The organism is Shewanella sp. SW1 (assembly GCF_025653545.1).
In the GTDB taxonomy this organism is placed as follows: domain Bacteria; phylum Pseudomonadota; class Gammaproteobacteria; order Enterobacterales; family Shewanellaceae; genus Shewanella; species Shewanella oncorhynchi.
Genome location: NZ_JAKKSG010000013.1, coordinates 1 through 115,343, shown reverse-complemented (window position 1 = coordinate 115,343; position 115,343 = coordinate 1). Strand labels below are relative to the sequence as shown.

General features: G+C 45.0%; 90 protein-coding genes, 3 pseudogenes and 1 riboswitch (1 of these 94 running past the window's edge). Of the genes and pseudogenes, 52 read left to right on the top strand and 41 right to left on the bottom strand.

Annotation, left to right across the window (positions count from 1 at the left end; genetic code table 11):
• A protein-coding gene (locus L5M71_RS13185; RefSeq protein WP_028761640.1) for an aromatic amino acid transport family protein crosses the window boundary here: on the top strand, nt 1-510 show its final stretch. It extends 786 nt beyond the left edge of the window; only the last 510 of its 1,296 coding nucleotides appear in the window; the start codon falls outside the window, past its left edge; it ends in the stop codon at nt 508-510.
• A gap of 109 nt (nt 511-619) precedes the next feature.
• Here L5M71_RS13185 and L5M71_RS13180 read toward each other — a convergent pair whose 3' ends face one another.
• The gene (locus L5M71_RS13180) at nt 620-1,063 is read right to left on the bottom strand and encodes a GNAT family N-acetyltransferase (protein WP_263208228.1); all 444 of its coding nucleotides are present in this window, start codon (nt 1,061-1,063) and stop codon (nt 620-622) included.
• A 217-nt stretch (nt 1,064-1,280) separates the two neighbouring features.
• On the opposite strand from L5M71_RS13180, the gene L5M71_RS13175 reads away from it, so the two are divergent.
• Nucleotides 1,281-1,577: a hypothetical protein gene (locus L5M71_RS13175; RefSeq protein WP_113939800.1), complete on the top strand. Its 297-nt coding sequence runs from the start codon at nt 1,281-1,283 to the stop codon at nt 1,575-1,577.
• 209 nt (nt 1,578-1,786) lie between these two features.
• Nucleotides 1,787-3,121, top strand: coding sequence for a dicarboxylate/amino acid:cation symporter (locus tag L5M71_RS13170; RefSeq protein ID WP_263208226.1), 1,335 nt, complete (start codon nt 1,787-1,789; stop codon nt 3,119-3,121).
• Between the two features lie 72 nt (nt 3,122-3,193).
• Here the strand turns inward: L5M71_RS13170 and L5M71_RS13165 are convergent, their stop codons facing one another.
• Entirely contained in the window at nt 3,194-3,610 is a 417-nt protein-coding gene (locus L5M71_RS13165) for an META domain-containing protein (protein WP_113939802.1), read from the bottom strand.
• A 71-nt stretch (nt 3,611-3,681) separates the two neighbouring features.
• On the opposite strand from L5M71_RS13165, the gene L5M71_RS13160 reads away from it, so the two are divergent.
• Entirely contained in the window at nt 3,682-3,912 is a 231-nt protein-coding gene (locus L5M71_RS13160) for a hypothetical protein (protein WP_263208224.1), read from the top strand.
• A 36-nt stretch (nt 3,913-3,948) separates the two neighbouring features.
• Here the strand turns inward: L5M71_RS13160 and L5M71_RS13155 are convergent, their stop codons facing one another.
• Nucleotides 3,949-4,965 carry a GGDEF domain-containing protein gene (locus tag L5M71_RS13155; protein WP_263208221.1) on the bottom strand — a complete coding sequence of 339 codons (1,017 nt, stop codon included), beginning with the start codon at nt 4,963-4,965 and terminating at the stop codon, nt 3,949-3,951.
• A 168-nt stretch (nt 4,966-5,133) separates the two neighbouring features.
• Between L5M71_RS13155 and L5M71_RS13150 the strand changes: the two genes are divergently transcribed.
• Together L5M71_RS13150 and L5M71_RS13145 are read left to right on the top strand one after the other, a co-directional pair.
• Nucleotides 5,134-5,676: a GNAT family N-acetyltransferase gene (locus tag L5M71_RS13150; protein ID WP_263208218.1), complete on the top strand. Its 543-nt coding sequence runs from the start codon at nt 5,134-5,136 to the stop codon at nt 5,674-5,676.
• Between the two features lie 80 nt (nt 5,677-5,756).
• Nucleotides 5,757-6,107, top strand: coding sequence for a hypothetical protein (locus tag L5M71_RS13145; RefSeq protein WP_131525100.1), 351 nt, complete (start codon nt 5,757-5,759; stop codon nt 6,105-6,107).
• Nucleotides 6,108-6,367: 260 nt separating this feature from the next.
• On the opposite strand, the gene L5M71_RS13140 is transcribed toward L5M71_RS13145, so the two are convergent.
• Together L5M71_RS13140 and L5M71_RS13135 are read right to left on the bottom strand one after the other, a co-directional pair.
• Entirely contained in the window at nt 6,368-7,480 is a 1,113-nt protein-coding gene (locus tag L5M71_RS13140) for a hypothetical protein (RefSeq protein WP_263145247.1), read from the bottom strand.
• A gap of 97 nt (nt 7,481-7,577) precedes the next feature.
• Nucleotides 7,578-7,982, bottom strand: a pseudogene (locus tag L5M71_RS13135) (GNAT family N-acetyltransferase).
• 158 nt (nt 7,983-8,140) lie between these two features.
• Here L5M71_RS13135 and L5M71_RS13130 point away from each other — a divergent pair.
• Nucleotides 8,141-10,555, top strand: coding sequence for a TonB-dependent receptor domain-containing protein (locus L5M71_RS13130; RefSeq protein ID WP_131525102.1), 2,415 nt, complete (start codon nt 8,141-8,143; stop codon nt 10,553-10,555).
• 158 nt (nt 10,556-10,713) lie between these two features.
• On the opposite strand, the pseudogene L5M71_RS13125 reads toward L5M71_RS13130, so the two are convergent.
• The 3 genes and pseudogenes from L5M71_RS13125 to metK form a co-directional block, all read right to left on the bottom strand.
• A pseudogene (locus L5M71_RS13125) lies at nt 10,714-11,039 on the bottom strand (transposase); the annotation flags it as partial.
• Nucleotides 11,040-11,116: 77 nt separating this feature from the next.
• Entirely contained in the window at nt 11,117-11,602 is a 486-nt protein-coding gene (locus L5M71_RS13120; protein WP_263208216.1) for a hypothetical protein, read from the bottom strand.
• A 142-nt stretch (nt 11,603-11,744) separates the two neighbouring features.
• Nucleotides 11,745-12,896, bottom strand: coding sequence for a methionine adenosyltransferase (metK, locus tag L5M71_RS13115; protein WP_113939808.1), 1,152 nt, complete (start codon nt 12,894-12,896; stop codon nt 11,745-11,747).
• 445 nt (nt 12,897-13,341) lie between these two features.
• Here metK and tkt point away from each other — a divergent pair, with 445 nt between their 5' ends.
• The 6 genes from tkt to nhaD all read left to right on the top strand — a co-directional run bounded on the left by tkt (nt 13,342) and on the right by nhaD (nt 21,716).
• Nucleotides 13,342-15,336 (top strand): transketolase, encoded by a 1,995-nt coding sequence (tkt, locus tag L5M71_RS13110; RefSeq protein WP_263208214.1) that lies wholly within the window; start codon nt 13,342-13,344, stop codon nt 15,334-15,336.
• Nucleotides 15,337-15,452: 116 nt separating this feature from the next.
• Entirely contained in the window at nt 15,453-16,469 is a 1,017-nt protein-coding gene (gene epd / locus L5M71_RS13105) for an erythrose-4-phosphate dehydrogenase (protein WP_105250098.1), read from the top strand.
• Nucleotides 16,470-16,603: 134 nt separating this feature from the next.
• A complete protein-coding gene (locus tag L5M71_RS13100) occupies nt 16,604-17,779 on the top strand; it encodes a phosphoglycerate kinase (protein WP_113939810.1) in 1,176 nt (391 codons plus the stop codon).
• 224 nt (nt 17,780-18,003) lie between these two features.
• Nucleotides 18,004-19,071 carry a class II fructose-bisphosphate aldolase gene (gene fba / locus L5M71_RS13095; protein WP_028761627.1) on the top strand — a complete coding sequence of 356 codons (1,068 nt, stop codon included), beginning with the start codon at nt 18,004-18,006 and terminating at the stop codon, nt 19,069-19,071.
• A gap of 205 nt (nt 19,072-19,276) precedes the next feature.
• The gene (locus L5M71_RS13090; RefSeq protein ID WP_028761626.1) at nt 19,277-20,014 is read left to right on the top strand and encodes a YdiY family protein; all 738 of its coding nucleotides are present in this window, start codon (nt 19,277-19,279) and stop codon (nt 20,012-20,014) included.
• A gap of 232 nt (nt 20,015-20,246) precedes the next feature.
• A complete protein-coding gene (nhaD, locus tag L5M71_RS13085) occupies nt 20,247-21,716 on the top strand; it encodes a sodium:proton antiporter NhaD (RefSeq protein WP_173246601.1) in 1,470 nt (489 codons plus the stop codon).
• A gap of 181 nt (nt 21,717-21,897) precedes the next feature.
• On the opposite strand, the gene L5M71_RS13080 is transcribed toward nhaD, so the two are convergent.
• Both L5M71_RS13080 and L5M71_RS13075 read right to left on the bottom strand, forming a co-directional pair.
• Nucleotides 21,898-22,416, bottom strand: a complete 519-nt coding sequence (locus L5M71_RS13080; protein WP_263208212.1) for a hypothetical protein — start codon at nt 22,414-22,416, stop codon at nt 21,898-21,900.
• 10 nt (nt 22,417-22,426) lie between these two features.
• Complete coding sequence (locus L5M71_RS13075; RefSeq protein ID WP_263208209.1) at nt 22,427-23,248, bottom strand: cytochrome c3 family protein; 822 nt, start codon at nt 23,246-23,248, stop codon at nt 22,427-22,429.
• Nucleotides 23,249-23,677: 429 nt separating this feature from the next.
• Between L5M71_RS13075 and L5M71_RS13070 the strand changes: the two genes are divergently transcribed.
• The 3 genes from L5M71_RS13070 to L5M71_RS13060 all read left to right on the top strand — a co-directional run bounded on the left by L5M71_RS13070 (nt 23,678) and on the right by L5M71_RS13060 (nt 26,473).
• Nucleotides 23,678-24,427 carry a transcriptional regulator gene (locus L5M71_RS13070; protein WP_105250092.1) on the top strand — a complete coding sequence of 250 codons (750 nt, stop codon included), beginning with the start codon at nt 23,678-23,680 and terminating at the stop codon, nt 24,425-24,427.
• Entirely contained in the window at nt 24,420-24,974 is a 555-nt protein-coding gene (locus L5M71_RS13065) for a hypothetical protein (protein ID WP_113939813.1), read from the top strand. The genes L5M71_RS13070 and L5M71_RS13065 overlap by 8 nt, the downstream gene beginning before the upstream one ends.
• A gap of 95 nt (nt 24,975-25,069) precedes the next feature.
• Nucleotides 25,070-26,473, top strand: a complete 1,404-nt coding sequence (locus L5M71_RS13060) for a hypothetical protein (protein WP_028761621.1) — start codon at nt 25,070-25,072, stop codon at nt 26,471-26,473.
• Here the strand turns inward: L5M71_RS13060 and L5M71_RS13055 are convergent.
• The 6 genes from L5M71_RS13055 to L5M71_RS13030 all read right to left on the bottom strand — a co-directional run bounded on the left by L5M71_RS13055 (nt 26,454) and on the right by L5M71_RS13030 (nt 36,795).
• Nucleotides 26,454-28,691, bottom strand: a complete 2,238-nt coding sequence (locus L5M71_RS13055) for a PAS domain-containing protein (protein WP_173246598.1) — start codon at nt 28,689-28,691, stop codon at nt 26,454-26,456. The genes L5M71_RS13060 and L5M71_RS13055 overlap by 20 nt on opposite strands.
• Nucleotides 28,692-28,881: 190 nt before the next feature.
• Nucleotides 28,882-29,589, bottom strand: a complete 708-nt coding sequence (locus L5M71_RS13050; protein ID WP_263193010.1) for a TatD family nuclease-associated radical SAM protein — start codon at nt 29,587-29,589, stop codon at nt 28,882-28,884.
• Between the two features lie 228 nt (nt 29,590-29,817).
• Nucleotides 29,818-33,009, bottom strand: coding sequence for an efflux RND transporter permease subunit (locus L5M71_RS13045; protein WP_263180094.1), 3,192 nt, complete (start codon nt 33,007-33,009; stop codon nt 29,818-29,820).
• Complete coding sequence (locus tag L5M71_RS13040; protein ID WP_263181973.1) at nt 33,009-34,220, bottom strand: efflux RND transporter periplasmic adaptor subunit; 1,212 nt, start codon at nt 34,218-34,220, stop codon at nt 33,009-33,011. The genes L5M71_RS13045 and L5M71_RS13040 overlap by 1 nt, the downstream gene beginning before the upstream one ends.
• 362 nt (nt 34,221-34,582) lie before the next feature.
• On the bottom strand, nt 34,583-35,842 hold the full coding sequence (gene srmB / locus L5M71_RS13035; RefSeq protein WP_105250089.1) for an ATP-dependent RNA helicase SrmB: 1,260 nt from the start codon (nt 35,840-35,842) through the stop codon (nt 34,583-34,585).
• A 236-nt stretch (nt 35,843-36,078) separates the two neighbouring features.
• Nucleotides 36,079-36,795, bottom strand: a complete 717-nt coding sequence (locus tag L5M71_RS13030) for a tRNA1(Val) (adenine(37)-N6)-methyltransferase (RefSeq protein WP_263208207.1) — start codon at nt 36,793-36,795, stop codon at nt 36,079-36,081.
• Nucleotides 36,796-37,323: 528 nt separating this feature from the next.
• Between L5M71_RS13030 and brnQ the strand changes: the two genes are divergently transcribed.
• The 6 genes from brnQ (at nt 37,324) to L5M71_RS13000 (ending at nt 43,266) form a co-directional block, all read left to right on the top strand.
• Nucleotides 37,324-38,736, top strand: coding sequence for a branched-chain amino acid transport system II carrier protein (gene brnQ, locus L5M71_RS13025; protein ID WP_168824874.1), 1,413 nt, complete (start codon nt 37,324-37,326; stop codon nt 38,734-38,736).
• Nucleotides 38,737-38,856: 120 nt separating this feature from the next.
• Nucleotides 38,857-39,759, top strand: coding sequence for a site-specific tyrosine recombinase XerD (xerD, locus tag L5M71_RS13020; protein WP_263172494.1), 903 nt, complete (start codon nt 38,857-38,859; stop codon nt 39,757-39,759).
• 140 nt (nt 39,760-39,899) lie between these two features.
• A complete protein-coding gene (gene dsbC / locus L5M71_RS13015) occupies nt 39,900-40,625 on the top strand; it encodes a bifunctional protein-disulfide isomerase/oxidoreductase DsbC (RefSeq protein ID WP_105250085.1) in 726 nt (241 codons plus the stop codon).
• Between the two features lie 94 nt (nt 40,626-40,719).
• Nucleotides 40,720-42,444 carry a single-stranded-DNA-specific exonuclease RecJ gene (gene recJ / locus L5M71_RS13010; protein WP_263208205.1) on the top strand — a complete coding sequence of 575 codons (1,725 nt, stop codon included), beginning with the start codon at nt 40,720-40,722 and terminating at the stop codon, nt 42,442-42,444.
• Between the two features lie 17 nt (nt 42,445-42,461).
• The gene (locus L5M71_RS13005; RefSeq protein ID WP_113939820.1) at nt 42,462-42,791 is read left to right on the top strand and encodes a hypothetical protein; all 330 of its coding nucleotides are present in this window, start codon (nt 42,462-42,464) and stop codon (nt 42,789-42,791) included.
• 34 nt (nt 42,792-42,825) lie between these two features.
• The gene (locus tag L5M71_RS13000; protein ID WP_263208203.1) at nt 42,826-43,266 is read left to right on the top strand and encodes a GNAT family N-acetyltransferase; all 441 of its coding nucleotides are present in this window, start codon (nt 42,826-42,828) and stop codon (nt 43,264-43,266) included.
• Between the two features lie 72 nt (nt 43,267-43,338).
• On the opposite strand, the gene ahpF is transcribed toward L5M71_RS13000, so the two are convergent.
• From ahpF to L5M71_RS12980, 4 genes are all read right to left on the bottom strand, one after another.
• Nucleotides 43,339-44,910, bottom strand: a complete 1,572-nt coding sequence (gene ahpF, locus L5M71_RS12995; RefSeq protein ID WP_173246578.1) for an alkyl hydroperoxide reductase subunit F — start codon at nt 44,908-44,910, stop codon at nt 43,339-43,341.
• A gap of 162 nt (nt 44,911-45,072) precedes the next feature.
• Nucleotides 45,073-45,642, bottom strand: coding sequence for an alkyl hydroperoxide reductase subunit C (gene ahpC / locus L5M71_RS12990; protein ID WP_105250080.1), 570 nt, complete (start codon nt 45,640-45,642; stop codon nt 45,073-45,075).
• A 399-nt stretch (nt 45,643-46,041) separates the two neighbouring features.
• Nucleotides 46,042-47,577: a leucyl aminopeptidase gene (locus L5M71_RS12985; RefSeq protein WP_263208201.1), complete on the bottom strand. Its 1,536-nt coding sequence runs from the start codon at nt 47,575-47,577 to the stop codon at nt 46,042-46,044.
• An 89-nt stretch (nt 47,578-47,666) separates the two neighbouring features.
• The gene (locus tag L5M71_RS12980; protein ID WP_113939824.1) at nt 47,667-48,410 is read right to left on the bottom strand and encodes a spermidine synthase; all 744 of its coding nucleotides are present in this window, start codon (nt 48,408-48,410) and stop codon (nt 47,667-47,669) included.
• 106 nt (nt 48,411-48,516) lie between these two features.
• On the opposite strand from L5M71_RS12980, the gene L5M71_RS12975 reads away from it, so the two are divergent.
• From L5M71_RS12975 to L5M71_RS12965, 3 genes are all read left to right on the top strand, one after another.
• A complete protein-coding gene (locus tag L5M71_RS12975) occupies nt 48,517-49,062 on the top strand; it encodes a mechanosensitive ion channel family protein (RefSeq protein ID WP_006080363.1) in 546 nt (181 codons plus the stop codon).
• A gap of 16 nt (nt 49,063-49,078) precedes the next feature.
• Entirely contained in the window at nt 49,079-49,522 is a 444-nt protein-coding gene (locus L5M71_RS12970) for a hypothetical protein (protein ID WP_263208197.1), read from the top strand.
• 91 nt (nt 49,523-49,613) lie between these two features.
• Nucleotides 49,614-50,075 (top strand): hypothetical protein, encoded by a 462-nt coding sequence (locus L5M71_RS12965; protein ID WP_263163778.1) that lies wholly within the window; start codon nt 49,614-49,616, stop codon nt 50,073-50,075.
• Between the two features lie 136 nt (nt 50,076-50,211).
• Here L5M71_RS12965 and L5M71_RS12960 read toward each other — a convergent pair whose 3' ends face one another.
• From L5M71_RS12960 to fccA, 4 genes are all read right to left on the bottom strand, one after another.
• Nucleotides 50,212-50,499 carry a hypothetical protein gene (locus tag L5M71_RS12960; RefSeq protein WP_263208194.1) on the bottom strand — a complete coding sequence of 96 codons (288 nt, stop codon included), beginning with the start codon at nt 50,497-50,499 and terminating at the stop codon, nt 50,212-50,214.
• Between the two features lie 49 nt (nt 50,500-50,548).
• Nucleotides 50,549-51,286 carry a dienelactone hydrolase family protein gene (locus L5M71_RS12955; RefSeq protein WP_263208191.1) on the bottom strand — a complete coding sequence of 246 codons (738 nt, stop codon included), beginning with the start codon at nt 51,284-51,286 and terminating at the stop codon, nt 50,549-50,551.
• A 68-nt stretch (nt 51,287-51,354) separates the two neighbouring features.
• On the bottom strand, nt 51,355-52,344 hold the full coding sequence (locus tag L5M71_RS12950) for a 2-hydroxyacid dehydrogenase (RefSeq protein ID WP_105250073.1): 990 nt from the start codon (nt 52,342-52,344) through the stop codon (nt 51,355-51,357).
• A gap of 259 nt (nt 52,345-52,603) precedes the next feature.
• Nucleotides 52,604-54,397, bottom strand: a complete 1,794-nt coding sequence (gene fccA, locus L5M71_RS12945) for a fumarate reductase flavoprotein subunit FccA (RefSeq protein ID WP_113939829.1) — start codon at nt 54,395-54,397, stop codon at nt 52,604-52,606.
• A gap of 498 nt (nt 54,398-54,895) precedes the next feature.
• On the opposite strand from fccA, the gene L5M71_RS12940 reads away from it, so the two are divergent.
• From L5M71_RS12940 to L5M71_RS12930, 3 genes are read left to right on the top strand one after another with little or no spacing between them, the layout of a single operon-like run.
• The gene (locus L5M71_RS12940; protein WP_113939830.1) at nt 54,896-55,306 is read left to right on the top strand and encodes a hypothetical protein; all 411 of its coding nucleotides are present in this window, start codon (nt 54,896-54,898) and stop codon (nt 55,304-55,306) included.
• Nucleotides 55,307-55,311: 5 nt separating this feature from the next.
• The gene (locus tag L5M71_RS12935) at nt 55,312-55,881 is read left to right on the top strand and encodes a class I SAM-dependent methyltransferase (RefSeq protein ID WP_263208189.1); all 570 of its coding nucleotides are present in this window, start codon (nt 55,312-55,314) and stop codon (nt 55,879-55,881) included.
• Between the two features lie 30 nt (nt 55,882-55,911).
• On the top strand, nt 55,912-56,202 hold the full coding sequence (locus L5M71_RS12930) for a hypothetical protein (protein ID WP_105250069.1): 291 nt from the start codon (nt 55,912-55,914) through the stop codon (nt 56,200-56,202).
• Nucleotides 56,203-56,285: 83 nt separating this feature from the next.
• Here the strand turns inward: L5M71_RS12930 and L5M71_RS12925 are convergent, their stop codons facing one another.
• The 3 genes from L5M71_RS12925 to L5M71_RS12915 all read right to left on the bottom strand — a co-directional run bounded on the left by L5M71_RS12925 (nt 56,286) and on the right by L5M71_RS12915 (nt 58,692).
• Nucleotides 56,286-56,471: a cytoplasmic protein gene (locus L5M71_RS12925; RefSeq protein ID WP_106651481.1), complete on the bottom strand. Its 186-nt coding sequence runs from the start codon at nt 56,469-56,471 to the stop codon at nt 56,286-56,288.
• 86 nt (nt 56,472-56,557) lie between these two features.
• Complete coding sequence (locus tag L5M71_RS12920; protein ID WP_263208186.1) at nt 56,558-57,991, bottom strand: cytochrome C biosynthesis protein; 1,434 nt, start codon at nt 57,989-57,991, stop codon at nt 56,558-56,560.
• Between the two features lie 275 nt (nt 57,992-58,266).
• Nucleotides 58,267-58,692 carry an organic hydroperoxide resistance protein gene (locus L5M71_RS12915; RefSeq protein WP_263183275.1) on the bottom strand — a complete coding sequence of 142 codons (426 nt, stop codon included), beginning with the start codon at nt 58,690-58,692 and terminating at the stop codon, nt 58,267-58,269.
• Between the two features lie 139 nt (nt 58,693-58,831).
• Here L5M71_RS12915 and ohrR point away from each other — a divergent pair, with 139 nt between their 5' ends.
• From ohrR to L5M71_RS12890, 5 genes are all read left to right on the top strand, one after another.
• A complete protein-coding gene (ohrR, locus tag L5M71_RS12910; protein ID WP_263208184.1) occupies nt 58,832-59,329 on the top strand; it encodes a hydroperoxide resistance transcriptional regulator OhrR in 498 nt (165 codons plus the stop codon).
• 137 nt (nt 59,330-59,466) lie between these two features.
• Nucleotides 59,467-60,642, top strand: a complete 1,176-nt coding sequence (locus tag L5M71_RS12905) for a glycerol-3-phosphate dehydrogenase/oxidase (protein WP_263208181.1) — start codon at nt 59,467-59,469, stop codon at nt 60,640-60,642.
• 109 nt (nt 60,643-60,751) lie between these two features.
• Nucleotides 60,752-61,924, top strand: coding sequence for a 23S rRNA (uracil(747)-C(5))-methyltransferase RlmC (rlmC, locus tag L5M71_RS12900; RefSeq protein WP_263208178.1), 1,173 nt, complete (start codon nt 60,752-60,754; stop codon nt 61,922-61,924).
• A 200-nt stretch (nt 61,925-62,124) separates the two neighbouring features.
• The gene (gene chrA / locus L5M71_RS12895; protein ID WP_263208175.1) at nt 62,125-63,273 is read left to right on the top strand and encodes a chromate efflux transporter; all 1,149 of its coding nucleotides are present in this window, start codon (nt 62,125-62,127) and stop codon (nt 63,271-63,273) included.
• 127 nt (nt 63,274-63,400) lie between these two features.
• Entirely contained in the window at nt 63,401-65,065 is a 1,665-nt protein-coding gene (locus L5M71_RS12890) for a methyl-accepting chemotaxis protein (protein ID WP_113939838.1), read from the top strand.
• A gap of 120 nt (nt 65,066-65,185) precedes the next feature.
• Here the strand turns inward: L5M71_RS12890 and fdhF are convergent, their stop codons facing one another.
• Nucleotides 65,186-69,451, bottom strand: a complete 4,266-nt coding sequence (fdhF, locus tag L5M71_RS12885) for a formate dehydrogenase subunit alpha (RefSeq protein ID WP_263176840.1) — start codon at nt 69,449-69,451, stop codon at nt 65,186-65,188.
• A 549-nt stretch (nt 69,452-70,000) separates the two neighbouring features.
• On the opposite strand from fdhF, the gene prfB reads away from it, so the two are divergent.
• The 8 genes from prfB (at nt 70,001) to L5M71_RS12845 (ending at nt 82,656) form a co-directional block, all read left to right on the top strand.
• Nucleotides 70,001-71,099 (top strand): peptide chain release factor 2 gene (prfB, locus tag L5M71_RS12880; protein ID WP_168824900.1). Its coding sequence is split into 2 segments (ribosomal slippage): nt 70,001-70,075 and nt 70,077-71,099, totalling 1,098 coding nucleotides; the frame shifts between segments, so codons are not numbered across the junction.
• 28 nt (nt 71,100-71,127) lie between these two features.
• Entirely contained in the window at nt 71,128-72,630 is a 1,503-nt protein-coding gene (gene lysS / locus L5M71_RS12875; protein WP_263208173.1) for a lysine--tRNA ligase, read from the top strand.
• A gap of 706 nt (nt 72,631-73,336) precedes the next feature.
• The gene (locus L5M71_RS12870; RefSeq protein ID WP_105250058.1) at nt 73,337-74,809 is read left to right on the top strand and encodes a carbon starvation protein A; all 1,473 of its coding nucleotides are present in this window, start codon (nt 73,337-73,339) and stop codon (nt 74,807-74,809) included.
• Nucleotides 74,810-75,120: 311 nt separating this feature from the next.
• Nucleotides 75,121-77,286: a catalase/peroxidase HPI gene (gene katG, locus L5M71_RS12865; protein WP_263208170.1), complete on the top strand. Its 2,166-nt coding sequence runs from the start codon at nt 75,121-75,123 to the stop codon at nt 77,284-77,286.
• A gap of 170 nt (nt 77,287-77,456) precedes the next feature.
• The gene (locus L5M71_RS12860; RefSeq protein WP_028761608.1) at nt 77,457-77,891 is read left to right on the top strand and encodes a PaaI family thioesterase; all 435 of its coding nucleotides are present in this window, start codon (nt 77,457-77,459) and stop codon (nt 77,889-77,891) included.
• Between the two features lie 378 nt (nt 77,892-78,269).
• Nucleotides 78,270-79,958, top strand: a complete 1,689-nt coding sequence (locus L5M71_RS12855; protein ID WP_131524680.1) for a glucan biosynthesis protein — start codon at nt 78,270-78,272, stop codon at nt 79,956-79,958.
• Between the two features lie 245 nt (nt 79,959-80,203).
• On the top strand, nt 80,204-81,673 hold the full coding sequence (locus L5M71_RS12850; protein WP_263208274.1) for an inorganic phosphate transporter: 1,470 nt from the start codon (nt 80,204-80,206) through the stop codon (nt 81,671-81,673).
• Nucleotides 81,674-81,807: 134 nt separating this feature from the next.
• The gene (locus tag L5M71_RS12845) at nt 81,808-82,656 is read left to right on the top strand and encodes an isocitrate lyase/phosphoenolpyruvate mutase family protein (RefSeq protein ID WP_263208168.1); all 849 of its coding nucleotides are present in this window, start codon (nt 81,808-81,810) and stop codon (nt 82,654-82,656) included.
• 386 nt (nt 82,657-83,042) lie between these two features.
• On the opposite strand, the gene L5M71_RS12840 is transcribed toward L5M71_RS12845, so the two are convergent.
• Entirely contained in the window at nt 83,043-83,996 is a 954-nt protein-coding gene (locus L5M71_RS12840; protein WP_263208165.1) for a DUF72 domain-containing protein, read from the bottom strand.
• Between the two features lie 291 nt (nt 83,997-84,287).
• On the opposite strand from L5M71_RS12840, the gene L5M71_RS12835 reads away from it, so the two are divergent.
• Complete coding sequence (locus tag L5M71_RS12835; protein WP_263208163.1) at nt 84,288-85,712, top strand: GGDEF domain-containing protein; 1,425 nt, start codon at nt 84,288-84,290, stop codon at nt 85,710-85,712.
• A gap of 123 nt (nt 85,713-85,835) precedes the next feature.
• Here L5M71_RS12835 and L5M71_RS12830 read toward each other — a convergent pair whose 3' ends face one another.
• The 7 genes from L5M71_RS12830 to L5M71_RS12800 all read right to left on the bottom strand — a co-directional run bounded on the left by L5M71_RS12830 (nt 85,836) and on the right by L5M71_RS12800 (nt 94,976).
• Nucleotides 85,836-87,728 (bottom strand): methyl-accepting chemotaxis protein, encoded by a 1,893-nt coding sequence (locus L5M71_RS12830; RefSeq protein ID WP_173497344.1) that lies wholly within the window; start codon nt 87,726-87,728, stop codon nt 85,836-85,838.
• 497 nt (nt 87,729-88,225) lie between these two features.
• Complete coding sequence (gene pepN / locus L5M71_RS12825) at nt 88,226-90,859, bottom strand: aminopeptidase N (protein ID WP_173497345.1); 2,634 nt, start codon at nt 90,857-90,859, stop codon at nt 88,226-88,228.
• Nucleotides 90,860-91,114: 255 nt separating this feature from the next.
• Nucleotides 91,115-91,708 (bottom strand): penicillin-binding protein activator LpoB, encoded by a 594-nt coding sequence (gene lpoB, locus L5M71_RS12820; RefSeq protein WP_173246506.1) that lies wholly within the window; start codon nt 91,706-91,708, stop codon nt 91,115-91,117.
• A gap of 69 nt (nt 91,709-91,777) precedes the next feature.
• On the bottom strand, nt 91,778-93,181 hold the full coding sequence (locus L5M71_RS12815; RefSeq protein WP_263141758.1) for a COG3014 family protein: 1,404 nt from the start codon (nt 93,179-93,181) through the stop codon (nt 91,778-91,780).
• Nucleotides 93,181-93,738, bottom strand: a complete 558-nt coding sequence (gene def / locus L5M71_RS12810; RefSeq protein WP_168824914.1) for a peptide deformylase — start codon at nt 93,736-93,738, stop codon at nt 93,181-93,183. Before def ends, L5M71_RS12815 begins: the two co-directional genes overlap by 1 nt.
• 65 nt (nt 93,739-93,803) lie before the next feature.
• Nucleotides 93,804-94,016, bottom strand: a complete 213-nt coding sequence (locus L5M71_RS12805; RefSeq protein ID WP_263208160.1) for a SlyX family protein — start codon at nt 94,014-94,016, stop codon at nt 93,804-93,806.
• 9 nt (nt 94,017-94,025) lie between these two features.
• A complete protein-coding gene (locus L5M71_RS12800) occupies nt 94,026-94,976 on the bottom strand; it encodes a WD40 repeat domain-containing protein (protein WP_263208158.1) in 951 nt (316 codons plus the stop codon).
• A gap of 154 nt (nt 94,977-95,130) precedes the next feature.
• On the opposite strand from L5M71_RS12800, the gene fkpA reads away from it, so the two are divergent.
• From fkpA to katB, 6 genes are all read left to right on the top strand, one after another.
• The gene (gene fkpA, locus L5M71_RS12795; protein WP_105250047.1) at nt 95,131-95,898 is read left to right on the top strand and encodes an FKBP-type peptidyl-prolyl cis-trans isomerase; all 768 of its coding nucleotides are present in this window, start codon (nt 95,131-95,133) and stop codon (nt 95,896-95,898) included.
• A 618-nt stretch (nt 95,899-96,516) separates the two neighbouring features.
• On the top strand, nt 96,517-99,129 hold the full coding sequence (gene exeM / locus L5M71_RS12790) for an extracellular exonuclease ExeM (RefSeq protein ID WP_263208155.1): 2,613 nt from the start codon (nt 96,517-96,519) through the stop codon (nt 99,127-99,129).
• A 110-nt stretch (nt 99,130-99,239) separates the two neighbouring features.
• A complete protein-coding gene (locus L5M71_RS12785; RefSeq protein WP_263208152.1) occupies nt 99,240-99,695 on the top strand; it encodes a hypothetical protein in 456 nt (151 codons plus the stop codon).
• A gap of 105 nt (nt 99,696-99,800) precedes the next feature.
• Nucleotides 99,801-100,238 (top strand): PaaI family thioesterase, encoded by a 438-nt coding sequence (locus tag L5M71_RS12780; protein WP_028761594.1) that lies wholly within the window; start codon nt 99,801-99,803, stop codon nt 100,236-100,238.
• A gap of 82 nt (nt 100,239-100,320) precedes the next feature.
• Nucleotides 100,321-100,563 carry a YgjV family protein gene (locus L5M71_RS12775; RefSeq protein ID WP_028761593.1) on the top strand — a complete coding sequence of 81 codons (243 nt, stop codon included), beginning with the start codon at nt 100,321-100,323 and terminating at the stop codon, nt 100,561-100,563.
• A 327-nt stretch (nt 100,564-100,890) separates the two neighbouring features.
• Complete coding sequence (gene katB, locus L5M71_RS12770) at nt 100,891-102,366, top strand: catalase KatB (RefSeq protein ID WP_263208150.1); 1,476 nt, start codon at nt 100,891-100,893, stop codon at nt 102,364-102,366.
• Between the two features lie 115 nt (nt 102,367-102,481).
• On the opposite strand, the gene norW is transcribed toward katB, so the two are convergent.
• Both norW and norV read right to left on the bottom strand, forming a co-directional pair.
• Nucleotides 102,482-103,648 (bottom strand): NADH:flavorubredoxin reductase NorW, encoded by a 1,167-nt coding sequence (gene norW / locus L5M71_RS12765; RefSeq protein ID WP_263208147.1) that lies wholly within the window; start codon nt 103,646-103,648, stop codon nt 102,482-102,484.
• On the bottom strand, nt 103,641-105,170 hold the full coding sequence (gene norV / locus L5M71_RS12760; protein WP_263183299.1) for an anaerobic nitric oxide reductase flavorubredoxin: 1,530 nt from the start codon (nt 105,168-105,170) through the stop codon (nt 103,641-103,643). The genes norW and norV overlap by 8 nt, the downstream gene beginning before the upstream one ends.
• 226 nt (nt 105,171-105,396) lie before the next feature.
• Here norV and norR point away from each other — a divergent pair, with 226 nt between their 5' ends.
• The gene (gene norR, locus L5M71_RS12755) at nt 105,397-107,004 is read left to right on the top strand and encodes a nitric oxide reductase transcriptional regulator NorR (protein WP_263192011.1); all 1,608 of its coding nucleotides are present in this window, start codon (nt 105,397-105,399) and stop codon (nt 107,002-107,004) included.
• 50 nt (nt 107,005-107,054) lie between these two features.
• On the opposite strand, the gene L5M71_RS12750 is transcribed toward norR, so the two are convergent.
• Entirely contained in the window at nt 107,055-107,609 is a 555-nt protein-coding gene (locus L5M71_RS12750; RefSeq protein WP_131524629.1) for a TMEM165/GDT1 family protein, read from the bottom strand.
• A gap of 410 nt (nt 107,610-108,019) precedes the next feature.
• Nucleotides 108,020-108,119, top strand: a riboswitch (cyclic di-GMP riboswitch).
• A 123-nt stretch (nt 108,120-108,242) separates the two neighbouring features.
• Here L5M71_RS12750 and gbpA point away from each other — a divergent pair.
• The 3 genes from gbpA (at nt 108,243) to L5M71_RS12735 (ending at nt 113,852) form a co-directional block, all read left to right on the top strand.
• Nucleotides 108,243-109,688 carry an N-acetylglucosamine-binding protein GbpA gene (gene gbpA / locus L5M71_RS12745; RefSeq protein WP_263208145.1) on the top strand — a complete coding sequence of 482 codons (1,446 nt, stop codon included), beginning with the start codon at nt 108,243-108,245 and terminating at the stop codon, nt 109,686-109,688.
• A 563-nt stretch (nt 109,689-110,251) separates the two neighbouring features.
• Nucleotides 110,252-111,427, top strand: coding sequence for an aromatic amino acid transport family protein (locus tag L5M71_RS12740; RefSeq protein WP_173248682.1), 1,176 nt, complete (start codon nt 110,252-110,254; stop codon nt 111,425-111,427).
• A gap of 268 nt (nt 111,428-111,695) precedes the next feature.
• The gene (locus L5M71_RS12735; RefSeq protein ID WP_198572959.1) at nt 111,696-113,852 is read left to right on the top strand and encodes a S46 family peptidase; all 2,157 of its coding nucleotides are present in this window, start codon (nt 111,696-111,698) and stop codon (nt 113,850-113,852) included.
• 158 nt (nt 113,853-114,010) lie between these two features.
• Here L5M71_RS12735 and L5M71_RS12730 read toward each other — a convergent pair whose 3' ends face one another.
• Nucleotides 114,011-115,021: a methyl-accepting chemotaxis protein gene (locus L5M71_RS12730; protein ID WP_263208142.1), complete on the bottom strand. Its 1,011-nt coding sequence runs from the start codon at nt 115,019-115,021 to the stop codon at nt 114,011-114,013.
• An 86-nt stretch (nt 115,022-115,107) separates the two neighbouring features.
• Nucleotides 115,108-115,343 (bottom strand): annotated as a pseudogene (locus L5M71_RS12725) (ISAs1 family transposase); the annotation flags it as partial.

Here is a 115,343-nt window from a genome sequence, read left to right as displayed (position 1 = left end):
TTTGTGATGTTGTTTGTGTTCTCTTGTGTGTTGTCATTATCGCCAGCACAATTGGCCGAAGCGAAAGCTCAGAATCTACCGATTTTGTCTTATCTTGCCAACGTGCATTCAAGTGGTTTTGTAAGCTACTTTGGTCCATTAATCGCCTTTATCGCGATTGTGTCTTCTTTCTTTGGCCATTACATGGGCGCGACAGAAGGCATGAAGGGGATTATTGTTAAGCAGTTAGACACGAATAAAAAAGGTATTTCAGAGCAAAAAATCAACAAATTTATTCTGGTGTTTATGTTTGTGACGATTTGGGCCGTGGCAATCAAAAACCCAAGTATTTTGAATATGATTGAAGCTTTAGGTGGCCCAATTATCGCGGCTATCCTGTACTTGATGCCTATGTACGCTGTATATAAAGTGCCAGCATTAAAAGCGCACCGTGGTCGCATCAGCAATATCTTCGTGGTTATAGCGGGTTTATTGGCAATGACGGCTATTCTGTTTGGCTTCTTTCGTTAAGTTTTAATCTTAGTAGGAACGCGGTTTGAATGTGAATCGTGAGTCGTAAAAAGAAAAGGATCGTGCCATTGGCCCGATCCTTTTTTATTACGTATAAGATTTGAATCGCTTATTTTTCTTCGTACATTAAGTAGTAACTCTGCTTCATCCCTAACGCTTGATAGGTCTGCTGTGCGGCGAGATTTTCTTGCTCGACATATAAACGGAAGCTTGCGGCACCACCATTGGCTTCGGCCAGTTGTTTGACTTCGCTGTAGAGTTTGGCATAGATGCCTTGGCGACGATTTTTCGGGCGAATATACACACTCTGGATCCAGTAATAATCCTTGGCGCGCCAATCGCTCCATTCAAATGTCACCATAAGCGAACCGACTATCTCACCTTCAATTTCGGCGACGAGGTAAAACCCTTTTAGCGGGCTCTCAAGTAGCGTGCCCACGCCGCGGGTCAGTGTTGCTTCATCTAAGGCTAAGCCTTCGGTTTCTTGGGCCATCGCCTGATTAAATTGGACTAAGGCACTGAGGTCCTGAGCCTTAGCTTTACGGATCAACATACAACAACTCCTAGGCGGTTATTGAGTAATACCGCTCTTGTTTAGTGAACTACACATTTTGTGGCTCACTTTAGCATGGAACATTGTGGGATAACGAGTTCGACAGTCGCAGGTTTGGCGGAGTGAGCTTAATTGTTGTTGCGGATATTTGTACGACTAAAGTCTTATCTTCTAGGCTTATCTTTAGTGTCCTTTCGCTGAACTAAGTGAGTTAATGATGGGATTTATTAAGTCTACTCGCCGCTATAAACTTAAAATTTTACCCGTCTATGATATTGCTGCTGATGAACAGATAAATCATCGTCTGCATTTTATTTTAACGCTGTTGAGCTTCGGTTTATGGGGTTTAGTTTGGTGGTGGTTGGTCTTAAAAGCTAACGGTAAGTCCGACTTTATTTTCAGTGGTTTTGATGACGATTATTGGAGTTATTTGATTGAGCGTGAGCAACCGCCTGCGTCGCTTTATCGTCAGCAAATAGCACCAAAAAAAGTCACAGAATATTTTGATGCTTAAGCAGAAAAACTAACATCTCGGCGGCCAATTTAACAAAGTTGGTTTGGTTAATATTACTGATTTTAAGGCGGTTTAGCTCAACGTGACCCAGATCATCCCTCGATTAAAACCCCTCTGCTAGACTCGGCGATTGCCCCATTTAGACTGAGAAACTAGCGCGCTAGTTTTGGTCTTTGCCCCAGCATAGTTTCGAATTCAAGGTTATCAATATGACAAAACAAAAGTCGTCAGCATTAGGCCGTGTTTGGTCTCGCTGGATGTCAGTGCCGCTGTGGCTGCAAATTGTTATCGGTATGGTGCTAGGTATTTTAGTGGGCATCATCTTCGGCGAGCAAGCGACTCACTTAAAGCCGATAGGCACCTTGTTTGTTAATGCCATTAAGATGCTGATTGTGCCATTGGTGTTTTGCTCACTGATTGTGGGCGTCACTTCGATGCAAGATACGAACAAGATGGGGCGTATTGGTTTTAAATCTTTTGCGTTTTATCTCTTTACCACGGCTATCGCGATCACTATCGGTTTAATTGTCGGTTATGTTCTTCAACCCGGTGCTGGTTTAGGTTTGTCATTGGCAGAAGGCGCGACTCAAACTGCCAAAGAAATACCTTCTTTAGTCGATACTTTGATCGACATAGTGCCGACGAACCCTATTGCGGCTTTAGCAAGCGGGCAAATTTTGCAAGTTATAGTATTTGCGATTGTTTTAGGTATCGCCTTAGTGCTGATTGGCGAGCATGGCAAACCTGCAATTAAAGTGTTCGAAAGTTTAGCTGAGGCCATGTATAAAATGGCCGACATGGTGATGAAGCTCGCACCCTACGGTGTATTTGGGCTAATGGCTTGGGTAGCGGGGGAGTATGGGATTGATATGCTTTGGCCACTGATCAAAGTTATTATTGCTGTGTATCTTGGCTGTATTATTCATGTGCTTGGATTCTATAGTTTTTTACTGCGCGGATTTGCAAAGTTAAGCCCGCTGCAGTTTTTTAAAGGGATTAGCAATGCCATGTTAGTGGCGTTTACCACATCGAGCTCTGCGGGCACGCTCCCTGTGAGTATGAAGTGTGCGAGTGAAAATTTGGGGGTTCATAAGAAAATCTCTAGCTTCGTATTACCGCTAGGCACAACAATCAATATGGATGGCACAGCATTATACCAAGGGGTCACAGTGCTGTTTGTGGCACAGGCGTTTGGTATCGACCTGACTGTCGTCGATTATCTCACCATTATTTTAACGGCGACGTTGGCCTCTATTGGTACTGCGGGTGTGCCCGGTGCGGGTTTAGTGATGTTGACTTTAGTACTCACAACCGTAGGGCTTCCCTTAGAAGGGGTGGCATTGATTGCGGGAATTGACCGTATTTTAGATATGGTGCGTACTGTGGTAAACGTCTCTGGTGACTTAGTGGCGACGACTGTCATTGCAAAGTCTGAAGATGAGTTGGATATGGCGCATTATAATGCCGACATAGATCAAAGCGCCGTAATAGCCGAACAGAATACCGCCCTCGAAATTGCAGCGGCTAAGAGTGTCAAAGCATAGGGAGCTTTTATTGCTAGTTCGTTAACTAAAAAACCGCCATTGGCGGTTTTTTTATGCTGACAAGTTTTATGGTTACTTCATTTGGCTTAACACTAACACTGGCTTGTCGTCGCTGTTAAGTAAGGTAAGTCGGCCTTGCACTAATTTTGCTTTGGTAACTAATGGCATAGCTTGCATCACTTTGTGCTCTTGCTGCATTAGGGCATCCACGCAGGCTTTCATTGTGCTACCGGCAGGAGATAGCTTAAGCTCTTCGCCTTGCTGAGTATATTGACCGAAAAAGTTATTGCAGCTGTTGTTGCCATGTAATTTACCTTCGGCCTCAAAGGTAATTTGCGCTGGGCTGTAATCGATAGTCGGTTGGCCTTGAACCATTTCAATGTGCCAGCGGCCTTCTAATGGAATAGTATCATTTGGTGCTATATCGGCACTTTGGCAGGCGGTGATGCCTAAGAGTAATGCACCTAAAATGAATGTTTGTTTTAACATCGTTGCGGTTCCTTTTTCCATGATTATGGCCATAGTGTGACAAGTTTTTCGTAAGATCTAAAGGGGTTTATATGACAGGCTCATTTAAAAGTACTCTGAATTTGTTGAAGTTTTTACATTGGTTAGGTGTATTGATGCTAGTTTGTGGACTTGGGTTTTATATGTTGACGCAATGGAGTCTAGAGATAAGCGGCATGTTATTGACCTCAAGTCTGATTGGTTTAGGGTTGGTCTTAATGTCGCCCTATCCTGTGGTGCTGTTTATCCAATGGGCGAAGCGCCAAGATGAGCATTCCAAGTAATTTTGTACTGTCTAATTAAGTCTAAATTTCATTAAATCAAAGCTCTGCCGAATCTGCGGCGGGATTATCGTACAAGCTTGAGTCAATGGCGGGTTCTACTGGCGTGTCTGCGGCTTGGGATACAGGTGGGCGCATTGAATCGAGTTTGCCCCGCGCGAGTTCCATCATAGGTGCAAGTTTGGCGCTGGATTCTGGGGTAAAAAAACTGTAGCTCACATCGAGTTTTAGCTGATGGTTTTGTTGTTCTAGCTGCTTTTCTACTCGCTTCATAATATGTAGAACATCCCGTTCACCATCCACAAAAGCAAGTACCACAAATTGAGTGCTGTTGTAATGGGCGGCAACGTCAGCGGTTCTTATCGTATCTTGGATTAACTTGCCTAACAGTCTGTGGTGATTATTTTCGAGTGGTATTGGAGTGTTATCCGTGCTCAGTAATTCAAAGAAGATGATACCTGCATGGGCGCCAAAGCGGCGGCCTAAATTGAGCTGTCTTGGCGCCATCATCAAGAAGCCGTAATGGTTGAGCATGCCCGTTTCTTGATCGCGCATCGAAAGGGATTCAATTCTATGGTTCTGACACAGAAGGGATAATTCCTGTTGCAGTAAAATCTGAAATGGTTCGAGCATAGCGGCATTGACTAGTGGTTCTATTATATGCGGGTTGAGTACACACAGGGCACCAAATTGGCTACCATCCGGCCAAGCGATAGGACGTGAGAGAATATGCTGAATACCATCAAAATCCCTTGGTAAATCTTCTAACATAAAGCTGCCGAGGTTTTGATATAAACCATCAGGTTGGCTGTTTTGTATCTGTTTGAAGAGTTCGAGTGCTGGTGGATATAAAGTGCCCGCGGTAAATTGTGGTGTTTCAGTGATTGCGCTGACAATGATCTCAAATCCTGCGCTGGTCTTTTGGAATATAAAAACCGTGTTAGCGTTGTAATAGCTTTTGATGAGCTCACATTGGTGCATCCAGCGAGTGAGATTCACTTGTTGATTGTCGCTATCAAGTAAACTCAAGTTGGGATTAATGGTTTCGGGCAACATACAAACGCCTAACTAGGGCTAAATATTCATTAAGTTTGGGAAATAAAAGGGGATTTAGCAAATCAAGGCACTAAATAATACCTTGTTCTAGCTGTGTCTATTAATCCAACCGAGTATACTGACGGCCTTAAATTGGGCCTAAAGCCAAGATGATGCCGTGAGAACACTGTGAAGATTAGATTAGCCTTACCCCAAGATGTTGATTTATTAGCGATGCTAGAGAAAAAACATCTCAATGACGAACTAGCTTCCGCCAATATGGGACTGCAAGGGCAAGCTTTTTCCCACAGTGAATTGAGCGAATTAGTGCAGCATCATTGGGTCGTAGTGGCGCAGGTTGAGCAGCAGATCGTCGGTTATGTGATTGCCGGTCGCTGGGGATTTTTCGAACATTGGCCCATTTATCGCACTTTGTTGAATCGTTTGCCGCAACTCGATTGGGATGGACCTAAATTAACTAAGGTCAATTCTTGCCAATACGGGCCGATATGGGTGCAGCAAGCCTACCGTGGGCAAGGGATTTTCGAGGCATTAGTCCGTGAAATTCGTCGCCAAGTTGCTCCGCATTTTAGCTATATGTTGACCTTTATTGCTGAAGATAATGAACGTTCCTTTGCCGCTCACTCGGGTAAAGCGCACATGCAGGTTGTGGATTTTTTCACCGTTTCGGCAAGAGATTATTATTTAATGGCGGCAAAGACCCAAGCTTAGTTGTTCGATGATAGAAATTAAGGATTCAATCTCTACTGTGTAAATAACCCGAGTTCAGGTTAAATAACGGAGATAAATACATGAATGTACAATTTGTTGAGTCACTATTAACGGCCTATGCCGAAGTCAATTTATCGGCTTGGGACAACTTGAGATTGGTCCTATCTGAGTGCGCTCACCATGAATGTGAGGCGAGGGGATTTGAAGTCGAGTTTATCTCCGATTCAGGGCAAGTGCAGCATTATTGGGTACAAGTGGGGAATATTTGGCTCGATTGTGGTCGAACCAATGCCTATTCGACGGTGATTACGCGACTGACCGATAAGGAACTTAGCCGTGTAAACTCCAAGAGCGCGTTAGAATGCGCTATTTTATCCCAAGAGCAGATCGGTCTACTCTGCATGCAAAATGCCCATTTCGATCATTGCTAAATTCATACTTGACCTTCAGGTCGCCACTAAAGGTGAACAGGTTTTCAGCAGCTTGTCTTGGATTGCTACTTTTAACATTCCCCCCAAAGAAGTCTGTGGTAAGTCTATGTTTGCTGACGACATAATTAAACTACATAGAATCACTGCCAATTAACTCAATATAAAATTGAAGTGAGATTGTACTAAAATAAGGTTTAGTATTTACAATTTTTAATATAAAAGCCAGTTAACACTAGGCACAAACACGTTTTAATTCATTTTCAGTAAAATTTATTTTCCGTTGGAATGAATTGATCAACATCCGTGACTGGTAATAGGTCTAAGCTATTTTTGGCATGTTTTCGTAGTTTATTTTCGTTTGCCTCAGTTGCAATGTTTTGTAATATTGACCTGTAGCGTGAGTTATTGCTTTTGGCTAACACTTTACAAAGCCAAGAAACAGCATCGATCACGTAGGGATCTTCATTCTTTTTCTCAGTCCAGATTTTTTCAGCAAATAAATCTAGCACCTCTATTTTGATATGATCTTGTTGATAATAGCCTTTGGCTAAACTCTGTAATGTTGCTCCTGTGCTGTTTAACTGCATTTTTATTGATGATATATCATCTGACCATTCAATGTTTGGGGTCACTCGTTCGATAAAGAGAGCTGCTGACTTTTGTGCACTGAACTGGATACTTCCAAGGCCTTCATACTGATAGGTTACGCTAGGTGGTTTTTCTATCAGGAAATTTCCACCATATTTGGTAATCTTGTCCGGCTTGCCTAGTTTTGAAACAACCAAGTTTTCACTTTCTCCGCTAGCCAATTTGAGGAATAATTCTTTTTTTGAAAGTTCTATCTTTTTGGGTTGAAGACCTGAGTCAATTATTGAAACATGAGATAGGCCTCTTTTCTCAATAACTTTTGATACAACATTTCCGTTAATATCCTCTATCCATACCGCAGAGTAATCTTCACTTAAACTCCCATTAATAAGATATTTTTCGTTTTTCTTCGGTGTAAAATTAACTTCTCCCTCAATGATATAGTTTGAGGTTGAGCTAAAAATATATCCGATTGGAGCGGAGTGATGGACTTGGCCGATGAGATATAAGTTTATGGGTTTGATTGGAATCGACCTTGATGCGCCCATTGCAATCAATTGCGAGCCTTTTCCATTAGAAGCCGCTGAAGATGCTGTTAAGCTATTATGGATAGGTTCTCCATCGATTAGCTTTATATAATAAAAACTTGCTTTACTTCGACTTAGTCTTTGAAAACTATCATCAATTGTAGCAAGCTCTCCTGTATACCCTTCTGGTATCGATGAAGTATAAGACATGCAGCCAAACATAAGAAAAGATATTATTGTGGAAAGAAATAACTTCATTTAATTTCCTTTTTTATAGAGTAAATCTATTTTATTCGTCTGTTTATAGTCATTGATATTATTTGTGCATTTTTATCAATAGTACTTTTACCAATTATCAATACTTTTTCACCATAAAGTAGCGCTCAGGTGTCGTGGTGACTGTGCCTATGATCTCAAAACCTTGTTTCTCATAGAATACTGGGGCTTGAATCGATAAGGTATCCACTTGAGCTACCAAGCAACCCCGTTGCTTCGCCTCAGCTTCGGCAAGCGCCATGAGTTTGCACCCAAGCCCTGTACCTCTGGTTTGGTCATCAACCCAGACAACATTGATTAAGAAGTTTTTTATAGATAGTCCGTCCACCCACACCACCAATCAACTTGCCCGTTTCATCGCGTGCTATGACAGTCAAAGGCACTGATTTCTCAGGCCCTAATAGCCCACATTAAATTGCCTAACGCCGTCTACCAGCGCATCCACAATCGCGTTATTTTCTTCATGAATAACTTCAAATTTCATGTCAAAAACTCTTTCTGGAATGTGATTACTTTATAAACGTAAATGTTATTTCTGTTGTATTCAACTTTTGACTGATCTCACTAATGTTAATCATTATCATTCGCGAAATCATTTATAAGTTGCATTTGTAAACTAAGTTTACTAAACAGGAGAGGTTTATGTTATTTCGTCAAACTTGCTTGGCAGTTGCCATTACCGCTGTATTTACGGGTAATTTTGTCCAAGCCGAAGAGGCTCCCGACAGAAAAATGGAAGTTATGGTTGTTACTGCCTCTGGATATGAACAGAAATTGGTTGATGCACCTGCCAGTATTTCTGTTATCACCCAAGAAGATTTGATGATAAAACCTTATACCACTCTCCTAGATGCAGTGCGTGACTTGGAAGGGGTTGATATTGGTGAAACCCGTGATAAAACAGGGCAAGGTACCATCAGTCTACGCGGTATGGGATCTGACTATACCTTAATCCTTGTCGATGGTAAGCGTCAGAATAACCATGGTGATATTTATCCAAACAGTTTTGGTGGCAATCAATTTGGTCATGTACCACCACTTGATGCTATTGATCGAATTGAAGTTATTCGTGGGCCAGCATCAACGTTATACGGTGCAGATGCTTTAGGTGGTGTGGTGAACATCATCACTAAAAAAGTGGGCGACGAATGGTCTGGCTCTATCACTCACAGCCGAACTCATCAAACCAATGATGCCTATGGCGAAGATATCACTACCGATTTCAGCGTGATGGGTCCCCTCATTAAAGGCGTTCTTGGGTTATCGATTCATGGCAGTATTTATGATCGAATGGGGTCTACACCAGAGTACGCACCAGTAGATTATCCTAATGGAGAAGTACGCACTCGTTCACTCGGTTTTGGTGGTGGCGGTAAAACCGTCGATAACGAAAATCATATGTTAGGTGGGAGTTTAAGTTGGACACTAAATGAACATCACAAAATTTGGTTTGATTTAGATTCCTCATCTCAAGATTATGATAATACACCACTGATCAATGATAACGGTGAACGCGAGTATCCGCTTGGTACTGTTGATAATATCGATAGTCTCTGGATTGCCAGTAACTTCTGTAAAGGCGGCGTAGGTTCCCGTGAGGCTGCTTGTCTAGCCAGCGGTGGTGAATGGGCAAGACGCTCAAATCCGCGAGCGGGTTACAGCGAGACTCAAAAATTTACCCGTGATGCTTGGGCATTAACCCATGAAGGTGCTTGGGATTTTGGTACAAGCTTTGTGTCACTATCCTATGTAGACACACAAAATAATGGCCGCACACTGCCATTTACCACTGCTGAGCGAGTATTACTACTGCAGATGATTGATGGTAAAGGGGATTACACCGGCATGACTGAAGCCGAACGTAAAGCGATTGCTGAATCCACTTTCCTGCCTAGACCTAAACGCGAAATGGCAAGTAATCAATATACGCTTGATATGAAACTCGATATTCCATTTGAAGCTGCAGGAAATCATGTCGCAGTGACGGGTGCGCAGGTGATTCGTGGTGAGTTGAAAGACGGTGTATTTGGTATGGAAGAAGGTACGCCGGGCGCAGTACAAGAACATAATATGTGGTCTGTTTTTGCTGAAGATACATGGAGCATGACTTCTGATTTATCTGTTACTGCGGGTTTACGTCATGATGATCATGAAATATTTGGCAACCAACTCAGCCCACGTCTATACGGCGTTTACACCATTAATAATGAGTGGACTGTAAAGGGTGGGGTGAGCACAGGTTTTAAAACACCTAAAACCACACAATTGTATGATGGTGTCGTTGGCTTTGGTGGCCAAGGAACCTCACCGCAATTTGGTAACCCAGATCTCGAAGCTGAAACCAGTGTGTCCAGCGAAGTCGCCCTGTATTGGTCCCATCCAGATGGCCATAATTTTAACGTCACTATCTTTAAAAATGACTTTGACGATAAGATTGCTTCACAACCCTGTGGTAAAGGTACGAGCATAGAATGTTCCGATGCGGGTGAATATGCTGATTTAGGTTATGCAGTCAGTAGCAAAACAGTCAACATAGATAAAGTTACTATTCAAGGTGCTGAGCTCGCGGGACGTTGGGAAATTCTAGATGCCTTAACGTTAAATGCTAATTATACCTACACAGATAGCGAGCAGAAAAGCGGTGCAGAGCAAGGCCGTCCACTCGGCAACAGTGCCAAGCATATGGCAAACGCGACATTAAAATGGGAGTTGACCGACTCATTTAACGTATTCTTGACCTCTGAATACCGTGCTAAACGTTATCGCTCTTGGGATATCATTAATGATGCTGCACTCTACTATAAGGGTTATAACGTGTTCCATCTTGGTGGTTCTTATCAGGCGAGTGAGTTTGTCACCTTCAACATGCGAGTAAATAACTTGTTTGATAAAGATTTTACTTCATACGATATTGTCTTCACCGAATGTAGTGACACTAGCACCACTTGTGTCTCTGACGACAATGGCCAAAACGGATACACAGCATCTTACGTTGATGATTTTAATAACAAAGATAAGGCCCGTAACTTCTGGGTTGGTATGAATGTACGTTTCTAAACTAATACTCTGTGCATTAGTCATTATTTGATATTCATGGGCGATAGATAAAACTGAGAGTTACCCGTTTGATAAAGGTATCCACTATCAATTAAACAATAGGGTAACTCTCATTACTCATTACTCATTACTCATTACTCATTACTCATTACTCATTACTCATTACTCAGTGCACCTGCACTGTGCTGGAGAGTCCGCACTATCGAGCCATCAATAAAGACCCATTCCGTGTCGGCCATTTTCACTAAAGCTTTGAGTAAATAGGCCTGAATGTCTTTTTAGACCATAAATGAAACCCTCTAAAAACCGTACTCCAATGGCCCAACTCTTTGGGTCAATCTTGCTAAGGGGGGCCTGCTAGAAGGCGGTAAAGAATGCCTTCGAATGTTTGTCTATGTTCAGGTTTATCATAAACATGGCCTGTGCTGTTCATTAAATGAAATAGCGTTTCCCTGCGTGCATTGGTTAGTATCAATCTTGGCATGCTCTCTAAAAATCATTCTCGAAAGCTCAATAGATCCTAGATGAAGTCAGAAACATTAAAGGTGCTAGCGTATAAGTCTAAAGTATCAGCCATTGCCCGTTTGGGTAAGTACCAATATAACCAAAGGGTATTCTTCCACAGAGATACCAAAATAGGCGTTCACTCGTAAAGGCTGAAAGTTTAACGTCAGCTAGTAGCAGTGTTGCGAGCGTATTAGCGTCATCGGATGTCAGCGCGCATATTTCTGCAACGGGAATAATTTTCCAAGTGGAGAGGTAAGCTGACTTAGAAATTTCATCGACTTCGCTGTCAGAAATCCAAGCATGCACATCATTTACTACTGCCTTTGTTTTTAACGAATTTGCCAAGTCATGATCAGTTACACACAGGCTTTCATATTGGATTTCGTAAGGTGTTTCAAAAAAGGCTTCAGGATCGGATTCAAGAAAAGCGGCGATTTCCTCTAATGTACCGTATGTCTTTGCTATTTCCTCTGGCTGACCTACATTGGCTGCCCATGCACAAGATTGAAGTTGCTGTAATAAGATGGTGTTATCGGTCATAGGGTCTGTGCACTCTAATGGTCTGTGTATATGCTGCTTTTATTTTGCCATATTTGTAATCTAACTAAATGTCAGACATAAAAAAACCGCTGGGTAGCGGTTTTTCATGGGTCTTAAGTGTAAAAATTGAAATGAATTAAGACTATAGACCCGCGTCAGCGCGCAATATTTCGGCTTTATCAGTTGCTTCCCATGGGAATTCGCTGCGACCAAAGTGGCCATAAGCGGCGGTCGCTTGATAAATTGGACGTGCTAAATCTAGCATTGCCGTTAAACCGTATGGGCGCAGTTCAAAGTGTTGACGCACTAACTTGATCAGCACTTCTTCAGACACTTTACCGGTACCGAAGGTCTCGATGCTGATAGAGGTAGGCTCTGCCACACCAATAGCGTAAGACACTTGGATTTCACAGCGATCAGCAAGACCTGCTGCAACTATGTTTTTTGCCACATAACGGGCAGCGTATGCTGCGCTACGGTCCACTTTTGATGGATCTTTACCAGAGAATGCGCCACCACCATGACGGGCCATGCCGCCGTAGGTGTCAACGATGATCTTACGACCCGTTAAGCCGCAATCGCCTACTGGACCACCGATAACAAAACGGCCAGTTGGGTTGATAAAGAACTTAGTATCTTTGTTTAACCATTGAGCCGGTAATACTGGCTTGATAATGGTTTCCATCACGCCTTCAATTAAGTCGGCTTGTGAAACGTCATCTCTGTGCTGAGTCGATAACACAACTGCATCGATACCGATAATTTTGCCATCATCATAGGCAAAAGTGACTTGGCTTTTCGCATCTGGGCGTAACCAAGGTAGCGTGCCATTTTTACGCACTTCAGACTGACGTTTCACTAATGCGTGGGCATAGGTGATAGGTGCAGGCATCAGAATGTCGGTTTCGTTGTTGGCATAGCCAAACATTAACCCTTGATCGCCAGCACCTTGCTCTGCAGGGTCTGCGCGGTCTACACCTTGATTGATGTCGGGTGATTGCTTACCAATGGCGTTTAATACTGCGCACGAGTCTGCATCAAACCCCATATCTGAATGGGTATAACCAATTTCACGCACCGTTTTACGGGTGATTTCTTCAATATCAACCCAGGCAGAGGTAGTGACTTCACCACCCACTAATACCATGCCGGTTTTGACATAAGTTTCACACGCTACGCGTGCTTTTGGATCTTGAGCCAGAATTGCATCTAGCACAGCATCAGAAATCTGATCTGCAATCTTATCGGGATGACCTTCTGAGACCGACTCAGAAGTAAACAAGTGCTTTGCCATAGTAGGAAAATCTCGTCGTTAGCATTCAAACGTGTAGAAGCATCTACATCTAGACGGCTATTTTAGTTTAAATCCGATTGCCGATCACCCCCGATAATAAAAAATCCTCTCAGATTGTGACCTGAAAACGACTACGCTCAGTCATAAATAGGTTATTTTACTTATATTTCATAGCATTAAGTTTACTATGTTTTTGAGGAATTTATTTCTCTATTACAAGTGATCCTTGCTATGCCCTCTTAAGTAAACGCCAGTAGAGTGACTGGCTTGTTTCTGCGACTTGTATACTCAAGCGACCTGAATCCTGCATCTTCAGGTTGTTTGGGTACATATTCGCCCATCTTTTGCTGAGTGAATGGTAATTTTAGTTTGCGTCACACTGGCATGTAGGGGAAAATATGCATCCAAATTGCCCGCTAGACCCCACAAACAAGCAGGAGAGAGCATGTCTTCCCGTAAAGTACTCGCAAACGCAATCCGTGCGTTAAGTATGGATGCAGTTCAAAAAGCAAATTCAGGCCATCCCGGCGCCCCAATGGGTATGGCAGATATTGCTGAAGTGCTGTGGAATGATTTCCTTAAGCACAACCCGGACAATCCGAAATGGGTAGATAGAGATCGTTTTATCCTCTCTAACGGTCACGGTTCAATGCTGATTTACTCTTTACTTCACCTGACTGGTTATGAATTACCAATTGAAGAGCTAAAACAGTTCCGTCAATTGCATTCTAAAACCCCGGGTCACCCAGAATACGGTTACACCCCAGGTGTTGAAACCACAACGGGTCCACTCGGTGCGGGCATCAGCAACGCTGTCGGTATGGCCATTGCTGAGAAAACCTTAGCGGCACAGTTTAACCGTGATGGTCACGATATCGTTGATCACTACACTTACTGCTTCCTCGGCGATGGCTGTTTGATGGAAGGTATTTCCCACGAAGCCTGTTCATTAGCCGGTACTTTAGGTTTAGGTAAACTGGTCGCATTTTGGGATGACAACGGTATTTCTATCGATGGCCATGTTGAAGGCTGGTTCACCGATGATACGCCAAAACGTTTTGAAGCTTACGGCTGGCATGTGATTGCCGGTGTTGACGGTCACGATAGCGCGGCAATCCGTGCTGCTATCGAAGCGGCGAAAGCGGTGACCGATAAACCAACAATGATTTGCTGCAAAACCATTATCGGTTTTGGTTCACCCAACAAATCTGGCAGCCACGATTGTCACGGCGCGCCACTAGGCGATGCAGAAATCGCAGCCGCCCGTGAATTCCTTGGCTGGCCACATGCACCATTTGAAATCCCTGCTGACGTTTATGCCGGTTGGGATGCCAAAGAAGCCGGTGCGGCCCGTGAAGCAGCGTGGAACGAGAAGTTTGCAGCATATCGCGCTGCTCACCCAGAACTGGCTGCTGAATATGAGCGTCGCGTTCTGAAAGGTGAATTACCGGCTGATTTCGAAGAAAAAGCGCAGGCATTCGTGCAAGCATCACAGGACAAAGCCGAAGGTATTGCGAGCCGTAAAGCCTCACAAAATGCCATCGGTGCATTTGGCGCTATGTTGCCTGAACTGTTAGGCGGCTCTGCTGACTTAGCGGGTTCTAACTTGACACTGTGGTCAGGTTCTAAAGGTATTCAAGACGATCCAGCTGGTAACTACATTTACTACGGCGTGCGTGAATTCGGCATGAGCGGCATTATGAACGGTGCTTCGCTGCATGGTGGTTTCATCAACTACGGCGCAACTTTCATGATGTTCATGGAATATGCTCGTAACGCAGTCCGTATGTCGGCGCTGATGGGTATTCAAAACATCTTCGTTTATACCCATGACTCTATCGGTCAAGGTGAAGATGGCCCAACGCATCAACCAGTTGAGCAATTAGCTAACCTGCGTATGACGCCAAATATGGCCGTATGGCGTCCATGTGATGCGGCAGAAACGGCAGTTTCTTGGAAAGCTGCGATTGAGCGCCGTAATGCACCTACGTCACTGATCTTCAGCCGTCAAAACCTGAAAGCTCAAGCGCGTACCGCTGAGCAATTAGCTAATGTGGCTAAAGGTGCTTATGTACTGCAAGACTGTGCGGGCACACCAGAACTGATCCTGATCGCAACTGGTAGCGAAGTACAATTGGCAATGGATACAGCCGCTGCACTGACTGAGCAAGGTAAACACGTTCGCGTAGTCTCTATGCCATCGACGACTGAGTTCGATAAGCAAGATGCCGCGTATAAAGAATCTGTATTACCCCGTGCTGTGACTAAACGTGTGGCTATTGAAGCGGCGCATACCGATTTCTGGTACAAGTACGTCGGGTTTGAAGGCACAGTTGTGGGCATGACCACATTTGGTGAGTCTGCGCCGGGTAACGTGCTATTGAATCACTTCGGTTTCACCGTTGAAAATGTGCTGAATGCTGCAAAATCATTGGGCTAATCGCTCAAGGGATTAGATTCAATACAAAAGGTTAAACTTTTTAAGTGTTAATCTGTATAATGCGGCCTGCAATCGTTTGCAGGCCGTTTTTGTATTAAGAGGAAATTGAGACCTCAATGATCCGAGTCGCTATCAATGGTTATGGCCGTATCGGCCGCTCTATTCTCCGAGCTTTATATGAGTCTGGAAAACGGCAGCAAATGCAGATTGTCGCGATTAATGAATTAGCTAAACCTGAAGCCATTATTCATCTGACCCAGTACGACACCACCCACGGTCGGTTTGCGCATAAAGTGAAGCTTGTTGATGATCATATGCTGATTGGCGACGATGCGATAAAAATCCTCCACGAGCCCGATCCGGCAAAACTCCCTTGGCACGAGATGGACATAGATATTGTCTATGAAGCCACAGGCGTATTAGTCGATCGTCAAAGCTGCGAAGCCCATATTCACGCCGGCGCTAAACAAGTGCTGATAAGTCATCCATCCTCAGCCGATGTCGATGGCACGATTGTCTATGGTGTAAACCACGATTTACTCCGCGCCGAACATACTGTGGTGTCCAACGCTTCTTGCACCACAAACTGTATCGTGCCAGTGATCGATGTGCTTGATCGCCACTTTGGCGTTAAAAGCGGTGCCATTACCACTATCCATTCGGCGATGAATGATCAACAAGTGATCGATGCTTATCATGATGATTTGCGTCGTACCCGCGCCGCTGGCCAATCGATTATCCCTGTCGACACTAAACTTGCCCGCGGCATTGAGCGGATCTTGCCGCACATGAAAAATAAGTTTGAAGCGATTTCGGTGCGCGTGCCCACCATCAACGTGACCGCCATCGATTTGTCCGTGACCTTAGAAAAAACCGTCGATATTGCCACAGTCAATCAGGTGCTGGAATCAGCCGCCAATGGGCGATTTAACGGCATCTTAGGCTATACTGATGAGCCCTTAGTCTCATGTGATTTCAACCATGACCCGCGCTCCAGTATTGTCGATGGTACCCAGACCCGCGTGAGCGCCGGTCAGTTGGTGAAGTTACTCCTGTGGTGCGATAACGAGTGGGGTTTTGCCAATCGTATGTTAGATACGAGTTTGGCGATGATCGCGGCCAAGCGAGGCTGATAAAAGTAGATTATTCACTTGTGGGTCACTGAATTTATGCCAATTCGACGGGATGTCGAGCGCCGAGCGGCAGTCAATTCATACCGGCTATGTGTGAAACAGTTTGTTTTTTGATTATAAAAGGAAGCGTTACCATGGCAATTATCAATATGTCAGATCTGGATCTACAAGGTAAGCGCGTGCTTATCCGCGAAGATCTCAATGTCCCTGTCAGCAATGGCGTCGTCACCAGTGATGCACGTCTGCGCGCCTCTCTACCGACTATCGAGTTGGCCCTTGAAAAAGGTGCGGCTGTGATGGTGATGTCGCATTTAGGTCGTCCGACCGAAGGCGAATACAATGCTGAATATTCTCTGCAACCTGTGGTCGATTATTTGGCAAAAGCCCTGTCTTGTCCTGTGCGTTTAGCGACCGACTATTTAGACGGCGTCGACGTTGCCGTGGGTGAAGTGGTTGTGTTCGAAAACGTGCGTTTCAACGTGGGTGAAGGTAAGAACAACGAAGCCTTATCGAAAAAAATGGCGGCGCTGTGTGATGTCTATGTGATGGACGCCTTCGGTACTGCACATCGTGCCCAAGCATCGACCCATGGCGTGGGCATGTTTGCCCCAATCGCCTGTGCAGGTCCATTACTGGCGCAAGAATTAGATGCCTTAGGCAAGGCATTAGATAACCCTGCGCGTCCAATGGTGGCGATTGTCGGTGGCTCTAAAGTGTCAACTAAGCTGACCGTGCTAGAAAGTCTTTCGGGTATCGTTGATCAGTTAGTGGTTGGCGGCGGTATTGCCAATACTTTCATTGCGGCGGCAGGCTACAATGTCGGTAAATCGCTGTATGAGGCGGATTTGATCGACGAAGCTAAGCGTTTAGTGGCTAATGCTAAGAGCCGTGGCGCCGATATTCCTGTGCCGACTGATGTGGTCGTTGCGGGCGAGTTTAGCCCAACAGCAGCGGCAACGTTAAAATCGGTTAGCGAAGTCGCTGATGGCGAAATGATTTTCGATATTGGTCCAGATAGCGCTGAAGCACTGGCTAAAATCATCGAATCTGCTGGCACTATCGTGTGGAACGGCCCTGTGGGCGTGTTCGAATTCGACCAATTCGGTGAAGGTACTAAGCGTATCGCCCAAGCGATTGCTGATTCAAAAGCGTTCTCTATCGCAGGCGGTGGTGACACTTTGGCTGCGGTTGATAAGTACGGCATTGCCGATAAAGTGTCTTACATTTCGACTGGTGGCGGTGCTTTCCTCGAGTTCCTCGAAGGTAAAGAATTACCGGCTGTGGCTATGTTAGAAAAGCGCGGCGCTTAATCATTAAGTTTTAAAAAACGCGGCGCATAAGACGCCGCGATAAGCTCTGATAACATCAAAGCTTTGATAAAAAGTAAAAAATTATAAAAAAAACCGCCCGTATTCATCTAAGGTACTTAATTTAAGTTGTTTATTTAAGGTACAGAGTTGAATGCGGGTATAAAAATCCATCCAAACGATAGCGACCTCGGTGATAGATATCACCCTATTATTGGAGTTAAAAAATGGCGTTAATTTCCCTACGACAACTACTTGATCACGCAGCAGAACATGGATACGGTGTGCCTGCGTTTAACGTTAACAACTTAGAGCAGATGCGTGCCATCATGCAGGCCGCTGAAGCAACAGACAGCCCTGTGATAGTGCAAGCTTCTGCTGGCGCGCGTAAATACGCTCGCCCACAGTTCTTAAAATATTTGATGGCAGCAGCTCTTGAGCAGTACCCAGATATTCCTGTGTGTATTCACCAAGACCACGGTACCGATCCTGATATTTGTCAGCGTTCTATCCAATTAGGCATGTCATCAGTCATGATGGACGGCTCTTTGATGGCTGACGGCAAAACGCCTGCATCGTACGAGTACAACGTTGATGTTACCCGTCGTACAGTGGCATTTGCCCATGCGTGTGGTGTGTCAGTTGAAGGTGAAATCGGCTGTTTAGGCAGCTTAGAAACTGGCCAAGCTGGCGAAGAAGATGGTGTTGGTGCATCAGGTATTTTAAGTCACGATCAAATGCTGACTAGCCCTGAAGAAGCGGCGCGTTTCGTTGCCGATACCCATGTTGATGCACTCGCGATTGCTATCGGTACTAGCCATGGTGCATATAAGTTCAGTCGTAAACCGACGGGCGATGTACTGCGTATCGACCGCATCAAAGAAATTCATGCGCGTATTCCTAACACTCACTTAGTGATGCACGGTTCATCTTCTGTGCCACAAGAGTGGTTAAAGATCATCAACCAATATGGTGGTCAGATCCCTGAAACCTACGGTGTGCCATTAGAAGAAATCGTAGAAGGTATCAAACACGGTGTACGTAAAGTCAACATTGATACCGACTTACGTTTAGCATCAACGGGTGCTGTTCGTAAATTCTTAGCTGAACACCCAAGTGAATTTGATCCACGTAAATTCCTGAAAGCATCAATGGAAGCCATGGCCGATATCTGTACGGTTCGCTATGAAGCTTTCGGCTGTGCAGGTCAAGCATCTAAGATTAAGCCATTGTCTTTACAAGCAATGTATAAAGCGTATCAGTCTGGCGCGTTAGATCCTAAGATCAATATGTAAGCGTTATCGCTGAGATAAAAACCCGCTAAAGCGGGTTTTTTTATACTTAAAATAGCTGCAATTTTCATTTTTTAATCGTAAATGTTAATATCGCGCAGATTTTCAGGGGAAAATACTAACCCTTATTAATATGTGCTTATTCAGCATCGCTGGGACGAACAGATATTTATAGGGATTGGATTTAACGGAACAGGAACGGATAAACATGAAGAAAGTACTGACCGCAGCACTATTAATGACTGCACCTTTTATGGCGACAGCTGGGGCCGATTTTGTAAAAGGCGATGAGACATTCGCAGGTGAAGCTGAGCTTGGTGCAACCTTAACCACAGGTAACACTGAAACCTCATCATTCAAAGGGCGTTTAAATCTTAAGCATGAGCTTGGCGATTGGGAGAATCAGTACTTACTCGAAGGTTTATATAAAGAGGATACAGGTTCTGTTACCGCGAAACGCTATTTAGCGGGTGCACAAGGTAACTACAAGATGACAGATCGTAGCTACTTGTTTGCTAACGGTAATTATGAAGTTGATCCGTTCACCGGTTATGATTACACGCTATCTGGCGCAGCGGGTTATGGTTATAGATTCTATGATACTAGTAAGACCTTTTTAGATGTCGAAGTCGGTCCAGGTTATATCTATCAGCGTCTTGATACAGAGCAAGCACTTATCGAAGGCCATGACACCAATGACAGCGTCGTCGCTCACGGCGTGATCAACTTTGAAACCGAAATCACTGACACCTCTAAATTCCAACAACGTTTCGTTGCAGATTACGGTGATAAGCTCGATGCCCGCTCTGAAACTTCGTTAACGGCGAATATTATCGGCGCATTAGCAATGAAGTTTGCCATTATTGTGCGCTACAACAGCGAGCCGTTGGATAATAAGAAAAGTACAGATACAGAAACCAATATGACCTTGTTATATTCCTTCTAATACTGTGACACTGATTTAGAAACTAAAAAGCACCTTTGAGGTGCTTTTTTATTGGCTCTTTTTAGACTAAGTTAAATGTTTCTTTATTAGTTATCGCTGTAGTTATACAAAAATTAATGTTTTAAACGCCTTTGGTTATAGGGTAATGCATAGAAAGTTGCGTTTTATCAACATTTACTATGCCGAAGCTATGGTAATTTTCGACTAATTTCCTACGTAGAGATGAACTTTAATGAAATTACAGCGGTTGTTTAAAGGCAGTGGAATGGCGTTATGGAGTCTATTCTGCGTTGCAATATTGAGCGGATTCTCACCTGCAGCATGGGCTATGACAGAAGGGATAGAACGGCTTAATTTAACCGCCTCGAGTGTGGGTTATGTTGCCGTCTTTGTGTTTGTACTTGCATACATAATGGTGATGGCTGAGGAGTCGTTACATTTACGCAAGTCGAAACCTGTGCTGGTCGCGGCAGGGATTATCTGGGGCATGATAGGTTTTGTGTATGTACAAAATGGTATGTCTGAAGTGTCGGAAGCGGCATTCAAACATAACTTGCTTGAATATGCGGAGCTTCTACTCTTCTTACTCGTGGCGATGACTTATATCAATGCTATGGAAGAGCGAAATTTGTTTGATGCCATTCGTGGTTGGCTTGTCGGCCGTGGGTTTAGTCTAAGAACCGTATTTTGGTTGACGGGGTTTATGGCGTTCTTTATCTCACCCGTGGCAGATAATTTAACGACTGCGCTATTGATGTGTGCCGTGGTGATGAAGGTGGGGGCAGGGCAACGCAAGTTTATCACCCTAGCCTGTATCAACATTGTTGTTGCGGCTAATGCGGGTGGCGCGTTTAGCCCGTTTGGTGATATCACGACCTTAATGGTGTGGCAAAAAGGATTAGTGCACTTTAGCGATTTCTTCCATCTGTTTATTCCTGCTTTAGTGAACTTTGCATTACCCGCTGCCATTATGAGTGTGTTTATCCCACATTTCGTGCCAGAGCCAGAAAAAGAGCATGTTTATACTAAGCCGGGTGCTAAGCGAATTGTTGCGTTGTTTTTACTCACAATCGCTACGGCAGTGTGTGCTCATTCCTTCTTAGGTATGCCACCTGTATTGGGTATGATGACGGGATTAGGTTTCTTACAATTCTTTGGTTTTTATCTGCGTAAAACCTTCAATCGTTCCGTTGCCCGCGAACGTGCAAAGGCTGAATTGCGTCAGGACGAGCAGCGTCTTCAGCAGCTTGGTAGTGTGGTGCCCTTCGATGTGTTTAGCAGGATCTCCCGCGCTGAATGGGATACCCTGTTGTTCTTTTATGGTGTAGTGCTATGTGTGGGTGGCCTTGGCTTTATGGGGTACTTGAGCTTAGTATCTGAGGCTTTGTATTCCAATTGGGATACGACCTATGCCAACGTGGCTATCGGTCTGTTGTCTTCGGTTGTTGATAATATTCCGGTGATGTTTGCTGTGTTGACGATGAACCCTGAGATGGCCTTAGGCCAATGGTTACTGGTAACGTTAACCGCAGGAGTTGGGGGCAGTTTATTGTCAATTGGCAGTGCTGCAGGGGTCGCGTTAATGGGACAAGCTAGGGGGATTTACACCTTTGGTGCCCATTTGCGTTGGACACCTGTCATTGCGCTGGGTTATATCGCGAGCATTTTAGTACATATGTGGCTCAATGCTGCGATGTTCTAAATAAAAGTACTGCTCATTCATCTTTTGGGCTGTATTGACGTTTGTGAGTCGTTTTGTAGCGAATTATTTAGCGAACAACATCGATCTAACAAAATTCAATCGCATAACGTCTAGATATCAATGAATAAAATAGAGGCATCCGATGGATGCCTCTATTTGTTTGGATATGTCATTGGAAGGATTATTGCGGTAGCACTTGAATTAAATCCAGCTCGTTATTGGCTTTTGCGCCGTAGATCTGAATCGCGACTTTAATTTGTGCCACTGAACCACTTGGATCCTGCTGAGCCCAATCTAAGCCTGCTATCTCAAATTGGTATTGACCGCTTGTGACTTCGGTTAATTTACCGCTGCATTCTCCAAGACTTTGGCAACGATAATTTTGGGTAACATGCCAGTGTTTCCATGCCTTCGGATTCGAGGATTCCTTGGCTTTGTCGGGGAACCCAAAATAGTAAATATCATAGGTTTTCGCCGCAGTGATCGCTTCTTGTTGCGCATCCGTCAGTGAAAATTGAATTGTCCCTGTACTCGAGTCAAATTGCTCAAGCTTGAGATTTATTTGCGTTGCTTCATCAATGTTTACTGCATTTTCGACGGGAGGTGGCTGCGGCGTTTCAGGCTCAGTGTTATTGCTGTCACTGCCACATCCTACGAGCATTAATGTCGCGAGGGTCAATGTGAGTAATGGGGATTTCATCACAGTCTCCTTAATTGAAATGCCCTGTATGGCAAGTGGTGCATTCCATGTCTGTTTTTACACTTGCCGCTGAGCCTAGTGTGCTAGTACTACCGTGACAAGTTTGGCAATCTTGTGCATCTGGTGTTGGTTTACTACCAACAAGGGCGCCGATATTCTCCCCTTGATAGGCACGATTTAATACATCGACTAAGTAATAAGCCATAGACGCGGATAAGCGGTAACAGCGTTCACCTTTTTTCGCGAATGGTAAGCCAGAAGCCTTTGACCAGTTACTGATAGATGAGTGACATAACACGCTCTTGGCTTTTGATGAACTGCCCACAAGAGCCGTTTTTTCTGCTGTCGAGCCAATACCAGTAACAAATTCAGGTAAAGATAAAGGGAGCGTTGTATTTTCGTAGTAGCGGAAGGTATTGGCTATCACGGCGTTATTGTGACCATTAATGTCATCTAAAATATTCACTAACATGCCTATCGCATTAAGATTACCGCAGAGTGTGCCTTGACCCGTTACCCCTGCAAAACCATAGGCGGCTAATGCCGTTGGGATTGTTTTGAACTTGTCTGCATCGGCACTATTAGATTGGGCTAGCATAGTCACAACGGCATGAAAAACTTGGTGCATACAACCACCACCCGTTTCATAGGCCAGTTTTGCTGTTGCCATTGCATCAAGTGGAACGTATTTAAGTTTCTCACCTATCGCTAATTGATATTGACCATCGGCATTCGTTGCCGCGAGAACCGATGTCCCCATGAGTGTTGCACCTGCCGCAGCGGTGCTAATACCAATAATACGGGTTAATGCTTGACGTCTATTTATGCTCATTATGTATTTCCTCTATGTAGGATTACTTCTATTTATCAAATGCTAAAGATAAATTGATTGCGTAAATTCTAAGCATGCTTGAGATAAATATTGTGATTTATGCCGGAGGATATTTGCTTTTTACATGAGCGGTAAATAGCGTCACTAAAATAGAATGAACCGACTTAAATTCTGCATTTTAATCAACTAAATAGATTGCAAGGTGTTCATCGTCCCGATATTTATTATATTTATGTAAATTTATGCCGAATTCTCCATGTGCTAAATGGCATTTATTCCTGTGAGCTAACGCATGTTTTTGCCTAATAGCGCTGAACTTGGGGGTCGTCTCACGAAAATTAACTATTTGCTGACTTGGGTTAGCAAGATCACATTAATCATTAGTTAGTTTGCATAGACTTAACTTTGTGTTTTTATGGAGTTGAGTGGATGTTGATGCAATTGGGAGACTGCAGGTTTGATCGGGAACGAGGCATACTGATTGAGTTGTCTCGCGATGAATCTTGGCATCTTCCTCGAGCCGAGTTACAAGTACTTAATTTGCTTGTTGAGCATCAAGGTAAGTTGGTTTCTAAGCATATGCTGAAGACGGGGGATGGAAAGCATCCGCCGCTAACTGATACCTCTGTGGCCCGTGCTGTTTTTATGCTTCGCAGCTTTCTTGGACCTCAATATGAGGGCTTGATTGAAACCGTGAAAGGCCAAGGTTATTTACTCCAACCATCTAATGGGACTGAGTTTAGAGGTGTTAATTACCTCAGATTGCACACAGTGCCTTTGTGGAGTGCCTTAGTGTTATTCGGGTTTATGTTAGCGTTTTCGGTGTTTTATTTGAATCATACGGATCACAGCAAACCAACCCAAGCACTTATGACCTCAATATTACCTTTGGCTTCTGGCCAGCAAGTACGATTACACTTATTTGCTGATTCCAATACTAATAACACTTTACTCTTCGAGTTAGGTGAGCGCTTAAGTGCAGGATTAATCGCCTGCGGTCAAAGTGATTGGGCTGATGTCTATGCTTCTTTGTCCCATGATAAACAAGTGCTTAATATTACTTTTCGAGGCGAAAAACTCGGTCAGTCAGTGATCCGTAATATTAAAATCAGTGATTTCACTCGACCGAAAACCTTTATCGATGCTGCTTGGCTGCAGGAGGTTAATATCTGTGGCTAAATGGCTAAAGTGGACGATTAATATTGTTATCTTGTCGGCATTGATTATGGCCTGCGGTGTGATATACAAACAGTCGGCTACTAATCAGACGATGATTTTAAATTGCAGCTCTGAATTATTCGACCGCCATTCTAGTGCAAATCCTAGCGGCAGTTCGAGTGTTAGCAGTGACGGTAAATTTTACCTACTCGTGGATGTTTTGATTGCCGCTGATAATACGCAGATCAATTATCGTTACTTTAATATTGACGGTACGAGTGCGGGCAATATTTTAATGCAAGGCAAAGTAGACAGTATTGAGGCCAATAGCATGACCTATAAAGTTACCGTGAAAACGAAAACGGAATCTGAAATTGAAAAGCAAAAAAATTGGCCAGAACATATGAAATATCTATCCTATATCAGCAGCTTACATTTTAATGACTCGGAAATGCACAATCTCAGTATCGAGGTGTTAGATATGGATGACACCAAAGATTATGCCGTGGTCCTTTTTCAGCCTAGCAATACCATTTGTGGATGCAGAATCGTAAATAGTAGAATTTAATCAGTGAATTTGAGTTTATTTCAGTTAAGATTAGTGCTCATTGATTTGTGATTACTGTGGTGAGTCTCCTGTGAGGGATTCATGAAAAGGGTGTTGTGTCTAAGATACGTGTAAAGCAAGAAGAATCCCTGTCGATTAAGTTCAGCCATCAGATGGAAAAGGGCGATAATCGTCAGCTTGATCTCTATTTCTTTTTACCTAAGGAAATGGGCATAGGCTCGCGCACGCTCAATGAAGAAGAGTACTACTACAGCTCAATAGTTGGACGTCGCTCATACTATTCAGAAGGCTTGCACTTACCTCTGGTGCAGGGGCGTTTTGCCAGTTTAAATCGCCGTACTGTTGAAGAATTCAGATTGTACCTAAATCTCTTCGCCTATCAGTTTGCGGTTGCGGTTGAAAACGATGTTAAAGAACTCAATCAAATCACAGATGTAACCCATTTTTATTTTGCCCTCGACGAATTACGCGAACAAATTGCCCAGTTGCTGAAAAAGTTTCGTCGTAACGAACCAGGTGATCCCAAATGGAAATCTTACTTTGAAAATGCTGATAACTACTTGTCTTGGTTTTGTGAGCAGCAGTTACTCAAAGTGCTCGCTTATGCCACTCGTACCAGTGATTTCAACGATATTTTAGAGCGGGTACTCACGCTCTGCCGTAATGAATGTGCCTATCGTGATGAGCATAAGTACAACTCAGCGCAAACTAAGCAAGATCCTAACCGTATCTCTAATAAGATGTTGTTATTGCGCCGTTTAATTCAACAAGGGGTGGTACTCAAAGAAGAGTTAAAGCCTTTAGGGATTGGCCTTAAAAAGTTTACGACAGGACTGGCGACCGCGTTAGTGATGTTGGTGGTGTCTGCGTTGATAATTCAAGCGCAGGGCGCCTTTAGTGGTTTTACTATTGCACTAGTGCTGACTTTGGCTGTGATCTATGGTTTCAGGGAAATCTTTAAGGACGATGTGCGCAATGCCATGTGGCGATTTATTCAGCGGGGTCGACCACGTTGGAGCCGCATTTTACGGGATACTACGAGTCAGGCGGTTATCGCTAAGCAGTTGGTATGGCTTGAGTTTATGCGTCAGCAAGATCTACCCGAAAAAGTCAGTGACATTCTAAAGCACAGACATAGCCAAAATAAGGTCGATGCGGAAATTCTGCACTATAAAATCGCTACTAAGGTGAATCAGAGTGAATTCCAAGCGGGATATTCGACTATTCAAGAGCAAGTGAGCTTTAGCTTAGTGCCTTTTGCCCGTTATTTAGAACGGGGTAAAGCGAAGATTTATAAGGAAGTTGAAGGCAAAATTAGTTATGAATCGGTTGAGCGGCGCTATCAAGTCAACCTGATTTTAGTGTTGCGTGATGGGCGCGAAGCCCCGCAGTATATCCGCTATAAAATCACCATGAACCGCTCGGCAATCATAGAAATTACCCAGAGCCAGTTGCCTGACTCAGTTAATGCACCCGAATCTACGATTGATGACGAGTAAAGGCTTGACCGATATTCTGATCGTTATTTTGCTTCGCCCGTTTTAGGGCGATTTCGGCATTATTCAGATATTGCTCTAATGTCTGGCCTTCTTGATAACCCGCAATACCAATACTAATACCTTCCCCTAAGCCATTACCATTGAGCTTTTCCATCATATTGAGGGCAAAGTTGTGCGCATGGGTGGCGTCTGTGTCAGGTAACATCACAATGAGCTTCCCTAGCTGCCAATGCAGAATTTGATAATTAGCTGGAATTTCAAGCAATAATTGCACTTCTATTTCTTGCTGACGATTTGCCAGTTGGTCGATATCACTCATGTGGCTTAGCATGCCCTCTGGATTGATATCCATTAACAGTAAGCTTGAACTGAGACGGCTTGGTGGCGGCAGAGAGTTAAAGTAACGTTCTAAATCTGCCAAATTCAGCAGAATAGTACTGCGATGGGGTACAAGGTTACGCTTCTCAGTGCCTCGACCACGCTCGGCGGCTTGCTCTAAAGTGCAGACGATATAATCAATCTCACCATCGGCGGCCACATGGCCCTTCAATGTGGCTTGCAAACAATTGGAATGCGCCTGTTTAGGTGAGCATAGAATTTGCCCTTGCCACTGACCTTGCATGGCAATTTGGGCGCTGATCCTCTGCCATTGATTGCCCAAATCATTCGCGAGTAATGACGCTAAATCTTGATTTAAATCGCCATTGAGTTGCATTAACGCATCGAATACAGGATTGATTTTAATCAGTTTACCGTTAGCATCTGTGAGGGCTGTCGCGACTGTGTTATCGCATAAAAGCTCACTGAGAAAAGCATTTTGTTTGCTGCTGATTAACTCACTGATGTCCTCAAGGGTGATTAATAGATGTGGTGAGCCTCGGCTCGCCCTTGGTGCTTGGCGGATATGAACGCGTAAAGTAGGGCCATCGATACTCTCTAGACTGATTTCACCAGACCATTGACCGGTTTTATGTACCTGCTCCATTAACTCCGTGTAGGTTTTATCATCGAGGCATAAGGTACGCTGTAGGCTTCGGTCTGTCAGTTCATCTAATGGTACTAAGGTCGCCTGTGCCGCTTTAGTATTGGCACTGATGACTCTGGCATTTTCGTTTACCATCATAAAGCCGATGTCACTATTAAATAAGCCATTAGCAACATCAATACTGTATTGGCGTGAACGCTGTTGTAAGCGATACATGTGGCTGAGTAGTACAACCCAAGCGGCTAAAACCGTTAATATTAACGATGCCACAATGACAATGTTTTGCCATTGTGAGAAACGAGCAGCTATGTCTGAGTTGCGCACATAGGAGAGTAAAAAATATTCTCTGTGAGTCTCAGGTTGGGCAGTGAGTTCGATTTTAAGGTAAACATAAGTGGCTTCTTCACCGTGGAATTGTCCAAAGTTGCTCATGGACATATCGCGCCACAGGGCCGGATAGCTCTGTCTTAAGCTTGCTCCTAAGGTCTCTGGCATATTGCTTAGAGGGGCGAGATCGCTCGCGCCAGCATAGAGTAATCCTTGAGTATCAAGCACTAACATAGGGGACTTATTGCTTGAAAAGGCTGGTTTTATGGCCTCCAGCATTTTTACCATAGAGTTGTACGTCACCAGATAACCGATAGAACTCTGATCGGGCTTCTCGAGCCACGCCATTTGATACATATAAGGTTCAAGCATGCCGTCTATCGGAACAAATTCCAGCGGCGAGGTATAGACCTCCTTGCCACCCATGCTCCGACTTGCTCCAAGTAAGGTCGGTGGTAAGGCATCTTTATTGAAATTAGGGGGAGTTGAGAATTTATAGTTACCTTGGGGATCGTACAGTGCAATGCCGAGTAACTCAGGAATATGTTTTACTAGATCTTGCCAGTTTTCCTGCAATTTAAGTTGTTGCTTGGCGGTAGGATTGCTTAAGTATTGTTTTAGCAGTTCCCCATTAGCGAAAATTTGGGTTCGAAATTGCTGAAAAGACACTTTATCTGCGATCAATGAGCCTATGGTTTGCAGTTCACTGTATCTTTGCGTTGCCCACTCTTCTTGCAGGCGTCTTTCACCTAACGTAATGATTAAGTGAGTTAAAATAATCATGCCAATCACCAGCATAGAAAGCTGGCTTGCAATAGCGAGTAAGCGTTGATGCGACCAATAGATCCCTTGGGTTAAAGAGAGCAGTGGCGCAGCGGGATACGTGCTTGGGTTATTCTTCAGCATGAACCGATTATGAGTGGGTGAACTGTTAATTTCGCTATGTTAACACGAAAGAATTGTTACGACAGTGCCAAGTTACTCAGCAAGATTCCTTGAGTAAAAGTTAAGACGATTCACACATGTACCACTCACGTAATCGACAGTGTTATCTGCTTGGGTATTTCAGTCGATTTTGGCTGTATTAGAATGCCGTTTAGCCTAAGGCGCCTAATATGCGATGCTTGAATTCGCAGCCGTAGGACTCAACTTGTTCACGACAGATGTCGATATCAACCCCCGCTAATCCTTCGATGGCTGAAACTTGTACCGTTTCAATATAGTGTGGCGCTAATGCGATGAAGGCATGTACGGCAGCATAGGAACCGGCGAGTTTGGGGCGACAATGTTCCATATAGGCGGCTTCATTATCCGCATTGAGGGAAATGGATAAACTATCAACGCAGTTGGCCAGTTCTGGCAAAATATTGCGCCTATGGACTAAATTACCTAAACCATCGGTATTAATGCGTACTCGCCCACCTCTTTGTTTAATTTCTTTCGCCACCGCCAGCAAGGTTGGAAGATTTAAGGTCGGTTCGCCATAGCCACAAAACACATATTCTTCGAAGTCTTTAACATCGCCAAGCAGTGGAATAATTTCTTCGGGCTTAGGTTGGTGACACAGTGCCAGTTGATATTCGTGGATCTGTTTACTGCCATTATGTTTTGGACAAAACGCGCAGCGCAGGGTGCAGCGACCCGTAATATTAAGGTAGCGACTGCGACGAATATCATAGACAAGCGTTTCAGTCGCACAGGTTTCATTTGTGCAAACTTCATCTGTTATATGACCGTTCGCTAGGGTTTCTGTGGTGATAACTTGTGGTTTATCAATGCTTTGCTTGTGCAGATGCTCAGACATAATGATGGGTTTCATTCTAACGATAGCTGACGACTTAAACACAGTGTAGCGAAAGCCTGATGCGATAACTGTCAACTAGATCGCAACTTGAAAGCTCAAGCCACTCGCAGCAGACTCAAAATGACATAGATGATTGAGAGGTTATTGACTCGCACTGAGGATTAAAAAGAGAGCCTAAGCTCTCTTTTTAAGGTTCAAGACATTGATTAACTGCTTCTAGTTAACTTCCTATAGATAGTCTTTTTTATAGTCAGTGGGGACCGGCGGCTCTAAATGCTCAGGTGTAAAGTCCACTTCATGGTCTTTTTTAGGCTGCCACCACCAATGGAAGAAGCGGCTGCTAGTGCGCTTAACGTCGTCGAGTATGATGTACAGCAAGGGTACTAAAATTAGCGTCACAACGGTCGAGAACAGGATACCGAAGGCGAGGGATGTCGCCATAGGGATCACTATTTGCGCCTGTAAACTACGCTCGAGAATAATAGGCACTAAACCGACGAAGGTGGTGAGTGACGTCAGGATGATCGCCCTAAAACGGTAACAGCCTGAATCGACCGCCGCCTGCCTGACCGATTGCCCTTGCTCCCGCGCACGGTTCACAAAGTCCACCAAAATCAAGGAGTCGTTCACTACCACACCCGCTAATGCTACTATGCCGCAGAGACTTAACACGCTCATCGCGAGTCCCTGAATCAAGTGACCAAACAGAGCGCCGATAATCCCGAAGGGGATCACAGACATGATGATTAACGGCTGACTGTAGGATTTAAGTGGGATTGCCATTAGGGCATAAATGGTGAACAGTGCAAAGAAGAAGCCTTGCATTAAACCGACCATGGCATTCTGTTCATCCAAACTGCCACCGTCCAGTGCAGTTTGGATTTTAGGGTACTTGGCCTGCAATTGTGGCAGGTAATCTTTTTGGATTTCTTGCACTACTTTTGAAGGTTCAACGATGTTTTTGTTGGCATTTGCCGTGATGGTAATCGCTCGCTTGCCGTCAACACGGGTAATTGAGGCGTAGGATTCACCTTTCTCAATTTGTGCCACAGTAGAGAAGGGAACCGAGGTGCCCGTTGGCGTGCGGATCAGCATGTTTTCCAGATAACCCACAGTACGACGTTGCTCTAATGGGTAGCGCACCATCACCTTGATTTCTTCTTTATTACGCAAAATACGTTGGGCTTCATAACCATAGAAACCGTAACGCACTTGGCGAGCTAAATCGGAAAGGGTCAGGCCCAGGGCTTCAGCCTCTGGGCGTATCTTCAGGCGAATTTCATGGCTACCCGAGGAAAAGTTGTCGGCAATATCGTACACGCCTTCGTAGCTGGCAAGTTTTTGCTTCAACTCTTTAGAGGCTGCGGACAGCTCATCGAGGTCACTCGAGGTCAATCTGAAGGAAATATCGCCGCCGGCATCGTTGGTGCTCGCGTTAAAGCTGAGTTTTTTGACCGACAAAAGCTCGGGCAATTGTTCACGCCACGCGGCAGCAATCGTCACGCCATCGACTTCCCGGTCTTCACCTTTCGTCAGTTCGGCAAAAATGAAGGCCGAGGTACGGGAGCTCATATTGATAAAGCTGTGCTTCACCACTTGATAACCGTTATCTTTCTCCATTTTTTCGTTCATCTTGTACAGGGCTTCTTCTATGCTCTGTACCACTTTTAAGGTGTTACCTTCGGAGCTGCCTTCATCCATCTCAAGTTCAACTTGAATAAAGTCTGAGGGAATGTCTGGGAAAAATACCCAGCGCACTTTGCCACTGGCGACTAAGGCAATAGACAGAATTAATACACCGATAAAGGCCGCGACCACGTTGTATCTGTGTTTGATACAGCGCTCGAGAAAGTTGCGATAGCTGTGGTGAATAAAGTATTGCACTCTGTCGTTAAAATTGGCTTTTAGGTGGCCAAAGAATCCCTTTGGTGCGCCAGGTTTTTTAAACTTCATGTGCGCTAAATGCGCTGGCAGAATGAACTTAGACTCTACCAGTGAGAAGGCTAAACAGAGGATGACCACCATACCGATGGATTTCCAGATAATCCCCATAGGGCCAGAAACCATTAACATGGGAATAAATGCCGCAATTGTAGTTAAGACCCCGAAGGTCGCGGGCATCGCCACTTTTTGCGCGCCGCGGATCACGTTCTCAACCGAGTGACCGTGGCGTTCGACCTCTGTGTAGGCACTCTCGCCGATGACAATGGCATCATCCACCACTATTCCGAGCACCAAGATAAAAGCGAATAGGGTCAACATGTTGATCGTCATGGAGAAAGGTTCGAGCGGCATGACCAACATAGTGCCGAGGAAACACACGGGTATCCCCATCATGACCCAAAATGCTAACTTCAGATCGAGGAACATGGCTAAGATGATAAACACCAACAAGGCACCGTAAAACATGTTTGACATCATCATGTCTAAGCGGCCCTGGAGATAGTGGGTCATATCACCCCAAGTATCGAGTTGAGCGTTCGCTGGCAATGTGGCGCGGCGCTGCTCTACGTACTGTTTGACTTGGTCTGCAATGTCTAAGGCGTTTTGATCATCAATGCTGGTAACTTCAATAATCGCAGCGGGTTTGCCGTTAAAGCGGGTATATTCCAAACGTTCTTCGAAATCATCTTTGATGGTCGCCACTTGTGGCAGCATCACGCGGCTACCGTCGGCGCGAGTTGTGACGACTATATTGGCAAAGTCATCGCCCGTGTAGGCTTGGCCTTTGGTGCGCAATAGGATATCGCCATCTTGAGCACGAATAGAGCCGCCTGGTAAGTCTAAGGAAGAGTTTTGCACTGCTAATGCGACCTGCGAGAAGGTCAAACCGTACTCTCTTAACTTATTCTCAGAAACTTCAATACCGATTTCATAATCGCGCACCCCAGTCACTTTCGCACGGGTTACCGCGGGGAGTTGGGTTAAATCGTCACGAACCGACTTAGCCAATTCTTTCATATCGTGGAGTGTCATATCGCCATAAACAGACACCCAAATGACGTTATTCTCAGGTTTGATTTGAGAGATATTCGGTTTTTCGATGTTCACTGGGAAGGTTGAAATTGCATCTAACCGCAGTTTGGCTTCATCGAGAATGGTCTGCACTTCGTAACCGTCTTCAACTTCAACAGTAATCGAGCCAACGCCTTCGCTAGCCACAGAAGTCACTTTCTTGATGCCGTTGATATCTTGGATGGCTTCTTCAATCTTGATATTGATGCCTTCTTCGATTTCCTGTGGCGCCGCACCCGGATATGCGACGGAAATATTTAATAAATTGAGTTCGAAAGAAGGAAAAACCTCTTTATTAATCAAAATACTGCTGAACAGGCCGCCGATGAGCAGAACACACATTAATAAGTTCGCGGCCACACTGTTGCGGGCGAACCAAGCTAAGATCCCTTTTTGAGTGTCCATTATTTGACTCCAGCGGCCGCAAGACTCGATTCAGGAGTATTTTCTTTTGGTGTCTCAGTGGGCAATGCCGCTTCACCTAAAATTTTGACCATTTGCCCATTTGCCATACTGTTGAAGTGGGTCGTAGCGACGCGTTCGCCCGTTTTTAGACTGTCTTTGATGAACACATTTTCTAAATCACTACGAACCACATTTACTTGGCGCATTTCAATGATATTTTTGTCGTTGACTAGGGCGACTTGGTCGTTACGAACCACATGGCGGGGTAGTTTGACGATGCCATCGACAGTGCGGCCCTTGATGACTGCATTGACGAAGCTGCCGTATTTAAGTGGTAAGCTACCTGGCACTTTATTCGCGCGCAGATAGGGATCTTTGATTTCTGCGACTAAATACACCATGCGATTTTCGGCATCGATAACACCTTCACTGCGGATAATATTGCCTTCCCAAGTATTTTCTTTGCCCGCCAAAGAGGCGCTAAGCGTGACTTGGGTATCGGGATTATCGACAGACTCTAGATAGGCTAAATCATCATTAGAAATGGGTAAGCGGATTTCGGCAACGCTAGTGTCATAGAGCTCACCTAGATTAGTGCCTAAGCTAACGTATTGCCCTAAATCGACATTTCTAACTTTGATTATGCCATCAAAGGGCGCGCGAATAACCGTGCGCTCAAGGTTTCGTTGGGCGCGCGCCAGTGCTGCTTGTGCATATTTTACGTTAGCTTGTTCTTTTTTGAGTTGCGGGATACGTAGACCTAACTCAGGGGGCAAGCCCTTGTCGTAGCCTTTGAATTCGATTTTAGCGACTTCACCACGGGCTATTTCTTCGTTCAGTGCGGCTGTGGCTTGGGCCAGCGTCGCTTCGGCTTGCATTAAGTCAGCCTCGTAATCTGAGGGCTCGATTTGCGCTAATTGGTCGCCTTTCTTGACTATGCCACCTGCAACAAAATGAGGAGAGATAGTGAGCATTCTGCCTTGAACTTCGGTCACGAGTTGGGTTTTATACTTTGGGGTAACCACGCCGTAGGAAGGTAAGTTTAGCGATACTGTTTGCTGAGTCACTTGCGTGACATCAACGATAGGAATAGGCATCTCTTCAGGTTTTTGTTCTGGCGCCTCCTTCGTTTGCATTAATAAGGCTGCGCCAAAGACAAACAGCAGCAGAATAAGAAAAGGAGACAGTCTCCTCAGTAGGGTCTTCATCATATAATGGTTAAATCCATGCTAATCGCGTAATGGGGTTAAAGTAGCAGAGTCGGCCACGCCAATAAATTTATTTTTGTAAATTAAATGTTTCTAAAAGTGATGCCGCGACAGATATGCGCATCATGCATCGATATTTGGGCGAAAATTAGAGCAGAAAAGTGATGAAAGGTTCAGTTAGGTGATTGGAATATATTGAAATAAGAATGAATTCGCATTGGGGTTAACCGCTCTAAAACCGCCGCATTTCATTCTATATAATTAAACATAGCAGGATATTTTTAGTAAAATCACCCACGTAAGTTATATTTTGGTAATAAAAAAGCCGCATATAGCGGCTTTAGTTTGGTGAATTTAAGCGGGTGTTACTTTTTCTTACGGGCGATTTTACTCGCTTTCTTTGCCGCTTCTTTCTTGCTCGTTTTCTTCGCAGCTTCTTTCGCTTTCACTTTGGCTTTTTTCTTACCCGGTGTGCGCGCTTCTTTATTCTTTGGACGCAGCTCTTCGATCACGCGGCGTTTCAACGGTTGCTCGATATAACGCTCGATTTTACCAACGATACGCATGTCGTGGGCTTCGGCAAGCGAAATCGCGGTACCTTTTGCGCCAGCGCGGCCAGTACGGCCAATGCGGTGGATATAAGTGTCGGCAGAACGTGGCATATCGAAGTTGATCACATGAGTGATATCGTCGATATCGATACCGCGTGCAGCCACATCGGTCGCCAACAGGACATTGACTTCACCTTTAGTAAAGCGACTCAAGGCTTGGAAGCGTTTCTTCTGTTCCATATCGCCACGCATAAAGGCGCAGGGAATACCGACTTTAAGTAACTGGCCTTCTAGGCTAGAAACGATGTCGCGGGTTTTCACAAATACGATAGTCCGTTTGACATCTTCTTGGCGTAGCAGATGACACAACAGCGCAAATTTATGCTCTTTATCATCGGCTAAGTGGATCCATTGGTGGATCTTGGCTTTTTCACTGCGAGGGGCTTCAACATCGATTTCAATCGGGTCGTTTAACACTTCACGGGCAAAACGTTGTACACCGCCGCCTTCTAAGGTGGCAGAGAACAGCATGTTCTGTTTGCGGCCTTGGGCCTCAATAGCAATGGCTTGCACCACAGAAGAGAAGCCCATGTCTAACATGCGATCGGCTTCGTCGATAATTAAGATATCGACTTCTTGGGCGTTGAAATTGCCTTTGTCTAAATATTCCATCAGGCGGCCTGGGGTCGCGACCAGAATATCGACGTTGCCTGCTAAGGCTTCTTCTTGTGGTCCATAAGGAACGCCACCAGTAACGATAGCAATATCTAAACCTTGGCCTGTGGCTAGGTGACTCGCATAACGGTGGATTTGGCTGGCTAACTCACGGGTTGGCGTGAGGATTAGCACCCTTGCTTGTCCCGCAAAACGACGGGGAAAGTCGATCAAATGTTGTAGCGATGGCAGTAAAAAGCTCGCTGTTTTGCCTGTTCCTGTCGGGGCGCGCGCAAGAATATCTCTTTGCTCTAGGGCGTAAGGAATCGTTTCTTGCTGAATCGTAGTGGGTGAATGATGCCCCATGGCATTAAGCGACTCTAATAAGCTAGGGTCAAGCTGGAAATCTTCAAATTGCATGCGCAGCGTCTCGACGGATAATAGCGAAGCATTATAAAGGTTATGGCGGTTAACTTAAATAACTTATCTAGATCTCCTGTGTTTATCTTCTGTGTCAGTAAAGTTTTATGGTAATCGGCATAAGCTAATTACTTTTAGGTCAATGTATTAGCATTTAATTTGTGGGAAATTGGACCTTTCGTTAAATTTGCCAAACTTAGCTAGCTTTACTTAATGTGTCAGGATTGGACTCGATATCAGTATTTAAGGTAAAAATCTTGGATCAATTGCACCATGGTTTGTGTGTATTGGCCAGAACGTTCACGAATAGTGATATCACTGAGCTTTGGAGCAATTGGCGGATGAGCCTTGTGGGCGAGTACGCAGAGCACTCGATTAGCGCTTTTCCCTACAATGCTGATAAGGTTGGTTATTTCAATCAAATTGAGCTGAGAGTGCGTTAATATTTCGTCGAAACGCACCATACTCTGCATTGGTAATATGAGGCTTGCTTTTCCTTGTGGTGCTAGGCACACATGAATGGCATCGAGTAGTGCGGTAAAGCTTAAGCTATCTGTGTGACGGGCCATAGCGCGCTGGGATTGTATCGCTTGCGTGCCTTGCTCAAAATAGGGGGGATTACAAATTATGTGTTCAAAATACCCTTGATACTCAGTTTGTTGGCAAAAGTCTTGGATGCTGCTATTGACTAAGGTCAGTCGATTAGCCCAAGGACTATTGTGGAAGTTATGTTGGCAAGCGTGGGCGGCATTGGTGTCTAATTCGACACTGGTGATATGTGCTTGACTGCGCTGAGCGGCCATTAAACTGAGTAAGCCGCTGCCTGCGCCTATATCTAAGATTGATTTCGCGGTGGTCAGTTGTGCCCATGCCCCAAGGACGACGCTGTCTGTGCCTACGGCCATGCCGCAATTCATGTCATCGATATGAAATTGTTTAAAAGTGAATGCCATGGGGAGTTAATTTTGCCGTTCTAAAGTGATTTAGGCCCAATATTGGGCGCGCAATATTCTAATTCTAGCCCTCATTTTTAGCTAATGTTTTTAAACAGTCGTATCTGTCCTAGCTGTATGAATTTGTGTCGCCAAATCATTTACTATTTTACGTGGTGATACTGATTTCACTTAATTAACGCTTTAATTTATTGCCTTAGAAACCTTTTATTAGCAGTTAATTAGCATTATTTCGTTTTTTTTGCCTGAACGGACTTGTTGTCTTGTATTGATGCTTTAAGTCTGGTATTAGTTTCGCCCCCATTTTTAATCACTTTTAAGATTAACGGATAGGTAAACGAGTTTGTTGGTGAATTAGTCGTCAGTTAGGCTACATAAACGTTCGCCATCGTTTATAAACTCGGCAGATATCGAACATATTTACCACGGAATTGTGTAAACATAGATTTGCACTCCGGATGGGCTTTGTTTTAGCTATGGCTAATCGACACATAATCACTTAAGTTTGTAAAAAAACAATAAGACAAGATGGGGCTTCCAGTGCAAGACAATCAGATGAGTATCGGAGATACATTAGGCTTAGGTTTTATGACCTTTGCGTTCTTTTTAGGTGCGGGAAACCTAATTTTTCCACCATTCGCGGGTATGTTAGCGGGCGAAAATATGCCCCTCGCCATGTTGGGTTTTTTGATTACCGCCGTAGGTTTACCTTTAGTTGGACTGATTGCCGTCGCTAAGGCTCAAGGTAAGGTTATGGCTATGCTGCCAGTATTTGCAGCAACGACATTGGCAGTCGCGATTTACATTATTATCGGCCCTGCTTTTGCTGCGCCGCGTACGGGATTAGTGGCTTACGAGATTGGCGCTAAGCCATTTATCGATGACACCACGGCAACGTTTTTGCTGGGCAGTTTAGAATTAAACCTGACGCAACTGCTATACACATTAGGTTTCTTCGCTGTCACTATGTTGCTGGCGCTTTTCCCTGGTAAGTTGCTCGATAGCGTAGGTAAAGTATTAACGCCTATTTTATTGATTTTATTGGTCGGATTAGCCGTTTCAGTGCTGTTTTTACCTGCATCCGAAGTAGGCCAAGCTGTGGGGGATTACCAACAGCATCCGCTGACCAAAGGTATTTTGGAAGGCTATAACACTATGGATACGTTAGCATCCTTGATGTTTGGTATGTTGATTATTGATATCCTGCGTAAAAAGGGCATTGACCAACCCAGTGATCAAACTAAGTATCTAATCCGTGCAGCCTTTATCGCCGCCGCTGGTTTAACTTTTGTGTATGTGTCCTTGTTCTTTTTAGGTGCAACCGCCGGCGACATCGCTATCGGCACTAAAAATGGCGGCGAAATATTAACAAATTACGTGACCCGCGAGTTTGGGGAGCTAGGCTCAGTCTTGTTGTCATCAGTCGTGACTTTAGCTTGTTTGACCACTGCGGTTGGACTGGTGAGTGCGTGTTCTGAGTTCTTTAATGAGCTGATGCCTAAACTGTCTTACCGTTTCCTCGTGATCTTTTTAAGCTTGATATGCGCTGTGATTGCGAACGTGGGCCTAAGTCAGTTGATTGCTATTAGTATTCCCGTATTAATGACGATTTATCCTGTGGCTATTGCTCTTGTGGTTGTGACTTTCCTGACCGCTTATTTTGCGAATCCACAGTTTGCACATCGTGCAGTACTGAGCGTGGCACTGTTTTTCGGCATCTTCGATGGTCTTAAAGTGGCAGCGAAAAGTTTGACTGACGCTGATGGTCAAGCCATGAATGGCTTAGCACAGGTTTTTATCCATATAGTGAATGTTATGTCTCCAGTGTTATCTAAGCTGCCACTCTATGAAGAAGGTATGGCTTGGTTATTGCCGACCATTGCGACGATTGCACTGTGTTTAGTATTCGGTCGTGGCCGTGGTCAAACGGCTGCAGCCTAGGCTTTGCATTCTAGTTCTCGTCTTTATGCTTAACTCAGTTAAGCTTATGCAGGCTTAGACATATTTAAATTAATATCAACGGCGTATCATTTGATTACGCCGTTTTTTTATGGAGTATTTGTGCCTAAAACCTATATGCCAGATCCACTTATCGATGCTTTTCTTGATGATCTTTGGTCAAGCAAAGGACTGAGTGATAACACGCTATCGGCCTATCGTACCGATCTACGCCATTTTGATCGTTATCAAGGTCAGCAAGGCGTGACGTTACTCGCGGTTTCTCAGACCGATGTTAGGGCATATCTGGCCTTTAGAGTTGAGCAGGATTTTGCGCGTACCAGTAGCGCTCGGTTGCTCAGCAGCTTACGGCGTTTCTATACTTATCTGGTGCAGACCAAGCAGATTTCAGCCGATCCTATGGCCTTAGTAGAGTCACCTAAGTTAACGCGCCATTTGCCGGATTCTCTGAGTGAGTCGCAGGTTGACCGTTTACTGTCTGAGCCCAATGTAGATGATGCTGTCGAATGCCGTGACAAGGCAATGCTAGAGCTTTTGTATGCAACTGGCCTCAGGGTGAGTGAACTTGTCGGCTTGACCATGGAACAAATGAGTTTGCGCCAAGGCTTAGTACGTATTGTGGGCAAGGGTGGCAAAGAGCGTCTTGTGCCGCTGGGGGAATTGGCTATTACCGAAGTGGAGGGCTACATGAAATTTGCTCGCCAAGAGTTGCTCGGTAATAAACAATCCGATGTGGTATTTCCGTCGAAACGCGGGCAGATGATGACACGGCAAACTTTTTGGCATCGGATTAAACTTTATGCTCTGCGTGCGGGGATTGAAACTGCATTATCACCGCACACTTTACGCCATGCTTTTGCCACTCATTTGCTCAATCACGGTGCCGATCTGCGGGTTGTCCAACTGTTATTAGGTCACAGCGACTTGTCGACCACGCAGATTTATACCCATGTCGCACGGGCAAGATTGCAGGAATTGCATCAACAGCATCATCCTAGAGGCTAAAAAAGGATTTAGTTACAGCATAAATTTGCTTTCCGCGCGGCTTGTCTGTAACTTTTTGCCCCTATACAGGGTCTATTGAATATCTCGAGTTAGAACGGCCCCAATATCTCGTTGTAGTGACACAATTTATAGGATGTCCCATGAAGTTGACCCCAGCATTATCCTTAGTTTTTGCCCTCCTAGTTGCACCACTTGCCAGCGCTGCAACTGCGACGTCTCCCGATACCGCTGCGATTAAGCAAAAACTCGGTGAGATGTTAGATGTTGAAGTCATTTCTATGCAGGACTCACCAATTGAGGGCTTGTATCAAGCCATGACCAACCGCGGCGTGCTCTATATTAGCCGTGATGGTTCAAAACTATTCCACGGTAGTGTGTATGATATCGATAAGGGCATGAAAAACTTAACCGAAGCCGCATTAGCGGGTCCGCGTTTAGAAATGATGAAGCCGCTTGAAGAGAATATGCTTGTATATAAAGCGAAAAACGAAAAACATGTGGTCACTGTATTTACCGATGTTAGCTGTGGTTATTGCCGTAAACTGCATAGCCAAATGTCTGACTACAATAAACTTGGTATTACAGTGCGTTACTTAGCCTTCCCGCGCGCGGGTGTGCCGTCAGCTAATGCCGACGAGATGCAAGCTATCTGGTGTGCTAAAGATCCATTAAAAGCCATGACTGATGCTAAAGCGGGCAGCAAAGTTGCCGCGGCAACATGTGATGCTAAAATTGCTGAGCAATATGCGTTAGGCACAACCTTTGGTGTTAATGGTACGCCTGCAATCGTATTAGAAGATGGCAATATGATCCCTGGTTATCAACCGCCTGAAGACTTATTACGCACCTTAGAGGCACGTCAGTAACAGTCTAAAATGTAAAATTTATCCCACGAAAGGTGAGCTTAAGGCTCACCTTTTTGTTATCTTATTGCCACGATTTCATGAGAGTTTGAGTCCCTTGATCCATAAGATAGTCCGTCGCCCAACCGTTGATGATAGCCATTTACCCGCTCATCTTTCGCCGCTATTGAAACAACTTTACGCCCGCCGTGGTGCGCTAACCCACGAATGCGAGCTTGTCCTTAAGGGTCTATTAAGACCTGAAACCATGAAAGGGTTGCCCGAAGCCGCGGCGCTTATCGCCGATGCAATGCAGACGAATAAGTCGATTCTGATCGTGGGTGACTTTGACGCGGACGGCGCCACATCGACCAGTGTGTGTATGTTGGCGCTGCGGATGATGGGCGCGGTGAAAGTGGATTATTTGATCCCCAATCGCTTCGATTATGGTTACGGCTTAAGCCCTGAAATTGTTACGGTTGCGGCGTCTAAACAGGCTGAAATGCTGATCACTGTCGATAACGGTATTTCATCGATTGACGGCGTTGCGGCGGCCAAAGCCTTTGGCATGCAAGTGGTGATTACTGACCATCATTTACCCGGACATGAGTTACCCGCTGCCGATGCGATAGTGAACCCTAACCAACCGGGCTGTCCATTTGCCAGCAAATCGATAGCGGGTGTCGGTGTCGCCTTTTATTTGATGACAGCATTAAGGGCTGAACTGCGAACGCGAAACTGGTATCAAACGCGCGGTATTGCTGAGCCTAATCTAGGGACACTGCTCGATATCGTTGCCCTTGGCACCGTTGCCGATGTGGTGTCACTCGATGCCAATAATCGTATTTTGGTTGAAGCAGGTTTACAGCGCGTGCGAGCCGGGCGTTGCCGTGTGGGGATTACTGCGTTGCTTGAAGTGGCGAAGCGAAATCCGGCGCGCATTGTCGCATCTGACTTTGGTTTTGCCGTGGGCCCAAGGCTTAATGCTGCAGGCAGGCTGGATGAAATGGCACTTGGGGTTGAAACCTTACTCTGCGAAGACATGATGTATGCGCGGCGCATGGCGGCAGAGCTTGACGGATTGAATCAAGAACGCCGTGAGCTGGAGGTCGGCATGCAGCAGGAAGCCTTAAAAAGCCTAGAGCACTTAAAGCTTAACGAAGCCGAGTTACCTTGGGGGATCGCCTTATTTCAAGAGGATTGGCATCAAGGCGTGATCGGGATTTTGGCCTCGCGCATTAAAGACAAATACCATAGACCCGTGATTGCCTTTGCCGATGCGGGTAATGGTGAAATTAAAGGCTCGGCGCGTTCGATCAAAGGCTTGCATATGCGCGACTTATTGGAGTTAGTGAACACTCGCCATCCTGGACTGATTATTAAATTTGGTGGTCATGCAATGGCGGCGGGTTTATCGCTCAAAGCGGGCAGTTTTGCTACATTTGCTAAAGCCTATGATAATGCGGTGCGTGAGCAGCTTAAACCTGAGTTGTTAACGGGCGAGCTTTGGTCCGATGGCGAACTCACTCCAGCAGAGTTGAATCTTGAAATGGCTCAGTTACTGCGTAATGCGGGACCTTGGGGACAAGCTTTCGAAGAGCCGTTATTCGATGGTTACTTTACGATAGTGCAACAACGTCTTGTCGGTGAGCGCCACCTTAAGCTCGTACTCGAAACCCAATGCGGCACTGTGATGCTCGATGCCATTGCCTTTAATGTGGATTTGCACACTTGGCCAGATGCGACGATTAATCATGCTCGTGTTGTGTATAAACTCGATGTGAATGAGTATCGCGGCAATTTTTCGCTGCAACTTATGGTTGAGCAAATCGAAGCTATGTAAGATGACAAGGAGTGAAGTTGAAATCATTATCCGATAAAAAAATCCGCCAGCTACTTAAGCGTTTTGCTTGGATATATGTTGTCTGCTTAAGCATTCCGTTTATCTCAACTTTACTCACCACTAAGGCTCAGGGGCAAATGCTACTTATGGGGATTTGGCCCGCAGCCTCCTTGTTTTACTTTCTCGCTTACCGTTATTTAGCTAAATCCTTTAAGTATGAAATCAATCGCCACTTAGCTTTTAGTTATCATGGCGGTGGCACTTTAGCGGGGGCTTTGTATTCGTTAGCTAAAGTGGTGTTATTAGCGATGGCATTTATGATATTTATGAGTGCCAATAACACCTGAACTGACGTTAACGGAAAATTTCGGAGAAAGGAAAATGCAGCAGGAAACAGGATACAGAGTCAGTACAGAGCAAGCTGAAATGAATCTTGAGGTTATTCATGGCTTTATTAGTAATAGCTATTGGGCGCAGGGCATGCCAAAGGCGCTGCTACAAAAAGCGTTAGCCAATAGCCTGTGTTTTGGGGTATTTGATAAGGACAATCAACAAGTGGCTTTTGGCCGCTTAATCACAGATAAAGCCACTTTTGCCTATCTTGCCGATGTGTTTGTACTTGAGTCGCACCGCGGCTTAGGTTTAAGTAAGTTGATGATAACAGCGATTCTTGAACATCCTGAATTACAAGGTTTAAGACGGATAATGTTAGCCACCCGCGATGCCCATGGACTCTACGCCCAGTTTGGATTTAAAGCGGTCGATACCCCTGAAATGCTCATGCAAATTAGGCCTGCTAAGCCTTATCAATGCCTTAGTTAACATCAAAAAAATAGCCAGCAAATGCTGGCTATTTTTTTGCGTTAGCTTTGATGTCTGTTGATGAGTTAAGCCTTAAGCGGCTTTGGTCGCGGCGGTCTCTTCATCGCTGTGGCGAATTAAGTAATCAAATGCGCCCAGTGATGCGGTCGCGCCGCTGCCCATGGCAATGATAATTTGCTTGAAGGGTGAGTTAGTGACATCACCTGCGGCAAAAATACCTGGGACTGAGGTTTGTCCGCGCTCATCGACTATGATCTCGCCCCTTGGGGTTAAATCGATCGTGCCCTTCAACCATTCCGCATTCGGTACTAGCCCAATCTGCACAAAGATACCTGCAAGTGCGACATGGTGACTCTCGCCAGTGGCTCTGTCAGTGTAGTTCAGGCCATTAACCCGAGTACCATCGCCAGTCACTTCAGTGGTCATGGCTTGGGTAATGATTTTAATGTTACCCATAGAAGCCGCTTTACGTTGCAGTACATCGTCGGCGCGCAGGGTTTTATCAAATTCCAGCACAGTCACATGTTCTACTATGTTCGCAAGATCGATAGCCGCTTCGATACCTGAGTTACCGCCGCCGATCACCGCCACACGCTTGCCCTTAAATAACGGGCCATCACAATGTGGGCAGTATGCGACGCCTTTGCCGCGGTATTCTTTCTCGCCGGGGACGTTCATTTCACGCCAGCGGGCACCTGTGGCTAACAATACGGTACGGCTACGTAATTTCGCGCCGCTTGCCAGTTCAAGCTCGAACAAGCCATCGGTGCCTAACGACACAGCTTTTTGGTTGTCCATGATGTCGACTTCGTAGTCTCTTACATGGGCTTCAAGGTTTGCTACTAGTTTTGGACCTTCGGTCGCTTTGACCGAAATAAAATTCTCGATACCGACGGTTTCAGCGACTTGTCCGCCAAACTTGTCGGCAACAATACCGGTGCGAAGTCCTTTACGTGCTGCATAAATGGCTGCTGCTGCGCCGGCTGGGCCACCGCCAACGACTAAGACTTCGAATGGCGCTTTTTCATTAATTTCATCGGCCTTACGGCTTGCGGCATTGGTATCCAGTTTATTGAGGATCTCGCCAATGCTGATACGGCCGGCTGCAAACACTTCGCCATTTAAGTAGACAGAAGGCACAGCCATAATGTTTTTGCTGGTTACTTCTTCTTGGAACAGGGCACCGTCGATCATCACGTTGGTGATATTCGGGTTAATAGCCGCCATCATGTTCAGTGCCTGTACTACGTCTGGGCAGTTTTGGCAGGTCAGTGAGACGTAAGTTTCAAAGGCATATTTGCCTGGCAGATTGCGGATCTGCTCAATAATATCATCGCTGAGTTTGATTGGGTGTCCACCCGTGTGCAGTAATGCCAGCACGAGTGAGGTAAATTCGTGACCCATAGGCAGACCAGCAAAGCTGATTTGCGTATTAAGCTCTGGGTTAATCACTGTCATCGCTGGGATGCGTTCGCCCTGAACTTCTTTCAGGCTCACCAGAGAAGATAGGCTGACAATGTCTTGCGCTAAGCTTTTTAATTCTTGAGACTTTCTACTTTCATCTGCAGACACGACAAGTTCAACTGGTCTCTTGAGGTTTTGCAGATAGGTTTGCAGTTGATTTTTTAAATTCGCATCTAACATGTGATGACTCCAAAATCGCTTAAAAGGGAGAAAGAGGGGGCCAGTCTAGGCCCTTGCAGGGGCGGGCTTAATCCTTTGCTGCGTGGCGCTACAACTGTGTCGGCTGTAACGCCAATCAGCTTGGGACGCTAGACTGGCGGGGTTGACGCTTTGCAGGCTAAATTAGATTTTGCCAACTAGGTCTAAAGACGGTGCTAATGTTTCGTCACCTGGTTGCCATTTAGCTGGGCAAACTTCGCCATCGTGAGTAGCAACATATTGAGCTGCTTGAATTTTACGAACTAGCTCTTGAGCGCTACGGCCGATGCCTAAATCGTGAACTTCGCTGACCTTGATTTGGCCTTCTGGGTTAATCACGAAAGTACCACGTAGTGCTAAACCGTCTTCTTCAATCATCACGCCGAAGTTACGGCTGATAGTGCCTGTTGGGTCAGCCAGCATTGGGAAGTTGATCTTCTTGATGGTGTCTGACGTGTCATGCCATGCTTTGTGAGTGAAGTGAGTGTCAGTTGATACTGAGTAAACTTCAACACCCATTCCTTGCAGTTTTTCGTAGTGATCAGCCATGTCGCCTAATTCAGTTGGGCAAACAAAGGTAAAATCTGCTGGGTAGAAGAAGACAACAGACCATTTACCTAACAGGTCTTGTTCAGTTACTGGAACGAACTCACCATTGTGGAATGCAGTGGCTTTGAATGGTTTGATTGTGCTGTTGATAATTGATTGAGTCATTTTATGCTTCCATTTAGTTGATGATGGCTTAAGTTCATAACGAGGACATTTGCTTGCGTCCTGTCGATGTGAAGCATATTACCGACTCGATTAAAATTAAGATAACGGATAAAAACTATTATCTTAATCGGTTTAGTCGAATGACGATGCGATTAGGTCGGACTCAATCGGTTTTTCTGCGACTGCTGCGGGTTTGGCGTGACTGGGTGTAGTTTGGGTTTAGCCTGCTGGTCTTTGGTCTTTGGTCTTTGGTCTTTGGTCTTTGGTCTTTGGTCTTTGGTGATTGAGATAAGATAAATTTCGAGCATAAAAAAGGGATATCAATGATATCCCTTAAAGTGTAAATACAATTAAAACAAGATACTGAGGTTCTAGGTTCTAGGTTCTAGTTTCTAGTTTCTAGTTCTGTGCTTTGGGTTGAGTTAACCAAGTGCTGAGTAAGCGCACGCCGTAACCTGTTGCGCCCGCAGGCACAACAGCGGTATCAGTGGCGGTTAAGGCATTACCTGCGATATCGAGATGTGCCCAAGGCTGTTCGCCCGCAAAGCGTTTTAAGAACATGGCCGCAGAGGAAGCCCCCGCGCTGCCTTCTTTACCTGTGTTTGTGAGATCCGCGATAGTGGATTTAAGCTCATCCGCATAGGTTTGATCTAACGGTAAGCGCCAGACCTTTTCGCCAACCTGTTGACCTGCATAAGTTAGCTGCTGCACTAAAGGCTCAGAATCGGTAAACAAGCCTGCGTAAACATTGCCTAATGCACTCACTTTTGAGCCAGTCAGTGTCGCAACATCGATAATCACAGATGGCTTATAATTTTCTCTGGCATACCAGAGGCCATCGGCCAGCACTAGGCGACCTTCGGCGTCGGTATTGAGCACTTCAACGGTGAGACCTTGGGCGGTTTTAATCACATCACCAGGGATCATTGCATGACCCGATACCATGTTCTCCGCCATGGGCATAATCGCCACTACGTTGACAGGCGCTTTTTGAATCGCCATAGCTTTTATAGTGCCAAGCACTGTGGCTGCACCTGCCATATCTGACTTCATCCGCGCGATTGAAGTACCTGTCGCCTTAATATTGTAACCACCCGAGTCGAAGGTGATGCCTTTACCGACCAGTGCGATTGGCGCGTCTTTGCTACCAGGCCAATGGGCGACCACTAACTTAGGTGGGCGCTCGCTGCCTTTACCTACAGCAGCTAAGGCGCCCAGTTGTAGACGTTCGATATCTTTGGCTTCTAATACCGTGACTTTAACGCCGAGGGATTTGAGTTTTCTGGCTTCGTTAGCAAAGCTGTCGGGATACATAATGTCTGCAGGTGCGTTTGTCAGATCGCGCGCTAAAAACACACCTGCTTCAACCGCTTGCAGATTTTTATGGTGTTTTTGGTTGCGACTTAAATCATCGACAGCGATTTGGTAATTCTTCTCGGCACGGGGGCTCGCTTTGAACTGAGTATAACGATAACTGCGTAGTTCAATTCCGTGGGCAAGCTCAGAGGCAAATAGCGGCGCGGCAGTTAAGCCTTGGGTGAGTACACGCACTGTGGCTTGGGGAACCGTATCGAGTTTGGCCGCAACATTGCCGCCGATGGTATTAATGTCGCCGGGCGTTAAGTTTTTTGCATCGCCAATGCCGACCAGTAAGACCCGTTTAGCATCAATTTCGCTGGGTACCAAAATCTCGAGGATTTCCCCCCGTTTGCCGGAAAAAATATTATCCGCCGTTGCTAGGTTTAATTGATCTTGGGTCGACTGAGGTAAAAAGTCGATCCCATAGGTAGTAGAATCAGCACTTTGGAATAGCACTAATGTATCTGAATTCAGTGAGCTACGAGTGTCAAAACTAAAACTTTCGGCGTTAGCATTGAGAGAGTTAAGGCACGCCAGAGCCATAACGCTTAACATCAATTTATTATTATTTTTCATGGTGACAGCTCATATCATGGAAGTGTGAGAAGAATATCAAAGCTCAGCCTTAGGGTTAACTAATTTACGCTATTTTGCTGATATTAGTATTAAATCCAAGGCCCAAAGCGTGTCAATGATCGATCAAGGGCAAAACCCAATTGTTGCGATAAAGATTGAGCACTACTTTTAAGGGCCGAGGTGCCTAAAAGCTGTGGCGATTGGCTCGCAAAAATCACCCAATTACCGCCGCCTGTGAGACAAGCGTTCACATGGGCAAAGTGTTGTTGTAAGTCGGCTAACAACTCGCGATTTTGGCTATGTTCTTTCCAGCAGTTCAGCACTAAATACCCATTGGGTTTGATGAGGTTAGTGCACTGCTCAAGGAATATTGGCGAAAGCTGCCCTGTTTCAACGCCTTTGGCTGTATAAATATCGGCAAAAATTACATCCACTTTTTTATGATCGCCAGCAGCTAAAAAGGCAATAGCATCATCATTGATAAGATTGAGCTTTTTACCTATCGGCAGCTGAAAATAGCGCTTAGCTAACTCAATCACCGCGGGGCGTAATTCCACCGCTGTTAACTTTATTGCCGCGTCGAAATTGCGCAGTGAGTGAATAATCGAGCCGCCGCCTAAACCTAAAACAATAGCGCTCTTGGGCTTACAAAACAGTAAAACCAACAACATGGCTTGCACATAAGTGTGCTGGGGAATATGGGGCGCCGCCTTGAGGATCTTACTCTGCTCATCGTTATCGCCAAAGGACAGGATCCGTGAGTCGTCGTAATCGATTACACGAATCGGGCCTAGTGCGTCTTGGGTTTCATGTAAGAGGGTCGAATCGGCCATATTGGATTAATTACTCGGTTTAGCTGTTTGGCTTGTTTGCACGGGCTATAACTGCTCGCGCAAAAAAGTTAGAATTCAGACAGTTTTAGTTAATTGAGCCGCTATTATGACAAATCAAATCCTGCTTGCCTGTATTTATCTTGCAGTGTTTCTCTTTTTACAGCGCGCCTTAACCCATTGGGTTAGAAAACTCGCGCAAATGAAGCAAGTGAGTGTTGCACGGACCAGTTTAGTGACCCGTTTTATTTCCTATGTGATGTTTTTTATTACTCTGTCCTTGATGGCGGTCTCGCTCGGACTGGGCTATCAGGATGTGTCGCTATTTGTGTCATCTGCCTTTGCGGTGATGGGCGTTGCATTGGTTGCTCAATGGTCGATATTGAGTAATTTAACTGCTGGCGTGCTGATCTTTTTCGTGTTTCCCTACCGTATCGGCGAGCGCATTCGGGTGGTTGATAAGGATGAAGATATTAGCGGCGTGATCATCGAAATCGCTTTATTCCATGTGCTTATTCACCGCGACAATGGCGATACCATTACTTATCCTAATAACCTCATGCTGCAAAAGGCAGTGTTAAAGCTGGCCGATCAAACCCCCTTAGCTGAACGTCAGGCCTTACTCGAAGGCAAAAAGAAGTTTGATCCTGAGTAACAAAGGATATAGATACATGGTCATTGAAGAAGATGTTGGCAAATTGATTGATACTGAACTTTATAGTTCATTACTCGTCTATGCAAAAAAGAATAGCAAAGTAAATGTGAATGAATGTGATCTACCTAAAGTGTTATTAGCCTATGATGCACAAAAAATAAACGCCGCCGAGTTTTCTATTTTAGAGATGGAGAAGATAGTGTCATCGAACATGACACTATTTACTCGTTTCTTCGATAAAAAAATTGATACTTTTATTGATGCACCAGATGAGCAAGAGAGCAATGATGATGTTATCGAAACACTGCCTTTTTATAAAAATTTCTTGGTGATATATATTATTGAGTTCTGCCTCTTAATTGAAAAGCAAGATGAACTAGAACATTACCTTAAAAAAATAAGAGTACCAGGCAGCAAAAAATATTCACGAAAATTAAAGGAGATAATGACTGCTTTGTAATTGAGAACAGTCAGAGTAATACGCGTATATAATTTTGAATAAACTTGATAGTTCTGGTCATGGTTGGCAATCTTAGTTATATGGAGTTCGTATGTTTGCAAAGTCAATAACCATTTTTCCTTTTGGTGATATTTCAGGAAAAGGTCAATCAAAAATCTGGGAAAGGAAATTAGATATACCTTATTTAGGGGATGGCTTTCTCATACGTATTTGGGGGACAAAAGAGGGACCAACAGTATCCCAATGTGAGGCATTCGATAAACTCATCAATAATGCCGAGCAGATTAGAAAAGATGCAACCACTAGGATTATTCACTTTCTTACCTCTTCAGACATTGTTCCTGCAGAAATCCAACTCACCTCATCCAATGTTTGGACATTTTTGTTGCCATGCTTGATCGAAGTTAATGCAAATAATGAATACAGCCTTGGTGTTGGTAAGCTAGGTTCAAATGCCATTTCCATTGGATATGATATTTCTTGGGGTAAAGGTTTTCCCCTTTTGCAGATAGGTGTTTTAGATGGCTTTATCGATGAAATATATTCCGAATAGTGATTATCTGCTTTTTACTAGCAGTTTAATATATGAAAGGATGAATCACTAAAACCATAATATTAGTTAAGGTTTTAGTGATTCATTTGATTTTAAAAAGTTAGATCGTTAGGTGTATTTTTGGCAACACTAAACGCTATTTTAACGAGGCGATAAAGGCTTCAGACTTTTGGCGGTAGGATTCTTCAAATGCAATGATAGCAGCTATGATACCAGAGCCCAAAAGCACTTGTAGAGAGGGGATAAGAGTAGCTATGCCCACTGTCGACCAAAAGTTAAGGCTAAATCCACGTGTCATCCAAAACTGACTCGCTAGGCCAATTAATGAAAGCACGACGGCTAATAACGAAACAACGGTTGTTACTCGGGTAATCACTAATAGTAATGCTAAGTTTTTTGAGAATAAATTTTTATAGGGTTTCATTTTTACTCTTTCCTTAAGTATTTAATATTTTGTATGTTTAATTTATAAACTAGTGAAGTATTCTTTGAAAAAACGCTATCGCTTGCAGGTACATTTGCAGTGCGAGTGCGGGATCATAGCGTTCGCCTTCATCACGCATAAAGGCGTGTTGGGCGTTGACTTCAAGCCAAGTGAAGTTACGGTTCAGCGCCATTAATTGCTGGTGGATTAGAACACAGCCTTCTGCTGATACGTGGGGATCTTGCTTGCCGAACACTAACACTAATTCCCCTTGAATATCACCGCTGCGGCTCAATGAGTCATTGCCGTAAGCGCAGGGTAGGGTGTTGGAATGAATGTCGGTTGGATAGAGGCAAAATGCACCTAAAATAGCGGGGTTGAGTGCGGCGCGATAGGCTAAGTGGCCACCGATACACACGCCCATAGAGCCAACTTTGCCATTACAGTAAGTTTGTTGAGTGGCAAAATCGATCAGGGCTTGGGTATCGCTATCGTGGTGTTCTAGGGGTTTGGCAAATTTATCGGCGTTACCTTTATCTTTACCTGATTCATCATAGGCCAGCACTGTGCCTAAAGGATTCAGTTCATGGAACACTTCGGGTACTAACACCACAAAACCGTGGCCAGCAAGAATAGTGGCGGTGCGGGCGATGGGCGCAGTTTGCTGAAATATCTCGGAATAAAAGATGATACTTGGGAATATTCCCTGTGCTTCTGGGCGATAGATATAGGTGCGCATTAGCCCTGAAGGTGTGGAGATATCCTGAATTTCCTGAGTCACTAACATATTTATATTCCTCTATGAGGCTTCAAACGTTGAAGCCTCACTTTAGCAGTCAGGATTTTATCTGTCAGTTAAAACAATTCGTTACCTGAGAGTTCACCGGCACATAGTGCTTTTATATTGCTCAAGGTCGTTTTGGCAATGGCGCCTAGGGCTTCTTCGGTGAGGAAGGCTTGGTGACCCGTGAAAATCACGTTATGGCAGGCTGATAAACGACGGAATACATCGTCTTGAATAATTTCATTCGATTTGTCTTCGAAGAACAGGCCCTTTTCGTTTTCGTATACATCGAGCCCAAGCGAGCCGATTTGCCCCAGTTTTAATGCTTCCATTGCGTCGAAAGCATTGAGTAAACCACCGCGGCTGGTGTTGATCACCATGACACCGGGTTTCATCTTGGCGAAGCTGGCTTGGTTAAGTAAGTGACGGTTATCCGCGGTCAACGGGCAATGCAAGCTGATGATATCGCTGTTGGCATAAATAGAGTCGAGATCTTGATATTCAACATTCAGCGCGATGACAGCCGGATTGATAAAGGGATCGAAGGCAATGACTTTACAGCCAAAACCGAGCAATACCTTGATGGTTGCTACGCCGATTTTACCTGTACCAATCACGCCGACGGTTTTGCCGAACATGTTAAAGCCGACTAAGCCTTCGAGGGAGAAGTTGGCATCGCGGGTGCGTTGGTAAGCTTTGTGGATTTTTCGATTCAGTGTCAACATCAGTGCGACTGTATGTTCGGCCACGGATTCAGGAGAATAAGCTGGTACGTTAACGACTTGCATGCCTAAGCGTTTAGCGGCAACTAAATCGACGTTGTTAAAGCCAGCGCAGCGCATGGCGATAATTTTTGTGCCACCCTTAGCGAGTTCGACCAGAACTTCTTCACAGAGTGAATCGTTGACGAAGGCACAGACAATTTCAAAACCTTCAGCAAGCTTCACTGTTTGCATGCAGAGGCGATAATCGAAGTACTCAATTTGTGCACCAAACGCAGCATTTGTGCGGTTAAAGTGCTGCATGTCGTAATGTTTTGCGCTAAAAAATCCAATTCTCATTTCAGTCACCTAACGGGTTTGCTGATGTAATTATCTGGCAAAGAGTGTAAGTGAGTTAGGGCTTTTTGTCCTTAGCCTTAGAAAATTCCCCGTTAAAAGAGTGAGCTTTATCATCAATTGGGAATAAAAAAAGCGAGCCCCTGACGGCTCGCTTATTGATTGACTGCTTTTACTTGAAGTGTTCAAGCTAGGGCTCTCATATTGAAAGTCGTACTATTATGAGCTGAGGGTTAGTCCTTTAACCCTCCGTTATTGCATTTTACTTTTTGTCTTTAGCGTATTTAGCTGCAGATGCACCCGCGATACGGCCATAAGTAACGATATCGGAAATAGCATTACCACCTAAGCGGTTAGCACCGTGAACGCCACCAGTGACTTCACCTGCTGCATATAAACCATCAATAGGCTTGCCCGTTTTTTCACTCTTCACTTCGGCTTTAGTATCGATCACAACACCACCCATAGTGTGGTGAACTGCTGGCGCGATTTCGAGAGCGTAGAAAGGTGCAACAACTAATTCACGTGGTAAATCAGGACGTTCAAATTGAGCATCTTTACCTGATTTAACAAAGCCATTATAAGCTTTCACTGTTTTAGCGAGTTCGGCCGCTGGAATATCTAACTGTTTAGCCAGATCTTCAATTGTTTTGCCTTCTTTAACAATGTTCAGGTGCACATAGCCTTCGATGGCTTTTAAGCTCTTACGGATAGAGTCATCGAATACCAAATAAGCACTTTCGCCTTTTTGTTGCAGAATCGCGGCAGACGCTTTGTCACGGGTGGTGATTTCGTTCATAAAGCGGTTACCTTCACGGTTAACCACGATCGCACCGTTACCACGTACCGCTTCGGTGATCATCACACCACCAGCAGGTGAATAAGTTGGGTGAGCTTGAATAAATTCTAAGTCGCGAGTTGCAGCACCCGCTTGCAATGCCACGTCTAAGCCATCACCTGTAGCACCTGGGTGGTTAGTCGCTTTAAAGCCTTTTAACTTAGGATCGTACTTAGCTACACGATCGTTATTTTTCGCAAAACCACCCGCTGCGATAACGACAGCGTCAGCTTTGACCACGTAATAACCTGTGTATTCACCCTTCACCAATACGCCGGTAATTTTACCGCTCGCATCTTCAAGAATACGTACTACACGGCTGTTTAAGCGGATGTCAGTACCACGTTTCACTGCATTGTCCCATAGAACTTGTGCTACGTGTGCACCCACGCCAGCGCCGCCTGTTGGACGGTGACTACGGTTAACACTTGCGCCACCCATACGACCTACGTCAGTCATATCGGCACCCATAGAGGTTAACCAATCGATAGAGTCTGATGAGTTGTTGGCTAAGGTTTTGACTAATTCAGGATCGTTAATATTGCGACCACCTTTCATGGTGTCGTCGATCATGATTTGTTTCTTGTCTGCGATACCTAGTTTAGCCTGTGGCTTAGTTTCTGCAGCGTTCATACCACCAGCAGCAAGTTTAGTGTTTCCGCCTGGGATAGGTTCTTTTTCAAGCAGGATAACTTTAGCGCCTGCATCACGGGCTGAAACGGCTGCAGCAAGACCTGCACCACCTGAACCTATGATCACGACATCAGTGGTTTCTTTTGCGCCAGCGGCAATGGCTTTATCTTGAGCAGCTTTGTCTGCATCAACAGGCACAAACTTACGTTCCCACTTGCCACCGTAAGGCATATCGAAGCCGAAGCTGTGACAAGCATCGCAATAGGTGACTGATTTTTCATGACCTTTATGGCAGCTAGTACAAGCAATTTCGCCAATTAGGTGAGATTTATGGGGTGATACTTTATCTTTAGGTGCAGCGGCGGCCAGTTCTTTTAAATCACCGTGGCAGCTAACACACTGAGCATTTTCATGGGTAAGGTTGTCGTTGGTGACGCCACCTTTGTCTGATACGTGGCAGCTGTCGCAGCTACCCATTTCACCGTGAAAATCGGCTAGCACTTCTGGTGCTGCATAGGCAGTACCTGCCATAGCGCCAGAGATCAGCATGGCTAGTGCTGTTTTTTGAATCTTTCTTGTGAACATGATAGTTCCTCCGCCGTACATTCATCTACTTAATAAGGGTTATTCATCGTGGCGTGATATTTATTTTTTACGCAGCTCACGCACTGTTAGAGCATTCTCCATTTGCAAATTTAGCACTATCTAAAGAGGTATATGTGTGTTCAGATCACATAACCTTTGTTACAGCGAAAATAACATATTTAAAATGTGCAATCGGATGGGGAATATTAATGAAGTTGAGACTAATCACTGCTTCAATACGGTATAACATGCGTGAGTTAACATATTGAATGGATTGATTTTAACTTTATAAAATAAAAATGGCATAAATTATGGCTTTGGTGGTGTGTTTTATCTATTTGTATTTTATAGATATTATAATTTAATCTTGTATATTGAGGTGATGGCTTATTTATTTTTATATATTCTATAAATAATGTTATTTCAAAAGCCTTTATTGTATAAAATTATATTATCACTTTAATTAAATGTTACGCAATTGATTCTTAAGGGGTTGTAATGCATAAACAAGGCATATCTGAAAAACGTTTTTGGTTTCAACGTTTGAGTAAAACCAGTTTAAGGGCATTACATATTTTAGGGATCGTTGGTGTCGGTGGTGGCATTTTATTAGATGTAAATAAAGTGCAATGGTTGAGTTATTGGTATCTCGCGATGACGACGGGCAGCATATTAATGTTGTGGGAAATCGTACGGGATTGGCGCTGGCTGATCCAGCTTAAGGGAGTGTTAACTTTAGTAAAAATAGGCTTGCTTGGCCTGTTTGTGCCGCTGGCTCATTACAAACCTGAGCTGTTAATCGTGATACTTTTTTTGTCAGTTATCGTGTCCCATGGTCCTGCAGGGCTCAGGCATTATTCTATTGTGCATCGTCGGCAAATTGACTCGAAAAAAGAAATTAAGGGCTAATTGATATGTCTGTAACCCATACGTCAACTTTAACGCCTGCTGCGTTAATCACAGAGTTCGCTTGGCCTAATCCATCTGTGTCTAACTTAGACTTGAGTTGCTTCGATGGACTTAAGGTGCTCGATCTCGCTTGCGGTTCTGGGCGTAATGGTTTGTGGTTTTTAGCGCGAGGGGCTGAAGTGACTTTTATCGATCGAGATTTGTCAGCCATGTCACACATTGATCAGGCTAATGCTTACAAATTACAAAGGGATTTAGAAGCAGAGGCAGGACCATTATTGCCGGTTGAAGAGTACGATATTGTCTTAGTATTTAATTATCTGCATCGCCCATTACTGCCACAAATTGCTAAGGCGGTTAAGAGCACAGGCCTTATTGTCTATGAAACCTTTACAACGCAACAGGCGCAGATAGGTCGGCCACGCAACCCAGATTTCTTACTTACTGAAAATGAACTCAAATCAGTGTTTGCTAACTGGCAATCTTTACATTACTTTGAAGGTCGATTATGTGATCCGCAGTCCACTCAAAGCAGTTATAAAGCCCAGTTGATTGCGCGAAAACCTACAACGTAAATTTATTGATTGAGACTCAGAGGTCGTAGGATGTTTCCCTATCCAGAGCAATATCGCATTGCAACGCCGCCGTTGACGACCGCCTTTATGGTGGCGTGGGCTTTATTCAGTCACAGCTTATTTTCCGATGCAAATCCTGTCGCACTCTATCCGCTGTTAGCGCTATTTCCCTTGGTGATTGGATTACACTTATATTTGATTTTGTTAGCAAAAGGAATGGGGCGACTCGATCAGTGTTTCTATGCCTTAGTGCATATCCCACTGGCGTTTGTGGTGTGGACATTCACTATTATGCACGTGAATGGTAACGCTTTTTCTTAAATTCGCCTGACGTTTTAGAGAAAATAACAAAAAAAAGCGCCCTGATAATCAGAGCGCTTTTTTTGATTTTGTATTGCTAACAATTAGGCCGTGGTGTTGATGTTGTGGCCTGCATTGCCTACGGGTTTTGGCGCCGCAGCTGCAATTAAATCTACCGCGATTTGACCTTCGGCTTTTTGCTGCTCTTTGGCTAACTGAGCAACCTTAACGCCAATTGCACCATTTTCTAGATTCGGTGCGATAGCTTGTGTATTCAGTGAAATTGACATAACTAACCTCAATTGTAAGCTGGATCCCTTTATCGGCAAACCCACGGTTAACTTTAGTCGTTACACATGAATTTGCCAATCTGCAATTATTTTGCCTTGGCCGTGAACAGTTTGCGGCCGATAACAATTATTGCTGTAACGCCTAGTGAGCCTAAGATCAATCCGAGTGCCAGACTCACATTTTGCAGTGCTGTTGGGTCAATAACCAGTGCGATACCCATACCCAACATCATCACGCCTGACATAAGTTTCAGGGTTTGGCCTTCTTTTTCGGTCAACTTACGTTTGCCTAAGGTCGCACTGAAAACGATAACAATAATAGCCAGCGGGATCACATATACAATATTGTATAAAACCAGATACATATAGCGTTCAATGTCTGGCAGATTGTGCATAGATAGCACACTGGTGTAGATCATTGGGAAGCCTGCGGTGCAAAGTAATTCATAGGCGTTGGCGAGGATAGCTAATACGGTAGAACCTATGAGTAACGCGCCTAAGTTACTGGAATTGGATAGTTTCCCCATGCGTTTTATTAGACTCGTACGATTTTCTGCCGACATCGATAGTGTCACTTCTCCCTTAGTAAAGAAGTAATCTTTGATATTGATGACTCCTGCGATCAAAGCTAAACAACCCGCTGCTAAAATGATCATACCGCCATCACTGCCTGCCCCCAGCAGTTGGAAGATGTTTAGCCATGCAGTCATAAACAGGAAATAGATAAAGCCGGAGAAGAATACGAAAATCCCGCCGACGAGTAACATGCGGCTGCGACTCTTGGCATTAACCATTATCGACAGTAAAAATAGCAACACAAAGAAGGCACAAGGGTTAAAAGCATCGACACCTGCGAGCACTAAGGTGAGTAACGGCAGAGACATAGTCTCAGGTGTCACTACTCCCACTAAAGGTAATTCAACGGGTTGAACTTCTGGCTCTGCAACGGGCTCGCTTAAGCTGGTGGCATCACAGGTGCCTTCACCAGTATCCGTGCCACAAGTGCCAAAGAGCGGTGCATCTGTTTGAGCGCTTGTGGTTGTGCTGGTGGCTCCTTTGGTGGGGAGGTCAGCGTCGCTCAGTTTACCGCCAAGGGATAAATAACAATTCTTCAGTCGATTGACTAAAAATTCACCCGTTACCGCTTCACTTGAATATCCCACAATGGCTTTTTCACAACTTGCCATATAGGGCACTGAGCGTGCTTCAGTACTGGTTTTTGAGGCGATATTTTGCCAAATATCCTGTACGCCGGGATCTGACACCCTATGGGATTCGAGTTCTATCCAAGGGTATTTTTGCGGTAATGAATCAATGAACGGATGGGCCTCTGCACAGTGCGGACAGGTTTTTGACCAAAAGAAATACAGCTTAATTTTGAGTTCACCCTGAGCATTCACATAATGCCACGTTCGATCCGCTGAGCTTGAGTGTGTTGTCTCGGCCCAGCTCGGGATAGAAAAGGCAAAGAGAAATAATAGCGAGCAAAAGAGAGATAATTTCGATAGATATTTTGTCATAGCGCCTCCCACAGAGAGTGGGTTTAAGTATCGTCAAACGGTTCGATTATCTCTTACTCTACTTAAATCAATCATTTTGATTAAATTAGATATTAAGAAGTGTTAGTTAACTCGCGAATAATAATTTTTTGGGAACTGAAACCAGTTTATCGCCCTGTGAAATGGTGTGATGCACACTCACTCTCAGCTTGAGTCGTTATTGGCTAGTAAAGAATAAAGCACCCGAGGGTGCTCTATTTCTGACGTTATCAACAGTTGTCGATGATGGGTTATGGTTAGCCTAGCGTTACGCCATTTACGCTAAGTTTCACGTCGATATTATTGCGCGTGGCGTTCGAGTATGGACAAACTTGATGTGCATGACGCACTAGGGCTTCTGCGGCTTCTTGCGGTAAATCTAAGCTAACTTCTAAGGCAACCGCTAATGCAAAACCGCCGGCATCATTGGCACCTATGCCGACAACCGCACTGACTGGCGCTTCGGTAATATCCACTTTGCCGATTTTTGCGACGTGCAGAATGGCGTTTGAGAAACAGGCGGCATAACCTGCGGCAAACAGTTGTTCAGGATTCGTGGCAAGTCCGCTACCGCCCATGGCTTTTGGATAGGCTAGAGCGACATCCAGTAAACCATCATCAGTGCTGACTTGACCTTGACGACCCGCTTTTGCTGTGGCACGTGTTTCATAAAGTGTTTTCATAGTATTAGACCTTTTAAGATTAAGGATTAAGTAAATCGATTTAAATTGTGCGCAATTCAATTGTGATAAACTATAATTCGATCTTTGGTGTGAATGCAAGTATATTGTGCGCAATATATTTAATTTGTCGGATCTTCCTATGGCAACAACTCAACCCAACACCCGTGTTAATACTGTCGATATGGCCGAAAATACCAGCAAAGAGAATGCCTTATGTCTTGAGAATCAAGTGTGCTTCTCACTTTATAGTGCTGCAAATGCTATGGTGCGTGCCTATCGGCCTTTGTTGGACAAATTAGATCTAACCTATCCGCAGTACTTAGTCATGCTAGTGCTATGGGAAGAGCAGGGGATTAGTGTCAAAACCTTAGGCGATAAACTTTTCCTCGATTCAGGCACGTTAACGCCATTGCTGAAGCGGCTAGAATCTAAAGGATTAGTGACTCGTGGTCGTAGCGAGCAGGATGAACGCGTGAGAGTGCTGGCCTTAACGCCTACAGGACTTTCCCTCAAAACACAGGCAAGTGAAATTCCTCATTTGATGCGTTGTAAAGTCGGCGGCGAGGCGAGCGAACTAAAAGCCTTAAAGGCCATGTGCGATCAAGCACTTAAGCAATTACATGCCAGTATTGATTAAACACTTATTGTCGAGATTTGATCTAAGATTAACTTATTGACATATTAACGCTTATTAGCGGTTCGATTGAGCGTAATGGGTTGTATGCTTCAGGCTCAGCGGGTCAGTCGTCTATTGAAGGTTAGCGAGAGTAAGTTATGGCCTGTTTCGATGTAGCCATTATTGGCGGTGGGATCAGCGGTGTCGGCATTGCCCAATATGCGGCAGCAGCGGGCTATTCCACCTTGCTGATTGAAAAGGGCGAAATTGGCGGCCAAACCTCAGCGAATTCTAGCAAGCTTATCCACGGTGGTTTACGCTATTTAGAAACCGGACAAATTAATTTAGTCCGTAAGTCATTGCTTCAAAGGCGACATTTACTCAATCTTGCGCCATCACTTGTTAAAGCTGTGCCCTTTTATATTCCCGTGTACGACAACAGTCAGCGCAGTCCTTGGACCATTCGCGCAGGACTGAGTATGTATGCACTGCTGAGTGAATTTGATCCTTTAGGCCAATTTGTGTCAGTGCCTGCCGTGCATTGGCATCGTTTCAAGGGATTAAAACTCTCTGGATTAAAAGCCGTATTTCAGTACTGGGATGCGCAGACCGACGATAAATTGCTCACTCAAGCGGTGGCGCGCAGCGCGCAGGCACTGGGAGCTGAAGTCTATGCCGAGGCTGAATTTCTTGAGCTGGAACACAAGCGCGAGACCTGTGAGCTGAGTTTTAGCCACAGGGGCGAAATCCATAAAGCCGAAGCGAAGCTTGTGATTAATGCTGCAGGTCCTTGGGTAAATGCTGTTTTAAGCAAAGTCTTGCCCCCACTTGCGGGTGTTGAACTCGATTGGGTACAAGGCGCCCATGTGTTACTGGATATTCCTGCGCCCGATGGCATCTTGTACTTAGAGTCATGCTTCGATAAACGGGTAATATTTGTGATGCCTTGGTATGGTCAAACCTTAGTCGGCACCACAGAAACTGAATTAACTTCTTTAGATAAGCCGCCTGAGGCGACCGAATCTGAAATTAATTATCTGCTGGGGATCTACAAACATTATTTCCCACTAACGCCGGAGATTGATGAGCTCAAGGCGCTAATAACCAAAACTTTCTGTGGTATTCGGGTCTTGCCTAAGCAAAATAGCCAAGCCTTTGAGCGACCGCGAGATACCTTAATGCAAACATCGATTTCCCATCCGCGAATACTCAGTTTATATGGCGGTAAGTTAACGACGTTTCGCAGTACCTCGGCCGAAGTGCTTGAATGGATTGAAAAGGCCATAGGTAAGCGGCAGTCTATTGCTGATGTTGATAAACTCACCCTATCTTGAGTGCGCCGTGAATTATGCACTTGATGCTGATTTGAATATGCTTCAAGGTGATTTTTACCTGTAAAACCGCTACAGTGTGGCGCTTTTTTACTGATATCTAGGATCTGCCGTGAATGCTGCTATTGTAAATACCGCCAAGCAATGTGGTTATTTTAACCAAGGTCAGTGCCTTTCTTGCCGGCATATACAACAGCCTATGGTGCAGCAAGTGGCGGTTAAAACTCAAATTTTACAGCAACTACTCGCGCCTTTTATCCCAGCTAATTTACCCGATATTTTTCAGCCGCCGGTAATTGGCGAGGACAGCGGCTTTCGTAATAAAGCTAAAATGGTGGCCTTAGGCGCCGCCCATGCGCCTGTGCTGGGGATTGTGAGCCCAAGTGGCGAGGCGGTAGATCTTTGTGACTGCCTTTTATATCAATCTGATATGCAAGATTTATTACATCGCTTAACACGCTTTGTGCAGCAGGCAGGACTTCCTCCTTATCGGGTAGATAGAGCCAAGGGTGAACTTAAATTTATTCTGCTGACCCGCAGTCAAGTGCGTGGTGAATATCTACTGCGGTTTGTACTGCGGTCCACCAATAGTATCGAACGTATCGAACGTGAATTACCTGCATTATTAGCTGAATATCCGCAAATAAAAGTGGTGTCAGTCAATATCCAACCGGTTCATATGGCAATACTTGAGGGGGATGAAGAGATTTTCTTAACTGAGAATACTAGGCTTGAAGAACGTTTTAATCATGTGCCTTTGTTCATTCGGCCTAAAAGCTTTTTCCAAACCAATCCACACGTTGCGGCTCAGTTATATCAAACGGCCCGTGAATGGGTTGCCGAGTTTTCACCTCATTCGTTATGGGATCTCTTCTGTGGTGTAGGCGGTTTCGGACTGCACTGTGCATCCAAAGACATTACCCTCACAGGGATTGAAATTGAAGCTGAAGCGATTGCCTGCGCGCAAATGTCAGCGCAGATGATGGGGCTCGAAAACGTGCAATTTATGGCGCTCGATTCCACCGACTTTGCCAAGGGCAAAAGCGCTGCCGATAAGCCGGATTTGATCATAGTTAATCCGCCGAGGCGCGGTATTGGCGAGGCGCTATGCCAGTCATTAAGCGAGTTTTCCCCTAAGGCCATTCTCTATTCAAGCTGTAATCCGCAAACCTTAGCGAAAGATCTCGAACATATTCAAGGCTATCACTTAACCAAAGTGCAGCTATTTGATTTATTCCCCCACACGGATCACTTCGAAGTACTAGTCATGTTGGTGAAGGATTAATTTTTTAGCTCATCAATTTATCACTAAGCATTTGTGTTCACTCGCTTTACGACTCTTGAAGTCCGCTCAAACAATCATAAGGACTCTACCATGTAGAGTCTTTGCAATACTTTTATCTGCGCTGCTCCCGTGAAACTTCATCAAAGTGTCTTTTTAGTGGCATAATCTTCAGCACTTTATGCATTGATGGGCGGCGATTTATGCTACAGATTTTCCTACGCTTTTTTACCTTGGGCTTGATGAGTTTTGGCGGGCCTGCGGCGCACATTGGTTATTTTCGCCAGACCTTCGTAAATGAACTCGGTTGGCTCGATGATAAGCGTTACGCCAGTCTGGTTGCCTTAAGCCAATTTATGCCGGGGCCAGGGTCGAGCCAAGTGGGCTTTGCCATTGGTTATCAAAGAGGCGGGCTTGTTGGCGCGCTTGCTGCTTTTGCCGGTTTTACACTACCTTCCTTTATTTTGATGTACTTACTGGCGGTAACAACGTCGGCATGGCTCGCCAATCATTATGTTCAAGGGATGATTTATGGGCTTAAATTAATGGCCGTCGTTGTGGTTGCCGATGCCGTTCTCGCCATGTTTAAACAGTTCTGCCAACGCAAATCCGCACGCCTATTAATGTTAGTCAGTGCCGCGGCAATTTTGATTGCGCCATCGATGTGTACGCAAATCCTGCTGTTACTCGGCGCTGCGACTATCGGTATATATAAATTGAGTGCGACGCAAGATGACACTGCACCGCTTGCACCTATCAAATTGAATTATATATATTTACTGCTATTTTTTGTGTTACTCATCGGCAGTTTTTTTATCGTGGATTTAGGATCTGAAGCTTGGATCTTCGGTGAGTTTTATCGCGTAGGGAGCTTAGTATTTGGTGGTGGTCATGTTGTACTACCTCTGCTAGAAACAGCGGTGGGGGATACTATAGGTGGCGATCGTTTTCTGACAGGTTATGCCTTTGCCCAAGCAGTGCCAGGACCTATGTTTACCTTTGCGACCTTTTTAGGCGCTGAAGTGATGTTAGATAAGCCCTTCATGGGAGCTTGCATCGCAACCGCAGCCATTTTCTTACCCGGTTTTTTACTCATGCTGGTGGGGTTGAAAAGTTGGCATGCGATTGCCGCAAGACCAAAAATTGCTGGCGCTATAGCGGGAGTGAATGCCTGTGTTGTTGGCTTACTTGCCGCAGCACTTTATCAACCCGTGTTTTCTCAGGCGGTATTCTCAGGTAAAGATATGGCCTTGGTATTGCTCGGTTTTGGTGCATTAAAGTTATTTAAACCACCTATGCTACAACTGGTATTAGGCTTTAGTGTATGTGGTGTGCTGCTTAATATGCTTTGAACTGAGTCGTTATTAATCGAATGTTTATTGAGCAAGATTAAGATTTTGTTACTTTAAGCGCATAGAAATACAACAATCTTAGCTATACTCCGAAGATACAAGTTGTAATCCTTTGGAGCATTCAAGTATGTCTAAGTTGAGTTTGCGCAATAAATTATTATTGCTATCGCTGTTTCCTTTGATCCTCGCATTATTGGTGTTGATGTCGGTTTCTTATTATGTCGAGCAAAATGCGCTTGCCGATGAGGTGGTTACCTTTAGATCTAAGCTCGTCGGTGAACGTAAACAACAAATTAAAGAAGCTACCGAAATTGCCGCTGGTATAGTGAATTACCAATTATCGTTAAAAGAACAAGGGAATGTGAATCAAGCGCTAAGAGACATACGTTTTGGCAGTGCGGGTTATTTCTTCATGTATGACTCTCAAGGGAAAAATATTTTTCATGCCCTCATACCGAGTTTAGAAGGGCAAAATAAAATGGATATGACAGATCCTCGCGGCACTAAAATTATCGTCGGTCTGCTCGATGCCGCTAAACGTGGCGATGGTAGTTTCTCCTATTACTATCAAAAACCTAATACTAATGAACAGATTGAAAAAATCAGTTACGCCATGATGATCCCTGGTACTGACTGGATGTTAGGTACTGGGGCATATATCGATGATATTGAAGCTGTTGTTGAAGATTATCGCGAGACAGTGACTGAGCAAATGGCAGAAAAATCCTTCGCGATTTTGCTGATAGCGCTTTTCCTTACGGGTATTACTGGCTTTATCATTATGATTGCCGCCCACCGTATGGTCGTGCCAATCAAGAATATGGCCGATAACTTAAATGATATTGCTAAGGGCGAAGGGGATTTAACCAAGCGACTTACCGTAAAAGGTGAAGACGAAATTGCCCAACTTGGGCGCTCCTTTAACCTCTTTGTCGATAAACTTCAGCATATTATCGGCGATGTTGCGACTGCGACGGCAAAAGTAAAAACGGCAGCCAATGCGATTCATGATCAAACTAAAGTCATGTCGAGCCAGTTGGTGAGTCATAACAATGAAACCGATCAGGTGGTGACTGCAATCACTGAGATGTCCTCCACTGCGAACGAAGTGGCTAAGAATACCACTCAAGTAGCCGAAGCGACTCACGCTGCTACTGGTGATGTGGCAAATGCTCAGCGCTGTGTTGATGCTTCGCTTGAGGAGATTGCGTCTTTAATGTCGCAAATCAACAATGCGGCAGGCAGTATAAAATCACTCAGCGAGCAATCACAGAAGATCAACAGCGTGCTTTCTGTCATTGGCGGTATTGCCGAGCAAACTAATCTATTGGCATTGAACGCCGCCATCGAAGCGGCCCGTGCTGGTGAACAGGGTCGTGGATTTGCTGTGGTCGCCGACGAGGTGCGTAATTTAGCCAGTCGAACTCAAGCCAGCACGTTAGAAATCAACGAGATGTTATCGGCACTGCATAAGCTAGTGACCCAAGCCGTGAAAGCCATGGAAGAGAGTCAGCAAAGCTGTGTACGTTCGGTGGATTCTTCTCGCACGATTTCCGATAGTTTAGGTTCAGTCACTTCAGCGGTAACGGCGATTAATGATATGAGTACCCAAATTGCGGCCGCGGCGACAGAGCAAAGCTCAGTAACCGAAGAAATTAACCGTAACGTGTATGCCATCCAAGAGATTGTAAACGAGCTGCTTCATTCCAGCGAAGATGCCGCTAGGATCAGTATGACAGTCTCGGAAGAAGGCATTAACTTGGGCAAGTTAGTGGGCCAGTTTAAGATTTAATTGCAGCAATCTTGATTAAAAACGGGAGACTTAAAGTCTCCCGTTTTTATTTGGCTTATTTACCTTTTTGAAGAGCACTTAATCCATCTACTTTAGTCAATCCAGCCTAGTCAGTTCATTCTAATCAATTTTCTCGGCAACCCGCTCAACCCTTACCGAGCAGACCTTATATTCTGGGATAAAAGCGACAGGATCTAGTGCATTGATGGTGAGTTTATTCGCCGCAGCTTCCACAAAGTGGAAGGGCAGGAATAGTACGCCAGCTTGGGCTCTTTTCGTCACAAAGGCGTCGATTTCAATTTCGCCGCGACGGGTAGTAAGTTTGATTTTATCGCCATTGCCTATGCCGAGTTGCTCGGCGTCATAGACTGAAATCATTACCTTAGGCGAGCCGAGTAAGTCGAGTCCGGCCGTTTTACGGGTTAACGTGCCTGTGTGAAACTGTTCCAGTAAACGTCCGGTCGAGAGGGTGAGCGGGTACTCACTGCAGGGCATTTCTGCGGGTAAGCGATAACTCACTGGTGTGAACTTACCTAAGCCGCGGGTGAATTGACCTTGGTGCATGATGGGCGTTCCCGGATGGGTTTCATCTGGGCAAGGCCATTGAATACCTTGGGGAATTTTACCGTCAACTCCAGTGCTTAATCGCTGCCAAGTAATGCCGCGATATTGTGGTGTCAGCTCATTGATTTCCTGCCAAATCGCTTCTTCATTAGGGTAATCCCAAGCGGCACCCATCGCATTGGCAATGGCTTGGACAATTTGCCAATCGGGCAGGGCTTCACCTAGCGGTAGCAGGGCTTGTTCGAGTCGCTGCACTCGTCGTTCAGTATTGGTGAAATGACCGCGTTTTTCGACAAAGGCTGCGGCGGGCAGAACCACGTCGGCAAGCTCGGCGGTTTCGGTGAGAAAGATATCCTGCACCACTAAAAAGTCGATTGCATTAAGCGCCCTAAGCACATGGGCTTGATCTGGGTCGCTTAATACGGGGTTTTCGCCCATTACATATAAAGCCTTGATTTTCCCTTTGGAAATATCATGCATCATATGGGTTGCGGTCACGCCAATTTCTCCCGATAACGGCGTTTGCCAATGTGCCTCGAAACGCATTCTGGCATGAATGTCAGTGACTTTTTGGTAACCACTGAAGAAGTTAGGCAGTGCGCCCATATCACAGGCACCTTGCACATTACTTTGTCCCCGCAGTGGATTAATCCCCGCTCCTTCAACTCCAATATTGCCGCATAGAAGTTGTAGATTAGATATGGCGGTGACATTGTCGTGTCCCGTCGTGTGCTGGGTAATGCCCATAGCATAGTAGACTGCGGTTTTGTCGGCAGTACCTATGGTGCGTGCGATGCGGGCGATATCTTCGGCTTTAACACCTGTTATCAAGGCTGCGTTTTCTAGGCTGTAATCTACTTTTTTGAGTTCAGCATAGAGAGCATCCACGCCTTCGGTGCGTGCGGCAATGTAGCTTTTATCCTGCCAGTCGTTGCGGATAATTTCCGCCATAATCGCATTGAGTAGCATGACGTCAGTGCCGGGTCTGTGGGCGACATAAAGCTGTGCACTGTCGGCAATGGCAACACGTTTAGGGTCGGCCACCATTAGTCTCGCGCCATGCAAAGCCACGGCTTGCTTAATTTTCGAGGCGATGATCGGGTGAGCACTGCTGGTGTCTGAGCCTATGATAAAAATCACATCCGATGCTTGAATGCTCGGAATGTCATTGGTCATGGCGCCACTGCCGATACTTTGCTGTAGCCCAGTGACTGTAGATGAATGACACAGACGGGCACAATGGTCGATGTTATTGGTGCCGAGTATGCTTCTGACAAATTTTTGCAGGAGGAAGTTTTCTTCATTAGTGGCTTTTGCCGAGGCCAAACTTGCCAGTGCATTGCTGCCATATTGCTGTTTTATTTGCAGTAAATGTTCGGCCACATAGGCGATAGCTTCAGGCCAACTACTCGGCGTGAGCTGGCCATTTTTACGAATGAGTGGCGTGGTGAGGCGTTTTTCACTGTGAATAAAATCGAAGCCAAATCGCCCTTTGACGCAGAGCATGCCTTGGTTAACCACAGACTCTTTATTGCCCTCAATATGACGGATCTGATTCGTGCTGGTATCGATTTTAAGGTCAAGCCGACAGCCTACGCCGCAATAGGTACAAATCGTTGAGGCGGTTTTGAGTGGCGTTTCATCGCCTTGGCGTTTGTCCCGCGCATCGACGAGTGCGCCTGTTGGGCAAACCTGCACACAGTTGCCGCATTGCACACATTTGCTGTCGGCCATGCTAGCGCTAAAGCCGACTCTCGGTGCACGGCGCGTGGCGGTTTCGCTTATGTCTTGCGGCAGCGCTTGATAGGAATCATGGGCAAATTGAATCGCACAATGGCCACTCTGCAACTGGCACACATCGACGCACTTACCGCAGCTAATACAACGATTTGCATCAAATTGAATGAACGGACTCGATTTATCGACCGAAAACTTACGCGCGCTTTGAGTGCTGAGTGACTTAGGTTCGACATGGTAGTCGGTCGCATAGTCTCTTAATTTACAATCCGTATTGGCTTGGCAGGCGCATTCGAGGCAGCGAGCAGCTTCTTGCATGGCGGCATCGGGAGCAAAGCCTAGCTCGACTTCGCCGTAATTTAGCAAACGTTGCACCGCGTCCAATTCGGGCATGGTTAAACGGGCTTTACGTGCGACAGAGGGGTAGAGTTCGATAGTTGGTAAGCCTTGTTTTATTGTGTTACCGACTGCTTTTGATGAATTAAATTCAGTGGCATGCAGCTCGCAACTTAGGCCTTGTTTGAGCAATTTATCTATGGCAATTGCGGCTTTATTGCCGTCGCCTATCGCGGCGACTGCGGTAGCAGCGCCGCGGCGTGCATCCCCCACCACAAAGAGTTTTTCAACCCCTGATGACATAGTGTGCTCGCAGCCAATAAAGGTATTCCAGCGGCTGAGAGCGAGTTCACCATTGCTTAAGTGGCTCGCGGGATCTTGCATAAAACTCATATCGGGAGTTTGTGATACTGCGGCTATCACAGTGTCGAAATCTTGAGTAAAGGTTTCACCAGTATCAACGGGAGCGCGTCTGCCAGAGGCATCGGCTTCGCCGAGTGCCATCTTAGCGAAGGTGACTGAATGGACTCTACCTTGCACATCGCTATGGTTTTCAAGCGGATTGGTTAAAAAATGAAACTTCACCCCTTCGACTTCGGCCTCATGTACCTCGTAAGCTTCGGCGGGCATTTCTGCGCGGGTACGACGATAAATTAGGGTGACATCGCAACCTTCACGCACTGCTGTGCGGGCGCAATCAATAGCGGTATTGCCACCACCAATGACGGCGACTTTCTTACCTAAAACAAGTGTCTTTTCGAGACAATGATCTTTTAAGTAATCGACACCTAAGTAGCAACCCGCGAGTGTGCTGCCGGGATAATCCATAGGCACAGCTTTTTGGGCGCCAATGGCGAGACAGACGGCATCAAAATCTTCAACTAATTGATTTAAATGTATCTCGTGACCGAGACGTGTTTCTGTGTGGATGGTTAACCCGTTATGGCACAAGAGTTCGATCTCCTTGTCTAGTATCGCTTTAGGTAAACGATACTCAGGAATGCCATAACGTAGCCAACCACCCGCCTGTGGCATAGATTCGAATACCTCTACGCTATGGCCTTGGTTTGATAAGTAATATCCGGCACTTAACCCTGCTGGACCCGCACCGATAATGGCGACTTTTTTGCCCGTGTCGGCTTGGCGTGGCGGCACATAACTCATGCCCCCATTTTCGCCATCAGCTAAGTCGAGATCGGCAGCGTGGCGTTTTAATTGACGTATGGCAATGGGCTCATCGACGAGTCCGCGGCGACACTGTGCTTCACAAAAAGCAGGGCAGACACGGCCAATGGAGAGTGGCAGCGGCAAAGTTTGTTTAATGACTTTAACGGCTTCAGTATGGTTGCCTTGGGCGATGTGATACAGGTAACTCTGTACATCGACGCCCGCAGGGCATGCTTGTTGGCAGGGGGCTTCGCAATCGGCAAAATGATCGCTCAAGATCTCAGTCAGCGCTTGTTTGCGTTTTTGACTTAAGAATTCAGACTGAGTTATGACTCGCATGCCGACTGTGGCGGACGTTTCACAGGCGCGTACGCAGCGCAAACTGGCGTCGGAATTCTCAATCTGGACGACACACAAATTGCAGGCTTGCTTGTCTGCATGTTCGTGAACGCCTAATTGCTGCGAGGCTACGCTGGGATCACATAAGCTGGGTATTGCTATGCCAGCAGCTTGCGCCACTTGCAGTAGGTTATCGGTCGGATTAACCGACAACACTTGGTCATCAATTCGAAGTTCTATCATCCCATGGCCTTTTTATATGTAGGGTGCTTAGCTGCTATAGCGCGGGGCTGCAGGCTTAGGTTGTTTCGAGTATACCTAGACAGCTTTAGAAGACGCTTATGGGCGAGTGAAGTTTGCTGCAAAATTGCAGCTTGAATCACAAACCCGCCCAGACTGTGCGCTGGTGAATGTTTGTTCTAATTTAGTCGTGATGGGGTTGGCGTTATCAGGCCTTTTTAGTTGTGTTTCCTTTGATATTATGGGGGTTTTTTAGGCAGGAGAGCGCTTGTGTGTCAGCCATTGGCCTCGCGCATAGCATCATCTTGGCTAAATTCTTGGCTAAATTTAAGTAAGATCACAGTCTTAACTCATTGCTTTTTGTTAGTCTCGGCGTTAGTGCTGTGGTCTTTTAGCTTGGAAAATAATCCTTGTTATCCCATTTAATGAACAGTGCACCCCTAGGTTTACCAGTCTGGTTAGGTTAAAATGCGCGGTTGCAAATACTGTTAATCACTGCCCCTTTTAGTGGAAGATCAATTAAAGCGGCCAAATAAAGAAAGTTGAAAACTCATGTTTGAAGTTAATCCAGTAAAATTCAAAATTAAGGAGCTTGCCGAGCGCACGGAGCTTCTTAGGGGGTATCTTTGACTACGATGCCAAAAATGAGCGTCTAGAAGAAGTTACCCGTGAGCTTGAAAGTTCAGAAGTGTGGAACGACCCAGAGCGCGCCCAAGCCTTAGGCAAAGAGCGCGCTAGCCTAGAAGCTGTGGTCAAAACCATAGACGATATGGACTCAGGTCTTGAAGATGTTGAAGGCTTACTCGAGCTGGCTATTGAAGAGGAAGACGAAGATACCTTCAATGAAACCAGTAAAGAGCTGGATTATCTCGAAAGCCGCCTTGCCGATCTTGAATTCCGTCGTATGTTCTCCGGCCCGCAAGATGCGTCAAACTGTTATTTAGACATTCAGTCTGGTAGTGGTGGTACCGAAGCCCAAGATTGGGCCAACATGGTGCTGCGTATGTACCTACGTTGGGGCGAAGCCCATGGCTTTAGCCCTGAGTTGATGGAAGTGACCGATGGTGACGTGGCCGGTATTAAAGGCGCGACCATTAAGTTTACTGGCGAATATGCGTTCGGTTGGTTACGCACTGAGACTGGCGTGCACCGTTTAGTACGTAAGTCGCCATTCGATTCATCGGGTCGTCGTCATACGTCATTCTGCTCTGTGTTCGTTTATCCAGAAATCGATGACGATATCACGATTGATATCAACCCATCGGATCTGCGTATTGACACTTATCGCGCATCGGGCGCGGGTGGTCAGCACGTTAACAAAACGGAATCGGCGATTCGTATTACCCACTTACCGACGAATACCGTCGTGCAGTGCCAGAACGACCGTTCACAGCATAAAAATAAAGATGCTGCGATGAAGCAGCTGAAAGCAAAACTGTTTGAGTTAGAAATGCTCAAGCAAAATGCCGACAAACAGGCCGCAGAAGACGCTAAGTCTGATATCGGCTGGGGCAGTCAAATTCGCTCTTATGTATTAGACGATGCCCGCATTAAAGACTTACGCACAGGCGTTGAAACCCGCAATACTCAAGCGGTACTCGATGGCGATCTGGATAAGTTTATCGAAGCCAGTTTGAAATCTGGGCTGTAATTAATTCAAGGTATAGACGAGAAATAAGATGACTGAACAAGTAATTGATGAGAACAAACTGATCGCCGAGCGCCGTGCCAAGCTAGAAAGCATCCGCCCAAACTGTAGTGCTAATGCGCATCCAAATACCTTCCGTCGCACCCATAAAGCGGCTGAACTGCAAGCACTGTATGGTCAAAACACTAAAGAAGAACTCGAAGCCTTAGGTTTTAAGACCAGCATTGCTGGCCGCATCATGGCAAAACGTGGTCCTTTCTTAGTGATCCAAGACGTGTCTGGCCGTATTCAAGCTTACGCTGAAAAAAGCGTACAAGCTGATTTGAAAGAGCGTTTTCAAGGTCTGGATATCGGTGACATCATAGGTGTAACTGGTCAGCTGCATTTGTCTGGTAAAGGCGACTTATACGTCAACATGGAACAGTACGAGTTACTGACCAAGGCGCTGCGTCCATTGCCTGCGGACTATTATGGTCTAGCCGATCAAGAAATGCGCTACCGTCAACGTTACGTGGATCTCATCGTTAACGAAGATTCGCGCAATGCCTTTATCATGCGTTCTAAAGTAGTTTCTGCAATCCGTAACTTCATGATCAAAAAAGAGTTCATGGAAGTTGAAACCCCTATGATGCATGTGATCCCAGGTGGTGCTTCGGCCCGTCCTTTTATCACTCATCACAACGCCTTAGACATGCCAATGTACCTGCGTATCGCACCAGAACTATATCTGAAGCGTTTAGTGGTCGGCGGTTTTGAGCGTGTGTTCGAAATCAACCGTAACTTCCGTAACGAAGGTCTGTCACCACGTCATAACCCAGAATTCACTATGATGGAATTCTATATGGCTTATGCAGACTACAAAGATCTGATGGACCTCACCGAAGAAATGCTCAGCTCGATTGCTATCGAACTGCTTGGCAGTGCGCAAATGCCCTACGGCGAGCACACAGTTGATTTCGGCGGCCCATACGCACGTTTAAGCATGTTAGAAGCGATTCAGAAGTACAATCCTGATAACGCGACTATCCAAGCTATGACCTATGAGCAAGTGAAAGATGTTGAATTCATGCGCGATTTGGCGAAAAGCTTAGGCATGAAGATTGAGAAGTTCTGGACTTGTGGTCAGCTACTTGAAGAAATCTTCGGTGAAACAGCTGAGTGGCAATTGATGCAACCAACGTTCATCACTGGCTACCCAGCGGACATTTCACCATTGGCACGTCGTAATGATGACAACCATTTCATCACTGACCGTTTCGAATTCTTCATCGGTGGCCGCGAAGTGGCTAACGGCTTTAGCGAGCTGAACGATGCTGAAGATCAAGACAACCGCTTTAAAGCACAGGTTGACGCGAAAGATGCAGGTGACGATGAAGCTATGTTCTACGATGCAGACTATATCACTGCACTGGAACACGGTTTGCCACCCACGGCAGGTCAAGGTATTGGTATCGACCGTTTAGTGATGTTGTTCACTAACACTCATACTATCCGTGACGTGATCCTGTTCCCTGCTATGCGCCCACAGGCGTAATGCAGTCGAACAAGGTATTTCGTTGGTACATTTCGTTGGTACATTTTGTTGTATTAGTTTAGCCACTCGACTTTTAGTAAGTCGCAATAGCTTAAGTTTACAGTGATTGATTTAGGTATGACCTGAGCATCGCTACGATGAAATACCCCCTAAAAAACCAGCCATTTGGCTGGTTTTTTGTTTTCTAAAATAGCTAAAAATAATGAGTGATAAAGTCGAACTGTTAGTAACCTAAAAATGGGCTAGATGAGCATCATTAAGTGGCACGTTAGCTTTAGGTTGTGGCTATCGATCGTAGTGTAGATTGCGGGTTTAGCTTGTGAGTGTAGATAGTGTTTTTAACTTGGGGTTGTATATTGGGATGTCACGAAACACTCGTCTATGCTGCTAGCATCTCGCCGCCAGTCACATGCGATATTGTCTGTGTTCATTTCATTTTCGATAGCGATGGTTTGCAGGAATACCTAGGGCGAGGAGTTCAAGAAGAGGCAATTGAGAAACATCAAAATAGTTGGTTGTATTACTGAGTGCATAAATACTTCATAGGGATTATTTTTAAACGCGTTTGTTCATCTATACCCACTCGTACGGCTGTTTCAGATAATCAACCCGACATTAGTCTAATAGTGTGTTGCTTGACCTCAGTCACTAACTCAATGAAACTCTCCATTAAATCACCTCCTACTAAAGTATGGATAATTAAATAATGTTAATTTTCTTTATTTGTATCGCACTCTTAGTGCTTGCATACAAGTTCTATAGTCCCTTTGTTGAGCGGCAAGCGGGTATAGATCCTAAAGCGATTACACCACAGGCGAGATTCGAAGATGGCGTCGATTACGTTCCGGTTCATCCGGCTAAAGCGTTTTTGATCCAGTTCCTCAATGTCGCTGGTGTGGGGCCGATATTTGGCCCGATCCTCGGTGCACTTTACGGCCCAATAGCCTTAGTGTGGATTGTACTGGGGAATATTATTGGCGGCGCAGTACATGATTATTTTTCTGGCGTGCTCAGCATAAAAGAAGACGGTAAGAGTCTGCCAGAGATTGCGGGCCACTACTTTAATATTTACTTTAAAGGCGTGATGTTGCTGTTTACGGCTATGCTGCTGTTTTTTGTGGGCGTGGTCTTCATCATGAGCCCCGCAGGTTTACTGAGTAATCTCGATTATTTTAAAGACACCATCTTTGGCAATAATACCTTCTGGGTGTTAGTGATTTTAGTCTATTACTTTTTAGCGACTATGCTGCCGATTGATAAAATCATCACTAAATTATATCCCGCATTTGGTTTGTTGATGATAGTCATGACAGTTTCTATCGCCGTTGCTCTAATGATCAATGCGCCGCAGTTACCTGAAATGGGGGATGTGTTTGCCTATTTCGACCACAGCCATTACAACAATGAGTTACTCGAACCAAACCCTGATGGACTACCTGTTTGGCCACTGTTATTTGTGACTATTACCTGTGGTGCGATTAGCGGTTTCCATTCAACTCAAGCGCCTATCATGGCTCGTTGCTTGACGAATGAGAAGTATGTTCGCCCTGTGTATTATGGCGCTATGGTTGCTGAAGGTATCGTTGCTTGTGTATGGGCAACGGCGGGTATTGCAGCTTTCCCTGGCGGTTATGTTGAGCTTAAGAGTTTGCTCGACCAAGGTGGCCCAGGTTTAGTGGTTAATCAAGTGGCTACTACGTATTTAGGTGTTGCGGGCGGTATTATGGCGATTGTGGCCGTAGCTATCTTCCCTATCACCTCTGGTGATACCGCGTTCCGTTCGCTTCGACTGACGATTATCGACGCCTTCCATATTCCGCAAAGTATGCGTAATCGTTTATTGGTTGCTGTGCCTATTCTGACCATTGCGTACTTTATGACGAAGATCGATTTCTCTTTGATTTGGCGTTACTTTGCTTTCTCAAATATGCTGCTATCAACCAGTGTATTGTGGTTAGCGACTAAGTATTTGTTCGATCGTGGGACCTTCCATTGGATTGTTAGCTTACCAGCAATTGGCGGCACCAGCGTTACTGTGTCTTATATTATGACTGCGGGTATTGGCCTAGGTTTACCGCAACCTTTGAGCCAGCCAGTGGGTATCGCTGTCGGGGTTATCTGTTTAGTTGCTCTGATCATTGCGCACAATAGACGCAAACCTGTGGCAGAAGTTAAATAGTCAGTTATCCCATAGTTTTACCCAATAAAAAACAAGGGCTGCATTTTGCAGCCCTTGTTTTTTATGATTGGTATCATTCTACTATCCTTTAATAGCTTATTTTAGAAAGGGTAATTTTTGCTGAATATTTTTTAATGAGCGGATTCATCGCGTTTCATCTAGAGGTAAGGTAAGGTCGTTAGACTGGTTTTTATTTCTCTATTGAAACGATTAGTCTGTGGTAGAGAGCGTTAAGCAGTACAAACTTGCGGCAAAAGTCATTTAGATTTTATTTACTTGAATATTTTTTGCGAACAGAAGGAGAGCACGTTATGTCTGAGAACAAATGTCCTATGCACCATTCTGCTGGTGGCACCTCGAATCGAGATTGGTGGCCTAAACAGCTCCGGCTCGATATTCTGCACCAACACTCTTCCTTATCTAATCCTTTGGGTGATGACTTCAATTATGCTGAAGCCTTTAAATCCCTCAATTTAGCTGCTGTAAAGCAAGATCTCCTCGCATTAATGACGGATTCCCAGGACTGGTGGCCTGCAGATTTTGGCCACTATGGGCCGCTATTTATTCGTATGGCATGGCACAGTGCTGGCACCTATCGTACTGGTGATGGACGTGGCGGAGCGGGGAGCGGTAATCAACGTTTTGCACCGTTAAACAGCTGGCCAGATAACGTAAACCTCGATAAAGCACGCCGGCTCCTTTGGCCGATTAAACAAAAATATGGCAATAAAATCTCTTGGGCCGATTTGATGATCCTTACGGGTAATGTTGCGCTGGAATCTATGGGATTCAAAACCTTAGGTTTCGCTGGTGGGCGAGTCGATATTTGGGAACCCGAAGCTGATATTTACTGGGGTGCGGAAAATAAATGGTTAGACGATAAGCGTTACTCGGGAGAGCGAGATCTTGAAGATCCCCTCGCCGCAGTCCAAATGGGGTTGATTTATGTTAACCCTGAGGGACCCAATGGCGACCCAGATCCTTTCGCTGCCGCCGTTGATATCCGCGAAACCTTTGCCCGCATGGCGATGAATGATGAAGAAACCGTAGCCTTGATTGCAGGTGGTCATACTTTTGGTAAAACCCATGGTGCAGGTGACGCAGCATTAGTCGGACCTGAGCCAGAAGCCGCAGGTATTGAGCAGCAAGGCCTAGGCTGGCAGAGTCGCTATAAAAGCGGTAAAGGTGGCGATACTATTTCCAGTGGCCTCGAAGTGACTTGGACCTCAACACCAACCCAATGGAGTAACAATTTTTTTGAAAATCTATTCGGATATGAATGGGAACTGACTAAGAGCCCTGCGGGTGCCCATCAGTGGATACCTAAAAATGGCGCGGGTAAAGGGGTGATCCCCGATGCGCACGACGCCTCCAAACGTCATGTGCCAACCATGTTGACTACCGACCTTGCACTGATCTTCGACCCTGATTACGAGAAAATATCACGTCGATTCTTTGAAAATCCCGATGAGTTTGCCGATGTATTTGCAAAAGCTTGGTACAAGCTGACACACAGAGATATGGGGCCATGCACGCGTTATTTGGGTCCTGAAGTGCCTGCAGAAACGTTTCTTTGGCAAGACCCCATTCCAGCGGTTGATCATCCTCTGGTTAATGAGCAGGATGTTACTGATCTTAAACTGAAGATTATTGGTTCTGGATTAACGATTTCAGAAGTCGTAGCAACTGCTTGGGCCTCGGCATCGACCTTCCGGGGTTCTGATATGCGCGGTGGTGCGAACGGCGCTCGAATTCGACTCGCGCCGCAAAAAGATTGGCCAGTGAATCAGCCTGAGCAGCTCGCTAAGGTGCTCAAAGTGCTTGAGAGTATTCAGTCTGAGTTCAATCAAGGAGGTAAGAAAATCTCCCTTGCTGACTTGATTGTGCTAGCAGGTTGCGTCGGTATTGATCAAGCGGCTAGAAATGCGGGGGTTGAAGTGACGATTCCATTTACGCCGGGTCGTATGGATGCCACGCAAGCACAAACTGATGTGGAATCTTTTGCGGTACTTGAACCTGTCGCAGATGGCTTTAGAAATTATCATCCCACTCAATTTTCGCTATCTGCGGAGGAGTTATTGGTCGATAGGGCACAATTGCTGACCTTAACTGCGCCGGAAATGACAGTGCTTATTGGCGGTCTGCGGGTGCTAGATACGAACTCTGATCAGTCAAAAACGGGTGTCTTGACTGCGCGTCCTGAGTTTTTGACCAATGACTTTTTTGTTAACTTGCTCGATATGGGGACGACGTGGAAACCCACTTCCAAAGCGGAGGATATGTTTGTGGGTGTTGATCGCGTCAGTGGCCAGCAAAAGTGGACTGCAAGTCGTGTTGATTTGATCTTTGGCTCTAATTCGCAGCTGCGTGCACTCGCAGAAGTGTACGCGAGCAGTGATGCACAGCTACGATTTGTCGATGATTTTATCGGCGCTTGGACTAAGGTGATGAACTTAGATAGATTCGATCTTCGCTGAGCTTATATTTATTAGTCTTTTTAGTAGTAGATTGGCCCAATTTAGGCGCAGCTGGAGTTAATGCAGACTGAGCGTTTAAGTGGATTTTCAGTTAAATGATCGCCTAATCCAAAGTGGTTAAGCGGTCATTTTTATTCATGTGCTTTGACGCTCATCAATTTAGGTGGAATATGAATATTCAGCAAATGTCGGGTTTAGCTATTTTACAGGCGATGGCAAGGGGTGAATTACCCGCACCTTCTATCTCTCTCACTATGCCAATGTCGCTGGTTCAAGCCGACGAAGGAACGGTGACATTCCATGCGACTGCCGATGATAAGCACCTCAACCCATTGGGCGGCGTTCATGGTGGTTTTGCCGCGACTGTACTGGATTCGGTTACAGGTTGCGCCGTGCATACATTGCTTGAAGCGGGTGTTGGTTACGGCACTATCGATTTGAATATTAAAATGATTCGACCTGTGCCTAAACATCAAGTGTTAGTGGCTGAGGGCAAGGTGATCAATTTATCTAAGTCTTTAGGTATTTCGGAAGGTACGCTAAAAACGCAGGATGGAAAACTGCTCGCCACCGCTACGGCGACTTGTATGATTTTAAGGCCATAAACCGATTTTGCGGGCTAGCGATATTATCTCTTCGAGTTAACACGCTGAGCAGATGAGCAGATAATTAACCTATGCCGAAGGTGCACTTTATCTTCGGGTATTAAGTCAACGGCCTTCTTGCTGGCAGTGAGGTTTTTATGGGCGTGAATTCAGTAAATAACGGAATTTTTTAATCATATTTTCATAAATAGGCCTCAAGATTGAAAATAGCTGGCATGCCATATTCCATTCGACAGAAAGTATGCTAGATTCTGGCGAATTGTTGCTGATCGCTGTATTGTTACCTCTGTCATCAACAGTTCTCCACAGGGCCATCGCTGCAATTGAGTCAGATTTGCAGGGAAGTGTCAGGAAGTTACACCAATTCAGAGTCTGCTTATGCAACCCAATTTATTTCCCGAACAAAGAAACGTTTATCAAGAATCGAGGGTGACACTACCCTCGATTGAAGCCCAATCTTCCTCTCGTCGCGGCCGTTTGCAGCGTATGGTTGGCGGCGTATTGTTAACCTGTAGCGTATTGCTGAGTCTTTCAGCATGTGCGGCAGGTAAGCAGGCGTCACCACAAGAAGGTGAAGAGTTTAGTTACGCTTGGCTTAAGGGTTACGCCCGTACTATGGCTGCACAACCCTATGAGAGTCATAAAGGCGAATTACCTAAAAGCCTTCAGGGCATGAGTTGGGATGATTACCAACAATTCCACTTCAAGAAAAAAGCCGCACTATGGCGCGATCAAGATTCGGAGTTTCGTGCCGAACTGTTCCATCTTGGGCTGTTTTTCGATACCCCTATTCATATTTATGAGCTAAATGAGGGGAAGGCTAAGTTAATCGAATATTCACCTTCAATGTTCGATTACGGCAAGTCAAAGGTCAAAGGTAGTCAGTTGCCTAAGGATCTTGGTTTTGCGGGTTTCCGTATGCAATTTAATACCGATTGGCAGCGTGACATTGTTGCCTTCCTTGGCGCTAGTTATTTCCGCGCCGTGGGTCAAGAAATGCAGTACGGTTTGTCGGCTCGTGGCTTAGCGGTTGATACTGCACTGCCAAAACCCGAAGAGTTTCCAATGTTCACCAATTTCTGGTTAGAAAAACCTAAACCAGGATCGAATATCACCACTGTGTATGCCTTGCTAGACTCTCCGAGTGTCACGGGTGCTTATCGTTTTGATATCGAACCGGGTGAACGTTTAAAAATGAAGGTGGATGTGGCTGTTTATCCACGTAAAGCGATTGAACGTTTAGGCGTTGCGCCACTGACCAGTATGTTTATGGTGGGTGAGAACGATCGCCGCACCGGTTATGACTGGCGTCCAGAAATCCATGATACCGATGGTTTAGCCATGCACACGGGGAATGGTGAATGGATTTGGCGTCCGCTAGGTAACCCTGAAAACCTGCGATTCAACGCCTATAGCGATGAAAATCCAAAAGGTTTTGGCTTACTGCAACGTGATCGTAACTTCGATCATTATCAGGACGATGGCGTGTTTTATGATAAACGCCCAAGCCTATGGATTGAGCCAACCAGCAGTTGGGGCAAAGGTTCAGTGCAGTTGGTTGAAATTCCAACACTGGATGAAACCTTCGATAACATAGTGGCTTTCTGGAATCCTGCTGAGCCGATTGTTCCTGGTCAAGAGCTGCTGTACAGCTACAACATGTACTGGGGTGGCATTCCACCGGTTCAATCACCCCGTGCTCGGGTTGTCGATACCTTCACCGGGATTGGCGGCGTAGTTGGCCAGAAACGCAAATACTACAGTAAGCGTTTTGTGGTTGATTTCGCGGGCGGCACCTTACCTATGATAGGTAAAGATACTCAAGTTAAAGCCGTGATCACAGCATCTGAAGGCAAAGTGGAAATTGAATCAGCCCGTCCTCTAGCCTCGATTAATGGTTACCGCGCTATGTTTGACGTAGTGCCCCCGGGAGATGGTACTGAGCCGATTAACCTGAGAGTCTATTTGGAGGTCGATGGTCAGCCATTGTCTGAGACTTGGATGTATCAGTGGAATCCGCCTGCAAAGGATGATCGTGAATTGCACAATGCGGGTCACCTGCAATAAGCGATTAGTGAGTCATTAATCTAAAACGCCAGCTAACTTAGCTGGCGTTTTTGTTTTGATGATTAACAAGATGCGGGGAATGCCGCTCATTTGACATCTAAAAAATCAAGCCAGTGTTAATTGCAAGCATGCTACTGAGTTATTGGGGGCTAATTCACTTTTTGACAATCTAAACAATTTTTCACTGTAAAAGACCTCAAACTTGGGCGTAATCTGTGGGCGTTCTCGCCATGGGTAAGTATTTTATGTTTGAAATGTTCACAACGTTAGGCTTTGCGTGGTCGGTGGGTTTAGTCCTTGCCGTACTTTTTGTACTGGCATACGAATTTATTAATGGCTTCCACGACACAGCAAATGCGGTGGCGACGGTGATCTATACCAAGGCAATGCCGGCAAATCTGGCGGTCGTTACCTCTGCACTCTTTAATTTTGCGGGTGTGCTGTTAGGGGGGTTAGGGGTGGCCTATGCGATAGTGCATTTATTACCCGTAGACTCCTTGCTCGGTATGGACTCAATCCAAGGCTTGCTGATGGTGTTTTCCCTGCTATTTTCGGCAATTATCTGGAACTTAGGTACTTGGTATTTTGGTATTCCGGCATCGAGTTCCCATACCTTGATTGGTTCGATAATGGGCGTTGGTGGCGCGTTCGCTTGGATAAATCATCAGCCTATCCTACAGGGCATTAATGTCTCTAAAGCAACGCAGATCATGCTGTCCTTGATTATTTCGCCGACCTTAGGGTTTGTGATGGCAGGGATTTTTTTGCTCATCATGAAATACGTTTGGCAGAAACATAAAATTCACCGTACCCCAGATGAGCAGATGCAGATTAATGGTAAAAAACACCCTCCATTTTGGGCAAGGGCGAGTTTAATTATCTCCGCTATGGGGGTGAGTTTCGCCCATGGTTCTAACGATGGACAGAAGGGGATAGGTTTAGTGATGCTAGTGCTGATTTGTATGGCACCGGCTTATTTTGCCTTGGACATGGGCAGTCAACCCTATGATTTAGAAAGAACTCAAGATGCTAATCGTCGCATTATGGCGATTTATGACCGTAACCAAGCCGTTATCGCGGATGTTATCGACTTTAAAGCCTTAGTCAACGTTCCCGAATATATGCTGGCCCATTGCTCATCTGCCAATGTATTACCGGCGATGTCGTTGCTTGACCGTCGCTTAGCAAAAGTCTCGACTTACAAAGATATGGATGTAGAAGAGCGACGCGAGGTGCGACGTTTATTGTTGTGCATCGATGATACTGCTCGCCAAGTGGCTAAATTGGATCTTCCTGCTAAGGATTTGAGTTCATTGGCTAAATGGCGAAAAGATCTCACTAGAACTACTGAGTATGCGCCCATTTGGGTGATTATTGCCATTGCGACTGCGCTGGGCTGCGGCACGTTGGTGGGGTGGCGGCGGATTGTATATACCGTGGGGGAAAAAATTGGTTCATCGAGTATGACTTACAGCCAGGGCATTGCCGCGCAGGTCACCGCTGCCGTCTCTATTGGGATTGCCAGTATGACGGGGATGCCGGTATCGACGACTCATATTTTGTCTTCCGCTGTTGCGGGTACTATGGTGGCTAATCGTTCAGGGCTTCAGATCCAAACTATTAAGCAAATCATGCTCGCTTGGCTGCTGACACTACCTATTACTATGTTGCTCTCTGCGTGCGTGTTTATCCTTGCCAATGCACTTTGGGGTTAGCCAAGAATACTCAAGTTGAATGCACACATAGCCAAGCCTTGAGGGCTTGGCGTTTAGGTTCAGTGCCGTTTCCCGCGATAATGACCTAAGCCATCTTGTTAGAGTTGAGCCTTCAACACCAACAAGGACATAAGATGGCTGAGCAATCTAGAATACTTTTCAAAGCACTACATCAACAATCAGAGCCGCTGATATTAACTAACGCTTGGGATGCCGCCAGTGCGGCCATCATCCAAGCATCGGGCGCCCGTGCGATTGCGACCAGTAGCGCGGCATTGGCTTGGTCGCTCGGTTATCCCGATGGCCAAGCGCTACCTAAAGCGGCTTTATTGGACGTAGTGAACAATATTCTACGGCTGAGCCAAGTGCCCGTGACGATAGATATTGAATCTGGTTATAGCCAAGATCCCGATGAGGTTGCTGCTTTTGTTGCGCAGCTCGCTGAGCTTGGCGTAGCAGGAATTAATATTGAGGATGGCAGTGCAAGTGTTGCTGAGATGGTGGCCAAAATTAAAGCTATTCGCGCCCATCCTCGTTGCCAAGGATTATTTATTAATGCGCGAACTGATGTGTATTTACTGGGTTTAGCCAGTGGTGAGGCCGCAGTCGTTATGACTATTGATAGGTTAACTCAATATCAGGCTGCGGGTGCGGATGGCGGCTTTATCCCTGGCGCGAATCAGGTCGAGACCGCTAAGCGCTTGTCTGCCGCTGTGGATATGCCACTGAATTTTATGCTATTGAATGAGCAGATGGATATCGGCGAGTTATTTGCCGCAGGTGTGCAGCGTTTTTCCACAGGTCCTGCTTCATTTTTACAGGCCTATAGCACTTTGCTTAATCCAATTTTGTTAAATTCAATTAAGGCAAAACCGTTTCAGCGAGAGTCAAAAGATGCGGTTATTGCCGTTGATAAGGATTCAATACCTAAAGCCATTTCCCTTGGTTTTGAGCAAATGAATAACTTATTTATCCCGAGTTAAAGCTGTTTTTCATCTATACCCAAGCTACCTGAAGATACGAGTTTCAGAGCGCCCAGGGTGCTTCAATTCAAGGCGCATTAATGACAGAATGTCGGCCACCTTTTGAATTGATGCAACACGGAAGTGGAGAGCCCTGGGCGCTCCGTCCCGGCGGTTTTTAACGCACTTTATGCTGCGTTGGTTATTTTTAACTTAGCTCGCTAGGCCTGCAAATAACCGCAATCGCCATGGATGGCGTGAATGCCATTTATGCAGGAGCAATAAATGGCCTTGCCTAAAGTGCGTTAAATTCCCGCTGAATCCTGCATCTTCAGGTTGTTTGGGTATATACCCACGGCAAGTTTGCCGTGGGTTTCTTCTTACGTCCATTTTACTTAGCGCCCGTTTTACCAAGAAAGTCCCATCTGTGTGCTTGTCTCCTCAGGTTTCTTATCAAGCAGGCGTAGCTCGGCGAGTTGAATGTGCGCTGCAATTTGGCTGCGCAATTTTTGATAGAGACGGATGGCCAGTTCAGGCGCGGCTTCATTGTCGGGAGTATGAATAAACAGATAGGGTTCTCGACCTTCTGCGAGCCATTGCGGGAGTTGGGTGAGCCAATTATCAAAAAAGGCATTGTTATCCTTAGGTAAAGCAGTAACGCCTTGCTGTGCGAGTTGTGTTACGGCATCGTCTGGTTGGCCGATAAACCGCACCACTGGATTATTGGCGGTGGCAATCGCATGCACTGGCACTCGAGGTTTTTTCTTGTGAGCGTCGATAATTGCGACATTGCTTGGCGGCAGTGCAAACAAGGGCCTGCTGTCCATGATGATGCGATTCACTTTTTTATCGATGAGTAATCGATTAAGCGCACGCTCGGCATCTCCCTTAGCAAAAAACGCAGCATGCCTGACTTCGACGCCATAGGTTAACCCTTGGGGGATTTGATCTAGAAATTGCGCTAACGCAGGCAAGTTTTCTGGGCCGAAATGGGCGGGCAGTTGAATTTTCCAGATCCCTGTTTTATCGATTAATGGTGTCATTATCTGGAAAAAATCTTTCAATTCTTGGCCGCAGTGTTGCAATAATCTTTGGTGAGTGATGGTTTGCGGTAGTTTGAAGGTAAAACGAAAGCTCTCGGGCGTGGCACTGTGCCAATTCATTACCGTTTGCTGTGCAGGCGTTGCGTAGAAGCTGGTGTTCCCTTCGACAGTATTGAATATTGTCGCGTAACGGGCGAGTCGCTCCGCTTGTTTAGTTCCGTGACCATACACACTTTCTTGCCAATTCGAGTGCGACCACATGGCAAGCCCAAGGCGAAAATGGTTGGGTTGATGTAACGGAGAGCACAATCGGTCCAAAAATAAATTCCTTTAATGCGATTTGCGCGTACCAAAGCAGCGCCCTGATGTTGACCAACATTTTAGGGCATTGTGCCGATATCTGTCGTCCAGAGTCAAATAGTGCCACCGATGACCTTAAGTATTGTGTTTGATTTTGTTTGAATTTAACTCTGTAAAAGTCGGACTTAACTTAGCCAACTCTGGAATGACATTGAAAATTAACCTACTCTAATAGTGCGTTATTATTATTTTTATGCTTATGATCAAACTTAGGACTTAGCCAAAGACGGACGTTTATTGGAGAATTACGTGAATAATGATGGCTACACTTCCTTAAGCAATTTTATCGACCTTCTCTTGGATGCTATTTGTGTCGTCGATAAAGCGGGGAGGTTTGAATTTGTCAGTGCAGGGGCAGAACGTATTTTTGGCTATACCCCAGAAGAAATGATGGGTATGCAGATGCTAGATCTTGTCATTCCTGAGGATAGGGAACGCACTCTCGCAACGGCCAATGAAATTATGGCAGGTCGCTTTAAAGTCGATTTTGAAAACCGTTATGTGCGTAAAGATGGTGTTATCGTCGATATTCTTTGGTCTGCACGTTGGTCCGATGCTTATCAACAACGTGTCGCAGTCGCTAGAGATATTTCTAAGAGCAAAAATGCCGAACGTAGACAAGCAGCCTTATATGAAATTTCAGAGGCTGTGCATGTCGCTGAGGACTTGCTAGCCCTATATCGTCGAATTCATGAAATTATTGCTAAATTACTGCCTGCAGCAAACTTTGCTATAGCATTGTACGATCAAGATTTAAATGAATTAAGTTTTCCTTATAAAGCCGCTACTGGCAAGGATTCACTTATCGATATTGCAAGTTTCAGTGTGTTCACTGACCAAGTGATCCGCAGTGCTGAGTCTTTACTCCTGTGTCCCGTGACCTTAACTGATTATCCCCAAGCGATTCGTGAAGATTTGGGTAATGGTAGTTTAAGTTGGCTGGGTGTGCCGCTGAAGCTACAGAAAGGCGTTATCGGCGCTTTGATTATGCATAGCTTGCCTACTTCGGCTTCATACACACACCAAGACCGTGAGTTATTGGAGTTTGTTTCTACGCAAATAGCCTTTGCGATTGAGCGTCGACAAATGCTCGCGCGATTAGAGCATATTGCACTTTATGATCAGTTAACCTTGTTACCCAATCGTGAGCTTTTTTACGACAGATTTCAAAAGGCGCTATCTCGAGCCCATAGGGAATCAAGTTATTTCTCTTTGCTGTATCTAGACTTAGATAAATTTAAGTGGGTTAACGATACTTTTGGTCATAGCGTGGGCGATTTATTACTGCAAGTGACAGCGCAGCGAATAGTCAGTTGTGTGAGGGGTTCAGATACCGTTGCGCGTTTTGGGGGGGATGAGTTTGTCATCTTACTTGAACGAGTCGATTCAGCACATAATACCCTGCTGGCCGCACAAAAAATATTGCAAGTATTCGAGCAACCCTTCGAGCTTGCCGAACAGCAGATCCATATTCTGCCGAGTATCGGTATTGCTCTGTATCCAGAGCACGGTGAAGATGAGAAACAGCTTATTTCCTGTGCCGATACTGCTATGTATAAAGCTAAAAAGAATGGCGGAAATCGAATTGAAATGGGTTACCAAGGATTAAGAAACTTACATGCTGAGCTTCGGCCTGAGGCCAATATTCCTGAAAATAAAGCGAGCTTGTTTTAGGTAAGCCATTGTAAGTCTTTGAAGAAATAATATGTAAAGAAATGCCCGCAAATGTCACTGACACTTGCGGGCATTATTGTATGGAACTGTTGATGTAATTTTTATATAAAATAAGCTTTTTGATTACAGTTTGAAGCGATTAACTTCCTGCTGCAATGATGCGGCTAAATGGGCGAGTTCTTGAGCTTGGACCATAGACGTTTGTGCCTCAATCGAGAGATTCTCTGACACTTCACGAATCGACTCTGTATTACGGTTGATTTCGCTGGTGACTGAGGTTTGCTCCTCGGCTGCTGTGGCAATTTGGCTCGCCATATCTGAAATATCATTAATGGCTTTGCTGATTTGCAACAGACTTTCGCTGGCTGAATTAGCATCGGCCACACTGGTTTCTGCCATTTCATGACTTTGAGTCATAGACTTAACGGCTTTGCCTGCGGTTTGTTGTAGGGTTTCGATCATCGCTTGAATTTCTTGTGTCGATGAATGCGTACGTTGTGACAGTACACGCACCTCATCAGCAACTACAGCGAAGCCACGACCTTGTTCTCCTGCACGTGCCGCCTCAATGGCTGCATTGAGTGCAAGTAAGTTGGTTTGCTCTGCGATGCCACTAATGGTCAACAAAATGCTGTTGATCTTTTGTGAGTGCTCGTTCAGTTCACCGATAATTCGCCCTGCAGTTTCGACTTCACTAGCTAAATTACGGATAGATTGCTGGCTTTGCATTACCTGTTTATGGCCATGGTTTGAAAGTCCGACCGCATTTTGAGCTGTCTGAGCTGTATGCTCAGCATTACTGGCAATTTCCTCGGTGGCGCTGGCCATTTCGGTCACCGCAGTGGCAACCATAGTCACTTCATCTTGCTGTACTTCAATGCGCTGGCTGTTATCCGTTGCCGACGCACTACTTCCTTTGGCTTGATATTCCAATTGACCCGCAATCTTGTGCATGCGGGAAATCATACCGTGTAGACGTTCTACAAAGCGGTTAAACCCCGAAGCTAACATACCAATTTCATCGTGACTGTTGGCAGTATGAATGCGCACAGTGAGATCGCCATCGCCCTCGGCAATATCATTGAGTGCTTGGGCAACGCGTTCGAGATCTTTGAATTGAATTTTAAAGATGGCGATTAAAATCAAACCAAACAGCACCAATAGTGCAACACCTACGGCAGACATCCACCAAGCAAGATCGGTTGCCTGTGACATGATTTCTTGCTTATCCATTACGAAAATCAGCGCCCAGTCTGTTGAGGGTATTGCCGCAACATAGACTAACTTAGTGGCACCATCGAGGTTTCGCTCTTCCATGGTATTGGCATTAGTGCGCTGTGATAACCAGCTATTACTAAAATCACTATCAATTTTAGTGAGTTGTTGAGTATTTAGCTGGCTATTGGGATGACTAATAATGAGCCCTGCATTATCGACCATCAGAGTATAACCTTCGCCCGGCACTACGAGGCGCTGCACCGCATCGGTTAGCTGATCTATGGTTAAGTTCGCTGCGGCAACGCCTATCAATCGGCCAGAACTCATTACAGGTTCGGCAATGGTCACGACTTGTTTTTTCAGTGTGGCGCTGACGTAGGGCGCCGTCATGATCATTTTACCGGCAGCTTTAGCGTCCATATACCAAGGGCGAACGCGGGGATCATAATTCGCGGTATTTAGCGACGGATCTTGGCGATACATGTTGCCTTGTTCGTCGCCATAGTAAGTGAGGGCAAAGTCAACCGCAGTATGCGCCTGCAGCAAATGAGGGGTAACGTTTGTACTCGGATCGGCTTCAACGACTTGTTTTAGGCTGGTAATGGCCATTTTTCTGTCTTGCATCCACTGACCTATGCCGGATGAAAAGGTAATCGCTAGTTGGTCAATTTCATGTTGAGTGTTTTCTAACGCATTATTTCTAATGAAATAACTAGAGATACTTACGAGTACAGCAATAGTGATCAGTACAGCGGAAAGACTGCTGAACAGCAGCCGTGTTTTGAGTGTCGATCGCATAATCTATATCCTTTATATTCCGTTAGCTCTCTAACGTTGTTTTAGTATAGCGGCAGTACGGGGCAAAACATTAAATCATTGAAGAATTATAGTAATAAATTTAGAAGTGACGCCCATAATTTATGAATTTAATAATTACATGATTTTTATATCAATAACGATTGCGTCAGCGGTTGTTTATTTGATGAGCTGATGGAACTTAGTAGACTAAACTGAAGAGATGAATAATATTTTACAGGTGATAAATAACATTGGTTATCGTCAGTAAGCCGTTAAAACACATAAGCTCAAGCTAACAATTTAATTAAATATGTCACTGGTTGTGAGTGTGATTAATTCATTATTCAGAATGCTGGCTTGTTTATATCAAAGGTTAGTGAGCATAATTTCGCGCGGGTAGCATCTTGTGTGCTGGTTCAAGTTTAAGACTCATCTGTAACAGAACATAAAAAAGGGACTCCTAGGAGCCCCTTGTTAATTTTAAAATGACCTTAATATTAGTGAGTCATCTTATTTTTGATCAGCACACAACGCTGCTCTATTTGACGGGTTTCCAGTAGATTACGGCGGGTAAGGTTAGATAGCCCAGTTTGGCGATCAAGTACTTTGTCCAATGCCGCTATGCTAGTGTAATTACAATCGGTTGGGATGAGGAAATGGCTATAATTACGCATAAATACTGGCCCTTTTTTGTCCATATCCATTAAGCTCGCCAGACGCTCTTCCGCTGTAGCTGCGCTTAATAGTTTTTGCTCAGCAGGATAAAGATTTTGCATAATAATCCGCTGTTTGGAGAAAGGCAGGCTGTCTAGATGGACTTTACTTAACCAACGACGTTTTGCGGCCGCTTCAGGGCGGATCACTTGTGCCGCAAGTGCCGCTTTTTCACCAGAGTCTGAATTATCCTTGGTGGCCTCTTTGGTTAAGCGCTGCAGCGCGTTAGGAAAATCATAGCGATTAAGCTGGGTGATGATTGCCCATCGTAAATCTTGGTCTAAGGTTAATCCCTTTATTTTTGTTTCACCGTCAATGAGTTGTGCTAAATGACGCAGTGAATCTCTGTCGCTTGCTAAACTGACATACGCATTGAACCAGATCCGTTGGAAGTCATTATCGCCTTTATTTTCCATTGCTTTTCTCAGACTCATTTGGCTTAAGCCTTTAATTGCATTTTCAGCGTAGTTTTGCTGAATAGGGGCGATCTGCGCGAGATATTCCTTTGAGCGCAACATGCTATCGATGATCTGACCAACAATCGTGTAGTCCGTCTCAGCAGGCGCGTTAACAAACACTGTGCTTAGGTATTGATCTAAGCTCAATTTACCTTCGCGGACGCTGTCCCACAGACTTTGCCACAGCATAGATCGCAGTAGTGGATCGGAAATATTACTCAGTTGTTGTTTTGCGGTATTAAATGACTTGTCATCAAGCTCGACTTTCACAAAGCCCCAATCATCAAAGTTTGGATAGACTAGGTCTGGGCAGCGCTCACCAATCAGTTGTTTAACTTCAGTACGCTCGCCTTTGTAAGTCACTGGCACTGTAATGTCATTTCGCAGATCAAAGCGACCTTGGGTAAATAAAGCCACTTGGACTTTTTGTTCACGTAATGTGGGTAGCTCTGCGCTTGCAGGGAGCTGTCGTAGGCTAAATTCGCTGATTCGGTTGCCCTCACAACGATATTCCGCCTTGATGGTGTTAACGCCCGCGCTGTAGAGCCATTCTTGAGTCCATGCACTTAAATCGCGGCCAGCGGCTTTCCCTAGGCTATTGATAAAATCGTCTAACTCAGCGTTTTGATAACTGTATTGTTTTAAATAGTTACTGACGCCACGACGAAACACCATGTCGCCGAGTAAATGGCGTAATTGTTTCAGCGTTGATGCGCCTTTTTGGTAAGTGATAGCATCGATATTGTCGAAGGCGTTCTGAGTAGTTGCTACGGGTACTTCAATGGGGTGCGTGGTGACTAAGCTGTCTTGCTCATAGGCTTTTTGCTTGCCTTTAGCGTAGAAGGTACGCCAAGCATTGGTGAACTCTGTGGCTTCTTGAGTCGCAAGTGTGCCCATAAATGAAGCAAAACTTTCATTTAACCACAAGCCGTTCCACCATTTCATGGTGACGAGATCGCCAAACCACTGGTGCGCCATTTCGTGCATGATCACGCCCGCAAGATTTTGCTTTTGATCTGCTGTCATCGCCGCTTTATGAAGGAAGATATCTTCGGAAAAGGTCACTGCGCCTGCGTTTTCCATCGCGCCATAAAGGAAGTCTGGCACTAGAATTTGATCGTATTTCTTAAAAGGGTAAGGAATACCAAAGTAATTATCGAAAAAAGTTAACCCTTGTTTCGTATAGGTAAACCAATCTTGCTCCGTGACTTGATTTGCAACGGATTGACGGGCGAACAGGCGCATAGGATAGCGGCCTGAGTTGTCTTGCCACATGTGATAAGGGCCCGCGTGCATCGAAAAGTTATATGGGCTTAGCTTAGGTGTTTGTGGGAAAGTCCAACGATTGTAAGCACCTGCTGGGGTGATTTGGCTTTCACGCATTGAGCTAATGACTTGCCAGTCTTTGGGTGCTGTTACCGTAATTTGATAGTTAGCCTTGAGATCCGGTTGGTCGAATACTGCGAACATCTGCTGAGCTGCAGCGGGTTCAAAATGAGAGTAGAGGTAGACCTTGCCATCGATTGGATCTTTAAAACGGTGTAAACCTTCACCATTGGTGCTGTGGGCACGGCTAAATTGCACTTCAATGGTATTTTCACCTGAGGTGAGCAAACGCGTATTTAAGCTGATGTAAGCGCCATTGTAATTGGGGTATACGGCGGTACCGTTGATGATAAAGCGTTTTATCTGCGCCTTGTTTAAATCTAAGCTCAGTTGTTTTGGCACTTCACTTAATTGAAATGTCACTTTGGAGGTGGCGGAAAACTCGGCATCCCCTGTGAGCTGAAAATCCAAGTCATAGTGAATATCGGAGATGACCTGCGAGCGAAGCGCAGCCTGATATTGGCTAATATAAGCGCTAGCATCACGTGGACCCGTATTGAGTGTACTTTGGGTTGCACACGACATTAATGTGCCGCAGGTAAGGGCAACGAGACTGGCTTTAAACAAGTTCACAACTTAAATCCTTCAACGATTTGTTTTGTTTTCTGCTTGGATGTTTGCATTCAATATCGTGTGTGTAGGTTTGCCTTTGTGGCAAATTATCCCTCGCGCCAGCGCCAATTTTGAGCATCATCATCGCAGTGTATTTTGGCCGAGTACACTACCTTATTTACCTTGGATTACCAATGTTAAAAATGTAAAAAAAGCCAGCGTTAACGCTGGCTTCTTGAGATTACTGTTTGGCAGAATTAAGTGCCAATAGGACAATTACATGCCTAAGAAAGACTTAGACTTCATCTTACGGATTTCTTTTTCATCAGACCATTCGATAAGGCCTGTTTCTAAATCCATTAAACGCATTGTCATCTTATAGTAGACGTCTTTAGTGCTACCGTCTTGCTTCACTATGCTAGATAAATTGCCATATAACATGTATTGAGCGCCAATTTGACGACCAAACTTGATGGCGGTTGATGGGTCAACCATGCCAGTGTTGTTTTGGTAATCCAGTTGTTTACGGACTGAATCTACTTTAGTCATGTCGATAAAACGGAACTTGCCTGAGCGCAATAATTTGTTACTGATAGAGTCAGTGACAGACTCAGTGTCGATATGTTCTGAGGTTTTGTTTTTGATGCTGTCAACAAATAAAATCGGGCGGTCATTGGCTGTTATTGCCACGATAGGAGGGAAAGTCATCATGCTATCCACCATCTTGGCTGCAATAGCTTGTAGATCCGTCGAGCCAAAGTTCTCATTGACGGTTTCAACTTCTGTGGCATCGCCATATTCGACTTTAGATTGACATGCAGCTAGACCCATAACGGCAGCCAGTACAAAAATCAGTTTAAATTGTTTCATAGTCAGTTCCATTTTGTGATTGTATAAACTTAATGACACACGTCTTATTCAAATACCACAACCGCTAGGCTAAATGATTATTGAATAAATTCGGGTGTAATTACCAGTATCAATTGCCCAGACTAAGGTGGTTTTGCCTGCTGCAACATCAATTTTAGCCGGTGGCGCTTTGTCTAACTGCAAAGTGTATTCACCTGCACTCAAATAACGCCGCCCGATCTGTGCTTGTTTAGGGAGCGTCAGCCAACTACGACGATCTGCTTGTTCTGTTACTACGTTAAAAATCTGCATAGCAATGCTGCCAATATCGGCAGCATTGTTCCCTGGTTTACCACTCTTCTCAATCTGATAGGCCATCTCAGATTTAGCATAGACCCTAGCGACTTGACGAACTAGCGTCGCGGGCAGATCTTCCTTGAGTGCTGTGATGGCTAAGGCATCGATATTGGCAATAGGTTCAGTTTTCAGCACTGTACCTAAACCTTGCACTTGCGTCTCTGGCACAAAAGTATTGTTTGGCATGTAGGTAGCGAGTGACACTGTCTGCCAGTTACCATGGATAGTAAAAGGTACCGTGAGAGCTTGTTTTGCAGGCACAAAGCCGCGCTCGACCATCAAAATCACTTGACCATCTTTGGGATTGGGCAACTTAGCATCGCCCCAACGGCGCTTAAACTCATCATATTGTGGCATGCCGAGTTGCTTGGCGAGGCGGACCAGATCTTGCTGTAAATAGGTGTTATCTGGAGTGATTTGTGCTGCTTTACGATAATCGATATAGGCATCGTTCGGCTCACCCAGCACTTCGTGCAGTACGCCAGTCGTGTAATAACTGTAAGCGTTTAAGAAAGAACTGGTGACTGTGCCCGCAGCTTGTCCTAGTTTGTTAACCTCGGCATCTATGGTGCCGTTTGCCATGGCTTGAACTGACTTTTGTGATTTTTGATAGCGTTCTTGCTCGCTGCTCTGTAGTTCGTTACTGCGACGAACTTCGACTAGAGCCCCCTGATAGTCGCCACTAAACAAATAGTTAAGAGCTTGGTATTGGTGCAGCATAATGCGTTCATACCCAGGGCCTCGGTACGGAATCGCATTGTCGTTTAACACTAAGCTGCTGGCTGTTGCGCCAATGTCACTAACGCTGACTTTGGCCTTATCATCAAAGGCGGTATAAGCATCTACTGCTTGCTGATAATATGTTTTACTGGCAGCAAAATCGCCGGCGACTTGAGCAATTCGTCCCGCTTCTTGGGCATAGAGTAAGCCGTCATTGCCATTGATATTGCTGGCAAGTTTGTCGATATCGGCCATGGGAGTCGCACTATTAAGCTCTTGTTTGAGTGGTTCAATCTGCGCAGGATAATTAATGAAAATACTGTTATAAGCGCAGCCCGATAAGTTTAAAACCAATCCCATTGCCAAGGTTGGTGCAATAAATGCGCGAGAAAAAGGTGTAACGAAGGACAGTTTCATTATTGCGCTTCACCTTTTTTGATGGATTGGGCTGAAATCGCCTGAGTCTGTTCTGGCATAAGTGAACGCTCGAGTAATGTGATCCCTTGAAGGTGATCAAATTCATGTTGAAAAATCCGTGCAATAAAGCCCGTTAATTCGGTTTGTTGCCACTCGCCTTGTAAATTTTGATAGCGTACTTCAATGGCTTGATGTCTTTGTATCGTAAATCTTTGCCCCGGTACAGATAAGCAGCCTTCTTCTCCGCTGACCAACTCGCTTGATGCATTAATGATTTGCGGATTAACCACGACCACAGGCGCCATATTAGGAGCGTCGGGATAACGCTCATTAGGGCGAGAAGCCATAATAAATAAGGCTAAAGGGCTGTGAACTTGGGGGGCTGCGATACCAACGCCATTGGCAGCGTCCATGCTGGCAGACATTTGCTCGGCAAGATGCACGAGCTCTGCATCGAAATGGTGCACTGTTATTGCAGTCTGCCTTAGAATGGGTTCACCCACTAACGCTATGGGTAATAGAGTTGGGGTTTCTTTTGGCATTAAATGTTTAAACATCGCATTCCCTGGATATTTTGCAGTAACTGTTTTTTTAATCAAAGTTAATATCTAAAGCGTCAGTGTTAATAATGTGGTGGTGGCGTTTCTTCAGCCTGAGTCGCCATATAACTCGGTTCCATGTCCTGCAACTTACCAATTAACATGTGAATTTGGTGTTGCTGGTGAGCCACCAGTCGATTTAATTTGATGACCTCTTGGTTTAATTCTTCGACTGTGAGCTCTTGAAAAGCCAATTTGGTTTCTAGATCTTCAATCTGTGCTTGTACGCCTTGCATGGCTAACCTCTATTTCTGCCAAGTTTCAACTAAGCCTTGGCTACTGATACTAACGACTTTATTGGTATCTCGAATTGCCACAGAGTATACAACGGCTCCTCGATTTTGGCTGTTTTTAGTGAGTGCAACCTGCCATTTTTCAATTTGTTTACCCGAGTCACGTTGCCAGAGTATAACTTCCCGCGCTGGCGTACCTGTTAATATCTGGCTGTCTTGTTTGATAAACCTCACCGCTGAAAAGTTCATTTGACGACGGGTAATATCCAGCTTGTTTAATAGCTTACCGCTTGTGTTATCCCAGATCTTTGCTTCATCTGTGCTGCCATTGGTAAAACTTAAACTACCACTGTCGTTGAGTGCCACTTTGGTTATACGGCTGCCGAGTGTCCACGTATGAAGCGGTTGGCCAGTTTGTGCCTGCCAGAGAATCGCCTGCATATCATTTGACCCCGTTAATGCTAATCGGCCATCAGCAGAGAGGGCAACACTATTGACGCGCTCTTTATGTCCAAGAAATTTGATTAAGGCAGATTTTTCGGCATTAAGCGACATGACTGAACCATCATTTAAACCAATAAGTAGTGCGCCATTATCGGCTACCGCGACACTTTCACCGGATGAAGGTAAGGACCACCAGCCCAAAGGCTTACCGTCGACTATTTTCCACATAGCAACTGAATCTCTGCTTAACGATGCTGCAAATATCCCGTTGGGAGAAATCGCTGTACCTGTGACGCCAGTATTAATATCGCCATGTATCCATTGGTATTTGAGGGTGTGGGTACTGAGATCCCAGCATTGAACTCCACTACTTTGAGTGGCAACTAAGGCGAATTGCCCATTACTTGATAGGCTCGCGCTATAGCTGGGCTCTGTTGTGAGAACACTGATATCTTCTGCTTTGGGGTGGCAAGCGATTAGAAAAACTGTGCAAATTACCAGCAGTAGATTTTTCTTCATGAACTTGCTCCCTAAGTTGTTGTCTTTAGACTTGATCAAGTGACATTAATCACTGTTAACCCATAAAGAATCTAGTTGGTATAACCGAGATAACTAGTATAAAGTTGTCACGCTTAGGTTATTGTAACCGCTTGAGGATGCTGAGGAAGCTTTAATGAAATCGATTTATAAATTATCGTTAGTTGCATTGGCTATTATTGGCCTATCTGCTTGTAATCAAGAAGAAAAAGCAGCTACGAGTACAAATGTTGAATTAACGACTGAAGCTCAAAAAGAAGCTTACAGTGTAGGCGCTTCAATCGGTCGTTATATGTCTGGCCATATCAAAGAGCAAGAAGAATTAGGCCTGCCAGTTGATCGCACTCTGATCGTCACTGGTTTCACTAATGGTCTGAATGACCAATTAAGTTTAACCGAAGAAGAAATGCAAACCATTCTTCAAGGTCTAGATAAAAAGTTAAACGATAAACGTCAGGAACAAGCAACAGCGATTTCTGCGAAAAATATCGAAGATGGTAAAAAATTCCTTGAAGAAAACAAGGTTAAGCCTGGTGTAGTGACAACTGAGTCTGGCTTACAATATGAAGTATTAACTCCAGGCACGGGTGAAAAGCCTGCCGCAGAAGACACTGTAGAAGTGGATTATGTCGGTACTTTACTTGATGGTACTGAGTTTGATAGTTCTTATAAACGCGGCGAAGCGGCTAAGTTCCCTTTGAATCGCGTTATTCCAGGTTGGACTGAAGGCGTGCAATTAATGCCTGTTGGCGCTAAGTACAAGTTTGTGATCCCATCGGAATTAGCCTATGGCGTACGTGATACTGGTACTATTCCACCAAACTCTACGTTGATTTTCGAAGTTGAGTTGAAATCAATCGAGAAAGCTTCTGCGGCGCCAGTAGCTGAACCTGCTAAAAAGTAATTGATTAGCTGCGACGTGTAATACGCCGCAATTGAAAATACCGCTCCTAAATGAGCGGTATTTTTTTGTCTGTAAAATTCACATTATTGTTTTAATATTGAGCTCACTATCTTACAGCCGTTGGTTCTCAGACTGGCTCTATGTTTCATTTTTATACCCATTATCAACATTAATCTGCTGCAATAACCAAGGGTACCCATCATCAACTTTAGAAGTTTGATTGTTATGTTTATTTCAAAATAATGAATGCTAAATTAAGTTTTAATTATATCCATTACCTTTTAAGGACCCGTGTTCCTTATATTTTATTAGGTATTGCATACCGAATAATATCATCAAAATATCACATTAAAATATTGATTGTTATTTGAGCAGGACACTAAATACTTTGAGCTTATGTGTATTGATCTTACTATTTGTTTTTACATGGCTAATACTTTTGATTTACCATCCTGTTCTGTCAGGTGAACAGTGAAGTGTCTATAATTAGTTACTCATCAATGTGTTACATTGGCAATGTGCGATCTTGCCCTCTTTTTTTACGCATTCAACTCTGAAATAATCGGCTCGCACGTTAATAGAAGTTAGCGGCAATATTATAATAATGGGGTTGATGATATGGATAATGTTAATAAATTAACGGCTATTTCTTTAGCTGTAGCAGCGGCTTTGCCTATGATGGCAAGCGCAGATGTGATGATCACCGAATATGTTGAAGGTAGCTCAAATAATAAAGCGATTGAACTGTATAACAGCGGCGATACGGCAATTGATCTCGCGGGTTATAAACTGGTTCGTTATAAAGATGGTGCTACTGTTGCGTCGGATATGGTGGCTTTAGGTGGTCAAACTATTGCGGCAAAATCGACAAAAGTTATTTTAAATACTAGCGGTACTATTACTGTTGCTCAAGGGGTTGATAGTTACTCTGGTAGTTTAAGTTTTAATGGCGGTGATGCAGTTGCCTTAATGAAAGATGATGCCGTCATCGATATTATTGGTGATGTGCCGACGCCAACGGGTTGGGGATTAGACGTTACCTTAAAACGTAAATTAGATGCGTTAGTGGCGAATACAGTATTTAATGCCGCCCAGTGGGAACAATTACCTAAAGATACCTTCTCTGGTTTAGGTTCTCTAGAAACGCCTGCTGAGCCAGAAGTGCCGCTCTTTAGCTGTACTGGCGCTAAAATTGTGCCTATTTATCAAGTACAAGGTGCGGGCGAGTCGAGCCCATTTGTACCAGCAGGGGCATTCGAATCTGAAGCCGAAGTGACTGTGCGTGGCGTAGTGACTGCCCGTGGTGAAAGCTTGTTTAAAGGTTTTTACTTACAAGAAGTTAAGGGTGATAACTCACCGTATACCTCTGATGGTGTATTTGTATTCTTAGGTGAAGCTGCACCTGAAGCGATTCAACCAGGGGTTGAAGTGTGTGTGCAGGGTAAAGTGAAAGAATACTTTGGCCTAACTCAAATCGATATTAAAGCCGATAAGAAATTTGATGTTGGCGCTAAGGGTGAAGTCCCTGTTGTCGCACCTTTCTATGTGGCCGATGGCGAAACCTTAGCGCAAGCATTAGAGCGCTATGAAGGCATGAATGTGGCCTTAGATGCGGGCAGCGATCTTAAAATCAGCCGCACCTTCAGCTTCGACTATGCGGGTAGTCGCAATAACATGCTAGTGTCATATCAAGCACCTTTGATGAAGCCGACACAGCTGTATCCAGCGCTTTCTGCTGAAGCAACGGCATTAGTTAAATCTAACCGCGAGAACCAACTCTTTATCGAATCCGATTACAAGCCTGCCAATGGTGTTATTCCATACTTCCCTGATTTCAATGTGGAAACGGGTTACATCCGTGTTGGCGACCAACTGACTAACCTGCAAGGTGTGATTGGTTACAGCTACGGCGCTTATCGTTTAGTGGCGACTAATACTATTGCAGCGGGTGATTTTATCCGTGGTGACGATAGAACCGAAGCCCCAAGTGTTGCAACTAAGGGTGATCTGCGCGTGGCTAGCTTTAACGTGCTGAACTTCTTTAACGATGTTGATGGTGGCGATACCAACCCATCAGGCAGTAACCGTGGCGCTCTAACGCTGGAAGAAATGGTGCTACAACGCACTAAAATCGTTAGCGCTATTACCGCCATGAACGCCGATATCGTCGGTTTGATGGAAATTGCTAACAACGGTTTTGGTGAGAAGAGTGCGATTAAGGATTTAGTCGATGCACTAAATGACAAGCAGACGCCTGAAAACGCCTATAGCTTTGTTGAAATTACCGATGCTGATAAGTATGACGGCAAGTACTTTGGCACAGATGCGATCACTGTCGGCATGTTATACCGTGGTGGTAAAGTGACTTTAGCGGGGGCCGCACAAGTTATCGGTACTCCAGAACAGCACGCCAGTGCTGGCAGCGTGACTCGTACTAAAGATGGCAAAACTGAGGCTAACCCTGGCAATGATGCTTATCAACGTCACAGCTTAGCGCAAACCTTTAAAATCCATGATGAGTCTCTGACCGTAGTCGTTAACCATTTGAAATCTAAAGGCTCAGGCTGTTTAGAAGATTGGGCTAACTTCGAAGAGTCAGTTGATCCTGCCGATCAACAGGGCAAGTGTAATGCTTTCCGCGTATCTGCAGCCAAAGTCTTGGGTGAAACGCTAAAAGACGTGAAAGGCGACTTACTGATCATCGGTGATATGAATGCCTATGGTATGGAGGATCCTATCCGTGTACTAACCGACTTCGATGCGAGCAAGTCAGAGCGTGACATCCTGACCGCTTCGTGGACGACGCTCGACGGCAAAGTGTTTGAGCGCCAAGGCAGCAAGATTGAAAAAGGTTATGGCTTTATCAACTTGAACACGAAAGCCCACGGTGCAAGCACTTTCTCTTATAGCTATAACGGCGAGTTAGGTAACTTAGATCATGCTTTAGCCAATGCTAGCTTAGCCAAACGTTTAGTGGATATTGAAGATTGGCACATCAACTCAGTGGAATCTAGCCTGTTTGAATACGGTAAGAAGTTCTCTGGTGATCTGGTTAAATCTGAAAATGCTTTTTCTGCATCGGATCATGATCCTGTGATTGTTGCTTTAAGTTATCCTGCGCCAGTAGTGCCGCCAAAACCTGAGCCAAAGCCTAAAGATGATGGCGGTGCTTTAGGTTATTTAGGTTTAGCACTGATGTCCTTGTTTGGTTTGCAGCGTCGTCGCCGTTAACCTGTATATGGGGTTAACTCACAAGTGCAATTTGTGAGCTAGACTGAAACAAAGGGATGGTTAACCATCCCTTTTTTATCTCTTTTTTTCAGTTTTTATTAGGAGTGAGTATGGATACCACCTCAAATCCGCTGAAAACCATGAATATCAAGGCGCCACTGTGGTTTTACTTTGTCGCAACGCTCAGTTTGTTGTGGAATATCATGGGGCTGATGGCTTTTGTGATGCAAATGACTATGACGCCAGATGCACTCGCACAGATGAGCCCAGATCAAATTAAACTCTATGAAACGACGCCAATTAGGGTTGATGCTGTGTTTGGCTTTGCCGTGGTTTCAGGGGTTCTAGGATGCCTATTATTGTTATTCAGAAAATTAATTGCTTATAAAGTGTTGGTCGCCTCGCTTATCGCTATTTTGTTGCAAATGACCTATGTATTTTGCATTCAGCAAGCGGCTGTGGTGCTAGGAGCTGACGCGTTAATTATGCCAAGTGTAGTCGTGGTGTGGGGATTATTTCTTGTCTGGTTTAGTCAGCTAAGTACCACTAAATCTTGGTTAGCTTGAGCCTTATTTTTGCTGATATTGATGTGACCAGCTAAGAGTAAACTAGTTGAACTTCATCCACTTCACAGTAAACTGCTGATTGGTTTTATTGACTAGGAAGTTGCAATGAGTATTTGGTTTAGAGCTGTAACGTTAGAGGATTGCGCGCGTTTAGACGCCGGTATGGGTGGCAAAGGCACCTTGATGCAGACTTTAGGAATTGAGATCAGTGAGATTGGCGACGATTACATGAAGGCCACTATGCCAGCCAGTCCGGCGGTGCATAACCCTTTGGGCATAGTGCATGGTGGCGCGAATGTCGCGCTTGCTGAAACCGTTGCCAGCTATGCGGCAAATTTCGCGGTGGATTTTGAGCAGTACTATTGTGTCGGTCAAGAAATTAACGCTAACCACTTACGGGCTTCCCGTAATGGGGTATTAACCGCTACGGCTAAGCCTATCCACTTAGGGAAACGCAGCTCTGTATGGGAGATTTTAATCCACAACAGCGCGGGTGAACTGACTTGTATTTCACGGATGACGGCGGCTGTCGTTAAACGCTAAATGCAATGAGCCAGCTTATTGCCTGTGGTGTGAATGGCGTATCAATCGTTTGATTTAAATAATATATAGATAAGGATTGGATATGGATAACGCTACAATTTGGGAATGGGTTGGTTATTTAGCTTCAGTGGTCGTTGCAATATCACTGATGATGTCAAACATTAAGAAACTGCGCTGGTGGAATCTCATTGGTGCGGCTTTATTTGTGGCTTACGGTGTGGCAATTGGGGCTTATCCTGTTGCCTTAGTTAACTTTTTTATCGTGCTGATTGACACTTATTATTTGGTTAAGCTTTATCGTGAAGCCGACTTATCCAGCAGTTAATGGCAGTGTATCAGCTTAACTCCGCTTTCTCGCACCGCACTTCGCTCCATTGTCCTGAGCAGCTATTTGGTTTTTCAACAGCATCTTAAGTGATGTGAGCGGACCATTGGCTGTGAGTCTGTGTAATTCATTAACTGTCTTGCCAAACTTATCTTTAATCTTTTTTTTAGATTGTATGAATCTAGTTTAATCGTTTTATTCTCAATTGGTAATTCTCTATTCTTGCTCTATCGACAACACGTCGCCAGCCAAGGAGATAAACCATGGCCACCATTTACGATTTAATTGAAACCTGGTTAACCAGCAATCAAGACTAAGGAGCAGGGCATGAGTCAACAACATCAAACAAGTCAGTACTTAACGAGCCAAAATGGCGCCCCAGTGGCCGACGATCAAAACTCACTGTCGGCGGGTGAACGTGGTCCTCTGCTATTACAAGATTGGCATTTAATTGAAAAGTTAGCCCATTTCAACCGTGAGCGTATTCCTGAGCGTATCGTGCATGCCAAAGGTACTGGGGTTTACGGCACATTTACGCTGACTAAAGATTTAAGCGATTACACCATTGCTGACCATTTCAATGGTGTTGGTAAGCAAACCGAAACCTTTATTCGTTTCTCAACCGTAGGTGGAGAAATGGGTTCTGCCGACGCAGAGCGCGATCCACGTGGCTTTGGTTTACGTTTTTATACTGCCCGTGGTAATCACGATATCGTGGGTAACAATACGCCGACCTTTTTCTTGCGAGATGGGATTAAGTTTCCGGACTTTATTCATACGCAAAAGCGTAATCCTAAGACAAACTTAAAAGATCCGCAGGCCATGTGGGACTTTTGGTCATTGAACCCTGAAGCTATGCATCAAGTGACCATTTTGATGTCGGATCGTGGTATTCCGGCGAACTACCGTCAAATGCACGGTTATGGTTCACACACTTTCTCGCTGTGGAATGCCAAGGGCGAGCGTTTCTGGGTGAAGTTCCATTTTAAATCGCAGCAAGGCGTGGTCAACTTAACCAATGAACAGGCTGATAAATTAAAAGGGATTGATCCCGATTCATCGCAGCGCGATATGGTGGTTGCTATTACTGATGGTAACTTCCCGCGTTGGACGGTTAATGTGCAGATTATGCCTGAGGCGGATGCCAATACTTACCATATCAATCCATTTGATTTAACTAAGGTTTGGCCGCATAGCGACTATCCATTGCTTGAGATTGGTGTATTAGAACTGAATCGTTTGCCACAAAATTACTTTGCTGAAGTTGAGCAAGTGGCATTGGCACCTAGTAATTTGGTCCCAGGCGTCGGGGCTTCACCAGACAAGATGTTACAAGCGCGTTTATTTGCCTATGCCGATGCGCAGCGTTACCGCATTGGTGCTAACTACAACCAATTGCCAGTAAACTGCCCGCATGCCGCTAAGGCAAATCACCATCAACGTGCAGGTGCGATGGCGGGTACACAATGTCCTTATCATGGCAGCCAAACGGGTGGCGACGCTTCGGCAAACTATGGCCCGAACAGCACTGCTGATGCCTTGGTTGAGCCAGTAAACTTTAGTGAACCACCATTGCGTTTAGAAGGTGAAGCTGCGCGTTACAGTCGTTATAACCAAGACGATTATACCCAAGCGGGTAATTTGTATTGCATCTTCTCTGAAGCTGAGAAAGCGCGCCTAGTGGCAACAATTTCGGGTTCATTAAGTCAAGCGAGTTTAGATGTGCAGCAACGTATGGTGGCGCATTTTACTCAAGCCGATGCGGATTACGGACAACGTATTAAACTGGCATTAGGTCTTTAAACTATTGCTGTTGCGAATGTTTGAATAATAGTAGAAACGATAAAACTGAGTAGAAAGCCTCTACTCAGTTTTTATTATCAGCGACAATAATATTAACATTCTCGTTAATGTGCTCTTAGGCCGCGATGAGTGCCGCGTTAGGGCTATTTAGCTGCTTTAACAATCCAAATGCTTGCTGCATTTTATCCTCGGTTACGATAAATCCTATAAATGTTTCATCCACGTCGAATGCTTTAATACAGCTTCCTTGAGCATCAATATCGACTTGCCAGCGATGGACGCCATTCACTGTTATACCGCTGAGCTGCATAGGTAACAGTGGCGTTTTCATTTTAATGAGCATGGCGGGAAAATTCACTGCTGTCGGTTGGTTCAGTAATGTATTCGCCAGCGCATTGGCGCTCAGTAACGCAGGTTGTAAATAGGCCCTATTTTGGCCGTTGATTTGGGCGCAATCACCTAGCGCATAAATATGGGCGTCGTTGGTTTGTAAGCATTCGTTAACGACGATACCTTTATTGACCTCTAGCCCCGCATGCTGGGCAAGTTGACTGTTAGGGATCAGTCCGGCTGCACAGATAACCGCATCACAAATAAACCGCTGGTCATTATCTAGGCACACAGAGATACTGCCATCTTGGTGTTGCAGTTGGCTGACTCGGGTTTGCAATTGCACTGTGACGTTATGCTGCGTTAGTACAGCGGTCAGTTTGTGGCTTAACATTTCGGGTAGCATATTCGGCATTAAGCTCGCTTGTGGATCGACCAAAAATACTTGCTTACCCGCAGTTGCTAAGTCCATTGCCAGTTCAACTCCGACCAAACCCGCACCGATAACCAGTACTCTCCTCGCACCATGGATGTCTGCTTCGCAGGCCTGATACTCCCTTAAGCTGTTAACTGTGTGGATGATATCGACGCCATCCCCATCTATAGGCGGAATAAAGGGTCGTGCACCCGTGGCAAGCACTAACTTTTTGTACGCAATTTCGCGTCCTTGATGGCAACAGACTACCTGACGAACTTTATCTATTTTTATGACTTCACAGTGATTTATTACATCAATTTGTTGTTCATGTGCAAATTCAGTCGCGGTCAATTTTATGAGGTCTGACGCCATTTTTTTAAGGCTAAACACATGGCTTAAATCTGGTTTATGGTATTCGTCACCAGAGTCGGCTGTGATAACTGTAATCGGTTGTTCGCGGTTTAAACGTCGCAGTGTTTTGACTAGCTGATATGCCGCGAATCCACTGCCGATAATGACGATTGGCTTAGGCATTAGTCACCTCATTTTTTATGACAGCGAAAACGCTTTTACCTAGGCCACATTCGGGACAGAGGAAGTCTTCGGCCACTTGAGTCCAAGGTGTGCCAGCAATGACATTTTGATTAGGTTCTCCTTTTTCAGGGTCGTAAATCCATTGGCAAACGGTGCAAACCATTGATTGTGTATCATTTAATTCGCACGCTTTTGTTGCAATCGGTGCTGTCACAGGGACGTTATTAGTAGCAGTATTTTCAGCTGTTTGACTGGCCGTGGTGGCTTGGCTAGGTTTTGACATGACTTGATTAATGATAGAGCGACTATTAGCGCTATCAAGGGGCCGCAATGCCCATTCTCGCGCGATTCGCTGGCCGTGCTGACGGCATTCTTGCATCGCATCTCGATCGGGACGCCATTTGACTTTTAATCCCACCGAGGTTTCAAAACCAGCATCCATCAAACGAGTGTGAATTCTATCGACTGCGCCGCCATTCCAGCCATAACTACCAAAAGCTGCCGCCTTTTTATTGCGAAAACGCAGGCCCGTGATTTCTTCAAGCATGGCGGCAATTTTAGGCATCATCACATTATTCATGGTGGATGAGCCGACTAAAATACCTTTTGACCTAAATGCCTGTGCAAGGATTTCGTTTTTATCATGACGTGCGACGTTATACACTTTTACCGCTACATTGGGGTCAACATCATGGATACCTTGAGCAATACCGTCGGCCATCATGCGAGTATTATTGGACATAGAGTCGTAGAAAATCGTGATGCGGTCTTCTTGATAAGCGTCGGCCCAAGCTAAATATTGGTGAATAATTTGGGCTGGATTATCACGCCACACAATGCCATGTGAAGTTGCGATCATATCTACAGGTAAATTAAAGCTTAATACTTCGTGAATTTTAGCCGTCACTAGGCTGCTAAAGGGCGTTAAAATGTTTGAGTAGTACCGTAGGCATTGTTCCATTAATTCATTTTGATCAACCTCATCATTGAATAAATGTTCGTCGCAATAGTGTTGGCCAAAGGCATCGTTACTGAATAAAACCGCATCTTCGGTGAGGTATGTCATCATGCTATCTGGCCAATGCAACATAGGTGCTTCGATAAATATCAGTTGCTTACCATTGCCTATCGCTAAACTATCCCCTGTTTTTACGGTAATGAAATTCCATTCTGGGTGGTGGTGATGTCCTACAATGGAGTCGACCGCATTTTCACTGCAGTAAATTGGAGTGTTAGGAATTTTGGCCATTAATGCAGTCAGGGCGCCTGAGTGGTCTTCCTCTGCATGGTTCATCACAATATAGTCTATGTCGGTTAGATTAATTTCAGCTTCAAGATTTTGTAAGAATTGCTGGCTAAACCGATGATCAACTGTATCAATTAACACGGTTTTTTCTTCACGGATAAGGTAGCTATTGTAGCTTGTGCCTTTAGTTATCTTGTACTCAGTACCATGAAAATCTTGCACTTCCCAATCGCGTTGACCCACCCAGTGGATATTGTTTTTTACATGAATAGTCATAAATACACCTGTGATAATTAATAATGAATGCGCTACGTAAATCTTGCTTACTTAGTTAAATATCTTATTGCACTCACTATGCCAACATTCTAACGTGTTGATTTTTATTGGTATTAACGTATTTCAACATTTGGAATCACTTATTGGTGTCATAATGACAATTTGATATTGGTCAAATTGACATTACACTGTTGTCAATATGACTTTATTTGACTGTGGATGTGCTATGAGTGCCCATGCTGATTTAACTCAGTTAGCCTTAGATTTAACTGTCGGCGTGTCGACGCAAGACAGATTTGAGCGTTTGTTGGCAGTGGTCAGGCGGCGTGTCAATTGTGATGCTGCGGCATTATTGGCATTTCGGGAGCAGCAATTTGTCCCCTTGGCGATAGATGGGCTCTTTGCCGAAGTGTTAGGGCGGCGCTTTCAAATTAGTGAACATCCGAGATTAGAGGCTATCGCCCGTGCTGGCGATGTGGTTCGTTTCCCGGCCGACAGTGAACTTCCCGATCCGTATGATGGTTTAATTCCACATCATAGTGCGAACTTACATGTACATGCTTGCATTGGTTTACCACTAATCGCGAACGATCGCTTAATTGGGGCGCTCACCATTGATGGTTTCAACCCTCATCAGTTTGATGGTTTTAGTGATAGCGAGTTGCGTGTGATCAGCGCACTGGCCGCAGCCAGTCTTAATACTGCGTTATTGATGCAACAGCTAGAATCCCAAGTTGTTGAAGTTTCCAATGGAACTGAGGTGCTCAATCGTCCTGCTAGTCAGCAGGAGATCATAGGGCAATCCACACAGATCCAATCGCTAAAGCAGCAGATAAGTGCCGTGGCAGGCACTGATTTATCGGTATTAATTACTGGCGAAACTGGCGTGGGTAAGGAGTTAGTAGCCGCGGCGATACATAATCAATCGACCAGAGCCGATAAATCACTTATCTATTTGAACTGCGCTGCATTGCCGGAGTCCGTCGCCGAAAGCGAGTTATTTGGGCATGTAAAAGGGGCATTTACGGGGGCAATCAGTCATAGGCAAGGCAAGTTTGAACTCGCTGACAAGGGGACCTTGTTTTTAGATGAAATCGGGGAGCTTCCCTTGGGGCTGCAAGCTAAGTTATTGAGGGTTTTACAATACGGTGAATTACAGCGAGTGGGCAGTGATAAGAGCCTAAAGGTTAATACTCGGATTATTGCCGCTACTAATCGAATTTTGCACCAAGAGGCAACGGAAGGGCGTTTTCGTTTCGATCTTTACCATAGGTTGAGCGTATTTCCTATCCACGTAGCACCATTAAGAGAGCGTGGGCAAGATATTGTTATGCTGACAGGTTTTTTTCTTGAACGTTGTAAAGCGAAGTTAGGACTCACCCATATCAATATCACACCCGCAGCGCAGCAGTTATTAGAGCAATACACATGGCCGGGTAATGTGCGTGAGCTAGAGCATGCGATACACAGGGCTGCGGTGTTGGCGAAAGCCGAGCTAAAAACGACTTACATCAGCTTAAGTAATAAACATTTTCAGCTCGATTCTTTGATGAATCAAGCACACAGAACAGTCGACGAAGATAGGCCATCAGATGCTGCAACGCCAGCCAGTGAATTAGCATTTAGGTCTGAGTCGGCCTGTCGTGAGGGACAATCGCAAGATAATTCCAGTGTTATGCTGGGGCTTAAGGCTGCGACTGAGAGATATCAGCGTCAACTTATTCGCCAAGTTTTAGCCGCGAATCAACAAAATTGGGCTGCGTGTGCAAGAATATTGCAAATCGATACAGGTAATTTGCACCGACTTGCAAAACGGTTAGGTTTAAAAGAATAAAATATTGCGTGAAGAAATTTTATTCTGCAGCAAAACCCCTGCCTCGATTCTTAGAAGAACAGGGTCGCGACACCCAGTAGTGCGAACAATACGGCGCAGCCACGGTGTATCCACAACATAGGCAATTTTTCGGCGCTGAAGTGGCCTGCGATCACTACGGGTACGTTAGCAAGCAGCATGCCTAAGGTTGTGCCAGCAACCACCATAGTTAATGAATCGTATTTTGCAGCTAATACCACAGTGGCGATTTGCGTTTTATCCCCCATTTCGGCGATAAAAAACAGGATAAAGGTGGCGAGAAAGGGGCCCATTTTATAGAAACGGCTCTCTTCTGCATCGACTTTATCGGGGATTAACACCCAAAGAGCGATCGCAAAGAATGACGCAGCCACTAAATAACGTGCAAGATCAGGGCTTACCCAGTTAATCGCCCATTGGCCAATCCAAGCTGCGGCAAAATGGTTAAATAATGTCGACAGCAAAATACCTAAAATAATGGCGGTTTTATTTTTAAATCTTGCGGCGAGGATTAGTGCAAGCAATTGAGTTTTATCACCAATTTCGGCGATAGCAACCGTAAAAGTTGAGGCAAGTAGGGCTTCCAAGTGTGATCCTTTAGGGGTGGTTATGACATAAGCACAATAAACCGTCCACCCCTAGGTGCGGTCATTGTGCTCAGGTCTTGCTGGGCAAATCTATGATTTGCTGTGAACACCATGGCATGTTGCCAAGTATGTTGATGTTCACCCTAGATGACGATGGCTCGAAATCCAGTTAGCTACTCCCCCGAAGCGAGGTGGGCATTATACCTAGGTAAGATTTAGTTTCAAGCACGAGTTTATAACAGTAGGTGCTGATAAATGTTTGACAGGTGTCAGAAAAATACCGATCCACATTCTGTAACTTAATGAATATAAATGAATTATTTTTTGACAACGTTGTCTTTTGTTGCTAATTTAGCCAAGTCATTTCTACTTAGTTACATACTGTTAACTCGTAGTGACTCAATGATAACGACTGTATTTGGCAAACTAATTGAAAAGTTAGGACGCAAAGCTTCCGGTCTAAGGTTGTAAATGGATTTTTTAGTGAACTAAGATAGCGGAGTTGCCGCAGAATTCGATTTCTGTGAAAGATAAACGACTGCTGTTTAATGCTGTTGTTTGCCCAAATACCACTTTTATATCTAAGCCTATCATTATGTTTAGGATGATAGGCAATCAATGGAGTGCATTAAAGTGGCAAATCCTACTGTTTTTTCCCCTATTTCTAAATTGAGTTTATTGGCCGCGGCAGTAATGGCGACGAATGCGTTTGTGAGTATCTCTGCGCAGGCGCACGGTTATGTTGTGGCACCTGAATCGCGTTCATATGCCTGTAAAACAGGTAAAAATGCCAATTGTGGCGCGGTGCAATGGGAGCCGCAAAGTGTTGAGGGGCCATCGGGTTTTCCTGAGTCAGGTCCTGCTGATGGCAAATTGGCGAGTGCTGGCAATGGTGCTTTTTCACCTTTGGATGAACAAAGTCCGAGCCGTTGGGCAAAGACGGATATTAAAGCGGGCTGGAATAAGTTCAGTTGGCAGTTCACAGCAAACCATGTCACCCGTAATTGGCGTTACTATTTAACTCGCCAAGATTGGAACCCAAACCAAGCTTTGAGCCGAGCGAGCTTTGACTTAGCACCCTTTTGCGTAGTTGATGGTGGTATGGAACAGCTGCCTAAGTTAGTGACCCATGACTGCTACGTGCCAGAAGGTCGCAGTGGTTATCAAGTGATCTTGGCCGTGTGGGAAGTGGGAGATACGACGAATAGTTTCTACAATGCTATCGATGTGAACTTGGGCTCGGGTCCTATTGTGCCGAGTGAATGGCAAGATGTGGGGGATATCAATCCGTCACTCGCTCTAAAAGCAGGCGATAAAGTGATGACCCGGGTGTTTGACGCCAATGGTGAGCAAGCGGCTAAGCAAACAGTCATTACCATTAGCGATGCGACTCAAGGTGATAAACAAAATTGGCCTTTCCTATTAGCGAGCGCGATTAATGCCCAGCAGGCCCAGTTAAAAGCGGGACAAAAAAATGCATCGGGTGTGATTGAGCCTGTGTATGGCAAAAACGACATTTTTACAGCGAAAAACTCAGGTATTGAGCGTGTCGAAGTGGGATTTGATTTAGCTCCTGCTCCGGGCAACAGCTTAGAAGTCACTTCACTTGCCGACGATTATCAAATTATCGATGGTGCGGCGAAGGTCAGCTTTGATGTAACCAGTAACGCTGAGATGCTAGTGTCAGCGTATTTGTTTAGCCACGATGGCACAGCGGCAGGTTTTGTGAGCCAAACTGTTAACAATACCAGTGCTAGCTTAGTGTTAGACGTCGTTGAGCCTAAAGCTGGGCATTATCATTTGCAGGTAAAAGCTGAGCCTAAACAAGGTGATGTTATTCAGCAGAACTTTGATCTCTTCTTAAAGGATCAAGCTCCTGCACCAGAAGCTGATTTTGTATTCCCAGCAGGCGTGAAAGGTTACGTTGCAGGTACTACAGTGTTACAGCCTAAAAATGGCAAAGTGTATCAATGTAAGCCATTCCCTTATAGCGGCTATTGCGTGCAGTGGTCGGCTTCTGCCACAGGATTTGAGCCAGTTGTTGGCGCTTCTTGGGCTATGGCGTGGACTGAGCTGTAAATTAACTTTTTGAGCTAACCTAGCTTCAAAAAGGTGTCATTGGGCTTAAACATATCCGTGTGTTTAAGCCCATATTTTGCATGCTCTCGATGGTGAAAGATGCGCTTTACCTCGGTTTAAGCTCAATGCTGCATCCCATATATTCTCAACAAAGGTAGCGATTTTGTTGGCTTGTATATTTTCGTTTATCACAGCGCTATTAAGTTGTTACCGTACCGTTTGCTACCCTTCTTTGTTCACAACTGGCTTGCCCACTGGGTTTGGCTCTGTTAATGTCCCAAACTATCTATTTAATCGATGCTTATATCGGTACATTAATTTGGGCTATCACAATTGAAAGTCATGCCATTTTTCAATAATCGATTTAGTTAGCCTCAATGGCTACTGGGTTGAAACATTCAAAAGCTATTGGGGCCAATTGATCTGCTAGGTCGAGATCTGATTGGATGCTTTAAGTGATGTGTCGCTTATTTCGATTTAAGACGCAAGGCTTTATCGGTTCAAATCTTACTCAAATAAAATAATAATTAATTATTGAACAGGACTATTGTGTGAATTCAAAAATGTTAGGCTCGATCGCCATCGTTGCCGGGACGGCCATTGGCGCAGGTATGTTAGCGTTACCTTTAGCCACAGCGGCTTTAGGTATTATCCCTGCTTTAGTGTTACTCGTCGTTATTTGGGGCGTGTCCGCCTATACCTCATTACTTATGCTCGAAATTAACTTACGCACTGGCGTGGGGGATAACGTGCATGCTATTACGGGTAAGTTACTGGGTAAAAAAGGTCAAATAATTCAAGGTGCTTCTTTTCTGAGTTTATTATTTGCCTTGACCGCGGCTTATCTCACCGGCGGCTCTTCGTTATTAGTGCTTAAAGCGAAGAACATGTTCGATATCGTGCTCGATAATCAAGTCGCAGTGTTGTTATTTACACTGGTGCTCGGTGGCTTTGCGGCGCTAGGTGTTGCTTGGGTCGATAAAGTTTCACGTTTCCTATTTTCGTTAATGATTCTATTGCTCGTGGTGGTGGTATTATTTTTATTGCCCGAAGTCAGTATTGCTAGCATGGCAACTGGCGCGATTGCCGAGTCTATGACCAGCAATTGGATGGCGGCAATTCCCGTGGTGTTTACTTCGTTTGGTTTCCACGTCTGTATCGCCACTTTAGTGCGTTATCTCGATGGCGATGCGGTATCACTGCGTAAGGTGTTGTTAATCGGTTCGACTATCCCACTTGCTTGTTATGTTCTGTGGTTATTGGTGACTTTAGGCACCGTCGGCGGATATGAGGTGAATAGTTTTGAAGGTTCACTACCTTCACTCGTCACGGCATTACAGGATATTGCTCATACACCTTGGATCAGCAAATGTATTTCATTATTCGCTGATTTAGCTTTAGTGACCTCATTCCTCGGTGTGACCTTAAGTTTATATGACTTTATCGCCGAATTAACTCGCGCCAAAGAAACGTTTGCCGGCCGTATTCAAACTTGGTTACTGACCTTTATTCCGCCTGTTTTGTGTGCCTTGTATTTGCCTGAAGGCTTTGTGGCGGTACTGGGATTTGCGGCCGTACCATTGGTCGTGATGATCATCTTCTTGCCAATTGTTATGGCACTGCGTCAACGTCAGTCGCAGCTTGGGGGTTATCAAGTGTCTGGCGGATCTGTTGCATTAGTCATTGCTGGCTTGTTAGGTGCCGTGATTGTGGGTGCCCAGCTATTTGTTGGGATCTAATTCATTGCGATAGGTGAGGCTTTTTAGCGAACGCGGCAGGGTAACTTTGATTAAATGTATTTGCTTTGTAAGCGAGTTTTTCAGAGTCTGTTATAGAGAGTGTCGCATGTGATAAAGTCAGGCCCCGGCCTGACTTTTTGCTTTTTAGGTTTTAAAGCGAGTGATGCTGGGTTTTAGCACAGTTATTTAAAATTAAAACAACGCTATTAAAACGAGAAAATGGCCCAGCTTGCGCGTGGCTTCATTCACATAAAACGGACTTAACACAATGAAAAAATGGTTACTCACAGTTGCCGTGGCCGCTAGTTTTGGCGCACAGGCTGACGAAGGTATGTGGCAGCCCCATCAACTGCCTGCTATGGCTGATGAGCTGAAAGCAAAAGGCCTTGAAATTGATGCAAAATCGATTTCTAAACTCACCGAATTCCCGATGAATGCCGTGATAAGCCTCGGCGGTTGCACTGCATCATTTGTATCGCCAAAGGGCCTAGTCGTGACTAACCATCACTGTGCCTATGGAGCGATTCAATACAACTCCACTCCTGAGAAAAATCTGCTGCAGGATGGTTTTTTAGCTAAGACCTTCGCCGATGAATTACCTGCGACCCCTGGCTCACGTGTCTATGTGACTGAAGATGTCACTAATGTCACTGAGCGAGTTAAAAACGGGCTTGAAGGTAAAGTGGGTAGCGCCTTCTATCAAGGCGTTGAAAGCCAAGAGAAAGCCTTAGTTGCTGAATGTGAAAAAGAAGATGGTTACCGTTGCCAAGTGTATAGCTTTCACGGTGGTCTCGAATATTATCTGGTTAAACAACTGGAAATCCGTGATGTGCGTTTAGTCTATAACCCAGCCGCGAGCGTGGGTAAATACGGCGGCGACGTAGACAACTGGATGTGGCCACGTCACACAGGCGATTTTTCTTTCTACCGTGCTTATGTATCTAAAGCGGGTAAACCCGCAGAATTTAGTGCTGACAACGTGCCTTATGAGCCAAAAAGTTTCTTAAAAGTATCGGCTAAAGGCGTGAGTGAGGGGGATTTTGTGATGGTGGCAGGCTACCCAGGTCGCACCAACAGATATCGCACAGCCACTGAAGTTCAAAATGAGTTTGAGTGGGCTTATCCCGAAGGCAAAATGCTGCGTGAACGCTTTATAGAGATCATTAAAGAAACCGCGCCAGAGGGCAGCGACGAGCGTATTAAGTACGAGAGTCAAATCGCAGGTCTGGCAAATTACGCGAAAAACTTCACTTCTATGATCGAGTTTTACGGCAAATCAACCATGTTGGCCGACCGTAAAGCCCTCGAAGCTAAGCTGGCGGCGTGGATAGCCAAAGACAGCAGTCGTGAAGCGAAATACGGTAAAACCTTAGCGGAATTAGATGCCTTGATTGCCAAAGGCAAGACGCATCAAGAGCGTGACATGATCTTAAGCTACATAGGCAGCACGACTATGTTGCCGACGGCGCGCAGCTTATATCGCCTCGCGAACGAGAAACAACTGCCAGATATGCAGCGTGAACCGGGCTTCCAAGATCGTGATATGACACGTCTAAAAGCCAGCATGGAGCGTATTGACCGTCGTTATGCGCCAAGCGTTGATAAAGCGGTATTGCTCGACATGCTAAAACGCTACGCCGCACTGCCAGAAGACCAGCGCCTACCCGCATTGGATAAAGCCTTTGGTATCGATAAAAAGTTTAGTGAAGCTAAGCTTTCGAAAACCTTAGATAAAATGTACGCCAAAACTGAGTTAGGTAAGAAAGATGTTCGTCTGGCGTGGATGGATAAATCCGTTGCCGATTTTAAAGCCTCTAAAGATCCTTTCATTCAATTCGCTGTCGCTATGTATGACACAGATATGGCTGAAGAAAAGAAAGAAAAAGAACTAGCGGGTGAACTAATGAAGGTGCGTCCGCAATATATGGATGCCATTATTGCTTACAACCTAGAGCAAGGTAAGCCAGTGTATGCCGATGCTAACTCAAGCTTACGTGTCACGGTTGGTCATGTGAAAGGCTACTCGCCAAAAGACGGTTTAGTGGCTGTGCCATTCACTCGCCTTGAAGGCATAGTGCAAAAGGACACAGGTGTTGACCCATTCGATGCACCAAAGAAAGAGTTAGAGCTGATTAAGCAGAAGCAATATGGTGATTTCTATATGAAATCAATAGATTCTGTACCAGTAAACTTTTTATCAACTTTAGATACTACTGGCGGAAATTCTGGCTCACCGACCTTAAACGGCCGCGCTGAACTCGTCGGCCTATTGTTCGACGGTGTGTATGAAAGCATTATCGGCGGTTGGGCATTTGATAACGAGATTAACCGTTCTATTCATGTCGACAGCCGTTATATGCTGTGGGTAATGAAGTATTTAGATCATGCCGACAATTTATTAGCTGAGATGGAAATCGTTAAGTAATCCATTGCCGCATCTTGAATACTGTGGCTTAGGACGATTTAGATGAGCTGCATTTAAGCGTGTTTTTGTTCGATTAGCACGCAGGAATTACAAGACAATAAAATAGCGATAGACTCATAATGTTTATCGCTATTTTTTATTCCTAGAGCGCAGTAACTTTAGGTTCTAAATTGCTTTAGTAACCCCTCAATCATCTCCACTTGTTCTTCCAGATGTTGCTGTGATGTTTGTGCTAACTCTCCCGCTTGCTGATTTATTTTGGCTTGTTTTAGAATATTTGAAATGCTGTAAGTTATATGTGCCATCTCTTGTTTTTCATCTTCTGAAGCGCGGGCAATATCTCCATTCATGATTTTTATTTGATCAACAACGCGGATGATATCTGCAAACGCATCAGAAGTTTCTCCGATCCGTTCTTTTATCATTAACGCTTGCTTCTGTGCACTATTCATTACATCTACAGCTTTAGCTGAACCGGAAGATAAATTCGTGATGATGATTTCAATGGATTTGGTGGATTCCTGTGTCCTCGATGCAAGGTTGCGAACTTCGTCCGCGACTACGGCAAAACCGCGCCCAGTTTCTCCTGCACGCGCGGCTTCAATAGCTGCATTGAGTGCTAGCAAGTTGGTTTGCTCTGCGATACTTCGAATAACATCTAACATGGCGCTGATATTTTGACTGTCGGCAACCAAACTTGAAATGACTTGTGAGGCTTTATCTACCTCACTGGCAACGAGAGCGACTCCTTGTTGAGCCAAAACGACAATCTGATTACCTGTATAAGTGCTTGAGACTGCTTGTTCAGAGGCTTTATTTGCACCCTCAGCGGAGTCACCTACTTGATTGAGGGAGTGAGAAATTTTTTCTACTGCATCTGCAACTTGAGTTATTTCTTGTAACTGTGCGCCAGCAACCTGTGAACTTGTGGTAATGGACTGGCTTATTTGCGTGCTAGCGGTGATGAGAGAGTGATTACTGAGTTGGACTTTACTAATCAAGGCTTGTAATTTTTGTATAAACCCATTAAATGCGTCAGCTAAGCGTCCAACTTCAGTTTCTGCATTGGCATTGGGTAATCGCACTGTTAAATCGCCAGACCCTATGCTTAAATCAGCCAACTTATCCGTTACTACCGCTATCGGGGTCAATATTAATTTGATCGCCATGAAATACACAAATACAGCGACAAGCACTGAGGCGATAAAACCTAATATTAACTTTGTGTTTGCACTGGTAACAATGCAGGGGCTGATTACACTTTTTGACCAGTTCCAAAAATAATCTCTTCTCTGAAGTCATCACTCCAACATGCTCGATTAAATTTTTGAGTTTGGCTGGTTTTAGCTGGGTGTAATTTCACCAGATTTAAGGCCCAGCGGCGTAAAATGGCCAAGATACTGGCGCCATCTTCATCATACATTTTCTGCTTATCTTCTTGAAATAGCTTATCTAAAAGCCAATGTTGATTATTTTCAGTTTGCCAATGAG

Excerpts from the sequence above, each read along its gene's own strand:
- nhaD (WP_173246601.1), top strand. The coding sequence starts at position 20,247 with ATGAAATTACAGCGGTTGTTTAAAGGCAGTGGAATGGCGTTATGGAGT.
- fba (WP_028761627.1), top strand. The coding sequence starts at position 18,004 with ATGGCGTTAATTTCCCTACGACAACTACTTGATCACGCAGCAGAACAT.
- lysS (WP_263208173.1), top strand. The coding sequence starts at position 71,128 with ATGACTGAACAAGTAATTGATGAGAACAAACTGATCGCCGAGCGCCGT.
- L5M71_RS12955 (WP_263208191.1), bottom strand. The coding sequence starts at position 51,286 with ATGTTAGTGACTCAGGAAATTCAGGATATCTCCACACCTTCAGGGCTA.
- katG (WP_263208170.1), top strand. The coding sequence starts at position 75,121 with ATGTCTGAGAACAAATGTCCTATGCACCATTCTGCTGGTGGCACCTCG.
- ahpF (WP_173246578.1), bottom strand. The coding sequence starts at position 44,910 with ATGTTAGATGCGAATTTAAAAAATCAACTGCAAACCTATCTGCAAAAC.
- L5M71_RS12780 (WP_028761594.1), top strand. The coding sequence starts at position 99,801 with ATGAGTATTTGGTTTAGAGCTGTAACGTTAGAGGATTGCGCGCGTTTA.
- L5M71_RS12960 (WP_263208194.1), bottom strand. The coding sequence starts at position 50,499 with ATGAAACCCTATAAAAATTTATTCTCAAAAAACTTAGCATTACTATTA.
- L5M71_RS12855 (WP_131524680.1), top strand. The coding sequence starts at position 78,270 with ATGCAACCCAATTTATTTCCCGAACAAAGAAACGTTTATCAAGAATCG.
- L5M71_RS13075 (WP_263208209.1), bottom strand. The coding sequence starts at position 23,248 with ATGAGCATAAATAGACGTCAAGCATTAACCCGTATTATTGGTATTAGC.
- norW (WP_263208147.1), bottom strand. The coding sequence starts at position 103,648 with ATGCCTAAGCCAATCGTCATTATCGGCAGTGGATTCGCGGCATATCAG.
- norV (WP_263183299.1), bottom strand. The coding sequence starts at position 105,170 with ATGACTATTCATGTAAAAAACAATATCCACTGGGTGGGTCAACGCGAT.
- L5M71_RS12815 (WP_263141758.1), bottom strand. The coding sequence starts at position 93,181 with ATGAAACTGTCCTTCGTTACACCTTTTTCTCGCGCATTTATTGCACCA.
- ohrR (WP_263208184.1), top strand. The coding sequence starts at position 58,832 with ATGGCAACAACTCAACCCAACACCCGTGTTAATACTGTCGATATGGCC.
- L5M71_RS12905 (WP_263208181.1), top strand. The coding sequence starts at position 59,467 with ATGGCCTGTTTCGATGTAGCCATTATTGGCGGTGGGATCAGCGGTGTC.
- L5M71_RS12965 (WP_263163778.1), top strand. The coding sequence starts at position 49,614 with ATGTTTGCAAAGTCAATAACCATTTTTCCTTTTGGTGATATTTCAGGA.
- L5M71_RS13165 (WP_113939802.1), bottom strand. The coding sequence starts at position 3,610 with ATGTTAAAACAAACATTCATTTTAGGTGCATTACTCTTAGGCATCACC.
- norR (WP_263192011.1), top strand. The coding sequence starts at position 105,397 with ATGAGTGCCCATGCTGATTTAACTCAGTTAGCCTTAGATTTAACTGTC.
- L5M71_RS12860 (WP_028761608.1), top strand. The coding sequence starts at position 77,457 with ATGAATATTCAGCAAATGTCGGGTTTAGCTATTTTACAGGCGATGGCA.
- L5M71_RS13000 (WP_263208203.1), top strand. The coding sequence starts at position 42,826 with ATGCAGCAGGAAACAGGATACAGAGTCAGTACAGAGCAAGCTGAAATG.
- L5M71_RS13100 (WP_113939810.1), top strand. The coding sequence starts at position 16,604 with ATGGCAATTATCAATATGTCAGATCTGGATCTACAAGGTAAGCGCGTG.
- L5M71_RS12845 (WP_263208168.1), top strand. The coding sequence starts at position 81,808 with ATGGCTGAGCAATCTAGAATACTTTTCAAAGCACTACATCAACAATCA.
- L5M71_RS13045 (WP_263180094.1), bottom strand. The coding sequence starts at position 33,009 with ATGGACACTCAAAAAGGGATCTTAGCTTGGTTCGCCCGCAACAGTGTG.
- L5M71_RS13055 (WP_173246598.1), bottom strand. The coding sequence starts at position 28,691 with ATGCTGAAGAATAACCCAAGCACGTATCCCGCTGCGCCACTGCTCTCT.
- L5M71_RS13155 (WP_263208221.1), bottom strand. The coding sequence starts at position 4,965 with ATGTTGCCCGAAACCATTAATCCCAACTTGAGTTTACTTGATAGCGAC.
- L5M71_RS13070 (WP_105250092.1), top strand. The coding sequence starts at position 23,678 with ATGTTGATGCAATTGGGAGACTGCAGGTTTGATCGGGAACGAGGCATA.
- L5M71_RS13120 (WP_263208216.1), bottom strand. The coding sequence starts at position 11,602 with ATGACCGATAACACCATCTTATTACAGCAACTTCAATCTTGTGCATGG.
- L5M71_RS13040 (WP_263181973.1), bottom strand. The coding sequence starts at position 34,220 with ATGATGAAGACCCTACTGAGGAGACTGTCTCCTTTTCTTATTCTGCTG.
- L5M71_RS12935 (WP_263208189.1), top strand. The coding sequence starts at position 55,312 with ATGTCTGTAACCCATACGTCAACTTTAACGCCTGCTGCGTTAATCACA.
- L5M71_RS12920 (WP_263208186.1), bottom strand. The coding sequence starts at position 57,991 with ATGACAAAATATCTATCGAAATTATCTCTCTTTTGCTCGCTATTATTT.
- L5M71_RS12785 (WP_263208152.1), top strand. The coding sequence starts at position 99,240 with ATGGATACCACCTCAAATCCGCTGAAAACCATGAATATCAAGGCGCCA.
- L5M71_RS12915 (WP_263183275.1), bottom strand. The coding sequence starts at position 58,692 with ATGAAAACACTTTATGAAACACGTGCCACAGCAAAAGCGGGTCGTCAA.
- L5M71_RS12950 (WP_105250073.1), bottom strand. The coding sequence starts at position 52,344 with ATGAGAATTGGATTTTTTAGCGCAAAACATTACGACATGCAGCACTTT.
- L5M71_RS13030 (WP_263208207.1), bottom strand. The coding sequence starts at position 36,795 with ATGGCATTCACTTTTAAACAATTTCATATCGATGACATGAATTGCGGC.
- L5M71_RS13140 (WP_263145247.1), bottom strand. The coding sequence starts at position 7,480 with ATGAAGTTATTTCTTTCCACAATAATATCTTTTCTTATGTTTGGCTGC.
- L5M71_RS12775 (WP_028761593.1), top strand. The coding sequence starts at position 100,321 with ATGGATAACGCTACAATTTGGGAATGGGTTGGTTATTTAGCTTCAGTG.
- L5M71_RS13050 (WP_263193010.1), bottom strand. The coding sequence starts at position 29,589 with ATGTCTGAGCATCTGCACAAGCAAAGCATTGATAAACCACAAGTTATC.
- dsbC (WP_105250085.1), top strand. The coding sequence starts at position 39,900 with ATGAAGTTGACCCCAGCATTATCCTTAGTTTTTGCCCTCCTAGTTGCA.
- L5M71_RS12975 (WP_006080363.1), top strand. The coding sequence starts at position 48,517 with ATGACAAATCAAATCCTGCTTGCCTGTATTTATCTTGCAGTGTTTCTC.
- L5M71_RS13080 (WP_263208212.1), bottom strand. The coding sequence starts at position 22,416 with ATGAAATCCCCATTACTCACATTGACCCTCGCGACATTAATGCTCGTA.
- L5M71_RS13180 (WP_263208228.1), bottom strand. The coding sequence starts at position 1,063 with ATGTTGATCCGTAAAGCTAAGGCTCAGGACCTCAGTGCCTTAGTCCAA.
- exeM (WP_263208155.1), top strand. The coding sequence starts at position 96,517 with ATGGATAATGTTAATAAATTAACGGCTATTTCTTTAGCTGTAGCAGCG.
- fdhF (WP_263176840.1), bottom strand. The coding sequence starts at position 69,451 with ATGATAGAACTTCGAATTGATGACCAAGTGTTGTCGGTTAATCCGACC.
- fkpA (WP_105250047.1), top strand. The coding sequence starts at position 95,131 with ATGAAATCGATTTATAAATTATCGTTAGTTGCATTGGCTATTATTGGC.
- srmB (WP_105250089.1), bottom strand. The coding sequence starts at position 35,842 with ATGCAATTTGAAGATTTCCAGCTTGACCCTAGCTTATTAGAGTCGCTT.
- L5M71_RS13175 (WP_113939800.1), top strand. The coding sequence starts at position 1,281 with ATGGGATTTATTAAGTCTACTCGCCGCTATAAACTTAAAATTTTACCC.
- metK (WP_113939808.1), bottom strand. The coding sequence starts at position 12,896 with ATGGCAAAGCACTTGTTTACTTCTGAGTCGGTCTCAGAAGGTCATCCC.
- L5M71_RS12930 (WP_105250069.1), top strand. The coding sequence starts at position 55,912 with ATGTTTCCCTATCCAGAGCAATATCGCATTGCAACGCCGCCGTTGACG.
- katB (WP_263208150.1), top strand. The coding sequence starts at position 100,891 with ATGAGTCAACAACATCAAACAAGTCAGTACTTAACGAGCCAAAATGGC.
- L5M71_RS12890 (WP_113939838.1), top strand. The coding sequence starts at position 63,401 with ATGTCTAAGTTGAGTTTGCGCAATAAATTATTATTGCTATCGCTGTTT.
- L5M71_RS12805 (WP_263208160.1), bottom strand. The coding sequence starts at position 94,016 with ATGCAAGGCGTACAAGCACAGATTGAAGATCTAGAAACCAAATTGGCT.
- L5M71_RS13090 (WP_028761626.1), top strand. The coding sequence starts at position 19,277 with ATGAAGAAAGTACTGACCGCAGCACTATTAATGACTGCACCTTTTATG.
- L5M71_RS12730 (WP_263208142.1), bottom strand. The coding sequence starts at position 115,021 with ATGGCGATCAAATTAATATTGACCCCGATAGCGGTAGTAACGGATAAG.
- L5M71_RS13170 (WP_263208226.1), top strand. The coding sequence starts at position 1,787 with ATGACAAAACAAAAGTCGTCAGCATTAGGCCGTGTTTGGTCTCGCTGG.
- L5M71_RS12940 (WP_113939830.1), top strand. The coding sequence starts at position 54,896 with ATGCATAAACAAGGCATATCTGAAAAACGTTTTTGGTTTCAACGTTTG.
- L5M71_RS13160 (WP_263208224.1), top strand. The coding sequence starts at position 3,682 with ATGACAGGCTCATTTAAAAGTACTCTGAATTTGTTGAAGTTTTTACAT.
- L5M71_RS13130 (WP_131525102.1), top strand. The coding sequence starts at position 8,141 with ATGTTATTTCGTCAAACTTGCTTGGCAGTTGCCATTACCGCTGTATTT.
- ahpC (WP_105250080.1), bottom strand. The coding sequence starts at position 45,642 with ATGACTCAATCAATTATCAACAGCACAATCAAACCATTCAAAGCCACT.
- tkt (WP_263208214.1), top strand. The coding sequence starts at position 13,342 with ATGTCTTCCCGTAAAGTACTCGCAAACGCAATCCGTGCGTTAAGTATG.
- L5M71_RS12970 (WP_263208197.1), top strand. The coding sequence starts at position 49,079 with ATGGTCATTGAAGAAGATGTTGGCAAATTGATTGATACTGAACTTTAT.
- L5M71_RS13145 (WP_131525100.1), top strand. The coding sequence starts at position 5,757 with ATGAATGTACAATTTGTTGAGTCACTATTAACGGCCTATGCCGAAGTC.
- epd (WP_105250098.1), top strand. The coding sequence starts at position 15,453 with ATGATCCGAGTCGCTATCAATGGTTATGGCCGTATCGGCCGCTCTATT.
- L5M71_RS12800 (WP_263208158.1), bottom strand. The coding sequence starts at position 94,976 with ATGAAGAAAAATCTACTGCTGGTAATTTGCACAGTTTTTCTAATCGCT.
- L5M71_RS12870 (WP_105250058.1), top strand. The coding sequence starts at position 73,337 with ATGTTAATTTTCTTTATTTGTATCGCACTCTTAGTGCTTGCATACAAG.
- L5M71_RS12740 (WP_173248682.1), top strand. The coding sequence starts at position 110,252 with ATGTTAGGCTCGATCGCCATCGTTGCCGGGACGGCCATTGGCGCAGGT.
- L5M71_RS12980 (WP_113939824.1), bottom strand. The coding sequence starts at position 48,410 with ATGGCCGATTCGACCCTCTTACATGAAACCCAAGACGCACTAGGCCCG.
- L5M71_RS12830 (WP_173497344.1), bottom strand. The coding sequence starts at position 87,728 with ATGCGATCGACACTCAAAACACGGCTGCTGTTCAGCAGTCTTTCCGCT.
- L5M71_RS12925 (WP_106651481.1), bottom strand. The coding sequence starts at position 56,471 with ATGTCAATTTCACTGAATACACAAGCTATCGCACCGAATCTAGAAAAT.
- def (WP_168824914.1), bottom strand. The coding sequence starts at position 93,738 with ATGTTTAAACATTTAATGCCAAAAGAAACCCCAACTCTATTACCCATA.
- L5M71_RS12850 (WP_263208274.1), top strand. The coding sequence starts at position 80,204 with ATGTTTGAAATGTTCACAACGTTAGGCTTTGCGTGGTCGGTGGGTTTA.
- L5M71_RS12985 (WP_263208201.1), bottom strand. The coding sequence starts at position 47,577 with ATGAAAAATAATAATAAATTGATGTTAAGCGTTATGGCTCTGGCGTGC.
- lpoB (WP_173246506.1), bottom strand. The coding sequence starts at position 91,708 with ATGAAACAATTTAAACTGATTTTTGTACTGGCTGCCGTTATGGGTCTA.
- L5M71_RS12735 (WP_198572959.1), top strand. The coding sequence starts at position 111,696 with ATGAAAAAATGGTTACTCACAGTTGCCGTGGCCGCTAGTTTTGGCGCA.
- brnQ (WP_168824874.1), top strand. The coding sequence starts at position 37,324 with ATGGGGCTTCCAGTGCAAGACAATCAGATGAGTATCGGAGATACATTA.
- chrA (WP_263208175.1), top strand. The coding sequence starts at position 62,125 with ATGCTACAGATTTTCCTACGCTTTTTTACCTTGGGCTTGATGAGTTTT.
- fccA (WP_113939829.1), bottom strand. The coding sequence starts at position 54,397 with ATGTTCACAAGAAAGATTCAAAAAACAGCACTAGCCATGCTGATCTCT.